The sequence below is a fragment of the Bacillus sp. FSL P4-0290 genome (genome assembly GCF_037975435.1).
Taxonomy (GTDB): Bacteria; Bacillota; Bacilli; order Bacillales; family Bacillaceae; genus Bacillus; species Bacillus subtilis.
Genome location: NZ_CP150253.1, coordinates 1,370,602 through 1,485,944 on the forward strand (window position 1 = coordinate 1,370,602; position 115,343 = coordinate 1,485,944).

115 protein-coding genes, 1 tRNA gene, 5 pseudogenes, 2 riboswitches and 3 other annotated features (2 of these 126 only partly in view) are annotated in these 115,343 nt (G+C 44.1%); of the genes and pseudogenes, 92 read left to right on the plus strand and 29 right to left on the minus strand.

The features are described from left to right. Positions 1–724, minus strand: a pseudogene (locus MKY10_RS07185) (glycosyltransferase); it reaches 406 nt to the left of the window's first position. Between the two features lie 91 nt (positions 725–815). Here MKY10_RS07185 and MKY10_RS07190 point away from each other — a divergent pair. Next, positions 816–1,367, plus strand: coding sequence for a hypothetical protein (locus MKY10_RS07190; protein WP_024572091.1), 552 nt, complete (start codon positions 816–818; stop codon positions 1,365–1,367). Between the two features lie 27 nt (positions 1,368–1,394). Here MKY10_RS07190 and MKY10_RS07195 read toward each other — a convergent pair whose 3' ends face one another. Continuing rightward, positions 1,395–2,207, minus strand: coding sequence for a metallophosphoesterase (locus MKY10_RS07195; RefSeq protein ID WP_003245342.1), 813 nt, complete (start codon positions 2,205–2,207; stop codon positions 1,395–1,397). 192 nt (positions 2,208–2,399) lie between these two features. Here MKY10_RS07195 and MKY10_RS07200 point away from each other — a divergent pair, with 192 nt between their 5' ends. Next, a complete protein-coding gene (locus MKY10_RS07200) occupies positions 2,400–4,094 on the plus strand; it encodes a DUF6044 family protein (RefSeq protein ID WP_014479610.1) in 1,695 nt (564 codons plus the stop codon). A 12-nt stretch (positions 4,095–4,106) separates the two neighbouring features. Then, positions 4,107–5,120 (plus strand): glycosyltransferase family 2 protein, encoded by a 1,014-nt coding sequence (locus MKY10_RS07205; protein ID WP_015252230.1) that lies wholly within the window; start codon positions 4,107–4,109, stop codon positions 5,118–5,120. A 25-nt stretch (positions 5,121–5,145) separates the two neighbouring features. Here MKY10_RS07205 and MKY10_RS07210 read toward each other — a convergent pair whose 3' ends face one another. Genes MKY10_RS07210 through MKY10_RS07220 form a run of 3 tightly spaced genes read right to left on the minus strand, consistent with a single transcriptional unit; the run spans position 5,146 to position 10,359 of the window. Then, a complete protein-coding gene (locus tag MKY10_RS07210; RefSeq protein ID WP_048655228.1) occupies positions 5,146–6,981 on the minus strand; it encodes a DNA ligase D in 1,836 nt (611 codons plus the stop codon). A gap of 3 nt (positions 6,982–6,984) precedes the next feature. Then, positions 6,985–7,920, minus strand: a complete 936-nt coding sequence (locus tag MKY10_RS07215) for a Ku protein (protein ID WP_010886496.1) — start codon at positions 7,918–7,920, stop codon at positions 6,985–6,987. A gap of 36 nt (positions 7,921–7,956) precedes the next feature. After that, positions 7,957–10,359 (minus strand): bifunctional diguanylate cyclase/phosphodiesterase, encoded by a 2,403-nt coding sequence (locus MKY10_RS07220; protein WP_048655227.1) that lies wholly within the window; start codon positions 10,357–10,359, stop codon positions 7,957–7,959. A 184-nt stretch (positions 10,360–10,543) separates the two neighbouring features. Here MKY10_RS07220 and MKY10_RS07225 point away from each other — a divergent pair, with 184 nt between their 5' ends. The 4 genes from MKY10_RS07225 (at position 10,544) to rsgI (ending at position 14,421) form a co-directional block, all read left to right on the plus strand. Next, the gene (locus tag MKY10_RS07225; protein ID WP_024572507.1) at positions 10,544–11,209 is read left to right on the plus strand and encodes a DedA family protein; all 666 of its coding nucleotides are present in this window, start codon (positions 10,544–10,546) and stop codon (positions 11,207–11,209) included. Positions 11,210–11,285: 76 nt separating this feature from the next. Continuing rightward, on the plus strand, positions 11,286–12,260 hold the full coding sequence (locus MKY10_RS07230; RefSeq protein WP_029317706.1) for a TerC family protein: 975 nt from the start codon (positions 11,286–11,288) through the stop codon (positions 12,258–12,260). A 263-nt stretch (positions 12,261–12,523) separates the two neighbouring features. Further along, entirely contained in the window at positions 12,524–13,279 is a 756-nt protein-coding gene (gene sigI / locus MKY10_RS07235) for an RNA polymerase sigma factor SigI (protein WP_003245855.1), read from the plus strand. Further along, positions 13,276–14,421 (plus strand): anti-sigma-I factor RsgI, encoded by a 1,146-nt coding sequence (gene rsgI / locus MKY10_RS07240; protein ID WP_015252225.1) that lies wholly within the window; start codon positions 13,276–13,278, stop codon positions 14,419–14,421. The genes sigI and rsgI overlap by 4 nt, the downstream gene beginning before the upstream one ends. A gap of 10 nt (positions 14,422–14,431) precedes the next feature. Here rsgI and sspD read toward each other — a convergent pair whose 3' ends face one another. After that, positions 14,432–14,626: an acid-soluble spore protein SspD gene (gene sspD / locus MKY10_RS07245; protein ID WP_003218568.1), complete on the minus strand. Its 195-nt coding sequence runs from the start codon at positions 14,624–14,626 to the stop codon at positions 14,432–14,434. Between the two features lie 130 nt (positions 14,627–14,756). Then, a complete protein-coding gene (htpK, locus tag MKY10_RS07250; protein ID WP_015252224.1) occupies positions 14,757–15,458 on the minus strand; it encodes a transcriptional regulator HtpK in 702 nt (233 codons plus the stop codon). Positions 15,459–15,628: 170 nt separating this feature from the next. Here htpK and htpX point away from each other — a divergent pair, with 170 nt between their 5' ends. The 4 genes from htpX to MKY10_RS07270 all read left to right on the plus strand — a co-directional run bounded on the left by htpX (position 15,629) and on the right by MKY10_RS07270 (position 18,532). Next, entirely contained in the window at positions 15,629–16,525 is an 897-nt protein-coding gene (gene htpX, locus MKY10_RS07255; protein ID WP_003232513.1) for a protease HtpX, read from the plus strand. A 172-nt stretch (positions 16,526–16,697) separates the two neighbouring features. Next, positions 16,698–18,047 (plus strand): Ktr system potassium transporter KtrD, encoded by a 1,350-nt coding sequence (gene ktrD, locus MKY10_RS07260; protein ID WP_003244672.1) that lies wholly within the window; start codon positions 16,698–16,700, stop codon positions 18,045–18,047. Positions 18,048–18,191: 144 nt separating this feature from the next. Continuing rightward, complete coding sequence (locus MKY10_RS07265) at positions 18,192–18,347, plus strand: hypothetical protein (RefSeq protein WP_003232510.1); 156 nt, start codon at positions 18,192–18,194, stop codon at positions 18,345–18,347. Positions 18,348–18,349: 2 nt separating this feature from the next. Continuing rightward, positions 18,350–18,532, plus strand: a complete 183-nt coding sequence (locus tag MKY10_RS07270) for a hypothetical protein (RefSeq protein ID WP_015715779.1) — start codon at positions 18,350–18,352, stop codon at positions 18,530–18,532. A gap of 41 nt (positions 18,533–18,573) precedes the next feature. On the opposite strand, the gene MKY10_RS07275 is transcribed toward MKY10_RS07270, so the two are convergent. Then, positions 18,574–19,596, minus strand: coding sequence for an acyltransferase family protein (locus tag MKY10_RS07275; RefSeq protein WP_339226347.1), 1,023 nt, complete (start codon positions 19,594–19,596; stop codon positions 18,574–18,576). 252 nt (positions 19,597–19,848) lie between these two features. Between MKY10_RS07275 and kinE the strand changes: the two genes are divergently transcribed. The 3 genes from kinE (at position 19,849) to MKY10_RS07290 (ending at position 22,774) form a co-directional block, all read left to right on the plus strand. Further along, positions 19,849–22,065: a sporulation two-component system sensor histidine kinase KinE gene (gene kinE, locus MKY10_RS07280; RefSeq protein ID WP_003232504.1), complete on the plus strand. Its 2,217-nt coding sequence runs from the start codon at positions 19,849–19,851 to the stop codon at positions 22,063–22,065. Further along, entirely contained in the window at positions 22,062–22,559 is a 498-nt protein-coding gene (gene ogt, locus MKY10_RS07285) for a methylated-DNA--protein-cysteine methyltransferase (RefSeq protein ID WP_029726987.1), read from the plus strand. Before kinE ends, ogt begins: the two co-directional genes overlap by 4 nt. An 89-nt stretch (positions 22,560–22,648) precedes the next feature. Further along, complete coding sequence (locus tag MKY10_RS07290; RefSeq protein ID WP_003232500.1) at positions 22,649–22,774, plus strand: hypothetical protein; 126 nt, start codon at positions 22,649–22,651, stop codon at positions 22,772–22,774. A gap of 32 nt (positions 22,775–22,806) precedes the next feature. On the opposite strand, the gene mtnA is transcribed toward MKY10_RS07290, so the two are convergent. The 3 genes from mtnA to MKY10_RS07305 form a co-directional block, all read right to left on the minus strand. Then, the gene (mtnA, locus tag MKY10_RS07295; protein ID WP_029726988.1) at positions 22,807–23,868 is read right to left on the minus strand and encodes an S-methyl-5-thioribose-1-phosphate isomerase; all 1,062 of its coding nucleotides are present in this window, start codon (positions 23,866–23,868) and stop codon (positions 22,807–22,809) included. Between the two features lie 7 nt (positions 23,869–23,875). Further along, positions 23,876–25,069 carry an S-methyl-5-thioribose kinase gene (mtnK, locus tag MKY10_RS07300; protein WP_003244973.1) on the minus strand — a complete coding sequence of 398 codons (1,194 nt, stop codon included), beginning with the start codon at positions 25,067–25,069 and terminating at the stop codon, positions 23,876–23,878. A 92-nt stretch (positions 25,070–25,161) separates the two neighbouring features. After that, positions 25,162–25,318: riboswitch (SAM riboswitch) on the minus strand. Between the two features lie 83 nt (positions 25,319–25,401). Beyond that, positions 25,402–26,181: a carbon-nitrogen family hydrolase gene (locus MKY10_RS07305; RefSeq protein WP_014479624.1), complete on the minus strand. Its 780-nt coding sequence runs from the start codon at positions 26,179–26,181 to the stop codon at positions 25,402–25,404. A gap of 94 nt (positions 26,182–26,275) precedes the next feature. Here MKY10_RS07305 and mtnE point away from each other — a divergent pair, with 94 nt between their 5' ends. The 5 genes from mtnE to mtnD all read left to right on the plus strand — a co-directional run bounded on the left by mtnE (position 26,276) and on the right by mtnD (position 30,755). Continuing rightward, positions 26,276–27,472: a methionine-glutamine aminotransferase gene (gene mtnE, locus MKY10_RS07310; protein WP_014479625.1), complete on the plus strand. Its 1,197-nt coding sequence runs from the start codon at positions 26,276–26,278 to the stop codon at positions 27,470–27,472. 38 nt (positions 27,473–27,510) lie between these two features. Continuing rightward, positions 27,511–27,611, plus strand: a riboswitch (SAM riboswitch). Between the two features lie 84 nt (positions 27,612–27,695). Continuing rightward, entirely contained in the window at positions 27,696–28,913 is a 1,218-nt protein-coding gene (gene mtnW / locus MKY10_RS07315; protein WP_061891296.1) for a 2,3-diketo-5-methylthiopentyl-1-phosphate enolase, read from the plus strand. Beyond that, on the plus strand, positions 28,910–29,617 hold the full coding sequence (gene mtnX, locus MKY10_RS07320; RefSeq protein WP_003232486.1) for a 2-hydroxy-3-keto-5-methylthiopentenyl-1-phosphate phosphatase: 708 nt from the start codon (positions 28,910–28,912) through the stop codon (positions 29,615–29,617). The genes mtnW and mtnX overlap by 4 nt, the downstream gene beginning before the upstream one ends. Then, complete coding sequence (locus MKY10_RS07325; RefSeq protein WP_015252217.1) at positions 29,575–30,204, plus strand: methylthioribulose 1-phosphate dehydratase; 630 nt, start codon at positions 29,575–29,577, stop codon at positions 30,202–30,204. The genes mtnX and MKY10_RS07325 overlap by 43 nt, the downstream gene beginning before the upstream one ends. A gap of 14 nt (positions 30,205–30,218) precedes the next feature. Further along, a complete protein-coding gene (mtnD, locus tag MKY10_RS07330; protein ID WP_003232483.1) occupies positions 30,219–30,755 on the plus strand; it encodes an acireductone dioxygenase in 537 nt (178 codons plus the stop codon). Between the two features lie 40 nt (positions 30,756–30,795). Here the strand turns inward: mtnD and MKY10_RS07335 are convergent, their stop codons facing one another. Further along, entirely contained in the window at positions 30,796–31,116 is a 321-nt protein-coding gene (locus tag MKY10_RS07335; RefSeq protein ID WP_014479630.1) for a YkvA family protein, read from the minus strand. A 202-nt stretch (positions 31,117–31,318) separates the two neighbouring features. Between MKY10_RS07335 and spo0E the strand changes: the two genes are divergently transcribed. Further along, positions 31,319–31,576 (plus strand): aspartyl-phosphate phosphatase Spo0E, encoded by a 258-nt coding sequence (gene spo0E, locus MKY10_RS07340; protein ID WP_003232480.1) that lies wholly within the window; start codon positions 31,319–31,321, stop codon positions 31,574–31,576. 85 nt (positions 31,577–31,661) lie between these two features. Next, a complete protein-coding gene (locus MKY10_RS07345; RefSeq protein ID WP_003232479.1) occupies positions 31,662–32,093 on the plus strand; it encodes a hypothetical protein in 432 nt (143 codons plus the stop codon). Between the two features lie 27 nt (positions 32,094–32,120). Here the strand turns inward: MKY10_RS07345 and kinD are convergent. Then, positions 32,121–33,170, minus strand: a pseudogene (kinD, locus tag MKY10_RS07350) (sporulation kinase KinD); the annotation flags it as partial. 21 nt (positions 33,171–33,191) lie between these two features. Between kinD and MKY10_RS07355 the strand changes: the two are divergent. The 11 genes and pseudogenes from MKY10_RS07355 to MKY10_RS07405 form a co-directional block, all read left to right on the plus strand. Next, positions 33,192–34,403, plus strand: a pseudogene (locus MKY10_RS07355) (phage tail tape measure protein); the annotation flags it as partial. 2,826 nt (positions 34,404–37,229) lie between these two features. Beyond that, entirely contained in the window at positions 37,230–37,832 is a 603-nt protein-coding gene (locus tag MKY10_RS07360; RefSeq protein ID WP_339226479.1) for a transglycosylase SLT domain-containing protein, read from the plus strand. Continuing rightward, positions 37,832–38,662 (plus strand): phage tail domain-containing protein, encoded by an 831-nt coding sequence (locus MKY10_RS07365; RefSeq protein WP_088110617.1) that lies wholly within the window; start codon positions 37,832–37,834, stop codon positions 38,660–38,662. Before MKY10_RS07360 ends, MKY10_RS07365 begins: the two co-directional genes overlap by 1 nt. 14 nt (positions 38,663–38,676) lie before the next feature. Further along, on the plus strand, positions 38,677–41,124 hold the full coding sequence (locus tag MKY10_RS07370; protein ID WP_339226481.1) for a phage tail protein: 2,448 nt from the start codon (positions 38,677–38,679) through the stop codon (positions 41,122–41,124). A 17-nt stretch (positions 41,125–41,141) separates the two neighbouring features. Next, positions 41,142–42,572 (plus strand): hypothetical protein, encoded by a 1,431-nt coding sequence (locus tag MKY10_RS07375; protein ID WP_339225963.1) that lies wholly within the window; start codon positions 41,142–41,144, stop codon positions 42,570–42,572. A 12-nt stretch (positions 42,573–42,584) separates the two neighbouring features. Then, a complete protein-coding gene (locus MKY10_RS07380; protein ID WP_339225962.1) occupies positions 42,585–42,953 on the plus strand; it encodes an XkdW family protein in 369 nt (122 codons plus the stop codon). Between the two features lies 1 nt (position 42,954). Further along, positions 42,955–43,254 carry an XkdX family protein gene (locus tag MKY10_RS07385; protein WP_250623237.1) on the plus strand — a complete coding sequence of 100 codons (300 nt, stop codon included), beginning with the start codon at positions 42,955–42,957 and terminating at the stop codon, positions 43,252–43,254. 22 nt (positions 43,255–43,276) lie between these two features. Beyond that, complete coding sequence (locus MKY10_RS07390) at positions 43,277–43,543, plus strand: hemolysin XhlA family protein (protein ID WP_088110622.1); 267 nt, start codon at positions 43,277–43,279, stop codon at positions 43,541–43,543. Positions 43,544–43,610: 67 nt separating this feature from the next. Beyond that, positions 43,611–44,555: an N-acetylmuramoyl-L-alanine amidase gene (locus MKY10_RS07395; protein WP_339225961.1), complete on the plus strand. Its 945-nt coding sequence runs from the start codon at positions 43,611–43,613 to the stop codon at positions 44,553–44,555. A gap of 18 nt (positions 44,556–44,573) precedes the next feature. Then, positions 44,574–44,831 carry a holin gene (locus MKY10_RS07400; RefSeq protein ID WP_339225960.1) on the plus strand — a complete coding sequence of 86 codons (258 nt, stop codon included), beginning with the start codon at positions 44,574–44,576 and terminating at the stop codon, positions 44,829–44,831. Between the two features lie 125 nt (positions 44,832–44,956). Then, positions 44,957–45,508: a hypothetical protein gene (locus tag MKY10_RS07405; protein WP_339226351.1), complete on the plus strand. Its 552-nt coding sequence runs from the start codon at positions 44,957–44,959 to the stop codon at positions 45,506–45,508. 18 nt (positions 45,509–45,526) lie between these two features. Here MKY10_RS07405 and MKY10_RS07410 read toward each other — a convergent pair whose 3' ends face one another. Both MKY10_RS07410 and MKY10_RS07415 read right to left on the minus strand, forming a co-directional pair. Then, the gene (locus MKY10_RS07410) at positions 45,527–45,862 is read right to left on the minus strand and encodes a YolD-like family protein (RefSeq protein WP_339226353.1); all 336 of its coding nucleotides are present in this window, start codon (positions 45,860–45,862) and stop codon (positions 45,527–45,529) included. A 45-nt stretch (positions 45,863–45,907) separates the two neighbouring features. Then, a complete protein-coding gene (locus tag MKY10_RS07415) occupies positions 45,908–46,132 on the minus strand; it encodes a transcriptional regulator (protein WP_339226355.1) in 225 nt (74 codons plus the stop codon). 280 nt (positions 46,133–46,412) lie between these two features. Here MKY10_RS07415 and MKY10_RS07420 point away from each other — a divergent pair, with 280 nt between their 5' ends. The 3 genes from MKY10_RS07420 to MKY10_RS07430 are packed head-to-tail and all read left to right on the plus strand — an operon-like array spanning position 46,413 to position 48,470. Further along, positions 46,413–46,700 (plus strand): hypothetical protein, encoded by a 288-nt coding sequence (locus tag MKY10_RS07420; RefSeq protein ID WP_339226357.1) that lies wholly within the window; start codon positions 46,413–46,415, stop codon positions 46,698–46,700. Beyond that, positions 46,697–47,851, plus strand: a complete 1,155-nt coding sequence (locus tag MKY10_RS07425; protein WP_339226483.1) for an FtsK/SpoIIIE domain-containing protein — start codon at positions 46,697–46,699, stop codon at positions 47,849–47,851. The genes MKY10_RS07420 and MKY10_RS07425 overlap by 4 nt, the downstream gene beginning before the upstream one ends. Then, the gene (locus MKY10_RS07430; protein ID WP_339226359.1) at positions 47,838–48,470 is read left to right on the plus strand and encodes a hypothetical protein; all 633 of its coding nucleotides are present in this window, start codon (positions 47,838–47,840) and stop codon (positions 48,468–48,470) included. The genes MKY10_RS07425 and MKY10_RS07430 overlap by 14 nt, the downstream gene beginning before the upstream one ends. Positions 48,471–48,478: 8 nt before the next feature. On the opposite strand, the gene MKY10_RS07435 is transcribed toward MKY10_RS07430, so the two are convergent. Continuing rightward, positions 48,479–48,685 carry a helix-turn-helix transcriptional regulator gene (locus MKY10_RS07435; RefSeq protein WP_339226361.1) on the minus strand — a complete coding sequence of 69 codons (207 nt, stop codon included), beginning with the start codon at positions 48,683–48,685 and terminating at the stop codon, positions 48,479–48,481. 130 nt (positions 48,686–48,815) lie between these two features. Here MKY10_RS07435 and MKY10_RS07440 point away from each other — a divergent pair, with 130 nt between their 5' ends. Then, positions 48,816–49,619 (plus strand): helix-turn-helix domain-containing protein, encoded by an 804-nt coding sequence (locus tag MKY10_RS07440; protein ID WP_339226363.1) that lies wholly within the window; start codon positions 48,816–48,818, stop codon positions 49,617–49,619. Between the two features lie 111 nt (positions 49,620–49,730). Beyond that, a tRNA-Arg gene (locus tag MKY10_RS07445) sits at positions 49,731–49,847 on the plus strand. Between the two features lie 57 nt (positions 49,848–49,904). Here MKY10_RS07445 and MKY10_RS07450 read toward each other — a convergent pair. The 3 genes and pseudogenes from MKY10_RS07450 to cotQ all read right to left on the minus strand — a co-directional run bounded on the left by MKY10_RS07450 (position 49,905) and on the right by cotQ (position 51,860). Further along, entirely contained in the window at positions 49,905–50,726 is an 822-nt protein-coding gene (locus tag MKY10_RS07450) for a YsnF/AvaK domain-containing protein (RefSeq protein WP_003229586.1), read from the minus strand. Between the two features lie 183 nt (positions 50,727–50,909). Beyond that, a pseudogene (locus MKY10_RS07455) lies at positions 50,910–51,296 on the minus strand (GNAT family N-acetyltransferase). 228 nt (positions 51,297–51,524) lie between these two features. Further along, positions 51,525–51,860, minus strand: a complete 336-nt coding sequence (gene cotQ, locus MKY10_RS07460) for an inner spore coat protein CotQ (RefSeq protein ID WP_041351755.1) — start codon at positions 51,858–51,860, stop codon at positions 51,525–51,527. 447 nt (positions 51,861–52,307) lie between these two features. Next, positions 52,308–52,554, plus strand: a binding site (T-box leader). A gap of 121 nt (positions 52,555–52,675) precedes the next feature. On the opposite strand from cotQ, the gene ilvB reads away from it, so the two are divergent. The 13 genes from ilvB to yihA all read left to right on the plus strand — a co-directional run bounded on the left by ilvB (position 52,676) and on the right by yihA (position 69,766). Then, positions 52,676–54,400: an acetolactate synthase large subunit gene (ilvB, locus tag MKY10_RS07465; protein WP_004398643.1), complete on the plus strand. Its 1,725-nt coding sequence runs from the start codon at positions 52,676–52,678 to the stop codon at positions 54,398–54,400. Further along, complete coding sequence (gene ilvN, locus MKY10_RS07470) at positions 54,397–54,915, plus strand: acetolactate synthase small subunit (protein WP_004399096.1); 519 nt, start codon at positions 54,397–54,399, stop codon at positions 54,913–54,915. Before ilvB ends, ilvN begins: the two co-directional genes overlap by 4 nt. A 23-nt stretch (positions 54,916–54,938) precedes the next feature. After that, on the plus strand, positions 54,939–55,967 hold the full coding sequence (ilvC, locus tag MKY10_RS07475) for a ketol-acid reductoisomerase (RefSeq protein ID WP_003222549.1): 1,029 nt from the start codon (positions 54,939–54,941) through the stop codon (positions 55,965–55,967). Further along, the gene (locus tag MKY10_RS07480) at positions 55,954–57,510 is read left to right on the plus strand and encodes a 2-isopropylmalate synthase (protein ID WP_015251529.1); all 1,557 of its coding nucleotides are present in this window, start codon (positions 55,954–55,956) and stop codon (positions 57,508–57,510) included. Before ilvC ends, MKY10_RS07480 begins: the two co-directional genes overlap by 14 nt. A 20-nt stretch (positions 57,511–57,530) precedes the next feature. Further along, the gene (leuB, locus tag MKY10_RS07485) at positions 57,531–58,628 is read left to right on the plus strand and encodes a 3-isopropylmalate dehydrogenase (protein ID WP_015251530.1); all 1,098 of its coding nucleotides are present in this window, start codon (positions 57,531–57,533) and stop codon (positions 58,626–58,628) included. A 49-nt stretch (positions 58,629–58,677) separates the two neighbouring features. Further along, positions 58,678–60,096 carry a 3-isopropylmalate dehydratase large subunit gene (gene leuC, locus MKY10_RS07490; RefSeq protein WP_044052484.1) on the plus strand — a complete coding sequence of 473 codons (1,419 nt, stop codon included), beginning with the start codon at positions 58,678–58,680 and terminating at the stop codon, positions 60,094–60,096. Between the two features lie 12 nt (positions 60,097–60,108). Next, positions 60,109–60,708: a 3-isopropylmalate dehydratase small subunit gene (gene leuD, locus MKY10_RS07495; RefSeq protein ID WP_032726329.1), complete on the plus strand. Its 600-nt coding sequence runs from the start codon at positions 60,109–60,111 to the stop codon at positions 60,706–60,708. Positions 60,709–60,826: 118 nt separating this feature from the next. Next, complete coding sequence (ddcA, locus tag MKY10_RS07500; RefSeq protein WP_029726367.1) at positions 60,827–61,831, plus strand: DNA damage checkpoint antagonist DdcA; 1,005 nt, start codon at positions 60,827–60,829, stop codon at positions 61,829–61,831. 227 nt (positions 61,832–62,058) lie between these two features. After that, positions 62,059–63,333, plus strand: a complete 1,275-nt coding sequence (tig, locus tag MKY10_RS07505; RefSeq protein ID WP_014477565.1) for a trigger factor — start codon at positions 62,059–62,061, stop codon at positions 63,331–63,333. 271 nt (positions 63,334–63,604) lie between these two features. Further along, the gene (gene clpX / locus MKY10_RS07510) at positions 63,605–64,867 is read left to right on the plus strand and encodes an ATP-dependent protease ATP-binding subunit ClpX (RefSeq protein ID WP_003229613.1); all 1,263 of its coding nucleotides are present in this window, start codon (positions 63,605–63,607) and stop codon (positions 64,865–64,867) included. A gap of 151 nt (positions 64,868–65,018) precedes the next feature. Further along, positions 65,019–66,677, plus strand: coding sequence for an ATP-dependent protease LonB (gene lonB, locus MKY10_RS07515; RefSeq protein WP_004398923.1), 1,659 nt, complete (start codon positions 65,019–65,021; stop codon positions 66,675–66,677). 180 nt (positions 66,678–66,857) lie between these two features. Continuing rightward, a complete protein-coding gene (lon, locus tag MKY10_RS07520; protein ID WP_003229618.1) occupies positions 66,858–69,182 on the plus strand; it encodes an endopeptidase La in 2,325 nt (774 codons plus the stop codon). Continuing rightward, a complete protein-coding gene (gene yihA, locus MKY10_RS07525; protein ID WP_003229621.1) occupies positions 69,179–69,766 on the plus strand; it encodes a ribosome biogenesis GTP-binding protein YihA/YsxC in 588 nt (195 codons plus the stop codon). The genes lon and yihA overlap by 4 nt, the downstream gene beginning before the upstream one ends. 21 nt (positions 69,767–69,787) lie before the next feature. Here the strand turns inward: yihA and MKY10_RS07530 are convergent, their stop codons facing one another. Continuing rightward, positions 69,788–70,285 (minus strand): hypothetical protein, encoded by a 498-nt coding sequence (locus MKY10_RS07530; protein WP_044052485.1) that lies wholly within the window; start codon positions 70,283–70,285, stop codon positions 69,788–69,790. A gap of 229 nt (positions 70,286–70,514) precedes the next feature. Between MKY10_RS07530 and hemA the strand changes: the two genes are divergently transcribed. From hemA to cotN, 8 genes are all read left to right on the plus strand, one after another. Further along, the gene (hemA, locus tag MKY10_RS07535) at positions 70,515–71,882 is read left to right on the plus strand and encodes a glutamyl-tRNA reductase (protein WP_015251535.1); all 1,368 of its coding nucleotides are present in this window, start codon (positions 70,515–70,517) and stop codon (positions 71,880–71,882) included. Positions 71,883–71,889: 7 nt separating this feature from the next. Further along, complete coding sequence (locus MKY10_RS07540; protein ID WP_003222575.1) at positions 71,890–72,720, plus strand: cytochrome c biogenesis protein; 831 nt, start codon at positions 71,890–71,892, stop codon at positions 72,718–72,720. Between the two features lie 32 nt (positions 72,721–72,752). After that, entirely contained in the window at positions 72,753–73,697 is a 945-nt protein-coding gene (gene hemC, locus MKY10_RS07545) for a hydroxymethylbilane synthase (protein ID WP_015251536.1), read from the plus strand. Continuing rightward, positions 73,687–74,475 carry a uroporphyrinogen-III synthase gene (hemD, locus tag MKY10_RS07550; RefSeq protein WP_015251537.1) on the plus strand — a complete coding sequence of 263 codons (789 nt, stop codon included), beginning with the start codon at positions 73,687–73,689 and terminating at the stop codon, positions 74,473–74,475. Before hemC ends, hemD begins: the two co-directional genes overlap by 11 nt. Then, positions 74,472–75,446, plus strand: coding sequence for a porphobilinogen synthase (hemB, locus tag MKY10_RS07555; RefSeq protein ID WP_015251538.1), 975 nt, complete (start codon positions 74,472–74,474; stop codon positions 75,444–75,446). The genes hemD and hemB overlap by 4 nt, the downstream gene beginning before the upstream one ends. Before the next feature lie 29 nt (positions 75,447–75,475). Beyond that, the gene (gene hemL / locus MKY10_RS07560) at positions 75,476–76,768 is read left to right on the plus strand and encodes a glutamate-1-semialdehyde 2,1-aminomutase (protein ID WP_015251539.1); all 1,293 of its coding nucleotides are present in this window, start codon (positions 75,476–75,478) and stop codon (positions 76,766–76,768) included. Positions 76,769–76,898: 130 nt separating this feature from the next. Then, positions 76,899–78,626: a spore coat morphogenetic protein SpoVID gene (gene spoVID / locus MKY10_RS07565; RefSeq protein WP_015251540.1), complete on the plus strand. Its 1,728-nt coding sequence runs from the start codon at positions 76,899–76,901 to the stop codon at positions 78,624–78,626. 32 nt (positions 78,627–78,658) lie between these two features. Beyond that, positions 78,659–79,684: a spore coat protein CotN gene (cotN, locus tag MKY10_RS07570; RefSeq protein WP_015251541.1), complete on the plus strand. Its 1,026-nt coding sequence runs from the start codon at positions 78,659–78,661 to the stop codon at positions 79,682–79,684. An 18-nt stretch (positions 79,685–79,702) separates the two neighbouring features. Here the strand turns inward: cotN and MKY10_RS07575 are convergent, their stop codons facing one another. After that, complete coding sequence (locus MKY10_RS07575) at positions 79,703–79,894, minus strand: hypothetical protein (RefSeq protein ID WP_003222590.1); 192 nt, start codon at positions 79,892–79,894, stop codon at positions 79,703–79,705. Between the two features lie 165 nt (positions 79,895–80,059). Beyond that, positions 80,060–80,282, plus strand: a binding site (T-box leader). Between the two features lie 59 nt (positions 80,283–80,341). Between MKY10_RS07575 and valS the strand changes: the two genes are divergently transcribed. From valS to rpmA, 16 genes are all read left to right on the plus strand, one after another. Further along, the gene (gene valS, locus MKY10_RS07580) at positions 80,342–82,984 is read left to right on the plus strand and encodes a valine--tRNA ligase (protein ID WP_017697542.1); all 2,643 of its coding nucleotides are present in this window, start codon (positions 80,342–80,344) and stop codon (positions 82,982–82,984) included. A gap of 59 nt (positions 82,985–83,043) precedes the next feature. Continuing rightward, positions 83,044–84,336 carry a folylpolyglutamate synthase/dihydrofolate synthase family protein gene (locus MKY10_RS07585; RefSeq protein WP_014480460.1) on the plus strand — a complete coding sequence of 431 codons (1,293 nt, stop codon included), beginning with the start codon at positions 83,044–83,046 and terminating at the stop codon, positions 84,334–84,336. A 139-nt stretch (positions 84,337–84,475) separates the two neighbouring features. Next, positions 84,476–85,222 carry an A24 family peptidase gene (locus MKY10_RS07590; protein ID WP_072592551.1) on the plus strand — a complete coding sequence of 249 codons (747 nt, stop codon included), beginning with the start codon at positions 84,476–84,478 and terminating at the stop codon, positions 85,220–85,222. Between the two features lie 133 nt (positions 85,223–85,355). Continuing rightward, positions 85,356–86,354 carry a stage II sporulation protein SpoIIB gene (gene spoIIB / locus MKY10_RS07595; RefSeq protein WP_015251545.1) on the plus strand — a complete coding sequence of 333 codons (999 nt, stop codon included), beginning with the start codon at positions 85,356–85,358 and terminating at the stop codon, positions 86,352–86,354. Between the two features lie 152 nt (positions 86,355–86,506). Continuing rightward, complete coding sequence (locus tag MKY10_RS07600; RefSeq protein WP_004398496.1) at positions 86,507–87,076, plus strand: Maf family nucleotide pyrophosphatase; 570 nt, start codon at positions 86,507–86,509, stop codon at positions 87,074–87,076. 36 nt (positions 87,077–87,112) lie between these two features. Further along, positions 87,113–87,808 carry a DNA repair protein RadC gene (radC, locus tag MKY10_RS07605; protein ID WP_015251546.1) on the plus strand — a complete coding sequence of 232 codons (696 nt, stop codon included), beginning with the start codon at positions 87,113–87,115 and terminating at the stop codon, positions 87,806–87,808. A 91-nt stretch (positions 87,809–87,899) separates the two neighbouring features. Then, a complete protein-coding gene (gene mreB / locus MKY10_RS07610) occupies positions 87,900–88,913 on the plus strand; it encodes a cell shape-determining protein MreB (RefSeq protein ID WP_003229650.1) in 1,014 nt (337 codons plus the stop codon). Between the two features lie 30 nt (positions 88,914–88,943). Continuing rightward, positions 88,944–89,816, plus strand: coding sequence for a rod shape-determining protein MreC (gene mreC, locus MKY10_RS07615; protein ID WP_003222609.1), 873 nt, complete (start codon positions 88,944–88,946; stop codon positions 89,814–89,816). Continuing rightward, positions 89,813–90,331 carry a rod shape-determining protein MreD gene (gene mreD, locus MKY10_RS07620; protein ID WP_004398811.1) on the plus strand — a complete coding sequence of 173 codons (519 nt, stop codon included), beginning with the start codon at positions 89,813–89,815 and terminating at the stop codon, positions 90,329–90,331. The genes mreC and mreD overlap by 4 nt, the downstream gene beginning before the upstream one ends. A gap of 52 nt (positions 90,332–90,383) precedes the next feature. Beyond that, entirely contained in the window at positions 90,384–91,064 is a 681-nt protein-coding gene (minC, locus tag MKY10_RS07625; RefSeq protein ID WP_339226373.1) for a septum site-determining protein MinC, read from the plus strand. A 1-nt stretch (position 91,065) separates the two neighbouring features. Next, the gene (gene minD / locus MKY10_RS07630; protein ID WP_014664846.1) at positions 91,066–91,872 is read left to right on the plus strand and encodes a septum site-determining protein MinD; all 807 of its coding nucleotides are present in this window, start codon (positions 91,066–91,068) and stop codon (positions 91,870–91,872) included. A gap of 148 nt (positions 91,873–92,020) precedes the next feature. Continuing rightward, positions 92,021–92,815 carry a stage IV sporulation protein SpoIVFA gene (gene spoIVFA, locus MKY10_RS07635; RefSeq protein WP_048654942.1) on the plus strand — a complete coding sequence of 265 codons (795 nt, stop codon included), beginning with the start codon at positions 92,021–92,023 and terminating at the stop codon, positions 92,813–92,815. Then, the gene (gene spoIVFB / locus MKY10_RS07640; protein ID WP_014480452.1) at positions 92,808–93,674 is read left to right on the plus strand and encodes a stage IV sporulation intramembrane metalloprotease SpoIVFB; all 867 of its coding nucleotides are present in this window, start codon (positions 92,808–92,810) and stop codon (positions 93,672–93,674) included. The genes spoIVFA and spoIVFB overlap by 8 nt, the downstream gene beginning before the upstream one ends. A 57-nt stretch (positions 93,675–93,731) precedes the next feature. Then, positions 93,732–93,807, plus strand: a sequence feature (ribosomal protein L21 leader region). A 13-nt stretch (positions 93,808–93,820) separates the two neighbouring features. Beyond that, positions 93,821–94,129, plus strand: a complete 309-nt coding sequence (rplU, locus tag MKY10_RS07645; protein WP_003229668.1) for a 50S ribosomal protein L21 — start codon at positions 93,821–93,823, stop codon at positions 94,127–94,129. Positions 94,130–94,131: 2 nt separating this feature from the next. Continuing rightward, a complete protein-coding gene (locus tag MKY10_RS07650) occupies positions 94,132–94,470 on the plus strand; it encodes a ribosomal-processing cysteine protease Prp (protein WP_003229669.1) in 339 nt (112 codons plus the stop codon). 12 nt (positions 94,471–94,482) lie between these two features. Beyond that, a complete protein-coding gene (gene rpmA / locus MKY10_RS07655; protein ID WP_003222623.1) occupies positions 94,483–94,767 on the plus strand; it encodes a 50S ribosomal protein L27 in 285 nt (94 codons plus the stop codon). 120 nt (positions 94,768–94,887) lie between these two features. On the opposite strand, the gene MKY10_RS07660 is transcribed toward rpmA, so the two are convergent. Beyond that, complete coding sequence (locus MKY10_RS07660) at positions 94,888–95,010, minus strand: hypothetical protein (protein WP_003229671.1); 123 nt, start codon at positions 95,008–95,010, stop codon at positions 94,888–94,890. A gap of 77 nt (positions 95,011–95,087) precedes the next feature. Here MKY10_RS07660 and spo0B point away from each other — a divergent pair, with 77 nt between their 5' ends. The 4 genes from spo0B to pheA are packed head-to-tail and all read left to right on the plus strand — an operon-like array spanning position 95,088 to position 98,364. Continuing rightward, on the plus strand, positions 95,088–95,666 hold the full coding sequence (spo0B, locus tag MKY10_RS07665) for a sporulation initiation phosphotransferase Sop0B (RefSeq protein ID WP_004399131.1): 579 nt from the start codon (positions 95,088–95,090) through the stop codon (positions 95,664–95,666). Between the two features lie 33 nt (positions 95,667–95,699). Continuing rightward, positions 95,700–96,986 (plus strand): GTPase ObgE, encoded by a 1,287-nt coding sequence (gene obgE, locus MKY10_RS07670; protein ID WP_003229675.1) that lies wholly within the window; start codon positions 95,700–95,702, stop codon positions 96,984–96,986. 60 nt (positions 96,987–97,046) lie between these two features. Beyond that, entirely contained in the window at positions 97,047–97,490 is a 444-nt protein-coding gene (gene thrR / locus MKY10_RS07675) for a transcriptional regulator ThrR (protein ID WP_003222630.1), read from the plus strand. 16 nt (positions 97,491–97,506) lie between these two features. Beyond that, positions 97,507–98,364, plus strand: coding sequence for a prephenate dehydratase (gene pheA / locus MKY10_RS07680; RefSeq protein WP_015251550.1), 858 nt, complete (start codon positions 97,507–97,509; stop codon positions 98,362–98,364). A 24-nt stretch (positions 98,365–98,388) separates the two neighbouring features. On the opposite strand, the gene MKY10_RS07685 is transcribed toward pheA, so the two are convergent. Both MKY10_RS07685 and nifS read right to left on the minus strand, forming a co-directional pair. Continuing rightward, a complete protein-coding gene (locus MKY10_RS07685) occupies positions 98,389–98,931 on the minus strand; it encodes a transcription repressor NadR (RefSeq protein ID WP_004398582.1) in 543 nt (180 codons plus the stop codon). After that, on the minus strand, positions 98,891–100,078 hold the full coding sequence (gene nifS, locus MKY10_RS07690; protein ID WP_046160685.1) for a cysteine desulfurase NifS: 1,188 nt from the start codon (positions 100,076–100,078) through the stop codon (positions 98,891–98,893). The genes MKY10_RS07685 and nifS overlap by 41 nt, the downstream gene beginning before the upstream one ends. A gap of 102 nt (positions 100,079–100,180) precedes the next feature. Here nifS and nadB point away from each other — a divergent pair, with 102 nt between their 5' ends. The 6 genes from nadB (at position 100,181) to MKY10_RS07720 (ending at position 106,541) form a co-directional block, all read left to right on the plus strand. Beyond that, positions 100,181–101,776 (plus strand): L-aspartate oxidase, encoded by a 1,596-nt coding sequence (gene nadB, locus MKY10_RS07695; RefSeq protein WP_003229687.1) that lies wholly within the window; start codon positions 100,181–100,183, stop codon positions 101,774–101,776. After that, a complete protein-coding gene (nadC, locus tag MKY10_RS07700) occupies positions 101,730–102,599 on the plus strand; it encodes a carboxylating nicotinate-nucleotide diphosphorylase (protein ID WP_015714452.1) in 870 nt (289 codons plus the stop codon). The genes nadB and nadC overlap by 47 nt, the downstream gene beginning before the upstream one ends. Next, the gene (gene nadA / locus MKY10_RS07705; RefSeq protein ID WP_003229691.1) at positions 102,586–103,692 is read left to right on the plus strand and encodes a quinolinate synthase NadA; all 1,107 of its coding nucleotides are present in this window, start codon (positions 102,586–102,588) and stop codon (positions 103,690–103,692) included. Before nadC ends, nadA begins: the two co-directional genes overlap by 14 nt. A gap of 116 nt (positions 103,693–103,808) precedes the next feature. Continuing rightward, positions 103,809–104,972, plus strand: coding sequence for a spore coat assembly protein SafA (gene safA, locus MKY10_RS07710; RefSeq protein WP_015251553.1), 1,164 nt, complete (start codon positions 103,809–103,811; stop codon positions 104,970–104,972). A gap of 147 nt (positions 104,973–105,119) precedes the next feature. Beyond that, positions 105,120–105,716, plus strand: a complete 597-nt coding sequence (gene sgpA / locus MKY10_RS07715) for a spore germination protein SgpA (RefSeq protein ID WP_015714450.1) — start codon at positions 105,120–105,122, stop codon at positions 105,714–105,716. A 102-nt stretch (positions 105,717–105,818) separates the two neighbouring features. After that, positions 105,819–106,541: a YebC/PmpR family DNA-binding transcriptional regulator gene (locus MKY10_RS07720; protein ID WP_015251555.1), complete on the plus strand. Its 723-nt coding sequence runs from the start codon at positions 105,819–105,821 to the stop codon at positions 106,539–106,541. 40 nt (positions 106,542–106,581) lie between these two features. Here MKY10_RS07720 and MKY10_RS07725 read toward each other — a convergent pair whose 3' ends face one another. The 4 genes and pseudogenes from MKY10_RS07725 to MKY10_RS07740 all read right to left on the minus strand — a co-directional run. After that, the gene (locus MKY10_RS07725; RefSeq protein WP_044052486.1) at positions 106,582–108,036 is read right to left on the minus strand and encodes an alanine/glycine:cation symporter family protein; all 1,455 of its coding nucleotides are present in this window, start codon (positions 108,034–108,036) and stop codon (positions 106,582–106,584) included. Between the two features lie 163 nt (positions 108,037–108,199). Then, positions 108,200–108,340, minus strand: coding sequence for a hypothetical protein (locus MKY10_RS07730; protein WP_004398683.1), 141 nt, complete (start codon positions 108,338–108,340; stop codon positions 108,200–108,202). A gap of 6 nt (positions 108,341–108,346) precedes the next feature. Then, positions 108,347–108,715, minus strand: a complete 369-nt coding sequence (locus MKY10_RS07735; RefSeq protein ID WP_257724450.1) for a DUF5412 domain-containing protein — start codon at positions 108,713–108,715, stop codon at positions 108,347–108,349. Between the two features lie 3 nt (positions 108,716–108,718). Further along, positions 108,719–108,793: pseudogene (locus MKY10_RS07740) on the minus strand (hypothetical protein); the annotation flags it as partial. Between the two features lie 84 nt (positions 108,794–108,877). Here MKY10_RS07740 and MKY10_RS07745 point away from each other — a divergent pair. Next, positions 108,878–109,000: a hypothetical protein gene (locus MKY10_RS07745; protein ID WP_003229707.1), complete on the plus strand. Its 123-nt coding sequence runs from the start codon at positions 108,878–108,880 to the stop codon at positions 108,998–109,000. A gap of 45 nt (positions 109,001–109,045) precedes the next feature. Here the strand turns inward: MKY10_RS07745 and MKY10_RS07750 are convergent, their stop codons facing one another. Further along, positions 109,046–109,693, minus strand: a complete 648-nt coding sequence (locus tag MKY10_RS07750) for a phosphotransferase (RefSeq protein WP_015251558.1) — start codon at positions 109,691–109,693, stop codon at positions 109,046–109,048. Positions 109,694–109,930: 237 nt separating this feature from the next. On the opposite strand from MKY10_RS07750, the gene iolG reads away from it, so the two are divergent. From iolG to queA, 7 genes are all read left to right on the plus strand, one after another. Further along, positions 109,931–110,959: an inositol 2-dehydrogenase gene (gene iolG / locus MKY10_RS07755; RefSeq protein ID WP_015251559.1), complete on the plus strand. Its 1,029-nt coding sequence runs from the start codon at positions 109,931–109,933 to the stop codon at positions 110,957–110,959. 70 nt (positions 110,960–111,029) lie between these two features. Further along, complete coding sequence (locus tag MKY10_RS07760; RefSeq protein WP_003246197.1) at positions 111,030–112,337, plus strand: MFS transporter; 1,308 nt, start codon at positions 111,030–111,032, stop codon at positions 112,335–112,337. 47 nt (positions 112,338–112,384) lie between these two features. Continuing rightward, a complete protein-coding gene (gene bofC / locus MKY10_RS07765; RefSeq protein WP_003229715.1) occupies positions 112,385–112,897 on the plus strand; it encodes a sporulation cell-cell signaling protein BofC in 513 nt (170 codons plus the stop codon). A gap of 138 nt (positions 112,898–113,035) precedes the next feature. Continuing rightward, positions 113,036–113,641: a Holliday junction branch migration protein RuvA gene (ruvA, locus tag MKY10_RS07770; protein ID WP_003229717.1), complete on the plus strand. Its 606-nt coding sequence runs from the start codon at positions 113,036–113,038 to the stop codon at positions 113,639–113,641. 10 nt (positions 113,642–113,651) lie between these two features. Then, the gene (ruvB, locus tag MKY10_RS07775) at positions 113,652–114,656 is read left to right on the plus strand and encodes a Holliday junction branch migration DNA helicase RuvB (protein ID WP_003229718.1); all 1,005 of its coding nucleotides are present in this window, start codon (positions 113,652–113,654) and stop codon (positions 114,654–114,656) included. After that, positions 114,649–114,849, plus strand: a complete 201-nt coding sequence (locus MKY10_RS07780; protein WP_003222669.1) for a DUF2905 domain-containing protein — start codon at positions 114,649–114,651, stop codon at positions 114,847–114,849. Before ruvB ends, MKY10_RS07780 begins: the two co-directional genes overlap by 8 nt. A gap of 29 nt (positions 114,850–114,878) precedes the next feature. Then, positions 114,879–115,343, plus strand: the 5' portion of a protein-coding gene (gene queA / locus MKY10_RS07785; protein WP_003229723.1) for a tRNA preQ1(34) S-adenosylmethionine ribosyltransferase-isomerase QueA. The gene runs 564 nt beyond the window's last position; only the first 465 of its 1,029 coding nucleotides appear in the window; its start codon is at positions 114,879–114,881; its stop codon lies beyond the right edge, outside the window.

Here is a 115,343-nt window from a genome sequence, read left to right on the forward strand (position 1 = left end):
TTTTGACATAGGAGTAGAGCTTTTCGTTTCTGCCGCATAATATTTTGTATAAGATCTTTCCGCCTGGCGACAGTTCCTGCACCCATTTTAAAATCCCGCCGACCCCCATACTGCCCCCTGTGATGATGATGGTATATGGCGGGTGGTGCTGCAAGGTATCTGCTGATTCCATTTCAAAATTTCGGTGAACTGGAATACCGGTCAAGTATATGTTGTTCTGATCGATCCCCTCTGATATTAGCTGCTTCTTTACTTCCGTGCTCGGAACAAAATGGTAATCAATGTTCTTCCGTCCCCATAATTGATTTACGAAAAAATCAGTGTATACATTCACAACCGTCAGATTCGGATATTCAGGCTTTAATCGGTTCAGCAGATAAGAAGGCAGCGCATGTGTGCAGAAGGCGATATCAGGCTGTTTTTCTTGGAGAATGTGCCTCATTTGCTGTGTGAACAGCCATTCGTACATGAAATAGCGTTTGTCATGCTGAAATTCTCCGCAGGCGAGGAGCCTGTAAATGCCGCTGTACGTTTTCGGGAAATATTGAATCCATTTTAAATAAGCCACGGAGGACAATTTTTCTAACCGCCTATACGCATGTGAAAAGATATCAATCTTTTCAGCTGCCAGCCCTTGAGACTCTAATTCAGCCTGCAATGCATCAGCCACATGATGATGGCCGGTGGAAATGCTTAAAAAAGGAAAAATGAGAATGTTTTTCATGACAGTCCTCCTTAAAAAATATGGCAACTATATTTTGAGGAGAACGTTCACAAAATATAAGGGTGTCTTTGATCACAAGGAAGGTGAAAAGATGAAAACCTGTTTCCTTTCCATTTGGAGAATGGTTGATCCGATTTATTTCTTTTTTTCAAGGCTAAGCTTGATTGACAACGATCAAAAAAGCGTTTTTCGAGTCAGGCTGACGAAGTATAAAGGACATCATGTCGTACTGAGCGATGGAACGCATATTAGAAAAAATGATGTACTCGTTAAAATTCATCTGCACAATATTAAGCTGATAAGAGAACTGCAAAGCATTGAGAGCGCAGTCAGAAAAGGAATCATTATTTATCAGAAAGTATATCAATCGATGCCGCTTCTTCTTGACTATATCAACAATCATAAAAAAAGCGAGAAAATCAAAGGAATCATTGGGATTACAATGCTTGACAAAGGTGTGGAAAGGCTCGGCTTTGATGTGATCACCCCGGTGAACCCTTTTTACAGATGCTTTAAAAAAGTGTCTCATGTGCCGATTTTATATTTGACTTCAAAGCCTGTGAGCTTGCGGCATTTACCGAATTCATCCTATTTGTTTATCTCAAAAGAAAAGCTGCAGAAAACCTATCAAAAAAAAGACTGATGCCTCGGTCAGCACAGTCTTTTTTGATTAAATCTGATGAAATGTCACTTCAGGGCGGCTTCCGACACGGATATTTACGCCGGTTTGTCCCAAGCCTTCGCTGATATAAAATGGTTTATCGTGATGATAATGAAGGCCTTTAATCATGTTCATCCGCACGAGCTTGCCCATTTTCACCAAATGATACGGTTTTGGCCAGTGAATTTGCCCGCCGTGAAAATGCCCTGACAGCAGGTAATCATAATGAACATCTTTCATATCCAGAATAATATTTGGGTCATGTGTTAAGACAAGATGATAGCCATTTTCCAGACTTTGATAAGAGCCGGTGATATTACTCCGATTCGTACTGTAATCATCAATGCCGATAATATTGACTGGCCCTGCAGCCGTCTCGATTCGAACATGTTCATTTTGCAGCGTGATACAGCCGTTTTCCTCTAAAACTCGCTTCAATCTCTGAAAGTCCTCTTCTTTTAATACATAATCGTGGTTACCGAACACCGCGTACATTCCATATGCAGGCTTCAGCTTTTGCAAGGCGTTCAAGTAACCTGCCAGCTTCGGAATATTACGTTTCCGATCAAGAAAATCCCCGGTAAGAGCAATGATGTCCACAGGCTGATCTTTTGTTAAATGATACAGCTCCTCAGGTGAGACTGAAATGTTTTCCAAGTGAAGATCTGATAAATGAAGGATATTTAATTTTTTTCTGGCTGGAAGGCCGTCTTTTTGGTCGATTGAAATGGTGTTGACTTTCACATCTTTTGTATTGCGGTTCGCTTTATATAGAAATGGCACAAATACGAGTATGGCCAATGAAAGTAAGATTGTAAACAAAATATATCCCCTCCCTTCTATCAGTATAGTAAGTGATCAAGCCCTATGGATAGCGGGAATTAATGGGTAGAGACAGGTTGAAAAACGGATTGTCATATGATGAATGATTTGGAAGGGAAAAGGGATAATAAATTTTGACACATGAGGCAGAACATGCCGACGGAGTCAGAATAACAAATGGATGTGTAAGCAATGTTACGATTGATGAGACAACAAAAAAAAGAAACATATTATCTCTGGATCGCATTATTTCTTCTTTTATTGTATGTATCCCCGCTTTTTATTTTAAAGGAAGATGCCCATATCCGGGTCCACGATAATTTAGATTCCAACATCGCTTGGTACAAGGTTCTGGCCGATAGCGGAGAAATCGTCGGCAAGGTTGACGCTGCCATTCCTCAAATCATTAACGGGCTGCCCCGGGATGCCTTTGGCACCGAGTGGAGCGGAATTGTTTGGCTCCATGCTTTCTTTTCTTCCATGACCGCCTATGCAATAAGCCAGACGGTTACAAGAGTTGTCGCTTTTTTTGGAATGTATGTGCTGCTGAAGAAACATATAATCCCGGAACCAAAAGCGGCTTTCATCCGAATTGGCGTATCGCTTGCATTTGCCTTAACACCGTTCTGGCCTTCGGGAATGCTGAGTACGCTTGGGTACCCTTTGGCACTGTGGGCTTTTTTAAATATCCGAAAAGGGGATATCTCATGGAGAGAGTGGCTGACGCTGGGCTTGCTCCCTCTATACTCAAGCTTTGTTCTAGGTTTCTTCTTTTTCCTGGCAGGGATGGCGTGTTTTTGGCTGTATGATGCCATTACAAAAAGAAGATGGAATTTGATGTTCTTAGGCAGTATTGCATTTATGACGAGTATCTATCTTTTCGTTGAATATCGGCTTGTCTATTCGATGCTGTTTGAACACGCACCGATGCATCGTATCGAATTTATCTCATCCAGGCATGACGTTTGGCATTCTCTTCGGCTATCCGTAAAAAACTTTGTCTATGGCCATAATCATGTGATGACCGTTCATACCGTTGTCATCCTTCCGATCCTGCTGGTCGTATTTGCTGCTCTGCTGTTCAAACGAAATCGGACAAAGCCAGAAAATGTGTATCTGTTTTTATGTGTGCTTAATTACGGATTGTCATTATGGTATGCGTTTTGGTTCAACAAAATTTGGGCTGTTCCAAAGCAGAAATTTGCCTTTTTAGCAGAATTTAATTTTGCCCGTTTTCATTTTCTTCGGCCGCTTGTTATATACGTGAGCTTTGCGCTTGCTTTATATCTCATTTGGCGGATGGGGAAAGGATGGAAATGGCTTGTGTACGCCGCAGTCGCTGCACAGCTGATGGTGTTGGCGCCTTTTAATGAAGAATATACGTATGGCGTTCATTACAACGCGCCGACATTCAAGGAGTTTTATGCATCGGAGCAATTCAAAGAGATTAAGGAATATATCGGACGTCCGCAGGATTCGTACAGGGTGGCGAGCATCGGACTGCATCCGTCTATCGCCCAATATAACGGGTTTTATACGTTAGATACGTATAACAATCTGTATCCGCTTTCATATAAATATGAATTTAGGAAAATCATCGAAAAAGAGCTGGAAAAAAATTCTCGGCTGAAACAATACTTTGATGAATGGGGCAGCCGCTGCTACCTTTTTGTCGATGAACTCGGTAAACGATATGATTTCAAAAAGAACTCGAAGAAAACGATCAACAACCTTCAATTAAATACAGATGTATTTAAAAAAATGGGCGGACGGTACATTTTTTCTTCTGTTCCGATCATGAATGCTGAACAAAACCATCTCGCGCTCGTAAAGACGTTTGACCATAAAGATTCCGCCTGGCGCATTTATTTATATGAAACAAGATAAGGAGGATATCGATTGAAACAGTCACAGCCAGTATTAACCATCGTCGTCCCGTGTTTCAATGAAGAGGAAGTGTTTCAAGAAACAAGCCGTCAGCTGACAGAGGTTGTAGATGATTTAATTGAAGAAAAATTAATTGCTGAAGACAGTAAAATTCTGTTTGTCGATGATGGCAGCAAAGACCGCACTTGGGCTTTGATTGCTATGGAGAGCATAAGAAACAAGAAGGTTACCGGCTTAAAATTAGCCTGCAATGTCGGCCACCAAAAAGCGCTTTTAGCCGGACTGCATAAAGCGAAGAATAGGTCAGACTGCGTCATTTCGATCGATGCTGATCTTCAGGACGACATCTCTGTGATCCGGGATTTTATGCTGAAATATCATGAGGGCTGCGAGATCGTTTACGGTGTACGCCGGAGCAGAAAAACCGATACCTTTTTCAAGCGCACGACCGCGTTAGGGTTTTATCGTCTCATGAATAAGCTTGGGATTAAATTAATTTATAATCATGCTGATTTTCGTTTAATGAATAAAAGGTCCCTCGAAGAGCTCGAGCGTTATCCGGAAGCGAATCTGTTTTTAAGAGGTATTGTCCCCATGATCGGCTTTAAATCGGCCGAAGTTTTATATGACCGCAAGGAACGCTTTGCCGGCAAAACGAAATATCCGCTGAAAAAGATGCTATCCTTCGCTTTTAACGGGATTACTTCATTCAGTGTCGCACCAATTCGATTCTTTACGCTTTTAGGGTTTGTTTTGTTTTTCCTCAGCGCTGTGGCAGGGATTGGTGCGTTTATTCAAAAGCTGCTCGGCCATACGAATGCAGGCTGGGCGTCTCTTATCATATCCATTTGGTTTTTGGGCGGGCTGCAATTGATGGGAATTGGAATCATCGGAGAGTATATTGGAACGATTTTTTCTGAAGTGAAAAGACGGCCGAAATACGCGATTGATATTGATTTGTATAATGAACAGCTGAGCCCGCTTCAGCGCCAGGAAAAAGAGCGGTTAGAAAAAAAGTACAGTTAAACACGGAAAGAGCTGACTTCATTAGTCAGCTCTTTTTCTTCAACTGATGCAATATAGCGCTAAGCGGTTCGTCTTGCGGGTTGCGGTAAAAATCAAAAAATGGGCAGCCCTGCTTCTTAATTCGATCGATGACCGTATCAATTGTAAACAGAGCGGGTGTTAAAGATGATTGCACCTCATGCCAGTAGAGCGGGGCTGCAACAGTCCCAAGCTCATTTCCTCTCGTCGAATAGGGACAGATAATCGTTTTTCCTTCTGCATGCTGCAAATAATCAAGATACAATTTGCAGTGTCTGTTTTTAATCAAGCGTTCAGTGGTAAAGAGCTCGGGAAATGCATTGGTGCAGTACTCTGCGATCAGCTGCGTAAATTGGCGTGTTTCTTCATACGTAAATGCCTCGGGAGACAAGGGAATATAAAGCTGGATGCCTTTGTTGCCGGACAGCTTCGGGTACGATGTGATGCCAAAGGAATCCAACAGCCGCTTCAGTTCATTTGCGGCCTGCACGGCCATAAGAAAGTCATCTCGCGAAGGCGGGTCTAAATCAATGACAATCTCAGCCGGACGCCTGCTTTTAATGGTTTGAAAAGGAACGTGAAACTCCAAAGCAAGCTGGTTGCAAAGCCATAACAATGTAGACATATCCTCACAGACAATATGTTCATGGCTTCCATCATAGAAGGACTGAACAAAATCCGGCGCATAGTCCGGCTTGTTTTTTTGGAAAAATGATTCGCTCCTAGATCCATGCGGATAGCGGATGACGGTGACAGCCCGGTTTTTCAGAAATGGGAGCAGGTAGTCACTGACTTCAATCATATACTGAATAAAATCTTCTTTTGTTTTTTTATTCTTTTTAAATATGATTTTATCCAGGCTTGTGAACTGGAGTTTTGGGTGAACCGGTTTGGAGTGTCGTATGACTTGCGCATACGTGCATTCGGTCCAGTCCATTTGGAATTCGAAACCGATAAACGATACCTCTCTTAATGTGCCATGGAGAATTGTTAAGTATTGAACAGCTGCACAAATCGAAGGTTCAAGCTTAAACTCGCCTGAGGGTGTTTGATGTCCGTGCTGTTCCATAATCTCGCGTATAGCGCTTTTTTCCTCATCGCGCATTCCGTGCGAGACAGAGGCAATCGGTGTCATTATTCCGTTTTTTAACACCGATACCGTCAGAAACCCGTTGTTAGGGTTGAACCCTGTTATGCAAACATAAGCTTGTTTAAAGTTTTTATATTTGAGCCAATCGGACGACCGCTTCTTTTCAAGCCATTTGCTGTTTGTTTTCTTCGCTACAATTCCTTCTCCGTCATATTTTATTACCATCTCCCAGAGTTGATCAAAATGATCATAACAGGGAATGGATTGAATGGTTTCTTTTGCGTAAGGATCTGGAGATGCAGGAAGCTTTGCTGCGGATATGAGTTCACGCAGCGATTTTTTGCGGTCCAAATACGAAAGAAGCGTTACATCTTCTCCGCTTCGCTCTAACAAATCAAAGGCGAGAAAGCAGCACGGCCGCGCGTTTGCCGATTCCTGAATCTTGTCTGGCCTTTTCAAACGCCCCCGCACTTGAAGGTGTTCAAAATCTGCACGACAGGGATTCACCAAACATACGATTTCACCGTCAAGTGTCAGCGGAAGCTCTTTTTCTAGGTGCTGAAAGGCAGTTTTGGCGAATTGTGTGATTTCAGGGAAGGTGCTGCTGAGCTCCACACCATTTCTGCTGGTTAAGGTCACACCTGAAGAATGGATGCGGAGAATACAGCGGTACCCATCATATTTTACTTCGTAACGCCATTCTGCTCCGATTGGCGGTGACGAAGTTAAGACCGGCTGCATGGTAAACGCCATGCGCTATGATGTGCCGGAGGCTTTTTTTCTAGTTGTTTTTTGTTTTTTATCTCCGGCTCCTTTCGGTTCAGCGGCTTGTGCAGGTGCGGCAGCCGGTGTCTCCCGGTTCGGCCTTCTGGTTCTGTCGATGCTGGCTTGCAGAGCGCTTACCAGGTCAATGACATCTTCACGAGGTGGCGCTTTATCAGGAGTGACAGCCGTTTCTTTATTTTCTAGCTTGTCGTTGACTCTTTGCAGCAGCGCCTGTCGGTACGTGTCTTCATATTTCTCAGGCTCAAACTTAGCAGTCAGTTCATCTATTAATGTGATAGCAGTTTGCAGTTCCTTATCGTTTACATTCGATTGATCAGGTACACCTGGGACTTGAGCGGCGCTTCTGACCTCATCGGGATAATGGATAGACTCCATGACGATACAATTTTCATAAACGCGGAGAATCGCCAGCTGCTGCTTTGACCTGATTGTCATATTGGCGATACCGATCTTTCCGGTTGAGCGCAGCGCCTCACGCAGCAGGGTATAGGCCTTCGTCCCATTATCCCCGGGGCCGACAAAGTAGGAGCGGTTAAAATAAATCGGATCAATTTCCTGAAGCTGAACAAAGTCAACAATCTCAACTGCTTTCTCCTCATGCTCCTGTTTTAAGCTTTTTAAATCTTCGTCTGTCAGCACTACATATTTTCCTTTTACATATTCATATCCCTTCACAATTTCATCAGGACTAAGAGTTTTTTCGCAATTTGTGCAAACTTTCTCGTATTTGATTGGTGCGTGATCCTCTTTATGGAGGCTGCGCAGTTTAATATCTTTATCTTCTGTGGCCGCATATAGCTTGATGGGGATGTTTACTAATCCGAAGCTGATCGATCCCTTCCACATTGTATGCATATCGATAAACCCCTTTTTTTCTTTAGTGTGAAGAGAAGGAGTACGATTCATGTGTAGTAACTTATGGGTGAAAAAAAGCCGGCGCTGTTATTGCGACGGCTGTTCAATAATGAATTGTTCGAATTGTTCCGGAGGTATTGGCCTGCTGAAAAAGAAGCCCTGCAAATGGTCGCAGCCTTTTTCAAAAAGAAGCTGCTTTTGAGCTGCATTTTCCACACCTTCGGCAATCACCTGCAAAGACAGCTGATGCCCCATGGCAATAATAGCTCCGGTAATTTGCTCTGATTTAGGATGGGTCTGAATATCGTCAATAAATGATTTGTCAATCTTCAGCCTGTGAATCGGGAAGTCCTTCAAATAGCTAAGAGAGCTGTGACCAGTACCGAAATCGTCAATACTGATTCTGATTCCTAATTCTGTTAGGGATGACAAAACCTTTTTGGAGTGATCGAGATTGTCCATTGTCATGCTTTCCGTCACCTCCACTTCAAGAAGCTGCGGAGGAAGCTGGTATTTATTAAGCGTATCCTTGATGAGGGGAATCAGACCTTTAGATTGAAACTGTCTGGCGGAAATATTAATGGCGACAGAAAGATCATAGCCTTTGTCATGCCAAATCCTTGCCTGCTTGCATGCTTCATCTATAATCCACTTTCCGATATCAATAATAAGTCCCGTTTCTTCTGCAACACCGATGAATTCTCCGGGCGGACGCAGTTGCCCGTCTGGTGTCACAAGGCGTATCAGTGCTTCTGCTCCTGTCATTTTTTGTTTTTTCACACTGAATTGCGGCTGATAATGCAAGACAAATCTATCGTTTTCGATTGCTTCTCTGAGTACCATCTCTTGGTTAAGCTTAACGGTTTCTTTGTTGCCGATTGAAAAAGAATAGTATCTGTATTTGCTTTTGTTTCGTTCTTTAGCCGCATACATCGCCATATCAGCCTTTTTCATCAATTCAAGGCCATCCGTCCCGTCTTTTGGAGATATCGCAATCCCGATACTGACAGATGTGACAAGGGTGTGATCTTGAATTTTGAAAGGTTTTTTGAATTTTTGGATAATTTTTCTTGCTAAAACATCTGCTTCGCCTGTTCCTGTATTGGCGTCTGTTAATATAATAATAAATTCATCACCGCCAAGACGGGCGATAAATCCGTTATCAGGGACTACAGATGACAGGCGTTTAGCTGCAAACTGAAGCAATTGATCACCGACATTATGCCCTAATGCATCGTTAATCACTTTAAACCGGTTTAAGTCAAGAAAGAATACAACAGTGTTATAATGCAAGGAATGCTCGCGATTCAGCACCTTTGTTAGATGAGAGATGGCATGCCTTCTGTTAGGTAAGTCTGTAAGCGAATCATAATGAGCCATTCTATGGATTTCTTTTTCTGCTTTGTACTGCTTCGTCATGTCTTTACAAATGACATAAATGCTGTCTAGTTCCTGATTGACCTCAACAGGTATAAGCGTAATATTTAAGTGAAACTGGCCTTTTTCAGTGATAAGATCGCTATCGCTGTTCATCGCTTGTTTATCTTTTTTAACTTGCTCAAAAAGGCGCTTAACCTTCAGTGATGTGTAATTCCTCCAGTCATGCATGCTGAAGCCAAATTTGCTGATCATTTCCTCACCAGCGTGATTGGAAGATATTATGTCTCCTTCTAATGATAAAATAAAAATTGCATCAATATTGTGGACGATTAAAGACTGAAATCGCTGTTCGTTATCCTTTATGCGTTCGCTCTGTTTAATAAACTTTCGATCTGCATGGGAACTGAATAACAATAACGTTTGGATACAAAAAATAATTAAAGTAACAAAAATTGACCAATGAAACGTTTGCACCTCCATATGGCTTCCGGGCGGAGCCATGTCCTTATGGAAAGTTGCCGCAAGCATCCCTGTGTAGTGCATGCCCGAAATCCCAATGCCCATTACAATTGAACTGACGACTTTATAGAATATAAGATGCTCAGAATGTTTTTTTACGGCCAAGTCAAAGAATATTTTTAACGAGACGAAAGAGGCTGCAATCGCAATGATAATTGAAACTGTAAATAAAATCGGTTCGTAAATAATCATTACCCGGGAAATGGCAGACATTCCGATATAGTGCATAGAAGCAATAGATGCGCCAAGCACAACTGATCCGGTAAGCAGTCTGTAATATGTAAGAATGTGCCGGCTGACAAAATATAATGACACAAATGATCCCGAAACAGATGCGCCAATGGCTGCCATTAAAGGCATGAATTCATATTCCATCGGCATTTCCATATGGACGGCCATCATCCCTACAAAATGCATTGACCAAATACCGAATCCCATAATAAGTGAGCCGCCGATCAGCCAAATTTTACTTTTTAAGCCTGTATTGATGGTGACTTTCCTTGAAAGTTCAAGGGAAATATACGAGGCGGTACAGGCAATTAGAATAGATAAACATATGAGCGTCGTATTATACGTAACGTGTATTTCCAAATGGAGATTCCCCCCCCCCGTATCGTGTGTTCCAGTCTTGTTGACTCTCTTTATTATCGGCTGCTTAACCGCAGAGTTTCAGCCTTCAAAACGATAGAAATACGAGGGAGATCTATTTTTAGTTCAACTGACCGTGAAAAATGTGTTAAAATCATCTTGACGTTTTCCGAAAAAACAAAAATGTATGATACATAAACATGAAACAAGGGAGTTGGTGGCTATCGAAGAGCTGGTTATGTCATGGATAGAAGCATTTAAAAGCTTATCTTATTTTGGAATATTTCTAGCGCTCAGCATTGAGTTTATTCCGGCCGAAGTCGTCTTGCCGCTTGCGGGCTATTGGGTATCTAAAGGCGATATGACACTTGCCGGCGTTGTTTTGGCAGGATCGCTTGGAGGAGTGGCCGGTCCGCTTACGCTGTATTGGATAGGCCGGTACGGAGGAAGGCCGTTTCTTGAACGTTTTGGGAAGTATCTCTTTATTAAACCTGAAGCGCTTGATAAGTCAGATAATTTTTTCAAAAAACATGGGGGCTTTGTCGCCTTCAGCGGCCGTTTCTTGCCTGGCATCAGGACATTGATTTCCATACCGTGCGGAATTGCAAAAATGAATGTTTGGGTGTTTTCGCTTTATACATTCATTGCTATGCTTCCGATTACATTTGTATATGTTTATCTCGGTGTGAAGCTCGGTGAAAATTGGAAGGAAGTCGGCTCTATTCTTGATCAATATATGCTTCCGATCGGGATAGCGATTTTGGCGCTGTTCCTGCTCTACTTACTGATGAAAAAGAGGAAGAAACGCACGCATTCCGAACAATTATCTGTATTTTTAAAAAATAAGCGTTGACAAATCATTGCGCTGCGCATATCATTGACGTATAAAATCATATTTCTTGAAATCCCAAAGGGGAGTAGCGTCCGGAATGTCTTCCGGAAACAAAGTCGTCATTTCATGGATTGTATCCATCGGCTTTGTTGGCATGCCTGAATTCATGTCTAGCAAGACCTTTGCCTTATGTCGGCAAAGGTCTTTTTTGCATGGTCCGGCCGGCATAAGATCGGATGAAGAGAAAGAAAACAACTTTTTTGGGAGGGTATCATTTATGGATGCAGCATTATTATTAGAGTATGGTTGGGTTCTTCTCGTCTTGATCGGGCTGGAAGGGATTTTAGCCGCCGATAACGCGCTGGTTATGGCGGTAATGGTAAAACATTTGCCGGAGGAAAAAAGAAAAAAAGCGTTATTTTATGGATTGGCAGGGGCTTTTGTTCTGCGATTTGGCTCTTTATTCGCCATTTCATTTTTGGTCAACGTATGGCAGGTTCAAGCGATTGGCGCGATTTATTTGCTGTATATCTCAGCAAGCCACTTATTGAAAAGATATGTATTTAAGAAAGAAGACACACATAAAGAGACGAACCAAAGCGGTTTTTGGCCGACTGTTTTAAAAGTTGAACTGGCAGATATCGCGTTTGCTGTTGATTCCATCTTAGCAGCAGTAGCGCTGGCGGTTACACTTCCTGGGACATCACTCCCGAAGATCGGCGGACTTGACGGAGGACAATTTCTCGTCATTTTGGCCGGCGGTATCATCGGACTGGTGATCATGCGGTTTGCGGCTTCCATGTTTGTGAAGTTATTAAAGGAACGTCCAAGCCTAGAAACAGCAGCCTTTGTGATTGTCGGCTGGGTCGGAGTGAAGCTTGCTTTATATACGCTTGCCCATCGCGACATAGCGGTTGTTTCTGAGCACTTTATTCATTCTGGAACATGGAAGCTGATATTCTGGGGTGTCTTAGCAGCAATCGCGGTTTGCGGCTGGTTTATGTCAGGTGGGAAAAAACAGCCGGAGGGCGCACAAAACGAACAAAAAAACAGCACCCGTGAACGGGCGTAATCTGAAAGACTCTGCTTAAAAGCAGAGTCTTTTTGTGTTTGAAGCGTTTTCATAAGCGAAATAAAATAACATTTTTATAACATCTTTGTTACAAAAAACACGCATAAAACCCCCTTAATTCTTTAGAAAGGCACGAAATCATGTATAGGACGTCAGAATGGTTTGTCATAATTGAGACATTGGAAATCAATATTTCTTTTTCTCCTTTGCGAATCCCTATTAAATTAGCTATCATTAATGAGTAGTTATAGGGAGGAACTGAGGTGAAACCAGTGCTTAGCCTTTTGTTTAAATTGGGAAAAAAGAAGCAAACACTTGAAAAAGCTGTTGAGAGTATACAAAAAGGCAATAAAGATCTGCAAAATGAATTAATACAGCAATATAAGCCATTTATCGCAAAGACGGTTTCATCCGTTTGTAAACGATATATAGATGAAAAAGACGATGAGTTCAGTATTGGACTGATCGCGTTTAATGAAGCTATAGAAAAATATTCACCTGAAAAAGGAAATTCTCTGCTCGCATTTGCTGAGCTTATTATAAAAAGAAAAGTCATTGATTACATTAGAAAAGAAGCCAGAAGCGCACAAAATATAAATATCGATTTACAGGAAGGAGACGATCAGGAGTCATCACAAAGCCTGATTGAAGCCGAGCTTTCCATTGATGAATACCGTCGTCAGATTGAACAGGAGCAGAGGCGGGAGGAAATCCTCTATTTTCAAAAGCAGCTCAAGGATTATGGTTTATCGTTTAAAGAACTGCTTGAAAATTCTCCAAAGCACACGGATGCAAGGCAAAACGCCATAAAGGTGGCAATGACGCTTGTTGAACATGAAGAATTGGCCGCTATCCTGTATACAAAGAAGCAGCTTCCAGTCAAACAGCTTGAACAGCTTGTCTCTGTGAGCCGAAAAACGATTGAGAGAAACAGAAAATATATTATTGCGATGTGTATTATCATTACGGGTGATTATATTTATTTAAAAGATTATCTTAAAGGGGTGCTGCACTCATGAGAAGAGGGATTATAGTAGAGAAAAATAAAAAATTCGTCACGTTGCTGACCCCTGACGGACAATTTTTAAAAGCCAAAAATGATCGACACAGCTATGAAATCGGAGAAGAAATCATGCTTCCGAGTGAAACACGCATGGGCAGAAGGGCCAGCTTTTTTGATTTTTTTAAACTGCGCCCTTTCAAAATGGGGATTTTTACGATGACTGCTATTATGCTCTTTATTTTTATAGTTCTCCCCGTTTTTTCTAATAATAAGGCCTATGCGTATATGACAATTGATATCAATCCAAGCGTCGAAATGGCGTTAAACAGCGATTATGAAGTGATTGAACTGACGCCTCTAAACGATGAGGGACAGAAAGTCGTGAATGATATAGATGATTGGGAGAAGACTGATTTTAAAAAGGTGATTGACGATATTATAACCGACTGCAGTGAACACGGGTATGTAAAGAAATCGAAAGAAATATTGATTTCCACTGTTTATGAAAACACAGAAGACAATACATATAAAAAGGCTGTGAAAAAACAGCTGAATGATGTGACTGAAAAATATAAAACGACATACCGCATGGAATCTCTCGAGTCAGATATGCAAACGAGGGAAAAAGCGAAGAAAGAAGGCGTCTCAACAGGCAGCTACATCAAATCAAATGAAAAGAATGACAATAAAGATTTAAAAGATGACTCCAGCAAACCATCCGGGGAAGAGGATCAAAAGAGTGATGAAAATGAGGATGAAAACACCGATCAAACTGACACCCAGGACAGCAAGCAAGGAGATAATGAACAGCTGAATGATGCGGATTCCGGAGACCAGAAAGAAGAGAAAGCGGATGACCAGATTGATGATAGTGACCAAGATAAAAAAATAAAGGAATCAGATGAAAATACAAATACCGAAAAAGATGGGGACCATGAGCAAACCCCAATACAAGATCCTCAAGATAAAGGAAATGAAAATAACGGCGCTGACAAGGGTCAAAGCCAATATCACAGGGACTGGAACAATGGTGAACAAGGCAAGAACCGTTCTTCGTCCAGAAGGGATAACGCTTCAGACCGACGTAATCCAAACGGCTACAGCAGTGATAATCATTCAGCTCAAAATGAAGATTCGCCGAGTGCCCCCGGCGAATAAAGACCTGAATTTATTTAGTTGTGCCATTTAATTGTGATTGTGCTTGCTGTACCAGCCGCTTTGTCATTTCTCCGCCTACAGAGCCGTTAGCGCGTGCGACTGTATCAGAACCAAGGTTCACACCGAATTCTTGAGCCACTTCGAGTTTAAATTGGTCTAGTGCCTGCTCCACCCCTGGAACAACGAGTTTATTTCTGCTCGCCATCTTTTTCATCTCCTTTTTCGATAAAGAAATTCTTAACGCGTATTTAGTTTGAAATATACGGGGTTTATTTATGCTGGCAATTGTTGTGGAGAAAAATAAAACCCCGGCCTCTAAGCCGAGGTGACGCAGACTATAGAATGTCTGCTGTCATTTTATGTGCGGTTGCCTGAATATGGAACGTCAAAATGGAGAGGACTGTAATGGCGATAATTTGTCTGATTTTAAGCCATTGGCTGTCATTCAGTTCTTCAAAACGGTGACGGAGACGCTCTGTCTCCTGTTCGGCGATCTCCTGCAGATTTGATTCTTTCATAGAAGGAGTATCTTGGTGATGGATGGCATCAAGCACATATGCGCAGCTTTCATAATAAGCAATCGGGCTGATGACATCATCAGATCTGTCTGAGATTGTGTTAAAGGCCACTTTTAAAATAGCCCGTATGTGTTCAAAGTCATAAATGGATTTTAAATCACGTACAATTAAAAGAATAACTGCCTGTTCAACTGAGTATTTTTTGCCCAGCTCAGGGTGTCCGATCAGATCTTTGATATCACGCTTTACCCAGTTTTGAATTGCGGTTGACTTTAACGAAGTCAGCTCGCATAAGTTGCCAAGCTCTACGATTTCATTTGTAGACAGTCCGTATTCTTTTTTCTGTTTTTTTCGTTCATATCTTGTAAGAAATTCAGGAATTTCTAGATGATTGGCTGCTTTTTCTGCTGACATGTTCGCTGATTGGACGAGAATGTCGAGCGGGCTATGTTCTCCTTGTCCTTTTAGGGAATAGAGCAGCCGCACCATATCGGTTCGAGAGAGTTTAAAAATGTTCATTGTTCACCTCTTTAAACAATTTGACGCGGATATAGGTCTATGTATATATTCAAAGTTCAAGCGTCAGCAAATTACATTAACATCATACGTCGAATTCCTTGCATTTTCAAATGGATGTTTTATAATTTAAATATACGGGTTCTTTTGAACTTAAAATAACGGAGGTTGTTATGGCGAAAAGAATTTTTCTGTTTATTCTAACGAATATTTTGGTGCTTACAACAATCGGGATCGTTTTGTCTGTTTTAAGCTCTGTTACAGGAGTCGGGACGTACTTTACAGCTGATGGCGGTATCGATCCAATGGCGCTTCTTGTGTTCAGTTTAGTCGTTGGATTTGTCGGTTCCTTTACGTCTCTTGCGATGTCCAGATGGATGGCAAAGACGATGATGGGCGTCAGAGTGCTGAATCCGAAAAAACACTCGCTCAGCTATGAGGAACAGCAATTGGTTGATCGTGTTCACAGATTAAGCCGCTCTGCCGGTTTAACGAAAATGCCGGAAGTCGGGATTTACCGTTCACCTGAAGTAAACGCGTTTGCGACTGGACCGTCAAAACGCCGTTCACTTGTCGCAGTATCGTCAGGGCTGCTGGAGCAGATGGATGACGCAGCGGTTGAAGGTGTGCTTGCCCACGAGGTCGCGCATATCACAAATGGTGATATGGTAACAATGACGCTTTTACAAGGTATCGTTAATACCTTTGTCGTCTTTTTATCGCGTATTGCCGCTTGGATTGCAAGCCGTTTTGTCAAAGAAGATCTAGCGCCGATCGTTCATTTTATTGCAATGATTATTTTTCAGATTGTCTTTTCGATACTTGGCAGCCTGGTTGTGTTTGCGTATTCACGCCATCGTGAATTCCATGCTGACAGGGGAGGAGCGGATCTTGCCGGCAAGGACAAGATGATTCATGCGCTGCGGACGCTTAAAAGTTATTCTTCCCGGATTATGGAAGACGATCAGACAGCTGTCCAAACGTTAAAGATTAATGGCAAGAAGCGCTCTTCGCTTTTCTCTACTCACCCTGATTTAGATGAGCGAATCAGGCGGCTGGAAGCTAAATAATACAAACACATTGTTCCTCTGAGAGAATTCTCAGAGGTTTTTTATTTTATCCATTGACTAAAATCATAAAAAATAAGCAAGTTAAGAAAATGTTTCGTAAAAGCCTTTAAAAATGGACCTAATATCTTTAGAATAATTACCGTACTTAAAAAGAGAGGCAGAAGGATTTTACATGAGATTAAAGTTTGGAAAATTGATACAGGCCTTGTCACCGGCCCAGCTGATCGCATTATATTATTTTCTTGCAGTTACTGTGGCCGTTATATTGCTGAGTTTGCCGGCGGCCCATAAACCGGGGGCGGATTGGACGTTTATTGATGCGCTTTTTACAGCTGTCAGTTCAGTCAGCGTAACGGGGCTGACGGTAGTTGATACAGCTGATACATTCAGCACAATAGGGATTTTTATATTAGCATTTGTTCTGCAATTTGGCGGAATCGGAATTATGACGCTCGGAACATTCATTTGGCTGATCATGGGAAAACGTATCGGGCTGAAAGAACGGAAGCTGATTATGGTTGATCAAAACCAATCCCAGTTTTCAGGAATTGTCAATCTGATGAAGCAGGTACTGTTTCTGATCTTGTGGATTGAATTTTTTGGCGGGCTGATTCTCGGCACATATTTCTTAACCTACTATGACTCCTATCAGGAAGCTTATTTACACGGATTTTTTGCCAGTATCAGTGCAACGACAAACGGCGGATTTGATATTACCGGTAATTCGATGATTCCATTTCGCCACGATTACTTTGTGCAGTTTATTACAATGCTTTTAATTATATTTGGAGCGATTGGATTTCCCGTGCTTGTTGAAGTAAAGGATTTCCTGTTTTCAAAGCATCGGCGTTATCCATTTACGCTTTTTACAAAGATCACGACGATTACGTTCGGCTCACTTGTCTTGTTTGGAGCCATTGGCATCTTTGCCCTGGAAGCAAACCATGCGTTCGCAGGAAAATCATGGCATGATATTTTGTTTTTGTCCCTGTTTCAATCAACGGCAACCCGAAGCGGGGGACTGGCAACAATCGATATCAGCCAATTATCAGATTCCACACTCTTTTTTATTTGTGCGCTGATGTTTATCGGAGCGTCGCCAAGCTCAGTCGGGGGAGGCATACGGACAACGACTTTTGCTTTGAACCTTCTTGCGCTGTTTCATTTTGCCCGCGGCAATAAGGCCGTAAAGGTATTCAAACGGGAGCTTCACCCTGCTGACTTGATGAAGTCGCTTGTTGTCACGATGATGGCGATCCTGCTCGTTTTTGGCGCGACACTCATTCTGACCATTACAGAAAAACATTCCCTGCTGGAGCTTTTGTTTGAAGTGTGCTCGGCATTCGGTACAACCGGCCTGTCGCTTGGAATTACGGCAGATTTGAGCAGTGTTGGAAAATGCGTCATTATGATTGTCATGTTTATCGGGCGAATCGGCATCCTAACCTTCCTGTATCTGATCGGAAGAAAGGAAATTGAAGCGAACTATCACTATCCGAAAGAAAGAGTGATTATCGGATAGGCAAAACACCGCATACTTTGCGGTGTTTTTTGATTGCCAAAAAAAAGATGTGTGCCTCCTGTTCAGTTGGAGAACCTAACTTCGACAGGTGCAATTTACGCTCCTGCATCTTAAAATGTCTGAAAACTGGCGAGGAGGATTCGTATGAAGCGTAAAGCTGAAGTGAATGAAGCCATTAAAAATAACAATACACCTACCGAGAGCATGGACCCCAATTCATATAAGACACAATATCATGACGACCCCAATTTTAGAGGGGCAAACCGCAATTCCAAACAGGGCCAGCAGGGAGGCATGTAGTTGTGAAGAAAAACCGTCATAGCAGAGACATGCAAAATCATAAAAAGCCTATGAATAAAAAGGTGCTGGAGGAAGAGTTCTCAAGTGAACTTGGGGATTACAATGCCGGGAAGATCATCGAAACGCTGGAAGTCACCAAGCCTGAAAAGAAAAAAGAAAAAAACAAAAATAAAAAACAAAAATAAAAAAGACCTCTTAGGCGGCGTCCGCTTAAGAGGTGCTTTTTCTATTTTAAATAAGCATTTTTGCCCGTTCCTCTGACAAATTGCAATAAGCTGGTCATCCTCAGCTCAATGAAGGGCTGAGCGACTGTCTTAACAAAGTTGCTGGAGAGGACTGATGTCAGGGCTGCTGTTAAAAGCAAGAGGATCACTAAGCTTTGATAGTCAGTAAGCCAATCCTCAAGCCCGACCTGTCGTAATGTCTTAATAATAAACCCGTGAAGCAGATACACGTAAAATGTCCGGGTTCCCCATTTGGTAAAGAAATACCGTTTTTGCGGAACAAGCGCTAAAAAGCTGAAGGTTGCCCCAAAGGCGAGTACATACCAGCTGATTCGGGATAGTCCGCTTACCAGGGTAACGTCTCCAAATGAAGAATACGGTTTTGAACCAAACAGAAAAGAATAGTCAAAATCGATGCCCCAGCAGATGACGAATACTGCGGCAAGCACTCCGAGCGCAATTTGTTTGCCGCGTTTTGATCTCAATAAATCAAAATGATGTTTATTTAAATAAAAACCGACAAGGAACATCGGTAAGAATACGAATGTCCGTGACAAGCTCAGCGTGCTGCTGACAAAGTCCAGATAACCGATCAGCACGGCGATTCCGCAGCTGACAAACAGCGCCCACTGCTTTGAAAGCTTTGAAAAAGGATATAGGAGCAGGTTCCAAAAGAATAAGCTTACAAGAAACCATAACGACCATTGCGGATCAATCGGGTTCACATTTGCCATGCTTTCATCTTGCATAATGTAATAAAAGACGGAATAAATGATTTGGAAAATCAAATACGGAATAATCAGCTTGACCGCCAGCTTTTTTACATATCCCGCCCGTTTAAAGCCTTTCGCGAAATAACCGGATACAAGAATAAATGCAGGCATATGGAATGTGTAAATGAACTTGTAGAGGTAGAGCATAAAATGATTATCATTAATAAAGGAACGAAGGATATGACCGAATACAACAAGGAATATCAATAAAAATTTTGCGTTATCGAAATAACTGTCCCGCGATTTACTCATAGCATCACCTTCTCTTTCATCAGTCACTAAGAGATTATTCCCTGCTGGTACATATTTTAAAATAAAAGATGAAAAAGGAATCTAAAAAAATGCTGATTGTTAGGTCGATGTAAAGTGATGGTAAGGATCGTAGAAAATGTCTTCGTAATGTAATGGCGCTGAAATTTTCTGAAATTTATAGGGCAAATGAAGGAAGTTCCCGCATTTTGTAGAAATATTGAGGGATAGGTTTTGAAGAAGGAGTGTACATGCATGGAAACTCTTGGTGTCCAGACAAACTCGGAGCTGCGAGAGGAACTGAATCGCCTCAAAGAAGAAAACGCGCGACTGAAAAAGGAATTGAATCAGCATCAAGTGATTGTCAACAATACGCTCGATGCTATTTTTATTTGTGATAACGAAATGCGGATTGTTCAGGCAAATGAAGCAACAGAAAGGATGCTTCAAGTTGACTCGGAGGATTTGAAAAAGCGTTCTGTTTTGGATTTTTTGTTTTCAATCCCAAAGGATGAACTGAATCTTTCCGTAAAGAAGTTTTTTAAAAAAGGCTTTCTGTGGAAGGAGGTTCCGATCAGGCTTGATTGCGGGGCAACAAAATACATAGAGTTTCTGGCCAAAAGAGGCATTGGTGAGGATTTCTTTTTTGTTGTCATGAGGGACATATCTTCTAAGAAGATTCTGGAGCGGGAATTCTCTATGAATGAACAGCTTTTTAAGGACTTGTTTGACAGAGCAGTTGACGGAATCGTCCTGTTTGATAAAGATGGCGGTTTTATTGATGCCAATTTGTCCTTTTGTAAAAGCTTTGAAATCAATCATAATGAGCTGTCTCATTTATCTTTGTATGAGTTCATAGACAGCGGCTCACGAAAAGATTTCGACAATATCTGGAAGGCGCTCAACCGCAAGGGAAAAGCGAAGGGGGAGCTGCCTGTCAAGCTTCGTTCAGGAGTTCAAAAACTATTTGAATTCACGATTACATCAAACATCATCAGCGGTTTTTATATGTCCATTATGAGGGATATCACAGAGAAGCGGTCTATGGAGCTGCAGCTCTTTAAAAGTGAGGAGCGCTTCAGAGAAATCTTTGAAAATGCAATGGACGCCATCATCATCTGGTCGAATGACGGAAGAATCGTAAAAGCGAATCAATCAGCCTGTAAAATTTTTGAGCTGCCGATGAATTTGCTGTTGAAAAGAAAGCTGTGTGATTTTCTCGTTGACTCGCAGCAGAAATACAGCATAACGAAGAGGAAATACGCAAAATACGGAGAGATCAGAGAAGAGCTGCTGTTTCAAATGGGGAACGGCCAATTCAAAGAGCTTGAATTTACTTCAAAACGGACAATCCTTGAAAATCAGCATTTGACGATCTTAAGAAATGTAAGCGACAGAAAGCGGATGGAAAAGGAGCTTCGGGAAAGCGAGCTGAAATTCAGAAAAGTGTTCAACGGCTCAATGGACGGCAATGTATTGTTCGACAATCAATACAGGATCATTGACGCCAACCCGTTAGCAAGCCATATTTTGGGACTGTCACATGAAGAGATAAAACAGCACAGCTTGTTAGATATTATTTCTGCTTATGAAATAGAAAATCTGGCATCACCGGCAAGGCAGATTAATTTTGATGAAATGGACAACGAAATTCCATTTTTGCTGAGCAGCGGTGATAACAGAAAACTCGAATTCTCATTTAAACGGAATATTATTCAAAATATGAACTTGGCTATCTTTAAAGACGTAACAGAGCGAAAAGAATTGGAGGAACGCCTGCGCAAATCAGATACCCTTCATGTTGTCGGCGAACTCGCAGCCGGCATTGCTCATGAAATCAGAAATCCGATGACTGCTCTTAAAGGCTTCATTCAGCTTCTGAAAGGGAGTGTCGAGGGAGACTACGCCCTTTACTTCAACGTGATCACCTCAGAACTAAAGCGCATCGAATCCATCATCACCGAATTCTTGATTTTAGCTAAGCCCCAAGCCATTATGTATGAGGAAAAACATGTTACCCAAATTATGAGGGACACGATAGACCTTCTAAATGCGCAAGCCAATCTCAGCAATGTACAAATGCAACTTGATTTAATTGACGACATTCCCCCGATTTACTGTGAACCGAATCAGCTGAAACAGGTTTTTATCAATATATTAAAAAACGCCATCGAAGTGATGCCTGACGGCGGAAATATTTTTGTAACGATAAAGGCATTGGATCAAGATCATGTTCTAATCTCCTTAAAAGACGAGGGAATCGGAATGACAGAAGATAAATTAAAGCGACTTGGTGAACCGTTTTATACGACAAAGGAACGGGGAACTGGACTTGGGCTTATGGTAAGCTATAAAATTATTGAAGAACATCAAGGCGAAATTATGGTAGAAAGTGAAGAAGGGAAGGGCACCGTTTTCCATATTACGCTTCCTGTCAGACAGAATGCTGAAGAAAGAAGGAATGATGAATGAACTACTATACGACAGCCGAAACGCCGCTCGGTGAACTTATCATTGCCGAAGAGGATGACCGGATCACTCGTCTATTTCTCAGTCAGGAAGATTGGGTGGATTGGAAAGAAACGGTTCAGAATACTGAGCACAAGGAAACATCTAATCTTGCAGAAGCGAAACAACAGCTTCAAGAATATTTCGCAGGCGAAAGGAAGACATTCTCCCTGCCGCTCAGCCAAAAGGGCACTCCTTTTCAGCAAAAAGTGTGGAAGGCGCTGGAGAGGATTCCATATGGTGAATCCCGAAGCTATGCAGATATTGCCGCTGCGGTCGGCAGTCCGAAAGCGGTGCGCGCTGTCGGACAGGCTAATAAACGGAACGACCTGCCGATTTTTGTCCCGTGCCACAGAGTGATCGGCAAAAACAGTGCGTTAACAGGATACGCCGGAAGCAAAACGGAGATCAAAGCATTTTTGCTAAACATCGAGCGAATCTCCTATAAAGAAAAATAAAACATATGGCACGTTCCCTTTTTTCACGGCCGACATATCATTTTATTAAGTTAAAAAAGTTGGTCTGATGAAAAAGGAGGACAAAGCAATTGAAGCCGAGCCGCTCTGAGAAACTTGCCGTTTTTGCCGAACTGTTTGTGAAACTGCATATCTTATCAAGCGCTCAAAAAGATGAAATCATCAATGTTAACAAAAAGAAACAAAAAAACCGCTGACTCGGCCCAAATGAGCAAAGTCCAGCGGTTTTTTAATGCACCTTTTCTCCTTTAAACAGCTGTTCAATCTCTTCTTCATAGTTTCCGGTCATAATCCCTTTTTCTGTGATGATTCCTGAAATGAGATCATGAGGTGTAATGTCGAAAGCGGGATTAAAGACAGGCACATTGGATGGAGCGGTCCGAACTCCGGAAATCTGCCTGACTTCCTCGGGATCCCGTTCCTCTATCGGGATATCAGCGCCGCATTTGACCTTTGTATCAAATGTAGATAAAGGTGCGGCGACAAAAAACGGAATATCAAAGGCGTTTGCTAAAATAGCAAGACCGTATGTGCCGATTTTATTTGCCGTATCACCGTTCTTTGCAATTCGGTCGGCTCCGACGATAACAGCGGAAATTTGTTTTTCCTTCATCGTATGGGCGGCCATGCTGTCTGTGATCAGAGTGACATCAATGCCCCCCTGCATCAGCTCCCAAGCAGTAAGGCGTGAACCTTGCAGGACAGGCCTTGTTTCACAGGCATAAATGTGCAATCCCAAATCTTTTTGTTTGGCCAAGTAAAACGGAGCTAGCGCCGTTCCATAGCGGCTTGTCGCGATTGAGCCGGCATTGCAGATTGTCATGATCCTGTCGCCTTTTTTGAAAAGCTGCAGGGCGTTTTGGCCGATCAACCGGCACGTTTCCTCATCCTCGACCTGAATCTGAATGGCTTCATGGACAAGGTTTGTTTTTGCTTCATTTACGGAAATCGCGTTTTCGACCGAATGACTCAGTCTCTCAAGCGCCCATGACAAATTAATGGCGGTAGGCCGTGAGCTGTTTAAATATTGTTTGATGTCTTCCAGTCTGCGGCGGAATTCCGTGACATTATCTGTTTCAATGTTTTTGGCAGCAAGCGCCAGTCCGAAGGCAGCCGTAATGCCGATCGCCGGAGCGCCCCTTACTTTGAGCGTGACAATCGCATCAAATACATCCTCTTTCGTCGTCAGCTCCAAATATTCCGTCTCATCAGGAAGCTTTTGCTGATTTAAAATGGTAATAGCTGTTTCTTTCCATTCAACAGAACGTGGAACAGCAAATGAATGGGTCATGAATGGATCATTCCTTTACAAGTAACTTAAATAATTCAATAACATCTGTTATCGTTTTGAATTCCGAACGTTTTTCGATAAAGGCTGTGCCGGTTTCGAGCGCCAGGCGTTTTCTGCCGATTCGTTTATCAAACGGCACGATCGTATCCAGGTCAGCTACATGGGCAAGGCCGATCGTGCGTCGTATCAGCTCACAGCCCGCAAATCCGATTGCTTCTTCAAAAATATGGCTGAGCGTATCAGTGAGGTAACCGTCGATGTTTGCGTAAACATCCAGACTGTCCTTCTGCCAGGCTTCACTAAACGTCTCTTCAAACGTTTCCCAGACCTGGTTGACATGTTCATATAACGGCTCTCTGTCAGCCCCGTCACGGCTGAGTGCGTTCAAAAATAAGTTGGCGATAAATTGCCCTACATCAAAGCCGATCGGTCCGTAAAAAGCAAACTCAGGATCAATCACCTTTGTTTCGTGCTCACTTGCGAAAATGCTTCCTGTATGCAAATCACCATGAATCAACGTTTCTGCAGACGTTAAAAATGACTTTTTCAGCTTAGCGGCTTCGATTTTAACGCTGTCATTATTCCAAAGCTTTTCGACAAAAGGACGAAGCTCTTCTTCAAAATCATTTGTGTCATGGTCGAAGAAAGGATCTGTAAAAACAAGTCTTTCCGTAATGTCGCATAGCTCTGGATTTGTAAACTGTTTAACAAGCTGTTTTTTCACCTTAGGTTCAAGCGCGTAATCTGATGAGTAGAAAAGTGTTTTTCCTAAAAATTCACCGATGTGCTGCGACAGATGAGGATAGTTTTCACCCTCAATGAGTCCTTTTCTTGCGATCTTGAGGTGAGAGAGATCCTCCATGACGGTAACGGCCATTTCCGTATCAGAATAAAACACTCTTGGAACCAGGTGAGGCACATGCTCGCCCTGACGGATGAGAGCGCTGCTTTCGATTCTTGCACGGTCGATTGTCAGCGGCCAGCTTTCTCCCACCACTTTTGCATACGGAACCGCCTGTTTAATGATCAATGCTCTGTCATGTTCTTGATCATAAATATGAAAAACGTAATTTAAGTTGCCGTCTCCGATCTCCTGGCATGTCAGCGTGCTTTTGCTTGGAAAAAGGCCAAGCTTCACCGCCAACGCCACAGCGGAGCTTTCATTTAACGTTTCGTATAAAGGTGTTTTTGTGACTCCCATCATCATAACCTCCAATTATGTAATCACTTAATATGTAGCCGTAAAAAAGCCTCCTTCTCAGAGAGAAGGAGGCTTAACATCTATGTCCGCCTCTCTTATCTCTCAGATCAGATCTGAATGGAATTAGCACCGTGCCTTAAGAGACCAGCGTCTCGGCGCGAAAAAGATGCGCCCCATTTCACAATGGAATTACGGTCGGTTGCTGTTGGGGTCAAAAGGCCAAATCCCTCGCCCAACTCTCGATAAGAGAATATATTCACTTGTTTGACAATTCTAATTTATCAGTTGATGAACATGGTAACAGGTAATTTAGTTAGTTGTCAATATATTTTTTAATATAAATCTTTTCTGATATCATTGAAAACAGGAATGCTCTCCCGAACTTCTGCGCTTTCTTGAAGGTCGATTTCCGCTCGGACTATGCCTTCTTCCCGGCCGCCTTCAGCAAGTACACGTCCCCATGGATCAATAATCAGGCTATGTCCTGCAAATTCATTATCCGGATTTGAACCGGTACAATTGCAGGCTGCGACAAAGCATTGGTTTTCAATGGCCCGCGCAATAAGCAGGCTTTTCCAATGATCAAGGCGGGGAAGAGGCCATTCCGCAGAAATAAACAGCACGTTGGCGCCTTTTGTCGTATGTTTTCTGATCCATTCCGGAAAACGGATATCGTAACAGATCAATCCTGAGCTTTTGACGCCGTCAAGCTCAAAGTATCCGTCTTCGGAACCGGCTGATAAATACAGATGCTCATCCATCAGCTGAAAAAGATGGGCTTTTCTGTACTCTTTAATGATTTGCCCTTCCTTATCCGCGATGTACATTGTATTATAAACATCAGAATTCTTCCTGACAGCGACCGATCCGGCGACAATATGAACACCATGTTTTTTTGCCGTTTTCTTCAGCCAGCTCTGAGCGGAGCGGCCGTCTTTATCAGCGAGTTCATCAAGATTGGCCAGATCATATCCGGTCGTCCATAATTCAGGCAGAACAAGAACATCAGCATGTTTGCTTTCTTTTTCGATGAAAAATTCAGCTTTTTTTATATTTTCCGAAGTTTTGCCGTATGAAATATCAAATTGAAGACAAGATATCGTCCATTTCATCTTTTTAACACCCCAAATTTTTCTTTACTTTTTTCATTTAACCATATATGATGATGGACTATCATTTCAAGATTTTTTTAGAAGGTGAGAATAGATGAAATTTGAACAGTCTCATGTATTGAAGGAATTGCCTAAACAATTCTTCGCTTCTCTGGTGCAGAAAGTGAACCGAAAGCTCGCAGAAGGACATGACGTTATCAATCTAGGACAGGGAAATCCAGATCAGCCGACTCCTGAACATATTGTTGAGGAGATGAAACGAGCTGTTGCTGATCCTGAGAATCATAAATATTCTTCTTTTCGCGGCTCATACCGTCTGAAGTCAGCGGCTGCTGCATTTTACAAAAGAGAATACGGCATTGATCTGGATCCGGAAACCGAAGTCGCTGTATTATTCGGCGGAAAAGCGGGTCTAGTCGAGCTCCCGCAATGCTTGTTGAATCCCGGTGATACGATTTTAGTTCCCGATCCGGGTTATCCTGATTACTGGTCGGGTGTCACACTTGCAAAAGCAAAGATGGAAATGATGCCGCTCGTAAAGGACAGGGCGTTTCTCCCTGATTACAGCAGCATAACCGCTGAAGTAAGGGAACAGGCGAAATTGATGTATTTGAATTATCCGAATAATCCGACTGGAGCTGTTGCTACTTCCGAGTTCTTTGAAGATACCGTGCGTTTTGCGGCTGAAAACGGAATCTGCGTCGTTCACGATTTTGCTTACGGCGCTGTAGGATTTGACGGCTGCAAGCCTTTAAGCTTTTTGCAGACTGAAGGTGCGAAGGATATCGGAATTGAAATTTACACGCTGTCAAAAACGTATAATATGGCAGGATGGCGGGTTGGCTTTGCCGTCGGAAACGCTTCGGTCATTGAAGCGATCAATCTTTATCAAGACCATATGTTTGTCAGTCTTTTCAGAGCGACTCAGGAGGCTGCAGCAGAGGCACTGTTAGCCGATCAGACGTGTGTGGCAGAGCAAAATGCCAGATATGAGAGCAGGCGAAACGCTTGGATCACGGCATGCCGGGAAATCGGCTGGGATGTAACAGCTCCCGCAGGTTCTTTTTTTGCATGGCTGCCTGTGCCTGAAGGCTATACTTCTGAGCAGTTCTCAGATCTTTTGCTGGAAAAAGCGAATGTGGCGGTTGCGGCTGGAAACGGCTTCGGTGAATATGGCGAGGGCTACGTCAGAGTCGGACTTTTAACAAGTGAAGAAAGACTTAAGGAAGCCGCTTATCGAATTGGCAAACTGAACCTGTTTACCCAAAAAAGCATTGACAAGACCTTATAACGATGGGATAATTCAAAATAATTTATAAAATCTATATTTTCTTATCAAGAGCAGGCAGAGGGACGAGCCCGATGAAGCCCGGCAACCGACTTATAAAGCACGGTGCTAATTCTTGCAGCTAGCGGCTGAGAGATAAGATTCGGACGAGAAACGAAACCTCTTTAGACGCGATTGCAGTTTGAAGAGGTTTTTTGATATGGATGAAAATGAAAGGAGCTCTGGCATGAGTGAGTTATTAGCGACATATCTCCTGACCGAACCGGGAGCCGATACAGAGAAGAAAGCAGAACAAATCACAACAGGATTGACAGTAGGCTCCTGGACTGATCTGCCCCTTGTAAAACAGGAGCAAATGCAAAAGCACAAGGGGCGGGTGATAAAAGTTGAGGAGAGAGAGGGAACTCCTGCATCAGAAAAACAAGCGGTCATCACAATTGCCTATCCTGAAATCAATTTTTCTCAGGATATTCCGGCTTTGCTGACAACAGTGTTTGGCAAGCTGTCCCTGGACGGAAAAATCAAATTAATCGATCTTCACTTCTCTGAAGCATTTAAGCGTGCACTGCCGGGACCGAAGTTTGGCGTATACGGCATCCGAAAGCTGCTGGGAGAGTTTGAGAGACCGCTGTTAATGAGCATATTTAAAGGCGTAATCGGAAGGGACCTGAGTGATATTAAAGAACAGCTCCGGCAGCAGGCGCTTGGCGGAGTTGACTTGATTAAAGACGATGAAATTTTCTTTGAGACTGGTCTAGCGCCTTTTGAAACAAGAATTGCAGAAGGAAAGCAAATATTGAAAGAAACGTATGAACAAACCGGTCATAAAACGCTGTATGCGGTGAATTTGACCGGACGTACGGCTGATCTGAAAGACAAAGCGAGACGCGCCGCCGAGTTGGGAGCGGATGCGCTTTTGTTTAATGTCTTCGCTTACGGCTTGGACGTTATGCAAGGCCTTGCAGAAGATCCTGAAATCCCAGTTCCGATTATGGCGCATCCAGCAGTGAGCGGAGCGTTTACGTCTTCTCCGTTTTACGGTTTTTCTCACGCTCTTTTACTCGGAAAATTAAACCGATATTGCGGTGCTGACTTCAGCCTCTTTCCGTCTCCATATGGTTCGGTTGCGCTTCCAAGAGCAGATGCACTGGCGATTCATGAAGAATGTGTGAGAGAGGATGCTTTTAACCAAACATTTGCTGTTCCGTCAGCAGGCATTCATCCCGGCATGGTTCCGCTATTAATGCGTGATTTCGGCATAGACCACATTATTAACGCCGGAGGAGGCGTACATGGACATCCGAACGGTGCCCAAGGCGGGGGGCGAGCGTTCAGAGCCATTATTGATGCGGTCCTAGAGGCCCAGCCGATTGATGAAAAAGCCGAACAATGCAAGGATCTTAAGCTTGCGCTAGATAAATGGGGAAAGGTTGAAGCCGTATGACGACTCGAAAACCTTTTATTATTTGTGATTTTGACGGAACAATCACGATGAACGACAACATTATAAATATCATGAAAACATTTGCTCCCCCAGAGTGGGTGGCATTAAAAGACGGCGTACTTTCCAAAACGCTGTCGATCAAGGAAGGTGTCGGGCGGATGTTCGGCCTTCTGCCCAGCCGTTTAAAAGAAGAGATTACAAGTTTTGTATTGGAAGATGCAAAAATCAGGGAAGGCTTTCGGGAATTTGTAGCATTTATCAATGAGCACGAGATTCCGTTTTATGTCATAAGCGGTGGAATGGACTTTTTTGTATATCCTTTGCTTGAAGGCATTGTGGAGAAAGACCGCATTTATTGCAACCATGCTTCATTTGACAATGACTATATCCATATTGACTGGCCTCATTCCTGCAAGGGCACATGCAGCAATCAATGCGGGTGCTGTAAGCCGTCGGTCATCCATGAACTTTCTGAACCGAACCAATATATCATCATGATCGGTGATTCGGTTACAGATGTGGAGGCAGCAAAGCTGTCTGACCTATGCTTTGCAAGGGATTATTTATTAAACGAATGTCGGGAGCAAAACCTCAATCATCTTCCGTATCAAGATTTTTATGAGATCAGAAAGGAAATTGAGAATGTAAAGGAGGTACAGGAATGGCTGCAAAACAAGAACGCTGGCGAGAGCTCGCTGAAGTAAAACGGGAATTGGCAGAGAGAGATTGGTTTCCGGCGACTAGCGGTAATCTATCAATTAAGGTTACAGATGAGCCTTTAACATTTCTCGTCACTGCAAGCGGAAAAGATAAACGTAAAGAGACGGTTGAAGATTTTCTGCTGGTCGATCAAAACGGAGAGCCTGCTGAAAGCGGGCATTCTCTGAAACCGTCAGCAGAAACGCTTTTGCATACACATTTGTACAATAAAACCAATGCCGGGTGCTGCCTGCATGTCCATACGGTAAACAATAATGTGATTTCAGAGTTATACGGAGACCAAAAGAAAGTCACATTCAAAGGCCAGGAAATTATAAAAGCACTCGGCCTGTGGGAAGAGAACGCAGAAGTGACCATTCCGATTATAGAAAATCCGGCACATATCCCGACGCTTGCGGCACTGTTTGCGGAAGAGATTTCAGAAGATTCAGGAGCTGTTCTGATCCGAAATCATGGTATTACGGCTTGGGGGAGAACAGCGTTTGAGGCAAAAAGAGTGCTTGAAGCGTATGAATTTTTGTTCAGCTACCATTTGAAATTGAAAACACTCCAGCATCAGCTGGTTAAATAAAAGGAGGAATTGAAATGGCTACAATTCGAATTCATGATGAGGCAAATACAACGATTGAAAATCAAGAGGAAGTGGCAAGCTTTCTGGACAGTCAAGAGGTTATTTATGAGCAATGGGATATCACGAAGCTTCCGGAACATCTCTCAGAGAAATATGACCTGACAGAAGAAGAAAAACAGCAAATTCTTGATACCTTCGAAACTGAAATTAAAGATATCTCAACCCGCCGCGGCTATAAAGCACAGGATGTTATTTCATTGTCAGACAGCAATCCGAAACTTGATGAACTGCTTGAAAACTTTAAAAGAGAGCATCACCATACAGACGATGAGGTTCGTTTTATTGTAAGCGGACACGGTATTTTTGTCATTCAAGGCAAGGACGGCACGTTTTTTGATGTCCGTTTAAACCCTGGAGATTTAATCTCCGTGCCTGAGAATATCCGCCATTACTTCACGCTTCAGGAGGACCGCAAAGTTGTCGCGGTGAGAATTTTTGTCACAACTGAAGGCTGGGTTCCTATTTATGAAAAAGACAGCGTGAATCAATAAGCATGAGATAGCCCCGTTCATCGAACGGGGCTTTTTATATTTATTGCAAACGCCACTTTTCATACTGTGACAGTTCTTTTTTAATCAGTGTCCAAATCAAACCTAAAACAGCTGCATCGTCAATGAATCCAAGACCGAGGATTACGTCTGGAATGATATCGAGCGGCATGACGATATACAGAATTGCGGCAGTTAACAGCAAAAGTGTTTTAACCTGTGAACGAGGGTAGTCGCCATTTCGCCAATCGCGAAGCATCTGAAAAAAAATAGTGATGTGCTGAATACATTTTTTTCGGTTTTTCCTCTTCAAAATTGCTTTTCCGCCTGCCGCTCCGAGCATAATTGCTTTCTTTTTCTTCATTGGGCATACCTCCTGCCTGGCGGCGTGTTTAAGATATTCTTCACCTGGGTATTGTTCTTCTAATCCTATCAATATATCTATTATACCTGAAAAATTAACTTATTTAATGAAAATATGTTTACAAATAAAGTATAATCTGTAATAATGCACAATAACCCAATCAAACTTGTTTCCTATTTCTTAGCGGCGAGGGGTGAAGTGAATGGGCGGTTCTTCTGAACAAGAAAGATTGTTGGTGTCTATTGATGAAAAAAGAAAGTTAATGATAGATGCCGCTAGAAAGCAGGGATTTACAGGGCATGACACGATCAGGCACAGTCAGGAGCTGGATTGTTTAATAAATGAATATCACCAGCTTATGCACGAAAACGAACATTCCCAAGGGATTCAAGGCCTTGTAAAGAAATTAGGCTTGTGGCCCCGCAGAGATGTTATGCCAGCATATGATGCAAATAAATAGCGGCCTATCAGATGCATATATAAAGAGAGAGCTTTTCGGAAGCGCTCTTTTTTTCTGGAAAAAATTCATATGAAAGAGGGAACTAATGAAGGAACTGGCGATTCTCATTACCGAAATGGTCAATCAATTTCATGATGCTTTTATTTCCTTATGCGGAATATTTGGCATTTATTTAACTGACAAAGAAATGCATTTTTGGGTGATCGGCATTTTTGGCATATTCTTTTTCGGCGTCACTCACGCTGTGTTTACATGGCTTTCTAAATGGAGTATGACAGCCTTGTCCTTTATCTATACCGTTACAGTCATCATTGTCATCGTATTTGCGATTGAGATTCAGCAAAAGGTGACGGGGAGAGGGAATATGGAGTTTTTAGATGCCACGGAAGGTATAAAGGGTTTTTTAGTATTTTTTATGTTTTTTTTGCTTTTGAAAATGCTGTTGCGTTTCATCAAAATCCTTTTTTCTGGAAGACCAGCAAGCAAATCGAATGGCAATACCCGATCACGAAGATAAAAAACCCTCCTGACATGGTCAGGGGGGTTATGAAGCGGATACAGGGAGGGTGATTGTCACCTCTGTGCCTCTTCGCACTTCACTTTCAATATGAATAGAGCCTCCGTACATCAGCACGATCCGTTTACAAACAACAAGGCCGAGACCGGTTCCTTTTTCTTTAGAAGTAACAAAGGGAAGGAAGATGTGATCCAGCATTTCCTGAGAAATCCCTTCACCGTTATCCACAACTTTGATTATGGCTTTTTTATCTAAAGCTCCCAGGGAGATCGTCAGTTTGCCTCCTTCAGGCATTGACTCGAGGCCATTTTTTGCTACATTTAAAATCACTTGTTTAATATGATCTTTTGTACATTTTACGAGTAAGGGCTGCTCGGTTAAATACTGTAATTCGACTTCAACATTGTATAGATTGCCCTCAGAATAAATGATCGGCATAATTTCTCCGATAATGTCCTGAAGTGAGTTCAGCTCCCATTTTTCAGCTGTCGGCTTGCCGAGAACAAGAAACTCACTCACTATTTGATTGATGCGCTTGATCTCCTGTTCGATAATGGAGAAGTAAAGCTGATCTTCCTCACCTTTATATTTCTTTTGCAACAGCTGAATAAAGCCGCTTATGCCGGTAAGAGGATTACGGATTTCATGGGCTGTGCTGGCAGCAAGCGTCCCGATCAGCTCTAATTTTTGCGCCTCATTTTCTGAGCGCTCCAGCTGGGTCTGCCGCTTCAGCAAATAATACAGCACGAGAATAAAAAGGATATTCAGCAGAACAATAATACATGAAAGCGGAAGCACAAGGCTTTTCGTCAGTTCTTCTATTGTGACCGGGTTCGGATAGACTTTCATATTCCAGCTGATATCATCCAGATATCCGCTGACAGGTTTCTGATCCTCTGCATGAGATGCTTGTCCGCTCGCAAAAATCATTTTCCCGTCTTGGTTCACAACTTCAATATAAACATCAGGGCTTAGTAAGTTAATGAGATTTTTCAAATAATCAATTTGAATAGCTGCGACAAGATAATCTGTCACATTACGTTTTGAGTCCAAAACAGGGACACAAATTGTGAAAATTCGGCTACCTTAGCGGTTGGTGGAGCGCTAGGCCTTGCGACTAAAAAGTCGATGGACTTCGAACAGCAAATGTCGAACGTTAAATCGGTTATGAATCCGGAAGAAGCGAATAAGTACAGCGATGCTTTAACGAACCTGGCGGTCAAACTCGGTGCTGACACGAAATACAGTGCGTTAGAGGCAGCGCAAGGTATGGAAGAACTCGTTAAAGCCGGCGTAACTACGCAGGATATCATAAACGGCGGTCTTTCCGGTGCGCTTTCGTTAGCAACGGCGGGCGGACTCGAACTAGCGGATGCGGCAGAAATCGCTTCGACTGCACTTAATGCGTTTAAGGACGACAACCTTAGCGTAGCGCAAGCAGCGGATATTCTGGCAGGGGCGGCCAACTCTTCGGCAACCGACGTTCAAGAAATGAAGTACGGGTTATCGATGACTTCTGCGGTTGCTGCCGGAATGGGGCTGACGTTTAAAGATACGGCGACGGCGCTTGCTGTTTTCGCACAGAACGGTCTTAAAGGATCGGATGCGGGTACGTCACTTAAAACGATGCTCAGCCGTTTAGTGCCGATGACTAAAGCGCAATATGAATCGATGTCCGACTTAGGTTTAGTAACGCTTGATACAACCGAAGCCTATAAGCGGATGGCTGAAAAAGGCTTCAAGCCGGCGACCAAGGACTTAGGCGATATTTACGACGCTCTTAATAAATACGTTGCGAAAACGTCAGGCGCGAAAGAAGGAACCGACAAGTTTTCGAAGGCGTTCGATAAAGCGACGAGAAACCTCGGAATCATGGATAACAAGTTTTTCGATGCGAACGGTAATATCCGTAGCATGACGGAGATTTCCGGGGAACTTTCGAAAGCACTTGACGGTATGTCCGCGAAAGATAAGCAGGAAGCTCTTTATAATATCTTCGGATCTGACGCAATTCGTGGCGCGTTAATACTCGGAAAAGAAGGATCGAAAGGCTTTACCGCAATGGCTAAGGCGATGGATAAAATCAAAGCGGCCGACGTTGCTGCGGAGCGTATGAACAACTTGAAAGGTCGGATCGAGGAACTTTCGGGCGCGTTCGAAACAGCGCAGATCAATATCGGTAAAGCATTAACTCCGGTCGTATCGGCGTTAGTTGCCGTGCTTCAAAAGGTCGTTGACGCGTTCAATAATCTATCGCCAGGTATGCAGAAATTCGTTGCTATCACGCTAGCTGCGACTGCGGCCATTCTCGGCGTTATAACTGTACTTGGCGTTTTGCTAGCCGGAATCGGAGGCGCGCTCGTCGGTTTGGGTTCTTTACAAATCGCGTGGGGTCTTTTGTCGGTTCAGATTGCGGCGGCAGGCGGCATGATGGGAATATTTACGTCGATATTGGCGGCCTTAACGAGTCCAATTTCGTTAACAATAGCGGGCATAGCCGCACTAGTTACCGTCTTTGTTCTCGTATACAAACACTCGGAGCAGTTACAGAAACTTCTCGGCGTAGTGTTTAACGCAATCAAAGCCGGAGCCTTAGTCGCATATAACGGCGCGAAGGTAGCTTTTGACGGAATCGTAGCGGCAGTCGATCGTGTAGCAGCGTATTTGCTCGAAAAAGGGCCGGCCATGTGGAACGGGTTTGCAGCCGGAGCAGTCAACATAGGTACCGCAATACAAAGCGGATTTAATGCGGCTATCAGCGCAATCGGATCGTTCTTTTATTCAATCGGCCAGAAAGCATCTGAGTTTTTCGCTCAAGGAATCGGAGCTAAAGTATCGGAAGCTGCGGGCGTGTTCTTCGCGCAACTTAAAACGGCATTCTCAAGCGTAAGCGGCGTTATTTCTATCGTTGCGCCGACGATAACAGCGTTTGGGTTGGCGTTAATGGGCGTATCTGGGCCGATTGGCTTCGCGATTACAGCGTTGGTCAGCTTGACCGGATTCTTATTCCGACTTTACCAATCGAACGAACAATTTCGCAACTCGGTTACGACTGTCTGGGCGCAAGTATCAAGCGTTATTAGCAGCGCAATAACGGCGTTGCAACCGGTGTTTGATGCGTTTAGCCAATACTTCGGACAGATTGCGGCTGAACTAGCGCCACAGTTTGCGGAAACAATGAACGTTATGGTTACGAGTCTTGCTACGTTAAAGCCGGCATTTGCGGATTTAGGCGCAGCGATCGCAGAGCTCGGTCCAGCATTCGCGCAATTAGGTACGACGTTCGTAAGTTTAGCGGGTTCTTTAGGAGCTGCGTTTTCTGATGCGGTTGTTCAAATTACGCCTTTACTCGGAGAATTGGCGGGTGCTTTTGCGCAAGTTCTTCCGGGAATCATCAGCCTGGTTGGCGGACTAGTGAGCGTGTGGGCGCAAGTACAAGGTTCAATGCTGCAAATAATTACGTCAATCGTAACGGCAGTGCTTCCGGTACTTGTTCAAGGGTTTACGTCATTACTGCCGATTATTCTGAACGTAGTCCAAGCGGTATTTCCAGTAGCTTTGAGTCTTATTCAAGCAATCGTGCCGATAATTCAAATGATCGCGACTCAGGTACTTCCGATATTATTGAGCGCCGTTCAGGCGATTTTCCCTGCAGTCCTGACAATCATACAAGCAGCATTACCGATTGTTGTTGCGATAATCAAATTACTCGCTACCGTAATCAAAGATCTCGTAACTAATGTATTACCTCTTGTACTTAGCGTGGTTCAAGCGGTTTTCCCTGTTGTTCTAGCGATTATCCAAGCGGCAGTCCCAGTTATCATTGCGATATTGAAGGGTGTAGCAATAATTATTCAAAACGTAGTCATTCCAGCAATTCGTTTCATACTGCAAGTTGTTCAGATTGTTTTTCCGGTAATTGTCGGCGTTATTCAAGGAGCTCTTAATTTAGTTACAAATATCATCAAGCTTTTCTCTTCGGTACTAAAAGGAGATTGGCAAGGTGTTTGGAACGCGGTTTTAGGGATACTGAAGAGCGTGTGGACAATTATTGGTTCTGTTATACAAGGTGCCGTTAACTTAGTTTTATTAGCTGTTACAACTGCGTGGAACCTAATAAAGTCTGTAACTTCTTCTGTTTTTAATGCGATATGGGGATTTCTGAAGAGTATATGGAACAGTATATGGGGAACTGTTAAAAACCTGGCAGGAAAAGTAGTCGATGGTGTGGTAAGCGCTTGGAACTCTTTGTGGGGAAATACTAAAAATTTCTTTAAACGAATAAAAGATTTTGCGGTTGAAACTTTTGACAAGATGGTTTCAAACGCTAAAGCCCTTCCAGGAAAAATTGGCGATGGGATTAAAAACATGGCGGGCAAAGCGGTAGATGGCGTTAAAGCCCTCGGAAATAAGATGATCGGCGGATTCGAAGGCATCGTAAACGGACTTACGCAAAAAGGTATCAATAAGGTTCTCGGACTAATCGGCGTTGATAAAAAACACTACATTCCGAAATTAGAGATTCCTAGATACGCGAAAGGTACGTCAGCAGGCGGACATCCAGGCGGCCCAGCTATCTTAGGCGATGGCGGCGGCCCTGAGTTATTCCGTACACCTTCCGGATTCACCGGGTTAAGCCCAGGCAGAGATACGCTCTTTAATCTTCCGAAAGGTACGCAAGTCATTCCACACGATATGACGAAAAAGCTTATTGCGCAAGGCATCCCGGCCTACAATAACGGTACGAAAAAGAAAAACCTATTCGAACAAGGCGTCGACGCAGTTTCAGGCGCGAAAGACAAAGTCGTAAATGTCGCGAAGGGTGCCGTTAACAAAGTCAAAGAATTCGCGTTTGACGTATGGGATTACGTTTCCGATCCGGAGAAGCTAATCTCGAAAGTTGTCGGCAGTCTCGGCCTAAAGCTTCCGGAAATCTCCGGCGTATTCGGCAACATGGCGAAAGGGGCTTACGAAAAGGTTAAGTCGTCAATGGTCGGTTTCGTTAAGAAGCAGATCGATGATTTTGGCGGCGGCTTCGGTAGCGGAGAAAAAGCGACCGGCAACGTTAAACAGTGGATTCGTAAAGCGATGGAGATTACGAAAGTTCCGAGCAACTGGTTCGGTCCTTTAACGACTATGGCGATGAAGGAATCCGGAGGACGTACCGGTCCGTCTACGATTAACAAGTGGGACATCAACTGGAAGCGCGGAACGCCATCGATGGGGCTTATGCAGACAATTAGAACAACGTTTGATTCGCATAAGATGAAAGGCATGGGCGACATCATGAATCCGGTACACAACGCGGTTGCAGCCATTCGGTATATCATTTCGCGCTACAGAACGGTATTCAATACGCCAGGCATCAAGTCTATGCGCGCAGGCGGTCCGTACAAAGGTTACAAAATCGGTGACATCGTAACGCAGAAGCAGCTCGCTTGGGTTGCGGAAGAAGGACCGGAAGCGGTTATTCCGTTGCAGAACAACCGTCAACGTGCGATTCAGCTTTGGAAATCAACGGGCGATAAGCTCGGCGTTTCAAACGAAGGTCAAAGCGTGGCTCTTACTGCGCAGCTTATTAGCTTGCTCGAAAAACAAAACGCGATTTCTAGCGAACAGCTAAACGCCACAAAAGCGCTTGGCGATAAAGACACGGCGGTTTATCTTGACGGCAAGGCGTTAGACAATCGCAGCGCACGCATTATGAACGCCAAGAAGTTTTCGAAGGGGGTTAGGTAATGTTCGATTTGTTAATAGATCAGGGAGACGGCGACCAATCGCTACGAAGCCTACTCCCTTTCGTTAGGCTTCAAAGCTTTACGCCGGAGTCTCCGAGCATCGGTAGAACCACGTTAGATTTAGCGAATAGGAACGGTCTTGTTCAGCGCCAACGACGAGTGAAGTACAAAGAGCGCAAAATCAAGGCCGTTTTTCTATTGTCCGCAAGATCGCCGGAGCATTTCTATTTATATCGGGATGCTCTTGCGAAGCTTTTCGTTCAAGACGTACCGTACTACATTACGCATACTTTTACGCCCGGTGTTCGTTGGAAAGTCGTGTGTGATGACGTATTTGATCGCGAAAAGAATCGGGAGAAAAACTACAAAGAAATCGAACTCGAATTCATCGCGCTAGATGGTCTGTCGGAATCAAAGTATACGTCAGAGACTGCGCTAAACGTTGCCGGCGAGCACTTTTTTCCGGGCATGAACATTCCGGATCAGAACGACATTCCTTACCGGTTTAAGGACGTAGCAGATTTTAAAGTCTACAACGCGTCGGACGTTACGATTTATCCGACGGAGCACGACTATAAGGTCGAGATGTATTTGGCCGGCACTAATATAACGATCGCCAATCGCACGACAGGCGAATCATTAACGATAAAGACAACGCTTAACTCAACGCAAAAAGTTGAAATTAGGCGACAATACGTATTTGTAAACGATTCGGCCGGGGTTAAAACCTCCGGTCGTTTTCCGTCTATGGCGCCCGGCTATAACAGCTTTTACGTACAAAATGCGAGCGCGGTCGATATTCGATTCAAAACACGTTTCTACTATAAATAAAGGAGGGGCGGCCTATCAAACAACTATTCGTACAGTCGGTAGATACCGGAGAACAACAGGAAATTCTCGATATAGATGTAGCGCCGTCTCTCAAAGTAGGGACGGACGGCAAGAAAGAACTTAGCTTTACGATCGAGCTTACGTATGACAACCAACTCGCATTTAATCTATTAACGGAAACTAACGTACTGATAGTAGACGAAAAGACATACGGAGCACAGCGCTATTTCATTACGGACGTTGAAAAGGAGCAAGTCGACGAGTCTTTAACGAAAGTCATAACGGCTCACCACATGTACACGATGCGGCTCAATAACCATTTCGTCAACGAAGAACTATCCGGAACACTTTCGCTATCCAAGGCGCTGAGCCATACGTTATCGGGTAGCGGATTTAGATACGATATTTCAAGCGATGCGGCAAATATATCATCCGTAGTTCAAGAAAACTTCGGTAACAAAAACGGCATCGAACTTATGGACGAAATTGTCGAGGACTACAAAGTCGAGCTCGCAGTCGATAACGATATGATCTACGTTTACAAAAAGCTCGGGCAGGCGCGAAACTTTAAGCTGGATACGCGGTATAACATCCAAGGCATAACGATTAAAACTTCCTCGCAAAACATTACGACGCGGGCTTGGGGATTCGGTAAGAAAGACGAGAATACCGGCAAATATGCGTTTGAACCGTTTCAGTATATCCACCCGGATGAGAACTACTTTTTACTCGACGGCCGACCTCGGTATGCGGCTTCGATAGTTGACGATCGATATACGTCAAAGTCGAGCATGGAAGCTGCGCTGAAGGAAATCGTCAATCCTTATCCGCAAATAACGATATCGGTCACGCCAATCGCGTTTTATGATCCGTTGCTGGATGGCCGCGAAGACGAATTTGATATCGGTGATTCAATCAACGTAATCGCGGATACACTTATCGCCGGAACTACGTACGAAGATACAGTTCGGATCGTTGAGATGACGTACAATCCGTTAGATCCCTACGATGCGCCAGAATTAACGCTGGCAAACGTAAGTAAATCGGTGCTCGATATGCAAGTCGAAGAGATGCTGCGGATTCGTAATCAGGAAAATTATATACAGGCGCGCACCAACGAAATACGGCGCGAGATTTCAAGCGATATGACGACCACAACGCAGGTTCTAGAAGCGGCCACTTACGTAGATTTTACGAAGCAATCGCCGGAGTTATATGCACGACTTAATTTAGCGCACTCGACGGTCCTACAATCGTTCAACATCGATCGTGTAAACAATCAAATATACGCGACGCAAGTGTGGAACGGTGAAGGCAAAAATCCGAACATGGAATCGTTTGTGATTACGCGAATGGATCTATCTGGAAAGATGCTCGACTATATGGTCTGTCTCGAAGGCGGTCACGGAACGAATATCGGTCTCGATTGGTCGGCATCCGAAGGCAAAATGTACATCTGGAGCCATTATTATACGTCGGATGTAGAACGAACGCATACAATCGCTCGTTTTCCGTATCAGCCAGGCGCATCCATTCGATACAACGATCCGAGCATTCAGCGGACCAAAAACCTCGGCGGCGAAGAATACACGGTCGTTTCGCTAGACATCGAACACAATCTACTATTCTTCCGTCGCGAAAACAAAGTCGTCGCGCAAGACCTAGAAAGCGCTAGAAAAGACGTTCTAAAAACGGTAGACGAAATGACGGTTGATCTTCCGTCGGGCACGATCTTTCAGGGCGCGTATATGGACTATCCGTATGTCTATTGGTATACGGGCGACGCAAACGAAGCGACCGAACCGAACATGCTTCGCGTCTATGATATTCGCGGGAACACGACGATTTATGAAAAGCGGATTATCTTTGCGAAGAATACGGCGATTAGTTGGGAGGACGGTTTCCGAGAGCCTGAGGGCGTTCACGTTTACGTCGATCCAAATACGAAAACTCGAACGGTTATGACGGGCTATGCGACGGGGGCAGTCGGTAAACGTATTGCGAAAATTTACGCGTATCGCGAGCCTGCCGAGAAGCTAAATACGAGCGCCAGCTTTAACACGGATCTTTACGCAAACGATGACGCAACAAAGAAACTGCGGGCGGTCACTCAAACGCTGATTCTCGAATATACAGGCACGGCTTGGACGGTTTCAAATGCGGCTAGATACGTAGCGACGCAACAGAACCTCGTAACCAGTGTAGTAATTAGCGGAAACGATCTGAGGGTCACGCTTAACGAAAATTACTACAGTCTGTTACATGCGCAAGTAGAAGCGGACATCAACCTGAAAGCGGCGAATGTGCTCGTGGGTACCGATTTAAATCCGGGCGGCGATACGAGCAATATTTTAACGTTAGGTTTTGCGCGTAACGGAGCGCGGATAGCTCCGAACAGTACGTACGTTACGGCCGGCTCGAAAATATCCGTTTTACTAATGACGGCCAATCCGTCAGATTAACGCAAAGGAGGACGATCATGGCGATTAAATTAATAAAAACGTATTCTCCGAACGAGAACGCGACGCGCCTTAAGCAACAAGAACAAGACGCGCAAACCATCGAGGATGCGTTAAATAAGCAAAGCAGCGATTTAGATACGCACGAAAACGCTAAAATCGCGCACTCGGCATCGCAAATAAGTTACGAAGGAACTAACGTAGACACGGCGTTAAAAGCGGTCAATGCATACGTTGATAACCTCGTAATCGAAGCGAGTAAGGGCGATAGTAATGCGGAGGTTGTTGCGGCACGGACCAATTACGATGGTACGACGGATACTTCGCTTAAAAATCGCTTGGATAGATACGCGCAGAAAACAGATAACGGGCAGCTGTTCAAACTGACGACAGACGAAGGGTTTGCTACGTCCGTAACCTCCGGAGATCTAAACGATCTAACAACGCCTGGTTTTTATTATTTGATTCCCGGAACAGACGCGACTAACCCGACGATACTAAACATGCCGATTTACAGGACGGCTTTTTTACAAGTTATAAAGTCGAACAATAGTAGCGGCACGCTGCAAGTTTTTATTCCGTATAGAAGCTCGGCTACAGCTAATGACTATAAAAATATCTATTATAGAAACTTCGGAGTCGGAGCGAGCGCTTGGATGCCTTGGGCTGCGGTTGCAGATAAAGCAACAACCGAGGCAGCTATTGCCGCAATTACTTCGGAGACAATTAATCTCAACAAGTCTCAGCTTACGTTAACCGATGCAACGGCCAGCGGAGATACGTACCCGATCGGAGTAACCGTTCAAACAGTTAATGACGAGGGAAAGACGGGTTTTCCCATGACATACGGATTTGCTATGACGATAAAGTATTCTTCTGGACGTATGGCGCAGCACTTCATGGGCGCCGGTAACAACATTGGATACACCGGCGGTTGGGTGCGAACTTATTATTCTACGACTGGATGGAGTAAGTGGCACAGCCTGTTCGGTAATAACTCTTGGTGCAATGTTTCAGTTACGAATGAACAAACTTTGATACAAAGCGCTACTCAAAAGGTTAAATTTGATCGCGTAATCTCAGATTCTCACTCGCAGTTCAATACTTCCAATAATCGATTCATCGCAAAGGTACGAGGTATGTATATGGTTGGTACAGGTTTATATATCAACCGTAAAAAACAGTACAACAACGTTGAGCTTAACCTTTACAAAAACGGCACTAGATATAAAGTAATTCACCAAAATAGGCAAGATCCTAATAATACTGCGGCAGACAAATTCAACCAAGGCCATTACGCAAGTGGTGTTACAGTTCCGTTAGAAGTCGGAGACTATATCGAAATGTTTATCTTCGTGGGCGCCGGTCAGGACTTGACGATTACGTCAGGCTCCGGTTGGTACAACTATTTCGATATCTACCGTATCGGCGACATACCGCCGGGTATATAAGGAGGTTAACGAATGAATATCGGATTAGCAATGACCATTTTATTCCCGAATGCGGTAGCGAATCGTGACTATGTCGTAATGGTGGATGGCGATCAGCAGTGGATAGACGAAAATCAATGGTATCTAGACGCACCGATTCCGTCTGCGGAAGAATTAGAGGCGGCTTATCAGAAGTACCTCGAACAGCCTGCGCCTGATTCCGGAACTTCCGTCGAGGAATTACAAGCCGGACTTACAACGACGCAGCAGGCGAACTCGGTATTAATCAAGCAACTAAACGAAGCAACCGAAGCAGTCAAAAAAGCAAAAGAAGGCGCCGAAACAGCACATCAGATTATCGCGGAACTTATCGTGTTAACAACGGAGAAAGGGGTCTTGTAAATTGGAGGAGAATACGTTCTTGTATAACGCTATCAAGCTTTATTACGCGAAAGGTTACTACGATAAGCAGCAGGTCGCACGGTTCGTCGAACTCGGTAAAATTTCTCGCGAACAATATGCCGCAATCACTGGCGAAGTTTATTCTGGAACTGTTCCGGCAGAGCCTTCGCCTGAAGAACCACCGGCTGAAACGCCGCCCGCAACCGAGGAGCCGACGAATGATGGCACTGACGGTGGCGATACGGAACCTCCCAGCGAAGGGCCTTCTGGGGCGACTGACGGATCTACTGGGACTGAGTAAATAACGGAAAGGAGGCCGCATAATGTCGGAGCCGAGTAACAACGAGCTCAACGATAAAATAGCGGACATTCGCGAATGGCTGGTTCGGATAGACACCAAGGTCGATTTCTTTAACGAAGTCAAAACGAAGGCTGAACGTGCTGACGAGAAATCCGAAGAAGCATTGGCATTGGCGAAAGAGAATCGCGCAGATATAGCGGACATGAAAGCAAATACGAAATGGGTATGGGGCGTGATGCTGACCGTAGTAGGAATGTTACTTACGGTAGGTATCGCGCTTTTTACGTAAATAAACGCATTACGCCCGTCAGGTGAGAGTCCCGGCGGGCTTTTTTATTTCGAAAGGAGACGATAAAATGGCGATTTCAGTACGCAAGAATCTGGTCGCATCAAGTAAGTATTCCGTTAAGTGTCCGTATTCAATGGATGCGAAGTACATTACGTTCCACAATACGGCGAACGACGCTTCAGCGGACGCAGAGATTCGGTACATGATCGGAAACAACAACGAAGTGTCATATCATTTCGCGGTGGACGATAAGGAGGTCGTACAAGGCATTCCGACAGATCGAAACGCGTGGCATACCGGAGATGGTAACGGAGCAGATTCCGGAAACCGTACGTCTATCGGCGTCGAGGTTTGCTATTCGAAGTCAGGCGGCGCTAGGTACAAAGCGGCCGAAAAGCTTGCGATTAAATTTATCGCGCAATTATTGAAAGAGCGTGGCTGGGGCGTTGATCGCGTACGTAAGCACCAAGACTGGTCCGGAAAATATTGCCCGCACAGGGTTCTCGCTGAAGATCGTTGGGAAGAAGTAAAAGCGGATATTGCGGCGGAACTTAAAGCACTCGGCGGTAAATCAACGTCATCTTCATCCGCGAAGAAATCAGCGCCTAAAGCTTCCGGATCTACCTATACCGTCAAGAAAGGCGATACACTTTCTGAAATTGCGGAGAAAACAGGCGTAAGTGTGGCGAAGCTTCAATCGTACAACGGCATCAAGAACGCGAATAAAATTACGGTTGGGCAGGTGCTCAAGCTTAAAGGCGGTTCAACGTCAACCTCTAAAGGAAAGAAATACGTTTACCTTCCGGCTTCGGCCGATTCTTGGCGTATCTATCCGACTAACAAAGCGCCGGTTAAAGGAAATGAATGCGGCTACTTGCGTCCTAAGAAATTCGGCGGCCTGAAATACGAAGTCCTTGCGAACCCTCAAACGGACGTCTATACGATCAAAACGGATCAGTTCGGAAAAGTAAATATCTACGCTGCGAAATCAACTGGCGCAACAGTAAAATAACGAAAGGGAGACGATACTATGCAAGACGTTTTAATTTTCGCGACTGTACTGGCGCCTATTCTAACGGCGCTTGTTCAACTCGTTAAGAAAACGGTTAAGCTTCCGACTAATGTAATCCCGGCTTTAAGCTTCGTGATTGGCATCGGACTTGGTGCGGTTGCTTATCCGTTTACTGACCTCGACTCGGTGCTGCGATTATGGGCTGGCGGCTTTGCGGGATTAGCTGCGACAGGTCTTTTTGAACTCGGAGCCAAGCGCGAAGGCACAACGAAATAATAACGAAACTTTTAGCGAGTGCTTACGTATGATAACGTAGGTGCTCGCGTACATAAAAACTCATTGCGTATAAGTTTGGCGCCGTAGTATAATTTTACTAACATACGACGGAGGTAGCTTTTATTATGAGAAAATCAATTATAACGGTGCTGTCGGTTTTAATTTTAGTTTTATCTGGGTGTAGCGAAGTAAATGTAGATGCTCAGGATAAGGATAAAGAAGAAGTAGCACAAAAAGATGCTCCATTTAAAGCTACCGAAGAAGGCATAAAAACACTGGTTGCGGATGAGCTGAAAGAAAAAGGTACGGATGATACCGATAAATTAAGTTCACTTGAGATTTCAAATGATGTCGATAACGAAAATAAAAATATAAAAACCGTAAACCTCGAATTGAACGGTAGTAATAATCTAACGAATAATATGGTTAAAAAAGGCATGCTAAAAGAAGCTGAAAAGTTATTCCCTCGTATATTTGAAGATGCCTCAGTCGGAAGAGTAATAATAACTTGGAAATTCCCATTAGAGGACGCTAAAGGAAACACCTCGTTTCAAAAAGTCTTGTCGATTCAATTAGAGCGAAAAACCGCTGATGAAATAAATTGGGATAAATTTAAGTATAAGAACTTTGAAACAGTCGCCGATCATTATTTTGAGCATGCTGTGTTTAAAGAATAAATGAAATCAGCCCCGTCCTTAATCGGATGGGGCGTTTTTTACGTTTATGATATCCGCAAACCTAACGAAATTGGTATCGCCTTTGGCGTCCTTCCCGCGAAACTCCTTCCGTATGTGGTCTACGTAATGTACTGCGCCAATTACTTCGCGTATGTATCCATCGTCATAAAGCTCGAATGCGAGCGGCGAACCGAACTCCATCGATTCAGCAACCGTTATTTCCATGTCCTCGATCTGCTGCACAGCCAGTTGCGGCTTCTCAACCTTCCGTTTCTCTTCGGCTTGGCGCGCTAGGCCGGCTCTGTGCTCCGGTAATATAATACGCATCGCCCACCGTTTATCTTCGATCTCCATGGCGAACACCTCCGCATTTATTATATGCGAATGTGCGTTCGATTATCAACGGTCAAAATAATCCTCTCGATCGACTTCGTATCCCAGCGACCTTAAAGCGCGCTGTACTTTAACCCACGTTGAAATACGCGGCGCATAATCGCGATCATTACACATGCTCGTCATTGTGCCGTGACCTATGCCGGCCTTTTGGCGAACTTCCTCCTGCGCGATTCCTTCTCGATCTAAAAAGCGGCCGAATCGGCTGCGTCGTTTACCTAGTCCAAACATCGGACAACACCTCCTAAAATCAGCGTGTCCAAAAAATCGGAAAGTTAAACGTGGGCAAAAAACTGTGATATTGGACGATCCGTAGCGCGTAACGTTTATTAAACGGCAACTACACGGCAGCTAAACGGTAGGGTGCGGGCAGGTTCGGCATAGTTGCGAAAAGGTTACCGCACTTGGCTACGACTTCCGTAACGGTTATTACCGTGTTAACCTACCGCACTTTATCGCGTTTAACGCCCGTAACGAAGCCGTTTACGAAATTTGTTAAGGAGTGAGAGAGATGAGCGAAGCGAGACGAAGGAATGACAGGGCGGGGATGACGCGGGCGTTTTCGTTCGTGCCCGGTGGATTCACAGCGGCAGGATTTTTCGATATGTCTCCGGAGGTAGTCGGCTTGTACGCGTTAGTGGGCGGCGCGGGCTTGGTCTGTATCGGAGCGGCTTGGCTAGAAGGACGCTTGTTCGGCGGCAAATTTGCGTATATTGGAGACGCAGTAAACGGGCTCTTACGGTTCGTCCTGCCGGCGGGGTATGCCGTGTTGCTACTGCGTTTTTTGAACGCGATATGAAACGGTTCTTGCGCAATCTTCACGCGAAGCAGACGTTAAAGTACGCCTTTGATGCCGCAGGCCTGTACGCATCCAAACGGCTGTCTAACGGAAAAGAAGCGCGCCGATATCCGAAAATTCATGACGTTGATATTAACGAAGAAAGAACGCGTTATGTATTTACGTTGCTAAACGGAATGGACCCGAAAGAAATCGCGAAAAAGGAATTTGTGTTCCGGCAAGTATTCGGACGTAACGTTGAACTAAGCGGCGATCTAAAGCGTTATGTGCTTACGGTTTATAGCGCCGAAATGCCGGCCGTATTGCGTTATGACTTTGCGGAGATCCAGCCGGTCATTGAGCGCCACAAGCTCGGCATTATAGCGGGCAAAGACCGCCACGGCCGATACGTTAGCTTCGATTTACTGACCCAGCCACATATTCTTATTGCGGGCGAAACGGGCAGCGGAAAGTCAACGCAGCTACGGTCGATCCTGACGACGCTGATAAAACAGAACCGACCCGACCGGCTGCAGTTATACCTCGCCGACTGTAAGAAATCGGAGTTTCACGTATTCCGAAAAGTTGAGCATGTACAGTGCGTTCTAACAAACGCGGAAGATATACGAAGAATGTTACGAAGCATAAAACGCGAATTAGATGAGCGCAGCAACCTAACGGAGCAATTCGAAATAAGCCATATCGATGAGCTCCCGGATGACCGTAAACGACCGTATATTGTCGTCTGCATTGACGAGTTTCTTCTATTAAGAAAAGATGCCGAGATCATGGACGTATTAGCGGAGCTCGTCGCGATAGGTCGGACGCTAGGAGTATTCGCAATTCTTTCGATGCAGCGGCCGAATGCCAAGACGCTTGATACGACTATCCGCGCAAATCTAACCGTAAGCATGGGCTTCAAGCTACGCGACATAACGGAGGCCCGAATCGTTAATACGCCAGGCGCCGAAAAACTAGACGTAAGCGGGCGGTTTATTATGGCTGCCGACAAAACCTACGAACTACAGGCGCCGTACCTCGAAATGAACGAGGCGAAGGCGCTGCTTAACCCATACTGCGTAATGAAATCACCGACCAAAGACGTAACGCCACCGGCAGCCGAGCCGGAAATCTTAACGGAAAAGGACGTGTTTATCGATGGCCCTTACTAACCGAGATAAAGCGATCATTGCGGATCTTAATAAATTTCGCGTAATGGATCGCGATACGATTGCCGAGTTGCATTTCAGAAATTTGCGCAGACCAAAATACGCAGCCAATAACGTTCTGCTGCGTTTACTTAGAGACGGACATATTCAGCGATCTACGTCGCGCCAGCCTTACGTTTACTTTGGCGGCGAAACAACGATGAAAAAGAACAGCGCCAAGATCGATCATTTTCTTGCGATAGGTAACGTTTATAAAGAGATGCGAGGTCAGGCGTTGGAGTCGTTCTTGGTGGAGCCGAAGTACGGCGATAAAGGTACGGTCGAGCCGGATATATTTGCGCTATATCGGCGGACGCCTTTCTTTATCGAGGTGCAGCGGTCAGTCTATTCGGAAAAGCAGATGCGCGAAAAGTTAGACCGGTACGAAGCGTTTTTCCAGTCGGGTATTATTGCGCTGGAACCGTGGCAGAATCCCGAACGGATTATGTTTCCGCACGTATTGATTCTGTCGGATACGCGATACGGATTGCCTTCGTTTCCGTTTAAGGTATTTCAGGCGCCGACCTTTACTGCGTTTATTCAGTCGATAACAAAGCCGAAAGAGACAACGCCCGCGAATTAATCGTGGGCTTAATTGCGTAACTCAAACAATTCGTTCATATCCGTAATGTCAAGAACTTTCGCAATACGTCCGATATGCTCACGATTATAAGTTGTGCGCTGGTGGTTACAGATTTCGCTGATTATGTTCGGTCTAAGCTGCGTTTCTTCTGCGAGCTTCTTGCGGGTCCATCCGCGGGCTTCTAATATCTCGTCCAATTTAACGTAGAGTTCCAATCGAATCGCCTCCGTTTTCTGATACGTTAATTATAACGAAATATCGCTATCGTGTAAATAAAAATATTGACATACTGTTATAACAATATCTATAATCAAAATAACGACATAACTATATGGAGGTAGCGATATGCATTACTTAGCGGAACACCAAACGTTCGAATCGACGGCTCAACTTAACGAAGCTGTTTACGAACATATCAAGCGCAATACATACGAGCTTAACGATACGGATCGCCAGGCGCTTAAGATGATCGCACGTTACGCGGTAAAGTTTAGCGGGGCGGCGCACCTTAAAGCGGAAACGTTGGCGGGCCTAATCGAGAAATCCGTTAAGACGGCGCGACGGGCGCTGAATAAATTAGCGGGGCTCGGTATCGTAAAGAAGGTCGCTACGACGCGGAAGATTAACGGTGGAAAAGGCGCGAATATTATCGTGATCCTGCCGGTTGGGGGCGCGGATGACCAGTCGACAATGTCCAATCGCGGACAAGCCGAAAAGCCTACAGCACCAACGGATGAGGCGCCGAAAACGAAAAACGAACCATCGGATTTAATTAAGCGTTATAAAAACCAAAATAACGTATTAGATACGGCGACTGTACCGGCTGAAGCGTTAAAAGGCGCGTTGCCTAACGAAATCTATAACGCAATGGCTCGCTACTTTGACGCAGATAAAATTTATAAATACTACGGAATTCTTTTGCGCGCTAAGGCAAGCGTAGACAGAACGATCAGACTCGAAGAACATGCGGAGCCTTTCGTCGAAGCGTGGCACGCAACGATTATGAAAGCGAAATCGCACGAAATTAAGCGTCTCGACGATTACCTATACGCTGGGTTTAGGAAGGCGGCTTGGACGGTTAAGGCGCGCTTAAATCGTGGCGGATCGCTTATGGAGCGGTTCAGAAAGGCGTTTGAATCTGCGGAGTGACCTACGTTTGACATAGCGAGTTTCTTCTATTAATATTTGCGCTTGACTATTTCGCCTACTATTCGTAATAATAGAGAACGTAGGCACCATTCGATCATGAACGTAAGACTAGCGTTTGTACGTCGGACCTTGAAATCCGATTGAATCAACGTTTTGACATACCGAATACATAACGAAAGGCCTTCTAAGCCGTCGGTCGGGAGTTCGAATCTCTCCTGGGACGTACCAAAAGAAAAACCTCAAATCCTAAATGGATTTGAGGTTTTTGTTGTCGTCTTATGATTTTCATTTGTTATTTAACGGATCATCATCCAAGCCGTCAACTTTTCCTTCTTTATTCAGACGAGGTTCTTCTTTTTTCACAGTTTCAGAAATATGTTCATTTTCTTCAACAGTGCGTTTGCCGACAACCACTTCATCAGTGACAACCGGTTTTTTAGTCACTTCCAGCTTTTCCTCAACGATTGGAACTCTGATCTCTTCCGAATCGTTGACGGGAGCAGCGTCCGTTTTATTTTCATCCACTGGACGGCGTTCGACATAAATTTCATCATGTCTCACCGGAATGTCCATATCTCTTTTTTCTGTTTTCACTTCTTTTCCTATTTCTACTTCGCCGGTTTGAACGTCTTCCTTATCGACCTTCAGCTGTTCTTCCCGGAGCGGCATCGTTTTTTCTTCTTTCGTTGTATAATCCAATTCATTTGTGCTTGAAAAGCCGCCTGAAAGGGCATTGCCATTATCAATAGGAGCAATTACATCTGCATCTGTATCGACAGCTACCAGAAGTTTTCCGTCATCCAAATCTTCTTGATACTTGTCTATTTCATCAGTTTTAATATCCAAGTCGGATAATGCTTTGCTGTGTGTAGCAGTATCATCCATTGTGAAATAATCTTTCAGTTTATCGAAAAAAGATTCAGATTCGTCCTGATGTGCATCGATGGCTTGATTGACTTCTGTTCCTGTACGTGACTCCAAATAATCTGTATCTCGCCGACTTGTCACAACAGAAATGTCATCAGAATCATAGCCTTTTGTGAGTAAGCCTTCAATCGCTGCGATGGTTTCCTGCGGAGTTTCGTATACACCAACTATGCTTTTCATATCAATCTCCTCCTTTATGAATTTGCATGATATCGTTCATGTCGTTTGTAATTCCCGCTGTTCTTTGAATTAAACAAAATTGAAAACATTGGCGTGTATCATAAAGGTGAAAAATGTGTGAATATAAAAAAAGATAGATAAGACAGACCTTCCCCTGCACTTATCTATCCTTATAAAATCGTCTCACAATTCCTTCGTCATAAACACACTGTTTGGATCTTCATCGTAGTCTGCAAACGGTTCACAATACTGGAAACCGAAGCTTTCATACAATTTTCTTGCCGGCTCAAATGAAGCCATTGAACCCGTTTCTAAGCTTAACCGCTCATAGCCTCGCTTCTCGGCTTCTTCAATGATGTGCTGGAGAACTTGTTTGGCAACGCCTTTTCTTAAATGTGATGCAGATGTTCGCATTGATTTGATTTCTCCATGCCGGGTGTCCAGTTCTTTTAGCGCTCCGCAGCCAGCTAGTTCATCACCTTCCTATGCACTCCAAAATGTTATTCTAGGCCCTCTTAGTTTTTCTAAACCTAAGGCATGAATGCTTTCTGGCGGGGACATAAGCGTCATGCTATGTAAATGCTCATTCACAAGTGAGACCACCTGACGTCCAGTTAAATCGTCTATATTTTTATATGCAATTTTATTCCTCCTCGAAAACTTACGGGTTGTGCAGAATATCGTTCAATTCATCCCATCCTGTTTCCAAATATAAAGACAGAAAATGTGACTGTATTTGTGAAGTCGTTTTAAAACAATAAAAGGACCGCAATAGATGTTCGGCCCTTGTGGTCTTCTTTAATATCTAAAGCCTCCGTGTACGCCTGGCGCCCCGCTGAATCCGCCGGCATGTATCGCTGGAGCACTTAAGCTGCCGCCATGGCCGCTAAAGCCTGCACCTGAAAATTGCTGTCCGTAAAATCCTGAAGCGTATGGGAATGAGGAGTACATTCCAGAGGGAGTGGTTAACGGGCTGTATGCCTGGCTGAACGGCTGTCCGTATCCGTAGCCTCCAAATGGCTGCTGGCTTTGCTGGTAGAAGGCAGGGGTAGCAGGATAGTACTGCTGCGGAAAGCTCGGGAAGCTTGGGAAGCCTGCAGGGAATCCTTGCATGTCTGCTAATGATTTATTCATCGTATCACCTTTTCTTTGCAAGATATCATTAATGTATGCCGAGGGAACAAGAGAAGTGCCTATCCGAAATTGAAATGGATTGCAAGATGATCTGTCAGACTCAATCCATATACGAACCATAGCGTGTTATAAAATCTTACATGTTTATATAAAATTAAATAATTCTGGTTTATTCTTGATAGATTAATAAAAAAATTATAAAAACTTTTAACATTTGCAATTCCTTTTGTACCAATAATGAAAGCGTATACAATATAGATTGATTAATCAAAATTGTCTAATAATTTTAAAAAATGCTGTTGACACTGCGTCCAAAGCGGCGTAATATGAGTTCAACAAAAGATAAACGCAAGCTTCACAAGCGAAAATCATCGCAGTATGATTCTAAAAAAATGAAAAACAAACGACCTTCTTGAACAGCTGGAAAGCCGTTCCGAAGGCTGAATATGAAAAGCGCAGATGAGGATAAGTAGCCTTGAAAAAGCTTTCCACAGAGAACCGGGTTAGCTGAGAACCGGCGAAGCTTTACAAGGTGAACTCGCCTCAGAGTGCCAGTCTGAAATGACAGTAGGACTTGGCCGGGTGAACTTGATTCACTCGTTACTAAAGCGGATAGAAATATCCATGAGACGGCCGATTAACAGGCCGTAAACAAGGGTGGTACCGCGGAAAGAAAAGCCTTTTCGCCCCTTTTAGCTATCGCAGTTACTGCGCGGCTGATTGTGGGCGGAAGGGCTTTTTTTATTGAATAATCAGCTATATAGCTAATGAAAAGATGATCTTTAAAGGATGAAAATCCAAAAGGAGGAACTAAAATGGGGACTAATGTACAGGTGGATTCAGCATCTGCCGAATGTACACAGACGATGAGCGGAGCATTAATGCTGATTGAATCATTAAAAAAAGAGAAAGTAGAAATGATCTTCGGTTATCCGGGCGGGGCTGTGCTTCCGATTTACGATAAGCTATACAATTCAGGGTTGGTACATATCCTTCCCCGTCACGAACAAGGAGCAATTCATGCAGCGGAGGGATACGCAAGGGTCTCCGGAAAACCGGGTGTCGTCATTGCCACGTCAGGGCCGGGAGCGACAAACCTTGTTACAGGCCTTGCTGATGCCATGATTGATTCATTGCCGTTAGTCGTCTTTACAGGGCAGGTAGCAACCTCTGTAATCGGGAGCGATGCATTTCAGGAAGCAGACATTTTAGGGATTACGATGCCAGTAACAAAACACAGCTACCAGGTTCGCCAGCCGGAAGATCTGCCGCGCATCATTAAAGAAGCGTTCCATATTGCAACAACTGGAAGACCCGGACCTGTATTGATTGATATTCCGAAAGATGTAGCAACGATTGAAGGAGAATTCAGCTACGATCATGAGATGAATCTCCCGGGATACCAGCCGACAACAGAGCCGAATTATTTGCAGATCCGCAAGCTTGTGGAAGCCGTGAGCAGTGCGAAAAAACCGGTGATCCTGGCGGGTGCGGGCGTACTGCACGGAAAAGCGTCAGAAGAATTAAAAAATTATGCCGAACAGCAGCAAATCCCTGTGGCACACACCCTTTTGGGGCTCGGAGGCTTCCCGGCTGACCATCCGCTTTTTCTAGGGATGGCGGGAATGCACGGTACTTATACAGCCAATATGGCCCTTCATGAATGTGATCTATTAATCAGTATCGGCGCCCGTTTTGATGACCGTGTCACAGGAAACCTGAAACACTTTGCCAGAAACGCAAAGATTGCCCACATCGATATTGATCCAGCTGAAATCGGAAAAATCATGAAAACACAGATTCCTGTAGTCGGAGACAGCAAAATTGTCCTGCAGGAGCTGATCAAACAAGACGGCAAACAAAGCGATTCAAGCGAATGGAAAAAACAGCTCGCCGAATGGAAAGAAGAGTATCCGCTCTGGTATGTAGATAATGAAGAAGAAGGTTTTAAACCTCAGAAATTGATTGAATATATTCATCAATTTACAAAAGGAGAGGCCATTGTCGCAACGGATGTAGGCCAGCATCAAATGTGGTCAGCGCAATTTTATCCGTTCCAAAAAGCAGATAAATGGGTCACGTCAGGCGGACTTGGAACGATGGGATTCGGTCTTCCGGCGGCGATCGGCGCACAGCTGGCCGAAAAAGATGCTACTGTTGTCGCGGTTGTCGGGGACGGCGGTTTCCAAATGACGCTCCAAGAACTCGATGTTATTCGCGAATTAAATCTTCCGGTCAAGGTAGTGATTTTAAATAACGCTTGTCTCGGAATGGTCAGACAGTGGCAGGAAATTTTCTATGAAGAACGTTATTCAGAATCTAAATTCGCTTCTCAGCCTGACTTCGTCAAATTGTCCGAAGCATACGGCATTAAAGGCATCAGAATTTCATCAGAAGCGGAAGCAAAGGAAAAGCTGGAAGAGGCATTAACATCAAGAGAACCTGTTGTCATTGACGTGCGGGTTGCCAGCGAAGAAAAAGTATTCCCGATGGTGGCTCCGGGGAAAGGGCTGCATGAAATGGTGGGGGTGAAACCTTGAAAAGAATTATCACATTGACTGTGGTGAACCGCTCCGGGGTGTTAAACCGGATCACCGGTCTATTCACAAAAAGGCATTACAACATTGAAAGCATTACAGTTGGACACACAGAAACAGCCGGCGTTTCCAGAATCACCTTCGTCGTTCACGTTGAAGGAGAAAATGATGTTGAACAGTTAACGAAACAGCTCAACAAACAGATTGATGTGCTGAAAGTCACAGACATCACAAATCAATCGATTGTCCAGAGGGAGCTGGCCTTAATCAAGGTTGTCTCCGCACCTTCAACGAGAACAGAGATTAATGGAATCATAGAACCGTTTAGAGCCTCTGTCGTTGATGTCAGCAGAGACAGCATCGTTGTTCAGGTGACGGGTGAATCTAACAAAATTGAAGCGCTTATTGAGTTATTAAAACCTTATGGCATTAAAGAAATCGCGAGAACAGGTACAACGGCTTTTGCGAGGGGAACCCAGCAAAAGGCGTCATCCAATAAAACAATATCTATTGTATAAAACATAACAAGGGAGAGATTAAAATGGTAAAAGTATATTATAACGGTGATATCAAAGAGAACGTATTGGCTGGAAAAACAGTAGCGGTTATCGGGTACGGTTCGCAAGGCCACGCACATGCCCTGAACCTTAAAGAAAGCGGAGTAGACGTGATCGTCGGTGTTAGACAAGGAAAATCTTTCACTCAAGCCCAAGAAGACGGACATAAAGTATTTTCAGTAAAAGAAGCGGCAGCCCAAGCCGAAATCATCATGGTTCTGCTTCCGGATGAGCAGCAGCAAAAAGTATACGAAGCTGAAATCAAAGATGAATTGACAGCAGGAAAATCATTAGTATTCGCTCATGGATTTAACGTGCATTTCCATCAAATTGTTCCTCCGGCGGATGTAGATGTATTCTTAGTGGCCCCTAAAGGCCCGGGACACTTGGTAAGAAGAACATATGAGCAAGGAGCTGGCGTACCGGCATTGTTCGCAATCTATCAAGATGTGACTGGAGAAGCAAGAGACAAAGCCCTCGCATATGCAAAAGGAATCGGCGGCGCAAGAGCGGGCGTATTAGAAACGACATTTAAAGAAGAAACAGAAACAGATTTGTTCGGTGAGCAAGCAGTTCTTTGCGGCGGATTAAGCGCGCTTGTCAAAGCCGGATTTGAAACATTAACTGAAGCAGGTTATCAGCCTGAACTTGCATACTTCGAGTGCCTTCATGAGCTGAAATTAATCGTAGACCTTATGTACGAAGAAGGACTTGCAGGAATGAGATATTCAATCTCTGACACAGCACAGTGGGGAGATTTCGTATCAGGCCCTCGCGTTGTGGACGCTAAAGTAAAAGAATCTATGAAAGAAGTATTAAAAGATATCCAAAACGGTACATTCGCAAAAGAGTGGATCGTCGAAAACCAAGTAAACCGTCCTCGTTTCAACGCTATCAATGCAAGCGAGAACGAACATCAAATCGAAGTAGTGGGAAGAAAGCTTCGTGAAATGATGCCGTTTGTGAAACAAGGCAAGAAGAAGGAAGCGGTGGTCTCCGTTGCGCAAAATTAATTTTTTCGATACGACGCTTCGTGATGGTGAACAGTCCCCTGGAGTGAACTTGAATACACAGGAGAAACTTGCCATAGCTAAGCAGCTCGAAAGACTCGGGGCAGATATCATTGAAGCGGGATTTCCCGCTTCGTCCCGAGGTGACTTTTTAGCTGTTCAGGAAATCGCAAGAACCATTAAAAATTGTTCAGTAACTGGTCTGGCCCGTTGTGTAAAAGGTGATATTGATGCTGCTTGGGAAGCGTTAAAAGAAGGTGCTCATCCGAGAATACATGTTTTTATCGCTACATCGGACATTCATTTGAAGCACAAGCTGAAAATGACACGTGAGCAAGTCATTGAAAGAGCGGTTGAAATGGTGAAATACGCAAAAGAACGTTTTCCGATTGTGCAATGGTCAGCTGAAGATGCCTGCCGCACTGAACTGCCGTTTCTAGCAGAAATCGTCGAAAAAGTGATTGACGCAGGCGCCAGTGTTATCAATCTTCCGGACACTGTCGGCTACCTGGCTCCGGCGGAATACGGAAATATCTTTAGATATATGAAGGAAAACGTTCCGAACATTCACAAAGCAAAGCTTTCAGCCCACTGTCATGATGATTTGGGAATGGCAGTCGCAAACTCTCTTGCTGCGATTGAAAATGGCGCTGATCAAATCGAATGTGCTGTGAACGGGATCGGTGAAAGAGCCGGAAACGCGGCATTAGAGGAAATTGCCGTAGCCCTCCATACCAGAAAAGATTTCTACCAAGTCGAAACAGGCATTACACTGAACGAGATTAAGAGAACAAGTGATTTAGTAAGCAAACTGACAGGCATGGCTGTCCCGCGCAACAAAGCGGTTGTTGGAGATAATGCATTTGCTCATGAATCAGGCATCCATCAGGACGGCTTTTTAAAGGAAAAATCGACTTATGAAATTATTTCACCGGAGCTTGTCGGCGTAACCGCAGATGCGCTTGTCCTAGGTAAACATTCCGGACGCCACGCATTTAAAGACCGGTTGACTGCTTTAGGATTCCAATTTGACAGTGAAGAGATTAATAAATTCTTTACGATGTTCAAAGAGTTGACTGAGAAGAAAAAAGAAATCACTGATGAGGATCTTGTTTCTCTTATTTTAGAAGAAAAAGTAACAGATCGCAAGATTGGGTATGAATTTCTTTCTCTGCAAGTACATTACGGAACAAGTCAGGTCCCTACGGCTACTCTTTCTTTGAAAAATCAAGAAAACGCAGAGCTTATTCAGGAAGCTGCAACTGGAGCTGGAAGCGTGGAAGCAATCTACAATACGCTTGAGCGCTGCATCGATAAGGACGTGGAGCTCTTAGACTACCGCATTCAGTCTAACAGAAAAGGCGAAGATGCATTTGCCCAGGTGTATGTAAGAGTTTTGGTGAATGGAAAAGAATCAGCAGGGCGGGGCATAGCGCAAGACGTATTAGAAGCATCAGCGAAAGCCTATTTGAACGCAGTAAACCGTCAATTGGTTTTCCAGTCGAATATGAGCGGATTGAAAAACCACACAGCTGTCGGATCATAAAAGAAAGGAGAACGGTTAACTTGAAGAAACGTATTGCTCTATTGCCCGGAGACGGGATCGGCCCTGAAGTATTAGAATCAGCGACAGACGTACTGAAAAGTGTTGCCGAACGCTTTAACCATGAATTTGAATTTGAATATGGCCTGATTGGAGGGGCGGCTATTGATGAACATCATAACCCCCTCCCGGAGGAAACCGTTGCTGCTTGTAAAAATGCAGACGCGATATTGCTTGGTGCTGTCGGCGGACCGAAATGGGATCAAAATCCTTCGGAACTGAGACCGGAAAAAGGGCTGCTCAGCATCAGAAAACAGCTTGATTTGTTTGCGAATTTGCGGCCTGTGAAGGTATTTGAAAGCCTTTCTGACGCTTCGCCTTTGAAAAAAGAATATATAGATAATGTTGATTTCGTTATCGTTCGTGAGCTCACAGGCGGCTTGTATTTCGGCCAGCCGAGCAAACGTTATGTAAACACTGAAGGTGAGCAGGAAGCAGTAGATACACTGTTTTATAAGCGAACGGAAATTGAACGAGTGATCAGAGAGGGCTTTAAAATGGCGGCAGCCAGAAAAGGCAAAGTGACCTCTGTAGATAAAGCGAATGTTCTTGAATCAAGCCGGCTGTGGCGTGAAGTGGCTGAGGACGTTGCACAAGAGTTTCCTGATGTGAAGCTTGAGCACATGCTTGTGGATAACGCGGCCATGCAGCTAATTTATGCACCGAATCAATTTGATGTCGTGGTGACTGAAAATATGTTCGGTGATATTTTAAGCGATGAAGCGTCCATGCTTACAGGCTCGCTCGGAATGCTCCCGTCAGCCAGCCTATCAAGCTCTGGTCTTCATCTGTTTGAACCTGTTCATGGCTCCGCGCCTGATATTGCTGGTAAAGGGATGGCAAATCCGTTCGCAGCCATATTGTCAGCGGCAATGCTTTTGAGAACATCTTTCGGGCTTGAAGAGGAAGCGAAAGCTGTAGAAGATGCGGTAAACAAAGTCTTGGCTTCCGGAAAAAGAACAAGAGACTTGGCACGGGGTGAAGAGTTCAGCAGCACTCAGGCCATTACAGAGGAAGTTAAGGCAGCAATCATGAGTGAAAATACAATTTCTAATGTGTGACAGCTTACGTTAAGCGGTCTTAGCTCTAGGTAGAGGGAGGAAATAAAAGATGATGCCTCGAACAATCATCGAAAAGATTTGGGATCAGCATATTGTAAAACATGGTGAGGGAAAGCCGGATCTTCTCTATATTGATTTGCACCTCATTCATGAGGTGACGTCTCCTCAGGCATTTGAAGGCTTGAGACAAAAGGGAAGAAAGGTCAGAAGACCCCAAAACACATTTGCGACAATGGACCACAACATCCCGACTGTCAATCGTTTTGAGATAAAGGATGAAGTTGCGAAACGCCAGGTAACGGCGCTTGAAAGAAACTGTGAGGAATTTGGCGTGCGCCTTGCCGATCTTCACAGCGTGGATCAAGGGATTGTCCATGTCGTCGGCCCTGAACTGGGCTTAACGCTTCCAGGGAAAACGATTGTGTGCGGTGACAGTCATACATCAACACATGGCGCTTTCGGCGCTCTTGCATTTGGAATCGGGACGAGTGAAGTCGAACATGTCCTTTCCACACAGACACTTTGGCAGCAGCGTCCAAAAACACTTGAAGTGCGCGTAGATGGAACGCTTCAAAAAGGGGTAACGGCAAAGGATGTCATCCTTGCTGTCATCGGCAAATACGGTGTGAAATTCGGCACAGGCTACGTCATTGAATACACTGGGGAAGTATTCAGAAATATGACGATGGATGAACGAATGACTGTTTGTAACATGTCAATTGAAGCAGGAGCAAGAGCAGGTTTGATTGCACCTGACGAGGTGACGTTTGAATATTGCAAAAACCGCAAGTACACGCCAAAAGGCGAAGAATTTGACAAGGCCGTAGAGGAATGGAGGGCGCTGCGCACAGACCCGGGCGCTGTTTACGATAAATCTATCTTCCTTGACGGCAACAAAATTTCCCCTATGGTGACATGGGGCATTAACCCGGGAATGGTTCTTCCTGTCGATTCTGAAGTTCCTGCGCCGGAAAGCTTTTCTGCAGAAGATGATAAAAAAGAAGCGATTCGCGCTTATGAATATATGGGACTGACTCCTCACCAAAAAATTGAAGACATTAAAGTGGAGCACGTATTTATCGGTTCCTGCACAAATTCCCGCATGACTGACCTTCGACAGGCTGCTGACATGATCAAAGGGAAGAAGGTAGCTGACAGCGTAAGGGCCATCGTCGTGCCCGGATCCCAAAGCGTGAAGCTTCAGGCTGAAAAAGAAGGGCTTGACCAAATTTTCTTGGAAGCTGGATTTGAATGGAGAGAGTCAGGCTGCAGCATGTGTTTGAGTATGAATAATGATGTTGTTCCTGAGGGAGAGCGCTGTGCATCAACCTCTAACCGCAACTTTGAGGGCAGACAAGGAAAAGGTGCAAGAACACATCTCGTCAGCCCGGCAATGGCTGCGATGGCTGCCATTCACGGACACTTCGTTGATGTCAGAAAGTTTTATCAGGAAAAAACAGTTGTGTAAGGAGTGCGCGAGATGGAACCTTTGAAATCACATACGGGGAAAGCGGCCGTATTAAATCGGATCAATGTGGATACAGACCAGATTATTCCTAAGCAATTTTTGAAGAGGATTGAAAGAACAGGCTACGGGCGTTTTGCATTCTTTGACTGGAGATATGATGCGAATGGTGAACCGAACCCTGAATTTGAATTAAACCAGCCTGTTTATCAAGGAGCTTCCATTTTAATAGCAGGAGAAAACTTCGGCTGCGGGTCATCGCGTGAACACGCTCCGTGGGCACTTGATGATTATGGGTTTAAAATTATCATTGCACCGTCATTTGCTGATATTTTCCATCAGAACTGCTTTAAAAACGGCATGCTTCCGATCCGCATGCCATATGACAATTGGAAACAGCTTGTCGGCCAGTATGAAAACAAGTCATTGCAAATGACTGTTGACCTTGAAAAGCAGCTGATTCATGACAGTGAAGGCAATCAAATTTCATTTGAAGTTGATCCACATTGGAAAGAGATGCTGATCAACGGATATGATGAAATTTCATTAACGCTGCTGCTGGAGGATGAAATCAAGCAATTTGAATCACAAAGAAGCTCTTGGCTTCAAGCCTGAAAAAGCGGCCGGTATTTGTCCGGCGGCTTTTTTTGCCTGGTGAAACCTTTCATTTCTTGTTTTTGTTCACAGGTGTTGATACACTTGAACAAAATAAATGCCTGAAAGGAATATAGGTATGACGCATGACAAGAAGAACGCAAAAATTATTCCTTTTCCTCATCTGAAAGACCGCCTTGTGGAAAAAGGGATGTCATCACTAAAGGAAAAAAAGTATCAAGAAGCGCTCGAACTGTTTTCAGAAGCGATGAAATATGATGATACTGAAGCCGATCTTCACTTAGGGATGGCCATCTGCTTTTTAGAGCTGGGCGAGCTGGAAGAGGCAAAAAGCGTGTGCGAGAAGATGCTCAAAGAAGGTTATGGCCATTATTTTACGGTTTTGCAGGTGTACATGACCATCTTAATTCAGCTCAAAAAATACGAGGAAGTCAAAAGCACCATTGAAGCCGTTTTGGAAGAAAATCAGCTGCCGGCAGAAAGCGCCGAGCAATTTTATAAGCTGCTGGATTTCAGCCGGAAAATGACCGATCCGGATCGTGAGGACGAGGCTTGGGCCGAAGAATATGAGGATACAATTGACACCGAGAAAGTGCTGGCAAGCCCTGAGGAGCAAATGAATCTCATTCATTCCTTAAAAGACCGTAACGTAGCAAAGTATACAGGATTGCTCAAAACAATCCTCCAAGATCCCTCAGCCCATCCGATTATCAAAACGATGATTGTCATGCTGTTGGCTGAGCATGAGTACAGTAAGCCTGTACACATTAGTAAATTTGGCGAGTCGTTGACAATTGAACCGTCTGAGATTGTTCCGCCTGATGCCGCGCCGATTCTGCACCGTGTTCTTAGGGTGCTGGATGAGACACTTGGAAATGAAAATCCAACCTTATATGCAGCAGTAGAGGAATTGTGGAGAAGACATTTGTACGTTTTATATCCGTTCCAGCCGAAATTACTGTCGGCTGACCTTTGGGCGGCTGCCCTTCATAAAGTCGGTTACGAGATGCACGGGATTGAAATTGAAAGCGAAGAACTTCATATGATGTATGAATTTACCGACAGAGAACTCGATGAAGCTTGCACAATGTTAAAAGATATTGAAGAAATTTCTTATTTGTAAATCGCGCCATATAGTTGAAAGCGCTATGTGTTATGTTATAATATAGTGGTTGTATTTGTGTATAACGGGTTATAAGAAATACGGTTGGACAGGCTTTGCAGTTCATTATTAACATCTATACATAATGATTCTGATCTTTGGCAGCTTTGTTTTTGTTGGACGAAGCCGTATGATTGCTTTAGAATGGAAGACCGACACAACCTGAATAGATTTTTGGAGGGAAACACATGTCTGTAAAATGGGAAAAACAAGAAGGCAACGAAGGCGTTTTAACGGTTGAAGTTGATGCTGAAACGTTTAAAACAGCACTTGATGATGCATTTAAAAAAGTAGTAAAACAAGTTTCAATTCCTGGATTCCGTAAAGGTAAAATTCCTCGCGGATTATTCGAACAGCGCTTTGGCGTAGAAGCTCTTTACCAAGATGCTTTGGATATTCTTCTTCCTGTAGAATACCCTAAAGCGGTTGAAGAAGCTGGAATCGAGCCTGTAGACCGTCCTGAAATCGATGTTGAAAAAATCGAAAAAGGCGAAAGCTTAATCTTCACTGCGAAAGTAACAGTAAAACCTGAAGTGAAGCTTGGCGAATACAAAGGCCTGGGCATTGAAAAAGACGACACAACTGTAACTGACGAAGATGTTCAAAACGAACTAAAAGCTCTTCAAGAGCGTCAAGCTGAACTTGTTGTAAAAGAAGAAGGCGCTGTTGAAGAAGGAAACACAGTTGTTCTTGATTTCGAAGGATTCGTTGACGGCGAAGCTTTCGAGGGCGGAAAAGCTGAAAACTACTCTCTTGAAGTAGGATCTGGCTCATTCATCCCTGGCTTCGAAGATCAGTTAGTCGGCCTTGAAGCAGGCGCTGAGAAAGATGTTGAAGTGACATTCCCAGAAGAATACCACGCTGAAGAGCTTGCAGGCAAACCAGCTGTGTTTAAAGTGAAAATTCACGAAATCAAAGCGAAAGAGCTTCCTGAGCTTGACGATGAATTCGCAAAAGATATCGATGAAGAAGTGGAAACACTTGCTGAATTAACTGAAAAAACAAAGAAACGTTTAGAAGAAGCAAAAGAAAACGAAGCTGACGCTAAATTGCGTGAAGAGCTTGTTCTGAAAGCTTCTGAAAACGCTGAAATCGATGTTCCGCAAGCAATGGTCGACACTGAGCTTGACCGCATGCTGAAAGAATTCGAACAGCGTCTGCAAATGCAAGGCATGAACCTTGAGCTTTACACTCAATTCTCAGGCCAAGATGAAGCTGCGCTTAAAGAGCAAATGAAAGAAGATGCTGAAAAACGCGTAAAATCTAACCTGACTCTTGAGGCGATTGCGAAAGCGGAAAACCTTGAAGTATCAGATGAGGAAGTTGATGCTGAGCTTACAAAAATGGCTGAAGCATACAACATGCCTGTTGAAAATATTAAACAAGCCATCGGTTCTACTGACGCGATGAAAGAAGATTTAAAAGTTCGCAAAGCAATTGATTTTCTTGTAGAAAACCGTTAATATTGTGCATAATAATAGTACTAATAAAACAGGGCGCGAATCATTCGTGCCTTGTTTTGTACAATTATGAGTTATCTCTTTTTCTTGGGGCAATATAGTTAATGCAGGGCTGTTTTTTGTCATACATATAGAATGTGCAAGTCAGAAACACATTGTTACCGTCTTTTTGGAAAGTATGGTAAAATGCAATACATACTCGTTCGTTTCAAGAATCATTTTCTTTTGCTCTGCCGGTAAAAGAAAAAGTGAGACAAGATTAAGGGGTGAAAGAATGTTTAAATTTAACGAGGAAAAAGGACAATTAAAATGCTCGTTCTGTGGAAAAACACAAGATCAGGTTCGTAAGCTTGTAGCTGGACCTGGTGTATATATATGTGACGAATGTATCGAACTCTGCACTGAAATTGTAGAGGAAGAACTCGGAACAGAAGAAGAAGTAGAATTTAAAGACGTACCAAAGCCTCAGGAAATTCGTGAAATTTTGAATGAATATGTCATCGGCCAAGATCAAGCGAAGAAATCACTTGCTGTTGCTGTGTATAACCACTATAAGCGCATTAACTCTAACAGCAAAGTTGATGATGTTGAGCTTTCAAAAAGTAATATTTCATTAATCGGCCCTACGGGAAGCGGTAAAACCCTTCTGGCGCAAACATTGGCTCGCATTTTAAATGTGCCGTTTGCAATTGCAGACGCTACATCTTTGACTGAAGCTGGATACGTGGGTGAAGATGTAGAGAATATTCTCTTGAAGCTCATCCAAGCTGCTGATTATGATGTGGAAAAAGCCGAAAAAGGCATTATCTATATTGATGAAATCGATAAAGTGGCTAGAAAATCTGAAAACCCGTCTATCACACGTGATGTGTCAGGTGAGGGTGTACAGCAGGCATTGCTTAAAATTCTTGAGGGTACAGTGGCAAGCGTGCCGCCTCAAGGGGGACGTAAGCATCCTCATCAAGAATTCATTCAAATTGACACAACAAATATTTTGTTCATTTGCGGCGGAGCTTTCGATGGTATCGAACAAATCATCAAACGCCGTTTAGGCCAAAAAGTGATTGGATTCGGTGCCGACAATAAAGCTGCTGATCTTGAGAAAGAAGATCTTCTTTCAAAAGTGCTTCCAGAAGATTTGCTCCGTTTCGGGTTAATTCCTGAATTTATCGGACGTCTTCCGGTTATTGCAAGCCTTGAAAAGCTTGACGAAGAAGCATTGGTTGCGATCTTAACAAAACCGAAAAACGCTCTTGTTAAGCAATTCAAGAAAATGCTTGAGCTTGACAACGTTGAGCTTGAGTTTGAAGAAGAAGCGCTTTCTGAAATTGCTAAAAAAGCAATTGAACGCAAGACTGGAGCACGCGGACTCCGTTCTATCATTGAAGGCATCATGCTTGATGTGATGTTTGAGCTGCCTTCTCGTGATGACATTGAAAAATGTGTAATTACCGGGGCGACTGTGACACACGGAGAGCCTCCTCGCCTCTTATTAAAAGACGGCACTGAGGTAAGCCAAGATAAAACATCTGCATAAAGATAAGTACAAACCTCCTGAGTGGTAACACTCAGGAGGTTTTTTTGCATGCAACTCTTCCGGAAAAACGTTTATTCCCGTCTTCTATGGGAGATACTAGCAATCAGAGGAATGAATTGGATACATAAATTGTTTTTCAGGAGGGACCACCATGAGTTGGACAGGGATCGCGTTATTTATTCAGCTGTTTTTTGGGATCATCATCGGTTTGTATTTTTGGAATTTGCTTAAAAATCAAAGGACACAAAAGGTCACGATAGATAAAGAATCAAAGAAGGAAATGGAGCAGCTTCGGAAAATGCGCGCTATCAGCTTGTCCGAGCCATTATCTGAGAAGGTCCGCCCCAAAAGCTTTAAAGATATCGTCGGACAGGAAGACGGCATTAAAGCATTAAAGGCGGCTTTATGCGGGCCAAATCCTCAGCATGTGATTGTCTATGGGCCACCGGGAGTTGGGAAAACGGCTGCTGCGCGGCTTGTGTTGGAAGAAGCAAAAAAACATAAACAATCACCGTTTAAAGAGCAGGCTGTCTTTGTGGAACTCGATGCGACAACAGCCCGTTTTGATGAAAGAGGAATTGCCGATCCGCTCATCGGCTCTGTCCATGACCCGATATACCAAGGGGCCGGAGCGATGGGACAGGCTGGGATTCCGCAGCCGAAGCAGGGAGCTGTCACCCATGCCCATGGCGGTGTGCTGTTTATTGATGAAATAGGGGAGCTGCATCCTATTCAAATGAATAAAATGCTGAAGGTGCTTGAGGACAGAAAAGTCTTTTTAGATAGTGCGTATTACAGTGAGGAAAATACACAAATTCCGAATCATATTCATGATATTTTTCAAAATGGGCTGCCGGCTGATTTTCGCTTGATTGGCGCGACCACGAGAATGCCAAACGAAATTCCGCCAGCTATCCGGTCCCGCTGTTTGGAGGTTTTTTTCCGCGAGCTTGAAAAGGACGAGTTGAAAACGGTTGCCAAAACAGCAGCGGATAAAATTGAAAAAAATATCTCCGAAGAAGGACTGGATCTTTTGACCAGCTACACGCGGAACGGGCGGGAAGCCGTCAATATGATTCAAATCGCAGCGGGGATGGCTGTAACGGAGAATCGAAAGGACATTACGATTGAGGATATTGAATGGGTCATTCACTCCAGTCAGCTTACTCCAAAGCACGAGCAAAAAATCGGTGTTGAACCACAGGTTGGCATTGTAAATGGGCTTGCAGTCTATGGGCCTAACAGCGGATCGCTTCTGGAAATCGAAGTAAGTGTAACCGCGGCTCAAGATAAAGGATCAATTAACATCACAGGAATAGCTGAAGAAGAAAGCATCGGCAGCCAATCAAAATCGATCAGGCGAAAAAGCATGGCGAAGGGTTCGGTTGAAAATGTATTAACCGTGCTCCGGACAATGGGAATGAAGCCTTCTGATTATGATATTCACATCAATTTCCCAGGTGGGATTCCGATTGATGGGCCGTCAGCAGGCATTGCGATGGCGGCGGGGATTTTCTCGGCGATACACAAAATTCCTATTGACAATACCGTTGCGATGACGGGCGAAATCAGCCTGAACGGTCTTGTGAAACCCATCGGAGGCGTCATTCCGAAAATAAAAGCGGCCAAGCAGTCCGGTGCGAAAAAGGTGATTATCCCATATGAAAATCAGCAGGCCATCTTAAAGCAGATTGACGGGATCGAGATTATTGCAGTGAAGACGTTCCAAGAAGTGCTTGATGAAATTTTAGTGAATCCGCCAACGGAACAAAAACCGTTTCATATTGAAATCAATAAAGAATCTGTTTAAACCCTATTTTGATAATAGGGTTTTTTTCATGAAGGACATCTTTTCCTTTTTCATATCAGAAAGAAAGGGTATACTACGAGGAGACTGTTTTATAGAAAATGGAACCATGCCGTTTATTGTACAAGGATGAAAAAGTTGTATTATAATGGTTCATACTAAAGTCACGGAGGTGTCAGTCACATGGCAGAAGAATTAAAACGCAGCATCCCGCTCCTCCCTTTAAGAGGTTTATTAGTGTACCCGACGATGGTTTTGCATTTAGATGTAGGACGTGACAAGTCGGTTCAGGCTCTTGAACAGGCAATGATGCATGATCATATGATATTTTTAGCCACTCAGCAGGATATTTCGATAGACGAACCTGGTGAAGACGAGATTTTCACTGTCGGCACCTATACAAAAATTAAGCAAATGCTGAAGCTTCCGAACGGTACGATTCGTGTGTTGGTGGAGGGCCTCAAGCGCGCCCATATCGTCAAATACAATGAACACGAGGATTACACGTCGGTCGACATTCAACTTATTCATGAAGATGATTCAAAAGATACAGAAGACGAAGCATTGATGCGGACTTTGCTAGACCACTTTGATCAGTACATAAAAATTTCTAAAAAAATCTCGGCCGAAACGTACGCCGCGGTTACTGATATCGAAGAGCCGGGGAGAATGGCAGACATCGTTGCTTCTCATCTGCCCCTTAAACTAAAGGATAAGCAGGATATTTTAGAAACGGCTGATGTCAAAGACAGGCTAAACAAGGTCATTGATTTTATTAATAATGAAAAAGAGGTGCTGGAGATTGAGAAAAAAATCGGCCAGCGCGTCAAACGTTCGATGGAGCGTACGCAGAAGGAATACTACTTGCGTGAACAAATGAAGGCGATCCAAAAAGAGCTTGGCGATAAAGAAGGCAAAACTGGCGAAGTTCAGACGCTGACGGAAAAAATCGAAGAAGCAGGCATGCCTGATCATGTGAAGGAAACAGCGCTTAAAGAATTGAACAGATATGAAAAAATTCCGTCAAGTTCTGCGGAAAGCTCTGTGATCCGCAACTATATCGACTGGCTGGTTGCTCTTCCGTGGACGGATGAAACAGATGATAAGCTTGATTTGAAAGAAGCAGGACGTCTCTTGGACGAAGAGCACCACGGGCTTGAAAAAGTAAAAGAACGTATTTTAGAATATTTGGCTGTCCAGAAGCTGACAAAATCCCTGAAAGGCCCGATTCTCTGTTTGGCAGGACCTCCAGGTGTCGGAAAAACGTCTTTAGCCAAATCAATTGCAAAAAGCTTGGGACGCAAATTCGTCAGAATCTCACTCGGAGGAGTTCGGGACGAATCAGAGATACGCGGACACAGACGGACCTATGTCGGAGCAATGCCTGGACGTATTATTCAAGGGATGAAAAAAGCGGGCAAGCTGAATCCGGTCTTCTTATTAGACGAAATTGACAAAATGTCATCTGATTTTAGAGGAGACCCATCATCCGCTATGCTTGAAGTGCTTGATCCAGAGCAAAACAGCAGCTTCAGTGATCACTATATTGAAGAAACCTTTGATTTATCCAAAGTGCTGTTTATCGCAACGGCGAACAATTTGGCCACAATCCCGGGCCCGCTCAGAGACAGAATGGAAATTATTAATATCGCAGGCTACACAGAAATAGAAAAACTTGAAATCGTAAAGGATCACTTGCTTCCAAAGCAAATCAAAGAACACGGGCTGAAGAAAAGCAATCTTCAGCTGCGTGATCAGGCGATTCTTGATATTATCCGCTACTATACGAGAGAAGCTGGTGTGAGAAGTCTTGAACGCCAGCTTGCCGCGATTTGCCGTAAAGCTGCAAAAGCCATTGTTGCTGAAGAGCGAAAACGGATTACGGTTACTGAGAAGAACCTTCAAGACTTTATCGGAAAACGTATTTTCAGATATGGACAAGCTGAGACAGAGGATCAGGTTGGTGTAGTGACAGGGCTTGCTTATACAACCGTTGGCGGAGATACGCTGTCGATTGAAGTATCGCTTTCTCCGGGGAAAGGGAAATTGATCCTGACAGGAAAGCTCGGAGATGTTATGAGAGAGTCAGCTCAGGCTGCATTCAGCTATGTGCGATCCAAAACAGAAGAACTTGGCATTGAACCTGACTTTCATGAGAAGTATGATATTCATATACATGTACCAGAGGGTGCGGTGCCAAAAGATGGTCCGTCAGCCGGTATTACGATGGCAACAGCGCTTGTTTCTGCTTTAACGGGACGGGCGGTTTCGCGTGAAGTCGGCATGACTGGGGAAATCACGCTTCGCGGGCGCGTGCTGCCGATCGGCGGCTTAAAGGAAAAAGCGCTTGGCGCACATAGAGCGGGATTAACGACCATTATTGCGCCTAAAGATAATGAAAAAGATATAGAGGATATTCCGGAAAGCGTCAGGGAGGGGCTGACATTTATATTGGCGTCCCACTTAGACGAGGTTTTGGAACATGCCTTAGTAGGAGAGAAGAAATGAAAGTCACAAAGTCAGAAATCGTGATCAGTGCAGTAAAACCGGAACAGTACCCTGAAGGGGGGCTTCCGGAAATCGCATTGGCCGGAAGATCGAACGTAGGAAAATCGTCTTTTATCAATTCATTAATCAATCGCAAAAATCTTGCGAGAACGTCATCAAAGCCGGGAAAAACACAAACGCTTAATTTCTACATTATCAATGATGAGCTGCATTTTGTGGATGTGCCGGGCTACGGTTTCGCCAAAGTGTCAAAGTCTGAGCGTGAAGCATGGGGCAGAATGATTGAAACCTATATCACGACACGCGAGGAATTAAAAGCTGTGGTGCAGATCGTTGATTTGCGGCATGCGCCATCTAATGATGATGTACAGATGTATGAATTTTTAAAGTATTACGGCATTCCTGTTATTGTTATCGCTACAAAGGCGGATAAGATCCCGAAAGGCAAATGGGACAAACACGCGAAGGTTGTCCGACAAACATTAAATATTGATCCGGAAGACGAGCTGATTCTCTTTTCCTCAGAAACGAAAAAGGGAAAAGACGAAGCTTGGGGAGCGATCAAAAAAATGATAAACCGGTAGAGGATCCTCTACCGGTTTTATTTATCGTATAGATTTTTTTCGTTTTATCAATAATAATAATAAACTGATTCCAATAAAGACAAACGGCCAATACTCCTTCAGAAGCGCTGTTGGAATATGCGCAGACTCAAGCCATGCCATAATTTGTTTGAAAAAGTACAAAAACAGGGAAAAACAAATCATCGACACAGCTTCAAATACATATTCTTTTTTTTGAACGGTTGAAACGAGAAGTGAGAAGCCGATCATAAAGAGGAGCATTTCAAAGTCATCTGGCCACCATACCCATTTCGGCTTGGCAAAAAAGTGTAAACCGATCCCGAAGAGAAGCAAACCGATAAAAAAATGGGGTGTGACGGCTTCTTTTTTTCCTTGATATACAAAGGCTGCGCCTAACAGCATGAGGAGAACAGGCCATTGATCCTGCCCTGAAAACAGTTCGGCTTGGCCGCTTTCTAGCCATGCATATACAGAAGCGGCAAGCAGCAGACAAGGGAATAAAATTGATTTTTGTTTCATGCATATCACCTTCTTGTTTTTTAGAGCTGATGTGTAGTAAATTTCTGCTGTTTTTGGTATTGTCAATAGGAATGCTTCTTTTCCCTGAAGCTTTTTCTAATATAGCATAAGAATTTTAAAATCTGTTCACATTTTGTGAAAGAAACTATGTTATAATTATTATAAATAATGAGTTCTATGTTAGAATGATTATAAATTAAGATTGGGTGTTGGGGGTGTAATTAGAGCGATGCATATACTTGTTGTGGGAGTAGATTATAAATCCGCCCCTATTGAGATACGTGAAAAAGTAAGTTTTCAGCCGAATGAGCTGGCAGAAGCAATGGTGCAGCTGAAAGAAGAGAAAAGCATTCTTGAAAACATCATTGTCTCAACCTGCAACCGCACTGAAATTTATGCGGTAGTCGACCAGCTCCATACCGGCCGTTATTATATAAAAAAGTTTTTAGCTGATTGGTTTCAATTAAGCAAAGAAGAGCTGTCACCGTTCTTAACGTTTTATGAGAGCGATGCCGCTGTTGAGCATTTATTCCGTGTAGCCTGCGGACTTGACTCTATGGTGATTGGCGAAACGCAGATTCTCGGACAGGTACGCGACAGCTTTAAAACAGCTCAGCAAGAAAAAACGATCGGGACTATTTTTAATGAGCTGTTTAAGCAGGCAGTTACAGTGGGCAAACGGACTCACGCCGAAACAGACATTGGCTCAAATGCGGTGTCAGTAAGCTATGCTGCAGTTGAACTTGCCAAAAAAATCTTCGGAAATCTTTCAAGCAAGCACATATTGATTCTCGGTGCGGGAAAAATGGGCGAGCTTGCTGCGGAAAACCTGCACGGACAGGGAATCGGCAAGGTCACTGTCATTAACCGAACATACTTGAAAGCGAAGGAGCTTGCAGACCGTTTCTCAGGTGAAGCGAGAAGCTTGAATCAGCTTGAAAGCGCGCTTGCGGAGGCTGATATTTTAATCAGTTCAACCGGTGCAAGTGAATTTGTCGTGTCCAAAGAGATGATGGAAAACGCGAATAAGCTTCGCAAGGGACGTCCGCTGTTTATGGTCGACATTGCCGTGCCTAGAGATCTTGATCCGGCGCTGAATGATCTTGAAGGTGTTTTTCTTTATGATATCGACGATCTGGAAGGCATTGTAGAAGCGAACATGAAAGAGCGGAGAGAAACAGCTGAAAAAGTTGAACTGTTAATTGAAGAAACCATTGTGGAATTTAAACAATGGATGAATACACTTGGTGTTGTGCCGGTTATTTCTGCATTGCGCGAAAAGGCGCTTGCTATCCAGTCAGAAACGATGGACAGCATTGAGCGTAAGCTGCCTCACTTAAGCTCAAGAGAGAAAAAACTGTTGAACAAACACACCAAAAGTATTATTAACCAAATGCTTCGTGATCCGATTTTAAAGGTGAAAGAGCTTGCGGCAGATGCTGATTCGGAAGAAAAGCTCGCGTTGTTTATGCAGATTTTTGATATTGAAGAAGCTGCGGGCCGTCAAATGATGAAAACCGTTGAAAGCAGCCAAAAGGTCCACTCTTTTAAGAAGGCTGAATCAAAAGCGGGCTTTAGCCCACTTGTAAGTGAGTGAAAGCTGAATGATTGATACTGCAATGGCAAGACTTAATGAGGGGACAATCGTCATTTACGCGTTAAGTGTACTCTTTTATTTTATAGATTTTCTTCAACACAACCGGAAGGCTGGAAAAATGGCCTTCTGGTTGCTTTCTATTGTCTGGACTCTGCAAACCGTGTATTTGGCCTATTTTATGTGGGTGACGGGGCGGTTTCCGGTATTAAATGTGACAGAGGCGCTTTATTTTTATGCCTGGGTGCTTGTCACGCTGTCACTTGTACTGACAAAGCTTTTACGTGTTGACTTTATCGTGTTTTTTACAAATGTTATAGGATTTTCTATGATCGCCATTCACACATTTTCACCGACAGAGCAGCAGTCAGCTGCTTTTTCCGGGCAGCTTGTATCCGAGCTTTTGGTGATTCATATTACAATGGCGATTCTTTCATACGGCGCTTTTTCCCTTTCTTTCGTTTTTTCTGTGCTATATATGTTTCAATATCATCTGCTGAAAAAGAAAAAGTGGGGAAAATGGCTGTTGAGAATAGAAGATTTATCTAAGCTTGATTATATGGCGTATGTTTTAAATGTCATCGGGGTTCCGATGCTGCTGCTGAGTTTGATTCTCGGCGTCATATGGGCATATGTCTCACTAGAAACGCTGTATTGGTTTGACGCCAAAGTGCTTGGTTCGTTTGTCGTCCTGCTGCTGTACAGCTATTATCTTTATATCAGGCTGATTAAAGAGCTGCAAGGAAAGGTCGCTGCACTGTGGAATACGGCTTGTTTTCTGGTGCTGATGATCAATTATTTCCTGCTTGGAAGCCTGTCGCAATTCCATTGGTTCAGTTAAACGATGTCCCAAGCAGATTCGGGAGGAAAGAAATGATGAGAACGATTAAAGTAGGTTCCAGACGAAGCAAACTCGCTATGACTCAAACAAAATGGGTTATTCAAAAACTGAAGGAAATCAATCCTTCGTTTGCTTTTGAAATTAAAGAGATCGTGACAAAGGGCGACCGGATTGTCGATGTTACACTCTCAAAAGTGGGTGGAAAAGGGCTGTTTGTCAAAGAAATTGAACAGGCGCTTTTAAACGAAGAGATTGATATGGCTGTGCACAGCATGAAGGACATGCCTGCTGTTTTGCCTGAAGGCCTTGTGATCGGCTGTATTCCTGAACGGGAGGACCCGCGTGATGCCCTTATTTCAAAGAATCGCGTAAAGCTTTCAGAAATGAAGGAAGGTGCTGTCATTGGCACAAGCAGTTTAAGAAGAAGCGCGCAGCTTTTGATTGAGCGCCCTGACCTTACAATTAAATGGATTAGAGGTAATATAGATACAAGACTTCAAAAGCTGGAAACAGAGGATTATGACGCGATTATTTTAGCGGCTGCCGGACTTTCTAGAATGGGGTGGAAGCAAGATGTCGTAACCGAATTCCTTGAGCCTGAGCGCTGTTTGCCTGCTGTGGGGCAGGGAGCACTGGCGATTGAGTGCCGAGAATCGGATGAAGAGCTGTTGGCGTTGTTTTCTCAGTTTACAGATGAATATACAAAACGGACTGTCTTAGCGGAACGTGCTTTTTTAAACGCGATGGAGGGCGGCTGCCAGGTTCCGATCGCAGGCTACTCCGTGTTAAATGGACAGGATGAAATTGAAATGACAGGTCTTGTCGCTTCACCTGACGGCAAAATCATTTTTAAAGAAACCGTCACCGGAAACGATCCGGAGGAAGTAGGAAAGCGCTGTGCCGCTCTTATGGCTGACAAAGGAGCAAAAGATTTAATTGATCGTGTAAAACGGGAGCTTGATGAGGATGGAAAATGATTTTCCGTTGAAAGGAAAAACAGTGCTTGTCACCCGGAATAAGGCACAGGCAACATCATTTCAGCAAAAAGTGGAGGCGCTTGGCGGTAAAGCGGTTTTAACCTCTTTGATTACGTTTCGCCGCGCTTTGCCGAATGATGTTGCGGAACAGGTAAGGGAGGATCTAACCGCGCCAGGCTGGCTTGTTTTTACAAGTGTGAACGGGGCAGACTTCTTTTTTTCTTATCTGAAGGAAAATCAGCTTATTCTCCCTGCGCATAAAAAAATTGCAGCCGTCGGTGAAAAAACCGCCCGCCGTTTAAAAACGCATAACGTATCGGTTGATGTGATGCCACAGGAGTATATTGCTGAACAATTGGCTGATGCTCTTAAGCAGCATGCTGAACCGGGGGAGCCCATTACCGTGATGAAAGGGAATTTGTCACGTGATGTGATAAAACAAGAGCTTGTCCCGCTCGGTTTTGAAGTAAAGGAATGGGTTCTCTACGAAACGATTCCAGATGAAGAAGGCATTGAGGCACTGAAAGACGCTGCGGGTCAATATTCCTTTGACTATATAACATTTACGAGTTCATCAACCGTACATACGTTTATGCATGTCTTGGGAGAAGAATTAAAAAAGTGGAAGGCGAATGGGACGGCCTGTATCAGCATTGGACCTTTAACAAATGATGCCCTTCTGACGTACGGCATCACATCGCATACGCCTGATACATTTACAATAGATAGCATGCTTGAGTTAATGTGCAGCATGTCAAGAGAGGAAGAGAGAATATGAGTCAATCATTTAATAGACACCGCCGCCTGCGGACATCAAAAGCAATGAGAGAAATGGTAAAGGAAACACGTTTGCATCCATCAGATTTTATTTATCCGATTTTTGTCGTTGAAGGGCTGGAAGGCAAAAAAGCTGTTCCGTCAATGCCTGATGTTTACCATGTATCATTAGATTTATTGAAGGATGAAGTAGCGGAGCTGGTCAAACTGGGCATTCAATCTGTTATCGTCTTCGGCATCCCAGAAGAAAAAGATGATTGCGGAACACAAGCGTACCATGATCACGGAATTGTCCAAAAAGCCATCACAGAAATTAAAAAACACTTCCCTGAAATGGTTGTTGTCGCTGACACGTGCCTGTGCGAATATACAGACCACGGCCATTGCGGACTTGTCAAAGACGGGGTCATCCTCAATGATGAATCGCTGGAGCTTTTGGCGCAGACAGCTGTCAGCCAAGCGAAAGCAGGTGCGGATATCATTGCGCCATCAAACATGATGGACGGATTTGTTACAGTGATCAGAGAAGCGCTTGATAAAGAAGGATTCGTCAATATTCCAATCATGTCTTACGCTGTGAAATATTCTAGTGAGTTTTACGGTCCGTTCCGTGATGCAGCAAACAGCACACCGCAATTCGGAGACCGCAAAACATATCAGATGGACCCTGCCAACCGTATGGAGGCACTCCGCGAAGCACAATCAGATGTCGAGGAAGGCGCGGACTTTTTGATTGTCAAACCTTCGCTTTCTTATATGGATATCATGCGTGACGTAAAAAATGAGTTTACTTTGCCGCTCGTCGCTTATAATGTAAGCGGAGAGTATTCAATGGTGAAGGCTGCAGCGCAGAACGGCTGGATCAAAGAAAAAGAAATTGTGTTGGAAATTTTGACAAGCATGAAGCGCGCGGGTGCCGACCTGATTATTACGTATCATGCGAAAGACGCAGCGAAATGGCTTGCGGAGTAATTTTATTCAGTTGACAGGAGTTGAGGCAGATGAGAAGCTATGAAAAATCAAAAACGGCTTTTAAAGAAGCGCAAAAACTCATGCCAGGCGGTGTGAACAGTCCCGTTCGCGCATTTAAATCGGTAGACATGGACCCGATTTTTATGGAGCGTGGAAAAGGCTCGAAAATCTTTGATATTGACGGGAATGAATATATTGACTACGTCTTGTCATGGGGGCCTTTAATTTTAGGGCATACAAATGACCGCGTCGTAGAAAGCCTCAAAAAAGTGGCTGAATACGGGACAAGCTTCGGTGCTCCGACTGAAGTAGAAAATGAACTGGCTAAGCTCGTCATTGATCGTGTGCCATCTGTAGAAATTGTACGAATGGTAAGCTCCGGAACAGAGGCTACAATGAGTGCCCTCCGTTTGGCAAGGGGCTATACGGGCCGCAACAAGATTTTAAAATTTGAGGGCTGCTACCACGGACACGGCGATTCTCTCTTGATTAAAGCTGGTTCAGGTGTTGCCACTCTCGGTCTGCCTGACAGCCCGGGGGTGCCTGAAGGCATTGCGAAAAACACCATCACCGTTCCGTACAATGATTTAGAAAGTGTAAAGCTTGCTTTCCAGCAATTCGGTGAAGACATTGCGGGAGTCATTGTAGAGCCAGTTGCCGGAAATATGGGTGTTGTTCCGCCGCAAGAAGGTTTCCTGCAGGGTCTGCGTGATATCACTGAGCAGTACGGCTCCCTGCTGATTTTTGATGAAGTGATGACTGGCTTCCGGGTCGATTATAACTGCGCTCAAGGCTACTTCGGCGTAACGCCTGATCTGACTTGTTTAGGAAAAGTAATCGGGGGCGGACTTCCTGTCGGCGCTTATGGCGGAAAGGCAGAAATCATGGAGCAGATCGCTCCAAGCGGTCCGATCTATCAAGCTGGTACATTGTCAGGCAACCCGCTTGCGATGACGGCTGGCTTAGAGACATTGAAACAGCTGACACCTGATTCCTACAAGAATTTCATCAAAAAAGGCGACAGACTGGAAGAAGGAATTTCAAAAGCCGCCGAGGTTCATGGCATTCCGCATACCTTTAACCGTGCAGGTTCGATGATCGGTTTCTTCTTTACAAACGAACCAGTCATTAATTATGAAACAGCGAAATCATCTGATTTGAAGCTGTTCGCAAGCTATTATAAAGGGATGGCAAATGAAGGGGTATTCCTTCCGCCATCACAATTCGAAGGTCTTTTCCTCTCAACGGCCCATACTGATGAAGATATTGAAAACACAATCCAGGCAGCTGAGAAAGTATTTGCTGAGATCAGCCGCAGATAAGAGTGAAAACCGGTATCAAGGACTCCTTGTGCCGGTTTTTTCGTGCTCTCCCACTCATATTTTCTCCAGTTCATACATACACCTTTAGTGACATCTAATTTTAAGGATTAGATGAAAGGAGGATATGAACTTGCCGCAAAATCATCGATTGCAATTTTCTGTAGAAGAATCGATCTGTTTCCAAAAAGGACAGGAAGTTTCTGAACTGCTTTCTATTTCATTAGATCCTGATATTAGGGTTCAGGAAGTAAATGATTATGTATCAATCATAGGATCGCTTGAACTTACAGGTGAGTACAACATAGATCAAAACAAACATACCGAAGAGATTTATACAGATAAGCGGTTTGTTGAACAAGTCAGAAAGAGAGAGGATGGAAGTGCGGAACTGACTCACTGTTTTCCTGTGGATATTACCATTCCGAAAAATAAAGTGAGCCATTTACAGGATGTCTTCGTCTTTATTGACGCATTTGACTATCAATTGACGGATTCGCGCATTTTAACAATTCAAGCTGATTTAGCGATTGAAGGGCTTTTGGATGATACGCAAGACAAAGAGCCGGAGATACCTTTATATGAAGCTCCTGCGGCATTCAGGGAGGAAGAGCTTTCAGAGCCGCCGGCACATAGTGTAGTAGAAGAACCGGGTGCATCATCGGCAGAGGAAGCAGTTCTTCAGCATGAACCGCCAGCCGAACCGCCAGAACTTTTTATCTCAAAAGCGGGGCTCCGTGAAGAACTGGAGACAGAAAAAGCAGAATCTGAGCCGCCTGAATCGGTTGCTTCAGAACCAGAGGCCAGAGAAGATGTAAAAGAGGAAGAAGAGTCAGAAGAGCTTGCTGTGCCGGAAACGGAGGTTCGTGCTGAATCGGAAACAGAAGAATCTGAGCCAGAACCTGATCATTCAGAAATAGAGATTCAAGAGATCGTTAAAGCAAAAAAAGAAACGGCAGAGCCGACAGCTGCAACAGCGGATGTTCGTGAAGAAGCAGACTCTCCAGCGGAGACTGAGCTTCGTGAACACGCTGGAGCAGAAGAATCGCCTGCTTTGGAAGCTGAGCTTCATTCAGAGACTGTGATTGCAGAGGAAAAAGCGGAAACAACAGTGTCTCCTAATCATGAATATGCGCTGCGCCAAGAGGCTCAAAAGGAAGAAGCGGCTCAATCGGATCAGGCTGATCCTGCGCTTTGCCAAGAAGAGGCGGAACCGGATGAAGCTTTGGAGAGTGTATCAGAGGCCGCTCTCTCCATAGAAGATAGCAGAGAAACAGCTTCAGCTGTATATATGGAGAATGACAATGCCGATTTACATTTCCATTTCAATCAAAAAACAAGCTCGGAGGAGGCATCTCAAGAAGAATTGCCTGAACCGGCATACCGTACCTTCCTGCCTGAACAAGAAGAGGAGGATTCTTTTTATTCAGCGCCTAAGCTGCTGGAGGAGGAAGAACAAGAGGAAGAGAGCTTCGAAATTGAAGTGAGAAAAACACCATCAGCTGAAGAGCCTAAGGAAGAAACACCTTTTCAATCCTTCCAGCTGCCTGAATCTTCTGAGACTGAAAGGAAGGAAACGGATGCTGTTCCTAGGGTTGCTCCTGCTGCTGAAACGAAGGAACCTCAAACAAAGGAAAGTGATAATTCTCTTTATTTAACAAAACTCTTTACAAAAGAAGCGGATGAGTTTTCGAGAATGAAAATATGCATTGTGCAGCAGGAAGATACGATCGAGCGTTTATGCGAACGGTATGAAATTACATCCCAGCAGCTGATCAGGATGAATTCTTTAGCCTTGGATGATGAATTAAAAGCAGGACAGATTCTCTATATTCCTCAATATAAAAATAGCCATGCGTAAACCGTAAGTGATCGGAAAATGTGGTGAATGAAATGGAAGATACCCAATCGGTTCTTCAGGAATACGGACTGACTGCTCAATTTATTGAGCCTGTCAGTCCTCTTGTTTGGAAAGTGTATACAGACTACGGCATATTTGCCCTGAAAAAATTGAAAGAGGGTCGCGGCAAGCATTTTACAGATCATATGGTGGCGATTGAGGAAAAAGGCTTTCGTTCATTCGTTCCCGTTTACAGAACAAATAGCGGTGAGTTTTTCTCAACAGGCATACAATACGGAGATACCTACTATTTAATGCCTTGGCTCCAATTTGACCAAGAGGAAGAGCGGGATCAGAAACATGCTTATTTATTTAGAGAAACAGCCCGTCTTCACGAGAGAACCGCGCAGGAACTAAAGGTTAGACGTGATGAGATTGAACGTTATTACGGGCAAACGAAAAAAAAGTGGGAACAAGATAAAATTTTCTATGAGCAGTTTGTGGATAGAGCGGAGAAGGAATGGTACCTTTCTCCTTTTGAACTCCAGGCCATAACCTATTTTTCAGAAACCATTTCCGCGGTGAATTTTGCGCTGGAACGGCTGGAGGACTGGTATGAGTCGGCAAAGGAAAAGGACGTTTCAAGGGTTGTAATGAACCACGGCAGCCTGTCTATACACCATTTTCTGTATAATGATGCCGGGACCGGATATTTTACAAACTTCGAAAGAGCATCTGTCGGTCCGCCGCAAAACGACCTGCTCGGCTTTTATACAAAAATGTTCAGTGGCTTTCCGAAAGCTTGTCCGGAATGCGTCGAATGGTTTTATGGATATACGAAATCATTCCCTTTGCGTGAAGCGGAAGTCAGCCTTTTTCTCAGCTATATGGCATATCCGGCAGCCATGTACAAGGTACTGAACGGTTATCAAACTGGGAAAAGACAGCATGAAAAAGAGGAATGTACACAATTATTAAAGGCTTATTGGCAAATGAAAAATATAGAGCCGTTTGTGATGAAAATTCATCAGATTGAACAAGAGAAAAAATTTCAGGCTGAAAACGAGTCCACGTCTTAATGGCGCGGACTTGTTTGTTTATATCCATTCTAAATGAAGGGCGCAAGCTAAAAAGATTAGGATTGCGAGCAGCAAAACATCAAAGGTTGTCGGAAAGAAAATGGTTCTGATTCCTTGAAAAATCGTAATGGGAATAATCACTTGTGCGGATACAAGCCGAATTTGCCTTACCCATGGCGGCAGCGAATAAGAGCTGAAACGTTTCTTCACGGTGCATCCTCCTCTACGCATTTACAAGCATCATATGTAAACTTGGGCAATAGGTGCCTGCCCATCTGTATAGAAAGCGGTGTTTTTGGAAAAGATGATTGACGAATCAAAAACACTTTTACTATAATAAAGAACATAAATAATGTATACAATGAGCTGATAAATACACCTGCTTAGAACGGGAAGAGTACAAAAAAGGCGCATGCAGAGAGAGAAGCCGTTTGCTGAAAGGCTTCTTATGTTGTCTGATTGGAAGGTCGCCCGGGAGCATAATTTCTTGAAAGAAGAGTAGAGAAATTCGGGAAACACCCGTTATCCGTTATAAGTGCATGAACTGATAGAGTTCATGAAAAAAGGTGGTACCGCGAAAGAGCTTTTCGTCCTTTTACAGGGATGAAGAGCTCTTTTTTCGTTCTCAGCCATTTTTAAACATGCTGGAGGGTTATGATGGAAACGAATGAACAAACAATGCCGACGAAATATGATCCGGCAGCGGTTGAAAAAGACCGATATGATTTTTGGCTAAAAGGCAAATTTTTTGAAGCGGGCAGTGACCAGACAAAAGAGCCATACTCTGTTGTCATCCCGCCGCCAAACGTAACAGGAAGACTTCACCTTGGCCACGCATGGGACACAACGCTGCAAGACATTGTAACAAGAATGAAACGCATGCAGGGCTATGATGTGCTGTGGCTTCCAGGCATGGACCATGCCGGCATCGCAACACAGGCTAAAGTGGAGGCGAAACTTCGTGAAGAAGGCAAATCCCGCTACGATTTAGGCCGTGAAAAATTCCTCGAAGAAACGTGGAAGTGGAAGGAAGAATATGCTGACTTTATTCGCAGCCAGTGGGCGAAATTAGGTCTTGGCCTAGATTATTCCCGTGAACGTTTTACGCTGGATGAAGGCTTGAGCAAAGCGGTAAGAGAAGTATTCGTTAAGCTTTATGAAAAAGGCCTGATCTACAGAGGCGAATATATTATTAACTGGGACCCAGCGACAAAAACAGCCCTATCCGACATTGAGGTGATTTACAAGGATGTTCAAGGCGCGTTCTATCATATGAGCTATCCGCTTGCTGACGGTTCAGGCTCAATTGAAATTGCGACGACACGTCCTGAAACAATGCTCGGTGATACAGCTGTTGCCGTTCACCCTGAAGACGAGCGCTATAAACACCTTATCGGAAAAACGGTGATCCTGCCGATTGTAAATCGTGAAATTCCGATTGTCGGTGATGACTATGTTGATATGGAATTTGGTTCAGGTGCCGTGAAAATTACGCCTGCTCATGATCCGAACGACTTCGAGCTTGGCAACCGCCACAATTTAGAACGCATTCTTGTCATGAATGAAGATGGCACGATGAATGAAAATGCTCTGCAATATCAAGGCATGGATCGTTTTGAATGCCGCAAAAAGCTCGTGAAAGATTTACAGGAGGCGGGAGTTCTCTTCAAGATCGAGGATCATATGCACTCTGTCGGCCATAGTGAACGAAGCGGGGCTGTTGTGGAGCCTTATCTTTCTACACAATGGTTTGTGCGCATGCAGCCGCTTGCTGATGCAGCGATTGAGCTGCAAAAGAAAGAAGAAAAGGTCAACTTTGTGCCTGACCGTTTCGAAAAAACGTATTTACACTGGATGGAAAACATCCGCGACTGGTGTATCTCCCGTCAATTGTGGTGGGGCCATCGTATTCCTGCCTGGTATCATAAAGAAACAGGCGAGCTATATGTCGGGCTTGAAGCGCCGGAAGACAGCGAAAATTGGGAACAGGATACAGACGTACTGGATACATGGTTCAGTTCTGCGCTATGGCCTTTCTCCACAATGGGCTGGCCTGATGTAACGGCTGAAGACTTTAAACGCTACTATCCGACAGATGTTCTCGTGACAGGGTACGATATCATTTTCTTCTGGGTATCACGCATGATTTTCCAAGGCATTGAATTTACAGGCGAGCGCCCGTTCAAAGATGTTTTAATCCACGGCTTAATCCGTGACGAGCAAGGCCGGAAAATGAGTAAATCTCTTGGCAACGGTGTCGACCCGATGGATGTGATTGACAAGTACGGAGCCGATTCTCTGCGTTATTTCCTTGCGACTGGAAGCTCTCCTGGCCAGGATCTGCGCTTCAGCTATGAAAAAGTGGAATCGACCTGGAATTTTGCCAATAAAATTTGGAACGCCTCCCGTTTTGCATTAATGAATATGGATGGCATGACGTACGATGAGCTTGATCTGTCAGGCGAAAAATCAGTCGCTGACAAGTGGATTTTAACGCGATTAAATGAAACGATCGAGCACGTGACCCAGCTTGCTGATCGATATGAATTTGGTGAAGTAGGACGCCATTTATATAACTTTATTTGGGACGATTTCTGTGATTGGTATATTGAAATGGCGAAGCTTCCGCTTTATGGGGAAGACGAAGCGGCTAAGAAAACTACCCGTTCCATCCTTGCTTACGTACTTGATCAAACGATGCGTCTGCTCCATCCGTTTATGCCATTCTTAACGGAGGAAATTTGGCAGCACCTTCCTCACCAAGGGGAATCGATTACAGTAAGTCAATGGCCTGTAGTAGTGCCGGAGCATACCGATACTGAAGCGGCAGCTGACATGAAGCTTCTTGTTGAGCTGATCCGTTCTGTGCGCAATATCCGCAGTGAAGTCAATACGCCAATGAGCAAGCAGGTTGAACTGTACATTAAAACAAGCACAGACGAAATAGCAGCCCGCCTCGAGGCGAACCGTTCATATGTTGAACGCTTTACGAATCCGAGCGTGCTTAAAATCGGCACCGATATTGAGGCTGTTGATAAGGCGATGACGGCCGTTGTCTCAGGAGCAGAGGTTATTCTTCCGCTTGAAGGCTTAATCAATATTGATGAAGAAATTGCCCGTCTGCAAAAAGAATTTGATAAACTGACAAAAGAAGTTGAGCGTGTCCAAAAGAAACTTGGAAATGAAGGATTTATGAAAAAAGCGCCTGCACACGTAATTGATGAAGAACGTGAAAAAGAAAAAGATTATGTGGCGAAGCGTGACGCTGTTCAAAAACGAATGGCTGAGCTGAAGGGTTAATGAAAAGCCGGGGCGGTTTCTAGAGAAACCGCCTTGTCATATAAAAGAGGGGATTATCATTGTTTACTGCATATCAAGATGCGCGCAGCTGGATTCACGGGAGGCTGAAATTCGGGGTGAAGCCCGGACTTGGCCGAATGAAACAGCTGATGGCGCGGTTAGGACATCCTGAAAAAAAAATCCGAGCGTTCCACGTCGCAGGAACAAACGGTAAAGGATCAACTGTCGCTTTTATCCGTTCTATGCTGCAGGAAGCCGGATATACGGTTGGAACATTTACATCGCCTTATATTATTACGTTTAATGAACGGATCAGCGTAAACGGGATACCGATTTCAGATGAGGAATGGACAGCACTCGTCAATCAAATGAAACCGCACGTTGAAGCCCTTGATCAAACGGAATACGGACAGCCGACAGAATTTGAAATTATGACGGCCTGTGCATTTTTATATTTTGCAGAATTTCATAAGGTCGATTTTGTTATTTTTGAAACAGGTTTGGGCGGTAGATTCGATTCTACTAATGTGGTTGAACCGCTCTTAACTGTGATTACAAGCATTGGACACGATCATATGAATATTTTGGGAAACACCATTGAAGAAATTGCAGGAGAAAAGGCCGGTATTATTAAAGAAGGTATTCCAATCGTTACAGCAGTTACCCAGCCGGAAGCTTTACAGGTCATCCGCCACGAAGCCGAACGGCATGCTGCGCCGTTCCAGTCATTGCATGATGCATGTGTTATTTTCAATGAAGAGGCTCTGCCTGCAGGAGAACAGTTTTCATTCAAAACGGAAGAGAAATGCTATGAAGATATTCGGACATCTCTGATTGGCACCCATCAAAGACAAAATGCTGCTTTGTCCATTTTGGCTGCGGAGTGGCTCAATAAGGAGAATATCGCCCATATCAGTGACGAAGCGTTAAGGAGCGGGCTTGTGAAGGCTGCTTGGCCGGGACGGTTAGAGCTTGTTCAGGAACATCCTCCGGTATATTTAGACGGTGCGCATAACGAAGAAGGTGTTGAAAAGCTGGCGGAAACGATGAAGCAGCGTTTCGCCAATTCACGCATTACTGTGGTGTTTAGCGCGTTAAAGGACAAACCGTATCAGAACATGATTAAAAGACTGGAAACCATTGCTCATGCGATTCATTTTGCTTCTTTTGATTTCCCGCGTGCTTCTCTTGCAAAAGATCTCTATGATGCAAGTGAAATCAGCAATAAAAGCTGGAGTGAAGATCCAGACGATGTGATCAAATTCATAGAAAGCAAAAAGGGCTCAAATGAAATTACGCTGATTACCGGATCTCTTTACTTTATTTCTGACATTCGAAAAAGGTTGAAATAAAAGCATCCGGCTCCGGCAGAATCAAAAAAAGATTCTGCCGTTTTTTTTATGTGTAAAATTGAATATTCCCAATTGGAGCTCAGGATGTCCATTTTGCTACAATCCATACCAGAACTCAATGAGTAAAGGTGTGTTGTCTATGCTATCCATTCTTTTTATCTTCGGGCTTATCCTTGGTTCTTTTTACTATACGGCCGGGTGCCGTATCCCCTTACATCTATCTATTATTGCGCCCCGTTCATCATGCCCGTTTTGCCGGCGAACATTAACTCCTGCAGAATTAATTCCCATCCTGTCATTCCTATTTCAAAAAGGTAAATGTAAAAGCTGCGGGCATAGGATTTCTTTTATGTATCCCGCAGCAGAGCTTGTGACAGCGTGTTTATTTGCCGCCGCAGGAATACGCTTTGGCACATCGCTGGAACTGTTTCCCGCTGTGGTGTTTATCTCTCTTCTCATTATTGTTGCAGTGACAGATATTCATTTTATGCTGATTCCAAATCGAATATTGATTTTCTTTCTTCCCTTTTTGGCGGCCGCGAGATTGATTTCTCCGCTTGATTCCTGGTATGCAGGCCTGTTAGGTGCGGCAGCCGGATTTTTGTTTCTGGCTGTAATTGCCGCAATCACCCATGGGGGAGTAGGGGGAGGAGATATTAAATTATTTGCGGTGATTGGCTTTGTGCTTGGTGTGAAAATGCTGGCAGCTGCCTTTTTCTTTTCAGTTTTGATAGGTGCATTATATGGAGCGGCAGCTGTTCTGACTGGTAGACTCGCTAAAAGGCAGCCGCTTCCCTTCGCCCCCGCTATAGCCGCAGGGAGCATTTTAGCCTATTTATACGGTGACTCTATCATTTCTTTTTATATCAAAATGGCATTGGGCTGACTGCTGAAAAATTTGACGAACGTTTTTTGGACAAGGCGACAAAAGTCTTGTTCTTTTTTTCTTTGCCTGTGCTAAAGTGTGTAGCATGAAAAGCCGACAAGAACGGTCAAGCAAATGAAGGGAGGAAGCGGAATTGAAAAAAAGAAAGAATAAAAAAAACAGTAAAGCCGCAGAAAAAGCCCTCAAGGTGACGATTAATGGAAAAGAAGAGACGGTTTACGAACAAGAGACGCCTGAGACAGAGGCGAATAAAAGCATGACATTTTCAAATTGGGAGGAAAAAAGACAGGCAGAACAAGAGGTTGCGGCATCCCAGGAACACCCTGATGAAGATGAATTCAATTGGGATTCCGAGGAGGACAAGGTGTTTAAAGAGGACCCTAAAGTTGTTCCTCCTTTTCAAAAGAAAAAAACAAAGCTTTATGCAAAAGGAAAGACCGGGACTGCCAAACCAGTAAAAAGAGTGGCTGCGACGATTGCCTTCGCGGCTGTCATTGGCACTGGATTAGGGCTATTCGCGTTAAGCATATCGGGGAATAAAGAAGCGTCAGCACCGGCCTCTTTAGAGGATTCTCTGGGCAGCCAAACGGCAAAAGCCGGAGATACTTCTGCTGATAAACAAACCTCAGGCGCAGAAAAACAAGCAGCACAAACTGAAGGTACATACAAAACATACGCTGTGCAAGCCGGAAAATTTTCAAATGAAAAGGGTGCCGAAACGTTAACAGAACAATTGACCGAAAAGGGTTATTCCGCCGTGTCACTGTCAAAGGATGACGGGTATACGTATGTCATCGCGGGCTTAGCCAGTGATAAGAATGTCTCACAGCAGTTAGGACAGGTTTTAATCGACAGTGATTTTGAAGCCTGGGGAGGCAAGGAGCTTTCCTTATCAATAGAGTCAGATATGACAGATTCTTTTAAGGAAACAGCGGAGCTTGCAGCAAAGGCGATTCTCGGCGAAGACATTACAAAAGCGAGTGTAGAGAAAATAGAAAAGTCGCTTGGTGAAACAAAAGCTTCAGAAACAGGAGAGAAAAAAGCGATTTTGCAGGCTTTAAAGGAATTAGAGGATCCAAGTGCTGAAGCCGGGTGGAAGGCTCAGCAGGAGCTGTTAGCCGTCGTAAAATAAGAGATAGTGCCCTGAGCCTTCGTCCTTTAGTGACAGGCTTTTTTTATTTTGTCATGAAAAAGTTATTTTTCTGAAATTGTGACAAGCCTCGTGATTTGGTAGGATAAACGAGTATCTTTTTTTCTTAAGCAAACCCTGAAAGGATGACGAACATGACAAAACCGCTAATACTTGCATCACAATCTCCGCGCAGGAAAGAACTCCTCGATCTTCTCCAGCTGCCCTACTCCATTATTGTCAGTGAAGTAGAAGAAAAATTAAATCGAAACTTTTCACCAGAAGAAAACGTCCAATGGTTGGCAAAACAAAAAGCTAAGGCTGTAGCTGATCTCCACCCGCATGCAATCGTTATCGGTGCTGATACAATGGTATGCCTTGACGGCGAATGTCTTGGCAAACCGCAGGATCAAGAAGAAGCTGCTTCTATGCTGCGGAGGCTTTCAGGCCGAAGTCACTCAGTAATAACCGCGGTCAGCATTCAAGCTGAAAATCACAGCGAGACTTTTTATGATAAGACAGAAGTTGCGTTTTGGTCCCTCAGTGAAGAAGAGATTTGGACATATATTGAAACAAAAGAGCCGATGGATAAAGCAGGTGCATACGGCATCCAAGGAAGAGGCGCGCTTTTTGTAAAGAAAATAGACGGAGATTATTATTCAGTCATGGGCCTTCCTATATCAAAAACAATGAGAGCTCTTCGCCATTTTGATATAAGGGCATGACGGTTCTATAAACGGGAAGGGAAAGAAAAGGAGTGCTTGGTCATACGCGATCTGCCATTAAAACTCAAAGATTTCCCAATGAAAGAAAAGCCAAGGGAACGGCTCCTGAAAGTCGGAGCCGAGAACTTAGCGAATCATGAACTTTTGGCTATATTATTGCGGACAGGGACTAAACACGAATCTGTTTTGGACCTGTCAAACCGGCTGCTGCGCTCATTTGACGGGCTGCGCCTGCTCAAGGAAGCATCGGTTGAAGAGCTGTCAAGCATCCCGGGAATCGGTATGGTAAAAGCGATTCAAATACTGGCAGCAGTTGAGCTTGGAAGCCGGATTCATAAATTAGCCAACGAAGAACATTTCGTTATTCGCTCCCCGGAAGACGGCGCTAATCTCGTCATGGAGGATATGCGCTTTTTAACCCAGGAGCATTTTGTCTGTTTATACTTAAATACAAAAAATCAAGTCATCCATAAACGCACCGTATTTATCGGAAGCCTGAATTCATCTATTGTCCACCCGCGAGAGGTGTTTAAAGAAGCGTTTAAACGATCTGCCGCTTCCTTTATCTGTGTTCATAATCATCCTTCTGGAGATCCGACGCCGAGCAGGGAAGATATTGAAGTGACAAGACGGCTGTTTGAATGCGGAAACCTGATTGGCATCGAGCTGCTTGACCATTTGGTGATCGGGGATAAAAAATTTGTGAGTTTAAAGGAAAAAGGATATTTGTAACACTTTTTTTTTCGTCGAATTAAGCTATAATAGAGTTTATGAGTTTTTCCCTTTAGGGTATTTTTGCTTTAAGAAAGGAAGATACATACATATGTTTGGAATTGGTGCTAGAGACCTTGGTATAGATCTTGGAACTGCGAATACGCTTGTTTTTGTAAAAGGAAAAGGAATTGTTGTGAGAGAGCCGTCAGTTGTCGCTTTGCAGACGGATACGAAATCGATTGTCGCTGTCGGAAATGATGCGAAAAATATGATTGGACGGACACCGGGCAACGTGGTGGCTCTTCGCCCGATGAAAGACGGCGTTATCGCTGATTATGAAACAACGGCGACGATGATGAAATATTACATCAATCAGGCCATAAAAAATAAAGGCATGTTTGCCAGAAAACCATATGTAATGGTATGTGTCCCATCAGGCATTACAGCTGTTGAAGAACGCGCTGTTATCGATGCGACAAGACAGGCGGGAGCGCGTGACGCGTATCCAATTGAAGAGCCTTTTGCCGCAGCAATCGGAGCCAATCTGCCAGTTTGGGAACCGACTGGAAGCATGGTTGTTGATATCGGAGGCGGTACGACAGAAGTTGCGATTATTTCCCTCGGAGGCATCGTAACGTCTCAGTCAATCCGTGTAGCCGGTGATGAGATGGATGACGCGATTATCAACTACATCAGAAAAACGTACAATCTGATGATCGGTGACCGTACGGCTGAAGCGATTAAAATGGAAATCGGATCTGCAGAAGCTCCTGAAGAATCCGACAACATGGAAATCCGCGGCCGCGATTTGCTCACAGGTCTGCCGAAAACAATTGAAATTACAGGAAAAGAGATTTCTAACGCTCTACGCGACACTGTATCTACAATTGTCGAAGCAGTGAAGAGCACACTCGAAAAAACACCGCCTGAGCTTGCAGCAGATATCATGGACAGAGGTATAGTGTTAACCGGCGGCGGAGCGCTTTTGCGCAATTTGGACAAAGTCATCAGCGAAGAAACAAAAATGCCGGTCCTGATCGCCGAAGACCCGCTTGATTGTGTAGCGATCGGAACAGGGAAAGCACTGGAGCACATCCATCTTTTCAAAGGGAAAACTAGATAATCGGGAGTTCAATAGAAGAGGTGTAACACGATGCCGAATAAGCGGTTAATGCTATTACTTCTGTGTATTATCATATTGGTGGCTATGATTGGATTTTCGCTGAAGGGCGGCCGCAATACCACCTGGCCTGAGAAAGTGATCGGCGATACGACGGGAGTATTTCAAAATATTTTTCATACGCCTGCCGAATTTTTTGCAGGAATATTTGAGAACATCAATGATTTAAAAAACACATACAAAGAAAACGAGCGTCTAAGAGAAAAACTTGACGGACAGACACAATATGAAGCCAAGCTTCAAGAGCTTGAAGAAGAAAACAAATCCTTGCGTGACGAGCTTGGCCATGTCAAATCGATTAAAGATTACAAGCCGATTTTAGCAACGGTCATCGCCAGAAGCCCTGATAATTGGGCCAAACAGGTCACCATTAACAAGGGGACTCAGCAAAACGTAGCGAAAGATATGGCCGTTACAAACGAAAAAGGCGCATTAATCGGCAAGATCAAAAGCTCCGGACTTAACAATTTTACGTCTACTGTTCAGCTTTTAAGCGATACTGACCGCAATAACAGAGTCGCGACAAAAATTTCCGGAAAAAAAGGCAGCAAAGGCTACGGCTTGATCGAAGGATATGACAAAGAGAAAAAACGTCTTAAGATGACAATTATTGAGCGTAAGGATAAACAAGACGTGAAAAAAGGCGATCTTATTGAAACATCAGGGACAGGCGGTGTTTTCCCAGAAGGGCTGACAATCGGTGAAGTGACTGATATCGAGTCAGATTCCTATGGTTTAACGAAGGTTGCTTATGTAAAACCTGCGGCTGACCTTACAGATTTAAATAATGTGATCGTTGTTAACCGTGACGTGCCGACTGTCGATACAGAGGAGGAAGGATCGTGAAACGTTTCCTTCTCCCTTTCGTTATGATGCTTGTTTTTTCTGCGGAAAGCATTTTTACAGATTTGGTGCATTTTCCTTTTGTTACAGATGACCAAGTGCTCGCCCCGCGTTTTTTGATGCTTGTATTGATATTCATGTCGGCTTTTATCAACCAAAAACACGCGATGATTTACGGATTTATTTTTGGTTTTCTATATGACATGAACTATACAAGTCTATTAGGCGTTTACATGTTTGGTTTTGCAGGGCTATGCTATTTGGCTTCAAAAGCGTTTAAAGTGTTGCATACAAACGCATTTGTAGTGATATTGATAGCAGTTCTGGCTGTCTGTCTGCTCGAATTTTACGTATTCGGCATTCAGTCTTTGATTCATAAAGACATTATGACGTTTAACGGATTTGTGCTTGACCGGTTTATACCGACAATTTTATTAAATATTGCAGCAGCTCTTATTCTTGTTCTGCCATTTAGATTGTTTTTTATGAGTCTAAAGAAAGAATTGAGAGATGAGTAAAAAGGATTTTATCTTTTTTTGACGAAATGAGTATGTTGTTGAGGTGAATATTGTGAAGACCAAAAAGCAGCAATATGTAACAATAAAAGGAACAAAGAATGGACTAACATTGCATCTGGATGATGCGTGTTCTTTTGATGAGCTTCTCGATGGTCTTCAGAATATGCTGTCAATTGAACAATATACCGATGGAAAAGGCCAGAAAATCAGCGTTCATGTTAAGCTGGGAAATCGCTTTTTATATAAGGAGCAAGAGGAACAGCTAACCGAATTAATTGCGTCAAAGAAAGAGTTGTTTGTTCATTCTATTGACAGTGAAGTCATTACTAAAAAAGAAGCACAGCAGATAAGAGAGGAAGCCGAAATTATTTCTGTTTCAAAAATTGTCCGTTCAGGCCAAGTGCTGCAGGTAAAAGGCGACTTGCTCCTGATCGGTGACGTGAATCCCGGCGGAACAGTCAGGGCCGGAGGGAACATTTTTGTTCTAGGCTCACTGAAAGGAATCGCGCATGCTGGATTTAATGGAAATAATCAAGCGGTCATCGCCGCCTCTGAAATGCTTCCGACACAATTAAGAATCAATCATGTGTTAAATCGCTCCCCAGACCACATTCAAAAAGGGAACGAAATGGAATGTGCTTATTTAGATACAGATGGAAATATGGTCATTGAACGCCTTCAACATTTGGCTCATTTAAGACCTGATCTAACAAGGCTTGAGGGAGGAATGTGAATTGGGTGAGGCTATCGTAATAACTTCGGGAAAAGGCGGAGTAGGTAAGACAACAACATCTGCGAACCTCGGTACCGCCTTAGCCATTTTAGGGAAGCGTGTATGCTTAGTAGATACTGATATAGGACTGCGCAACCTTGATGTTGTAATGGGTCTTGAAAATAGAATTATTTACGATCTGGTAGACGTTGTAGAGGGCAGATGCAAAATGCATCAGGCGCTCGTAAAAGACAAACGTTTCGATGATCTGCTCTATTTAATGCCCGCTGCTCAAACGAGCGATAAGACAGCTGTTGCTCCTGAACAAATTAAAAACATGGTCCAAGAGCTCAAACAGGAATTTGACTATGTCATCATAGACTGTCCTGCCGGAATCGAGCAAGGGTACAAAAATGCCGTTTCCGGAGCTGATAAAGCGATTGTGGTCACTACGCCTGAAATCTCAGCTGTTCGTGATGCTGACCGTATTATAGGGCTGCTGGAGCAAGAAGAAAATGTTGAATCGCCGCGGCTTGTTGTAAACAGAATCAGAAATCACCTGATGAAAAACGGTGACACGATGGATATCGACGAAATCGTACAGCATCTGTCGATCGATTTGCTCGGAATCGTGGCTGATGATGATGAAGTCATCAAAGCTTCCAACCATGGTGAACCGATTGCGATGGACCCGAAAAACCGCGCTTCTATTGCATATCGCAATATTGCCCGCCGCATCTTAGGTGAATCTGTTCCTTTACAGGTGCTTGAAGAGCAAAACAAAGGAATGATGGCTAAGATTAAGTCATTTTTCGGAGTAAGATCTTAATGTGATAGAATCAAAGAGAAGAATCTGACAAAGCATATGCTGTGTCAGGTTTTTTTGTTTTTGCCTGCTTTGTTCTTGACTAAACCGAATATTTGCCATGGACAAGACATATGATGTACAAACCCAACGAATGCAAAGGATGATGGCAATGAGTCACAGAGCAGATGAAATCAGAAAACGATTAGAGAAAAGAAGAAAGCAGCTTTCCGGCTCAAAACGTTTCTCTACTCAGACAGTTTCTGAAAAGCAGAAACCCCCGTCCTGGGTGATGGTAACGGATCAGGAAAAGCATGGAACACTTCCGGTCTACGAAGATAACATGCCAACATTCAACGGAAAACACCCATTGGTGAAAACAGATTCAATTATCCTGAAATGTCTTCTGTCGGCCTGCCTTGTTCTCGTTTCAGCTATAGCCTATAAAACAAACATTGGACCCGTCAGTCAGATTAAACCCGCCGTAGCCAAAATCTTTGAAACTGAATTTCAATTTGCTTCAGCAAGCCATTGGTTCGAAACCAAATTCGGAAATCCGCTTGCTTTCCTGGCTCCTGAACACAAAAATAAGGAACAGCAGATTGAAGTAGGCAAAGATCTGATCGCGCCTGCATCCGGGAAAGTACAGCAGGATTTTCAGGACAATGGGGAAGGAATTAAAGTCGAAACAAGCAGTGATAAGATTGATAGCGTAAAAGAAGGCTATGTGGTTGAAGTCAGCAAAGACAGCCAAACGGGACTGACGGTTAAGGTGCAGCATGCTGACAACACCTATAGTATCTATGGCGAGCTCAAAGATGTGGATGTTGCTTTATATGATTTTGTGGATAAAGGCAAAAAGCTCGGTTCGATTAAGCTTGATGATCATAATAAAGGGGTCTATTATTTTGCCATGAAAGACGGCGATAAATTTATTGATCCGATTCAGGTGATTTCATTTGAATAAATGGCTCGACCTTATCTTAAAGATCCATGTGCATCCTTTTCTTTGGATTATCGCGGCGCTGGGCTTGCTCACAGGCCATATGAAAGCATTATTTTGTCTGCTCCTGATTGTATTGATTCATGAGCTGGGGCATGCTGCTCTGGCTGTGTTTTTTTCTTGGAGAATCAAGCGTGTTTTTTTGCTGCCGTTTGGGGGAACGGTCGAAGTGGAAGAGCACGGGAATCGGCCGTTAAAGGAAGAGTTTGCGGTCATTATTGCCGGCCCTCTTCAGCACATCTGGCTTCAGTTTGCCGCCTGGATGCTTGCAGAAGTCTCAGTGATTCATCAGCATACCTTTGAACTCTTCACCTTTTATAATCTTTCTATCTTATTTGTCAATTTACTGCCGATCTGGCCGCTGGATGGAGGAAAACTGTTATTTTTGTTGTTTTCCAAACAGCTGCCTTTTCAAAAGGCTCACCGGCTTAATCTAAAAACGTCGCTCTGCTTCTGCCTGTTGCTCGGGTGCTGGGTTTTATTCGTGATTCCTCTGCAAATCAGCGCATGGGTTTTGTTTGTCTTTCTGGCTGTTTCCTTGTTTGAGGAATATCGGCAAAGGCACTATATCCATGTGAGATTTCTCCTCGAAAGGTATTACGGAAAAAACAGGGAGCTTGAGAAACTTCTGCCGCTGACAGTAAAGGCGGAGGATAAAGTCTATCATGTGATGGCCGAGTTCAAACGTGGCTGTAAGCATCCGATTATTATAGAAAAATCAGGCCAAAAGCTCAGCCAGCTTGACGAGAATGAAGTGCTGCACGCTTACTTTGCCGATAAGCGGACGAATTCTTCCATGGAGGAACTGCTTCTGCCCTACTAAAACTGATTGACAAACGCCTTGTATTTTGGTATATTTTTTAATGTTATGGATGTAGCACCATTGCTACAACCGCTCAGTACAGGTGTTAAGAGCTTTTACAGCCCCCTGGTATCTGGCGAGTCTTAGTCTAATAGGAGGTGCAGAGAATGTACGCAATCATTAAAACAGGCGGTAAACAAATCAAAGTTGAAGAAGGCCAAACTGTTTACATCGAAAAACTTGCTGCTGAAGCAGGTGAAACAGTTACTTTTGAAGACGTTTTGTTTGTTGGCGGAGACAACGTGAAAGTCGGCAACCCTACAGTTGAAGGCGCAACAGTAACGGCTAAAGTTGAAAAACAAGGCCGCGCGAAAAAAATCACTGTTTTCAGATACAAACCAAAGAAAAACGTTCATAAAAAACAAGGTCATCGTCAGCCTTACACTAAAGTGACGATCGAAAAAATCAACGCGTAAGCATGATTCAGGCAACAATCAGAAGGTCTCATGATAAAGGCATATTGTCTTTTGAAATGACGGGCCATGCGAATTTTGCTGAACATGGACAAGATCTTGTTTGTGCCGGAGTGACAGCCGTTGTGTTTGGAGCCGTTAACGCGGTCATTGTGCTCGCGGGCTTCGAGCCGCTTCTTGATATAGGGGAGGACGGGGGTTATTTTTATTTTGAATTCCCTGAATCTCTTGATCCAGAGGCACGCCAAAAAGCTCAGCTGCTGATTGAAGGCATGATTGTTTCGCTGGAGACAATCGAACGGGATTACAAAGACAACTTGCGTGTGACCACAAACATAATATAGGAGGTGAGCTACATGCTTAGATTAGATCTTCAGTTTTTCGCTTCTAAAAAAGGAGTAGGTTCTACAAAGAACGGACGTGACTCTGAGGCTAAACGTTTAGGTGCTAAACGTGCTGACGGTCAATTCGTAACAGGCGGTTCTATCCTTTACCGTCAACGCGGAACAAAAATTTACCCAGGTGAAAACGTGGGCCGCGGCGGAGATGACACTCTATTTGCGAAAATCGACGGAACTGTTAAATTCGAACGTTTCGGCCGTGACCGCAAAAAAGTGAGCGTATATCCTGTAGCTCAATAATGATTCAAAAAACTCCGGTCGATGATGACTGGAGTTTTTTTTGCAATATGCGGAGTAAACACCTAGAATGAAATGCAGAGTATGTGCGAGCAGACCCCGCCAAGAATGAGAATAAACATCTCAAACCCACTGGATATGTTCCCCAAGCAGTAATACATAAAATGTTCTGCCTGGCTGCAAATCAACCAAAGCCAGAAAAAAGGAACATGATATTTCTGGGAAAAACAATTGTTTTTCTAACAAAGCCTTCTCTGTTATAATTCATAATACACACTTATACAGACTCCTAAATAAGAAATTAAATGATTGGGAGTGCGAAAATGAAGGATGTTTCAAAAAATCAAGAAGAAAATATAAGCGACACGGCATTAACAAACGAACTGATTCATCTGCTTGGCCATTCCCGGCATGATTGGATGAATAAGCTGCAGCTGATTAAAGGAAACTTAAGCTTACAGAAGTATGACCGTGTCTTTGAAATGATTGAAGAAATGGTTATAGACGCAAAGCACGAATCAAAGCTCTCAAACCTGAAAACACCGCATTTGGCGTTTGATTTTCTTACGTTTAATTGGAAAACCCATTATATGACGCTTGAATATGAAGTTCTCGGAGAAATTAAGGATTTGTCGGCTTATGATCAAAAGCTGGCGAAACTGATGAGAAAGCTGTTTCATCTGTTTGATCAAGCAGTCAGCAGAGAGAGTGAAAATCATTTAACGGTTTCGCTTCAAACGGATCATCCTGACAGACAGCTGATTCTGTACCTTGATTTTCACGGCGCCTTTGCCGATCCATCTGCTTTTGATGATATTCGGCAGAATGGATATGAGGACGTTGATATCATGCGTTTTGAAATCACGAGTCACGAATGTCTGATTGAGATTGGGTTGGACTAGCGGAGTTTTTAACGGTTTAGAACGGAGGACATTATGTTTGTAGATCAGGTCAAAGTATATGTAAAAGGCGGCGACGGCGGCAACGGTATGGTTGCGTTTCGCCGTGAAAAATATGTGCCGAAAGGCGGCCCTGCCGGCGGTGACGGAGGAAAGGGAGGAGACGTCGTTTTTGAAGTAGATGAAGGTCTCCGCACCCTGATGGATTTTAGATACAAAAAACACTTTAAAGCGATTCGCGGCGAGCATGGCATGTCCAAAAACCAGCACGGGCGAAATGCTGATGATATGGTCATTAAAGTTCCGCCGGGCACCGTTGTGACAGACGATGATACAAAACAGGTCATCGCTGATTTAACAGAGCACGGACAGCGGGCTGTCATTGCAAGAGGCGGAAGAGGAGGAAGAGGGAATAGCCGCTTTGCTACACCGGCCAATCCCGCGCCTCAGCTTTCAGAAAACGGCGAGCCGGGAAAAGAACGCTACATTGTTCTTGAATTAAAAGTGCTTGCAGATGTCGGACTTGTCGGGTTTCCAAGTGTGGGAAAATCTACTTTGCTGTCTGTTGTCTCATCTGCAAAACCGAAAATTGCGGACTATCACTTTACAACGCTTGTCCCGAATCTCGGCATGGTTGAAACGGATGACGGACGCAGCTTTGTCATGGCTGATTTGCCGGGGCTGATTGAAGGCGCACACCAAGGCGTCGGACTTGGCCACCAGTTTTTGCGCCATATTGAACGGACGAGGGTTATTGTTCACGTCATTGACATGTCAGGCTTAGAAGGCCGCGATCCGTATGAGGATTATCTTACGATTAACCAGGAGCTGAGCGAGTACAATCTGCGTCTCACTGAGCGTCCGCAAATTATCGTTGCAAATAAAATGGACATGCCGGAGGCTGCGGAAAATCTCGAAGCCTTTAAAGAAAAACTGACGGATGATTATCCGGTATTCCCGATCAGTGCGGTGACAAGAGAAGGTCTGCGTGAGCTTCTGTTTGAGGTTGCCAATCAGCTTGAGAACACACCGGAATTCCCGCTGTATGACGAGGAAGAGCTTACACAAAACCGTGTCATGTACACGATGGAAAATGAAGAAGTGCCATTTAACATTACACGCGATCCAGACGGTGTATTTGTGCTTTCAGGAGACAGCCTTGAGCGGTTATTCAAGATGACTGATTTCTCACGTGATGAATCGGTTAAACGGTTTGCAAGACAGATGCGCGGAATGGGTGTTGATGAAGCACTCAGAGAACGCGGAGCCAAGGATGGAGATATAATCAGGCTTCTGGAATTTGAATTTGAATTTATTGATTAATGAATGTTGGCTGAAAAGAGAGCCTGGTGCCAGGCTCTCTATTTTAAAGGGGGGATGCAAATGAAAGAGGAGACATTTTATCTTGTCCGTGAAGATGTATTGCCCGATGCAATGAGAAAAACATTAGAAGTCAAAAAGCTGCTTGATCGAAAAAAAGCAGATTCAGTAGCAGATGCCGTTCAAAAGGTCGATTTAAGCAGAAGTGCGTTTTATAAATACAGGGATGCTGTTTTTCCATTCTACACCATGGTAAAAGAACAAATTATCACACTTTTCTTTCATTTGGAGGATAGGTCAGGTGCGTTATCTCAGCTTCTTCAGGCGGTAGCTGATTCTGGAAGCAACGTTCTTTCCATTCACCAGACCATTCCGCTTCAAGGCAGAGCAAATGTGACACTGTCTATCAGTACGTCGGCAATGGAAGAAGACATTCATACATTAATGAATAAGCTCAGGAAGTTTGATTTTGTAGAAAAGGTTGAAATATTAGGTTCAGGTGCATAAGGGAGAGAAAATCGTCATGAAAGTCGGTTATTTAGGTCCAGCAGCTACATTTACACATCTAGCAGTCAGTTCTTGTTTTCAAAACGGCGCCGAACATGTTGCTTACCGCACCATTCCGGAGTGTATAGATGCAGCCGTTGCAGGCGAAGTTGATTTTGCTTTTGTTCCTTTGGAAAATGCATTAGAAGGATCTGTTAATCTAACAATAGACTATTTAATACATGAACAGCCCTTGCCAATCGTGGGTGAAATGACGTTGCCCATTCATCAGCACTTGCTCGTCCATCCCTCTAGAGAGAATGCATGGAAAGAGCTCGACAAAATTTACTCACATTCACATGCGATTGCGCAATGCCATAAATTTCTTCATCGACATTTTCCTTCCGTTCCATATGAATACGCCAATTCTACCGGGGCGGCAGCAAAGTTTGTCAGTGACCATCCCGAGCTGAATATCGGGGTCATTGCCAATGATATGGCAGCTTCTACATACGAATTAAAAATCGTGAAACAGGATATACAGGATTATAGGGACAATCATACAAGATTTGTTATCCTGTCTCCTGATGAAAACATATCTTTTGAAGTGAATTCAAAATTGAGTTCTAGGCCCAAAACGACCTTAATGGTCATGCTGCCGCAGGATGATCAGTCCGGGGCGCTGCATAGAGTGCTGTCTGCATTTTCTTGGAGGAATTTAAACTTGTCAAAAATTGAGTCACGTCCGACTAAAACCGGATTAGGCCATTATTTCTTTATTATTGATATTGAGAAAGCGTTTGATGATGTATTGATTCCAGGAGCCATGCAGGAGCTTGAAGCGCTCGGCTGCAAAGTGAGGCTTCTGGGTGCATACCAGTCTTACCAATTATAAAAAAAGCCCACTAGAGGGCTTTTTTTAGTCTTTAATTAAAATGCCGGCTTCTTCGAGGGCTTGGCAAGCTTGATCGATGCGATGTTCATCAGGTGCTGTCAGTGTATGCAGGTGCACGCCGTCGGTCAGCTGTGATAAGTAGGCAGCATTTGTAGAATTGATTTTTTTAATGAAATGGCTAACTTCCTTCCGGGTGCCTACTTGGATGGCTGCAGTTAAATCTCCATATACGGGATGCTCGATTTTTACGTCTTTTACTGTAACGCCTTCGTCGACGATGAGCTGCAGTTCCTCTTCTGTCCGTTCAGGACCGTGCAGACATGCTATGATTCTTTCTGCCTGCTGGTGCTGCTGAGCGGCTGCATCCATGTATACATATCCTTGGCTTGTGGCGATAATCGGTACATTTTTCGCTTTCAAGAGCGATATATCCTGTACAATAACCTGTCTTGAAACGTTCGCTTTTTTTGCGAGTTCTCCTCCTGTCAGCGGTGATTTAGATTCCTTCAGCCACAGAAGAAGCTGGTCACGCCTGTTGGCGCCCATTAGCTTTAATTCTTCGGTCAATATCAAATTCTCCTTTCTTTTGTTCCCAAAGCACTGTAAACGTATGTAATAACTGTTTCAGCTGTTCAGCTGTTGTATGCCTGCCAAAAGAGATGCGGATAAATTGCAGAGCTTCTTGTTCGGTTTTTCTTAATGCTTTCATTGTTTCAGACGGACCGTGGTAACCTGCAGAACAAGCGCTGCCGGTTGAAATGCAAATATTACTCCGATTACATTCTAACATAACATATTGTCCTTCAAATGAGTGAAAAAAACACCCTATAATATGCGGAAGACATTCTGCTTGCGAAGTGTCTGCCGCAAGGGTTACAGGGAGAGACCGAATACGGATTTGGTCTAGAAAGTATGTTCTTAATGCCTCATTGCGGGATATCTGTTTTTCCATTTCGCTTACGATAAATTCTGCAGCGGCAGTGAAGGCACCGATCCCGGGAACATTTACGGTGCCGGCTCTGAATCCGTATTCGTGAGTAGTCAGAGGATAAACGGGTTTCCAAGGGACATCCGGACGGATATAGACCGCCCCTACTCCTTTTGGACCGTGGATTTTATGGCTGGACATTGAGAGTGCATCTACTCCCAGATTTTTTGTATTGATCGGGATCTTTCCAAACGTTTGAACAGCGTCGCAATGAAGAAGAATGCCCTTATTGTGCAGGTATGAAGACAGGCGGTGAATGGGCTGAATGATCCCGGTTTCAGAATTTGCATGCTGAATAGATACAAGGCCTGTTTCCGGCCGGATATGGGCTAGTAATATTTCCTCGGTAATAAGCCCGTATTCATTCGGTTCAATGACTGTTACATCATATCCCTGCTGTTCCAAAAAAGCAGCGCAATTATGAATGGACTGATGCTCCATGGCAGTCGTAATAAAATGTTTTTTCGTTTTTGGCAGGCCGTTTAGCAATGATTGAATAGCTAGAAAATTGGATTCAGTGCCGCCGCTTGTAAAATAGATGCCGCTTGCTTCTCCGCCAATGATGTTGGCGATTTTTTCACGGCAGTACTCCAGTATGTGCTTTGCTTTTCCTCCTGCATCATGCAGGCTGCTGGCATTTCCGTACATATCCATACTAAGCTTCTGATATACAATAAGGGCTTCCTCACAAATAGGCGTTGTCGCTGCATAATCTAAATAAATCATCCGGTCTTCCTCCATCCGTTCTCCATAAAAAACTCTTGAGTTTATTTTATCCTTGTGTAAATATAGGTGTCAAGACAGGTGTAAACAACAGGAGGATGGCATATGTCTAAAAAGACGATTGCAGTCATCGGTTCAGGGGCGGCGGCACTTTCCTTAGCTGCAGCTTTCCCGCCCTCATACGAAGTGACTGTTATCACAAAAAAAAGCGTCAAAAACAGCAATTCTGTCTATGCACAAGGCGGGATTGCTGCGGCCTATGCAAAAGATGACTCGATTGAAGCCCATCTGGAGGATACGTTATACGCAGGGTGCGGCCATAATAATCTAGCTATTGTAGCAGACGTATTACATGATGGAAAAATGATGGTTCAAAGCCTATTGGAGCGTGGATTTCCATTCGACCGCAATGAGCGAGGCGGTGTTTGTCTTGGAAGAGAAGGGGCCCACTCATACAACCGCATATTTCATGCAGGCGGAGACGCAACAGGCAGGCTGCTTATCGATTATTTGCTCAAACGGATCAACAGCAAAATCAAGTTAATCGAGAATGAAACGGCAGCAGATTTGCTTATAGAGGACGGACGATGTATCGGCGTCATGACAAAAGACAGCAAAGGGCGGCTCAAGGTAAGGCACGCAGACGAAGTTGTGCTGGCTGCCGGCGGCTGTGGAAACCTGTTTCTTCACCATACGAATGATCTCACTGTCACAGGTGACGGTCTTTCTCTGGCTTACCGGGCCGGGGCGGAATTAACGGATTTGGAGTTTACTCAGTTTCACCCGACACTGCTTGTGAAAAATGGTGTTTCCTACGGGCTTGTTTCAGAAGCTGTCAGAGGGGAAGGCGGATGTTTAGTAGACGAAAACGGCCGCAGGATTATGGCTGAACGGCATCCTTTAGGTGACCTGGCTCCAAGAGATATTGTCTCACGGGTTATTCACGAAGAAATGGCAAAAGGAAATCGCGTTTATATAGACTTCAGTGCGATTTCTGATTTTGAAACGCGTTTCCCTACCATCACCGCTATTTGTGAAAAAGCAGGGATTGATATCCACAGCGGAAAAATTCCTGTTGCTCCGGGAATGCATTTCTTAATGGGAGGTGTTTCAGTTAATCGCTGGGGAGAAACGACAGTGCCGGGGCTTTATGCGATTGGCGAGACAGCATGCTCCGGTTTACATGGAGCAAACCGGCTTGCAAGCAATTCTTTATTGGAAGCGCTGGTATTTGGAAAAAGGGCAGCAGAGCATATTATCCAAAAACCGGTTTATAACAGGCAATATCAATCAGGGCTAGAAACCAGTGTCTTCTACGAGGTGCCGGATATAGAGGGGCATGAACTGCAAAGCAAAATGACAAGCCACATGTCTATTCTGCGGGAACAAAGCAGTTTGATTGAGCTTAGCATCTGGCTTCATACGCTGCCTTTTCAGGAAGTGAATGTGAAGGATATCACAATTCGGCAGATGGAACTTTCTCATCTATGGCAAACTGCAAAGCTGATGACGTTTTCTGCGCTTTTGCGGGAGGAAAGCAGAGGGGCTCACTTCCGCACCGATTTTCCTCATGCTGAGGTGAGCTGGCAAGGAAGACAAATTGTCCATACAAAAAAAGGAACGAAGATCAGAAAAAACGAGGGGATTTGGAACAATGAATCATTTACAGCTGAAAAAATTACTGAATCACTTTTTTCTTGAGGATATTGGGACAGGGGATCTTACATCGCAGTCTATTTTTGGAGAACAGAGCTGTGAAGCGGAGATTGTTGCAAAGTCAGAGGGTATTTTTGCAGGAGCAGCGATCATAAAAGAAGGCTTTTCGTTATTGGACGAAAATGTTCAAATCATTTTACACAAAAAAGATGGGGACATGTTGCATAAAGGTGAAGTGATTGCCGAGTTACACGGTCCCGCAGCTGCGCTCCTTTCAGGAGAGCGGGTCGTATTAAATCTTATTCAGAGGCTGTCAGGAATTGCGACAATGACAAGAGAGGCTGTTCGGTGTCTGGATGATGAACAGATTAAAATTTGTGACACGAGAAAAACAACACCGGGGCTCAGAATGCTGGAGAAATATGCTGTCAGAGCCGGCGGCGGGTATAATCATCGATTCGGTTTGTATGACGGCATCATGATTAAAGATAATCATATCGCAGCATGCGGCTCTATTTTAGAGGCGTGCAAAAAAGCCCGTCAGGCCGCAGGGCACATGGTAAATATCGAGGTGGAAATTGAAACGGAGGGACAGCTGCGGGAAGCAATTGCAGCTGGAGCGGATGTTATTATGTTTGACAACTGTCCGCCTGATACGGTCCGTCATTTTGCAAAACTCACACCGGCTCATATAAAAACTGAAGCCTCTGGCGGGATTACGTTAGAATCTTTGCCTGCTTTTAAAGGGACGGGTGTGAATTATATTTCATTAGGATTTCTGACTCATTCCGTCAAAAGTTTAGATATCAGCATGGATGTTACGTTATCAAATGAATCTGTGGAGGAATGCCGTTATGTCAATTCTTGATGTGATCAAACAATCGAATGATATGATGCCCGAAAGTTATAAAGAACTATCGAGAAAGGATATGGAAACGCGCGTTGCCGCCATTAAGAAAAAGTTCGGCAGCAGGCTCTTTATACCAGGCCATCATTATCAAAAGGATGAAGTGATACAATTTGCTGACCAAACAGGCGACTCCCTGCAATTGGCCCAAGTAGCGGAAAAAAACAAAGAAGCGGATTATATCGTATTTTGCGGCGTTCACTTTATGGCAGAAACCGCCGATATGCTGACAAGCGAGCAGCAAACGGTCGTCCTGCCAGATATGAGAGCTGGATGTTCTATGGCTGACATGGCTGACATGCAGCAGACCAATAGGGCATGGAAGAAGCTTCAGCATATATTTGGAGATACGATCATACCTTTAACTTATGTGAACTCCACTGCGGAGATCAAGGCATTCGTCGGAAAGCATGGCGGAGCAACTGTAACTTCTTCGAATGCGAAAAAAGTGCTTGAATGGGCGTTTACACAGAAAAAAAGAATTTTATTTTTGCCTGATCAGCATTTAGGGAGAAATACGGCTTATGATCTGGGCATTGCGCTTGAAGATATGGCTGTGTGGGATCCGATGAAAGATGAATTAGTAGCTGAATCCGGGCATACGAATGTGAAAGTGATTTTGTGGAAAGGGCATTGCTCTGTTCACGAGAAATTCACCACTAAAAATATCCATGATATGAGAGAGCGAGACCCCGACATTCAGATCATTGTGCACCCGGAATGTTCACACGAAGTCGTGACACTAAGCGATGATAACGGATCAACGAAATATATTATCGACACAATCAACCAGGCTCCGGCGGGAAGCAAGTGGGCAATCGGGACAGAAATGAATCTTGTTCAGCGGATCATTCACGAGCATCCAGATAAACAAATCGAATCACTCAACCCTGACATGTGCCCTTGCCTGACAATGAACCGAATTGATTTGCCGCATTTGTTGTGGTCGCTGGAACAAATTGAAAAAGGAGAACCTTCAGGCGTCATCAAGGTGCCAAAAGCCATTCAGGAAGATGCACTCCTTGCTCTGAATCGAATGCTTTCGATCACGTAGATCAGAAATATTTTCCCTTCCTTTACTCATAACTTCTTTTGTTCAGGCATATGTTGTGAAGAAACATATTGTAATCACAGCTGAACTGTTCACGTTTTGCATAGGAGGGGAAAACGTTGAAAATCCATATCGTTCAAAAAGGCGATTCGCTCTGGAAAATAGCTGAAAAGTACGGAGTCGATGTTGAGGAAGTGAAAAAACTCAATACACAGCTTAGCAATCCAGACTTAATCATGCCTGGAATGAAAATAAAAGTGCCGTCAGAAGGAGTCCCGGTCAGAAAAGAGCCAAAAGCGGGCAAAAGTCCTGCAGCCGGGAGTGTGAAGCAAGAACATCCATATGCGAAAGAGAAGCCTAAATCCGTTGTCGATGTAGAAGACACAAAGCCGAAAGAAAAGAAGTCCATGCCGTATGTCCCGCCGATGCCTAATTTGCAGGAAAATGTGTACCCTGAAGCTGATGTGAACGATTATTATGATATGAAACAGCTTTTCCAGCCTTGGTCGCCTCCTAAACCGGAGGAGCCAAAAAAACATCATGACGGAAATATGGATCATATGTATCATATGCAAGACCAATTTCCACAACAGGAGGCTATGAGTAATATGGAAAATGCTAATTATCCGAATATGCCTAATATGCCAAAGGCGCCAGAGGTAGGCGGTGTAGAAGAGGAAAACGTTCATCACACAGTTCCGAATATGCCGATGCCGGCTGTTCAGCCTTATTATCATTATCCGGCTCATTTCGTACCGTGTCCGGTGCCTGTTTCGCCAATTCTTCCAGGATCAGGATTATGCTATCCGTACTATCCGGCACAGGCTTTTCCAATGCATCCGATGCATGGATACCAGCCAGGCTTTGTATCGCCTCAGTATGACCCGGGTTATGAAAACCAGCATCATGAAAACACCCATCACGGACATTACGGTTCATACGGTGCGCCGCAATACGCATCTCCGGCTTATGGATCTCCGTATGGACATATGCCGTATGGCCCTTATTACGGCACTCCCCAAGTAATGGGAGCATACCAGCCTGCTGCGGCTCATGGTTACATGCCATACAAAGATCATGACGACTGCGGCTGTGACGGTGATCATCAGCCATATTTCTCTGCGCCTGGCCATTCGGGAATGGGGGCTTATGGAAGCCCTAATATGCCATATGGCACAGCTAACCCAAATCCAAACCCATATTCGGCAGGAGTTTCTATGCCAATGACGAATCAGCCTTCTGTAAACCAAATGTTTGGCCGGCCGGAAGAAGAAAATGAGTGATCGTTCGGAACGATGTAAATCGTTCCTTTTTTTGTTTTCAAGCAGATCACTGCCAAATGGAGAGAACTGACACGCTTAACATGCCCCCCATACGCACATGATAAAAGCGAGCAAACATGCTCAATTCGTCCACGGGGGGTTTTTCCATTGGGTAAAAAAATGACGATCGCTAGCTTGATTCTAATGACAGCCGGCTTAACAGCATGCGGAGCAAACGATAATGCTATGAATGATACGCGCAATAACGGCAATACCCGTCCAATCGGATATTATACAAATGAAAATGACGCCGATAGACAGGGAGACGGAATCGACCACGATGGTCCTGTTTCTGAATTAATGGAGGATCAGAACGACGGTAACCGAAACACCACGAATGTAAATAACCGTGACCGTGTTACTGCTGACGATCGTGTTCCTTTGGCAACTGACGGAACATATAACAACACGAATAACCGAAACATGAATCGGAATGCAGCGAACAACGGGTATGACAACCAAGAAAACAGAAGACTGGCTGCAAAAATTGCCAACCGTGTGAAACAAGTGAAAAACATCAATGACACACAAGTTATGGTATCGGATGACCGAGTAGTTATCGCAGTCAAAAGCCACAGAGAGTTCACAAAGTCTGACAGAGATAATGTCGTAAAAGCAGCGCGCAACTATGCAAATGGCCGTGACGTTCAAGTATCAACAGATAAAGGGCTGTTCAGAAAACTTCATAAAATGAACAACCGCTAGGAAGGAAGGGCTGCCGGAAGTGATATTCGGCAGCCTTTTTCTTTGCATCAGCGAACAATTCCCATTAAAGTGTACATAGAAAATGTAAAAGAAGGTGAAAACATGGCAGGCCATTCCAAGTGGAAAAACATTCAAAAAAGAAAAAATGCACAGGATGCAAAGCGCGGGAAAATATTTATGAAGCTGGCAAAAGAAATCTATGTGGCAGCGAAAGAAGGCGGAGCGGATCCAGAAGTAAATTCAGCATTGCGTCTTGTCATCGAAAAAGCAAAAGGCGCCAATATGCCGAATGAAAATATAGATCGGGCCATTAAAAAAGCTGCGGGAGGCCAAGACGGAAGCAGCTATGAAGAAATCACCTATGAAGGCTACGGCCCTTCAGGGATTGCCGTCATGGTTGAATGCGTAACAGATAATAAAAACCGAACGGCGTCAAATGTGCGGACAGCCTTTAATAAAAATGGCGGAAGTCTGGGAGAAAGCGGATGTGTAGCCTTTTTATTTGAACGGAAGGGTTTCATTACGATAGACCGCACTGAACGGCAAATAGAAGAAGATGAGCTCATGCTTGATGTGCTTGAAGCAGGAGGAGAAGAGTTGCGAATTGAAGAAGACCTATATGAGGTTTTCACAGAGCCTGAGCATTTTGAAGAGGTGAAAACAGCCCTCGAATCGAAATATCCAATTTCTTCGGCGGAGGTGACCATGCTTCCCAATACCTATGCAGATGCCGATGATCAGGCTGTTGAGAAGCTGGAAACATTAATAGACATCCTTGAAGATGACGATGATGTTCAAGAAGTGTATACAAACTATCGCTCATAAAAAACCGGCACGATGTCATATCGGGCCGGTTTTAGTATGTTCAGGAGACACGTTCACTATCATGAGTGTATTCTTTCTCCCAGAAATCAGCGTTTTTGATACCCAGCGCTTTTGGATCAAAGACCGGGTCTAAGCCCTGCTTCTTTTGGCGCTCATAATCCTTTAAAGCAAGAAGCGCCGGTTTGGCAAGCAGCACAATGGCAATGACGTTCAGCCATACCATAATGCCAAGCCCTGCATCCCCTAATGCCCAAGCAAGTGAAGCTGTTTTCACAGTACCATAGAATGTGGCGGCTAAAATAATCAGTTTTAAGCCAAGCATTGCCCATTTGCTTTCTCTGCCTCGTGCTAAATAGGCGATATTTGTTTCTGCGATGTAGTAATACGCCATAATTGTTGTAAAAGCGAAGAAGAATAAAGCGATGGCAACAAAGCCTGCACCGAATCCGGGAAGAACACTGTCAATTGCCGCTTGTGTGAAACCAGGTCCTGCTTCTACGCCTTTAAGCTGGTGAACGATAAAGGAACCATCTGCAGCCGTGGTATTGTACATGCCGGTAAACAAGATCATGAAAGCTGTAGCGGAACATACAAACAAGGTGTCAATATAAACAGAAAATGCCTGAACCAGTCCCTGCTTGACCGGATGAGAAACCTCTGCAGCGGCTGCCGGATGCGGGCCTGTTCCCTGGCCGGCTTCGTTTGAGTAAATGCCACGTTTAACGCCCCAGGAAATCGCCATGCCGATCAAGCCGCCAAAAGCGGAATCCAATGCAAAGGCGCTTTTGAATATTAATGAGAGCACAGCAGGTAATTCAGACACATTCATGACAATAATAATCAAAGACAGCAGGATATATCCAATGGCCATAAATGGAACAATCATTTGCGCCGCACTGGCAATTCGTTTGACGCCGCCAAAAATAATAAACCCTAATAATAAAACCAGACCGCACCCTGTGACGAAAGGAGAGATGCCGAATGCATTTTGGATCCCAGCCGCAATGGAGTTGGACTGTACGCCTGGCATTAGAAAGGCCATTGCAATAAGGGCAGCAGCGGCAAATAAGACGGCAAACCACTTAATGCCTAAGCCTTTTTCTATATAATAAGCAGGGCCGCCCCGATATTGACCGTCTTGTTTTACTTTGTAAATTTGAGCAAGTGTTGATTCTACAAAGGCACTCGCCGCCCCGATAAAGGCAATCGCCCACATCCAGAACACCGCACCGGGTCCGCCGAATGCAATTGCTGTCGCCACTCCCGCGATGTTTCCTGTGCCCACACGGCCGGACAGCGCAATCGATAACGCTTGGAAAGATGAAACGCCGGCTTCAGAGCTCTTGCCTTTGAACATCTGAACAATCATTTCTTTTAAATGTCGGACTTGTAAAAAACGGGTCATAATTGAAAAGGCGAATCCAATTCCCAATAAAATATAAATGACGGGCGTACTCCATAAGACCGCATTCAAACTAGCAACAAAATCTGCCATCAAGCTTCCCCCTCACTTCAAATTCGAATACATGTATAAAAAGGATTTTGGTCTAATCGAACTATTTCTACAATCGATTTGTCACATTATATGACCTGTAATTATCAATAAGAAGAGGAAGGGAAAAAGAAAAAACGCGGCGTATCGACTACGCTGCGTTTTTCTACAGAGGCAAACTTATGGCAATTGTTATAAAATCCTTCAGCAACAAATAGCCTAGTTCAGTCAAACCGTATATAAAAGATAAAGCAATCACAAAATGATTGAAATGCTTTTCATCATTTGTTCCGTTCATCTTATTCATGTTTCATCACCTCGCTGACGCCTGCGGCGGTTCTTCACGGATCCAATGATCATCTTTTCGCCAATCATATGTTTCATCAGTATCAAGATGTAAAGTCTGATTGCCGATTTTCACTGTATTGTGATTGATCCACGTCACTGCTGGGCGGCTGTCAGGATAATTCCAGTAGATTGTTCTCTTGACAAGTGTTTTTTCATTTACAAGTTCACCTCTGGCTGCATCTAAGCTCAAGGTGTTTTCGGATACATAAGTGTTTAACGTATAGCTGCCGTCCGGCGATTCAACCGATTGGACGAGATTGCCTTTCGGAACGCTTTTTAGTGAAAATAACATCCAATAGATGGCGCCGCCGAAGAAGACCAGCAGGGCAAACATAATAAGCGGGATGTTGCTGCGTGTCTTAATGTGACTCTCTCCCTTTTTTTCTCTCATTTTACTATATATCGGATTCATATGATCTTTACATTTCTTTAAAATTACCTTAATAAAGCAATGATAAGATGAAATAAAGCCAATAAAGGGTGAGGGGAGACAGAAATGGAAAAAACGTATTGTCATTCCGGCGAGAAGGACCCAGAAGCGGTCTACTTAACTGTGAGAGGCTATCGAATTAAGCTGTCGCCTGAACAAATGAAACTGATTTCTGCCGTCAGAAAGTAAAAAATACATGATAAAGGCAGCCGCTTGTGCGGCTGCCTTTTTGATTTAAGAATATTTTCTTTTCCGCTGTGTGAAATGCTTTTGAAACCAATCTTTCTTATATAAAAATGCGATGATCTCCAGCCAAAAACCCGGAATCTTTTTGGGGAATATCGGTTTTTTGTAGAGTGCATGATATGCGGATTTTAAGTCGTCCCACTGCGTGCATGTTTTTGTCTGCTCAAATCTCGCAACATCAATCACCCGCACCGTCCCGGTTTCTGTCAATATCAGATTCCGCAAATGAATATCTGACGGGTTCAGTCCGGCTGCCCGGGCGTCAGAAAGCGCTTCTTCAACCTGCTGAATCATGTCATCACTGATTGCAATGCCTTTCTTCAGACAGTTATAAAAGGTTTCACCTTTAATATATTCCATGAGAATAAATGAATCGCCAGTTTCGTAAATGTCAGGATAGAATGCGGACCCGGCTAATTTTTCATAGATCGCTGCTTCTTTGACTGCTGTCGCTTGATATTCCGGAAAAAATACTTTCAGCGCCATTTTTCGACCGCCTTCTGTTAAGGCAAACACATAGGCGCTTCTTCCCTTGCCGATTAGTGTTAATTCCTCGGATTTCTCTTTGACTTTATCAAATCTGCTGTTCTTGCGGTATATGACGGAATGGGCCAGTGCCTCTGCTTTTGTCAGCATTTCATTCACCTTCTTTGCTCTATTTTATGCAGCTGTTTATAGGAAAATCATAAACTGTTCAGGAAAAAGAGCCTAATTCTAGTGTATCTGGTCTTGAAGAAGAAGGCTACTTATAAGCATGAATTGTGATAAAAGAGACATAGAACGTTTAATTTCCATTCTTGAAAAGCGCTTACAAATGGGATAGTATTAATTTTAAATAAAGCGCTTTCGTGAATGATCAAGGGGGAAGAAGCTATGACAACAAAACAGATTGTGACAGGGATTATCGGTGCAGGCCGCATCGGCAAACTTCATGTTCAAAATATAAGCCGGATTCCTCACATGAAAATAAAAGCAGTCTCTGACATTCAGGCAAGCCGTATAAAAAGCTGGGCCGACAGTCATCAGATTGAATACATAACCTCTGATTATCGTGATTTATTACATGATCCTGATATTGATGCTATTTTTATTTGCTCTCCTACAGCCGTACATGCACAGATGATCAAAGAAGCAGCCGAGGCGAAAAAGCATATATTTTGTGAGAAGCCCGTTAGTTTCTCTCTGGACGAAACGAGTGAAGCGCTTGCGGCTGTCCGGAAACACGGTGTAACACTTCAAGTCGGATTTAACCGCCGCTTTGATCCTCATTTTAAGAAAATCAAAACGATTGTTGAAAATGGTGAAATCGGTACACCTCATTTATTAAAAATCACGTCCCGGGACCCAGAACCCCCGAATATAGATTATGTCCGTACGTCAGGCGGATTGTTTATGGATATGTCGATCCATGATTTTGATATGGCCAGATATATTATGGGAAGCGAAGTGACGGAAGTGTATGCCAAAGGGGCGGCTTTGGTGAATCCTTCTTTTGCGGAGCTGGGTGATATTGATACAGCTGTTATTACACTGACTTTTGAAAACGGTGCCATGGCTGTGATTGATAACAGCCGCCAAGCTGTGTACGGATATGACCAGCGGGTTGAGGTTTTCGGGACGAAAGGCTCTGCAGCGGCTGATAATAGCAGGCCGACAACGGTTGAGGTGTCAACAGCTGATTTTGTGATGAAGGATAAACCGCATTTCTTTTTCCTTGAACGCTATAAGGATTCATATGAGGAGGAGATTCTCCGTTTTGCAGAAGCGATCGGCACAAACCAGGAGACTCCCTGCACCGGCAATGACGGTTTACAGGCCGGAAGGATCGCCAGAGCAGCACAGCAATCGCTTGCTTTTGGCATGCCTGTCAGCATTGAGCACACTGAAAAAATCGCTTTTTAATCTAACAGGATTACAATTCAGCAAGCTTGGGTATATACTCCATTGATACTTTAAGTAGGCGGTGGAGAAAATGAATACAGTACATGCTAAAGGAAATGTTTTGAACAAAATCGGAATTCCTTCTCACATGGTTTGGGGTTATATTGGCGTTGTCATCTTTATGGTTGGAGACGGCCTCGAACAAGGCTGGCTGTCTCCTTTTCTCGTTGATCATGGTCTCAGTATGCAGCAATCCGCATCGTTATTTACCATGTACGGCATTGCTGTCACCATCTCAGCTTGGCTTTCAGGAACGTTTGTCCAAACTTGGGGGCCGAGAAAAACGATGACTGTCGGATTGCTTGCATTTATCCTCGGTTCGGCCGCTTTTATCGGCTGGGCGATTCCTCATATGTATTATCCGGCTCTCTTGGGCAGCTATGCTCTTAGAGGCTTGGGATATCCGCTGTTTGCATACTCTTTTCTCGTATGGGTGTCATACAGCACCTCTCAAAATATTCTCGGCAAAGCCGTCGGCTGGTTTTGGTTTATGTTTACGTGCGGCCTTAACGTGCTCGGCCCGTTCTATTCCAGCTATGCAGTTCCGGCCTTTGGAGAAATCAATACGCTTTGGAGCGCTTTACTGTTTGTGGCGGCAGGCGGAATTCTTGCCTTATTTTTTAACAAAGATAAATTTACTCCGATACAAAAACAAGATCAGCCGAAATGGAAAGAATTGTCGAAGGCATTTACGATTATGTTTGAAAACCCTAAGGTAGGCATCGGCGGAGTGGTCAAGACGATTAATGCGATAGGACAATTTGGATTTGCCATCTTTCTTCCTACTTATTTAGCACGATACGGGTATTCGGTTTCGGAATGGCTGCAAATATGGGGGACGCTGTTTTTTGTGAATATTGTGTTTAATATCATTTTCGGTGCAGTCGGAGATAAACTAGGCTGGCGCAATACGGTCATGTGGTTTGGCGGTGTCGGATGCGGTATTTTTACGCTGGCGCTGTATTACACGCCTCAGCTGATCGGGCATCAGTATTGGGTGCTCATGATTATCGCCTGCTGCTACGGCGCGGCTTTAGCAGGGTACGTCCCATTAAGCGCGCTTTTGCCGACGCTTGCACCTGATAATAAAGGTGCTGCCATGTCAGTGTTGAATTTGGGATCTGGTTTATGTGCGTTTATCGCGCCGGGCATCGTGAGTCTTTTCATTGGGCCGCTCGGTGCAGGCGGCGTGATTTGGATCTTTGCGGCATTGTATTTTTTCAGTGCCTTTCTGACGCGATTCTTGACAATTTCTGAGCAAAGCACAGATGTGTATACGGAGGAACGGTTTGTCAGGGAAAATGTGCAGACAAATTTTGATAAAACGGTTAAGCAGTAGCCTCTTTGGTCAAACTAATCTTAAACGTGTGCAAAGAGGTGTAGAGGGTGAAACGATTCAGCACGGCGTATCTTTTGCTGGGCATTCTTTGCTCAGCGGCAGTATTTTTAATAGGAGCTCCTTCCCGCGCACTTGGCGCGGAAGTGGAGCACTATGAGCCGCTGCAGGTGCATGTGCAGCTTGAAAAGGTGTATTTGGACGGCGATGTCAGCATTGAGCATAAGCATGAAAAAGTGTTTTCTATGGATGATTTTTGGGCAGCTTATGCCGGATGGACGCTAGTGGAACAAAAAAAGGGATATGTGCTCTTCCGGAAGCAAATGGACGATATTTCTCCGCTCAGCAAGGTCAACGGGTATATCGGTGTATCGGATAATGGAGTGATTTCCACTTTTCATGGGCGGCCTGAGCCAGCTTCCGAACCAATTCAGTCTTTTTTTCAAATTGATTTAGAAAGGCTGGAAAGCCATATGCAAAAAAATCTGCTGAAAGGCATTCCATTTCGGACAAAAGCCGAGTTTGAGGATGTCATCGAACATATGAAGACATACAGCGGGTAGCGTCCGCTGATTGAAGACATGTATTCATGTCTTTTTTTTCGTGAAAGAATGAGAGAGAAGCGAACATATGTTAACTTTTCTATAAGACTTTGGCTGTTTTTATGGTACAATGAAGAACAGTCAAAGAGGTGAATTTGCGTGATTGAATTTGTTAAAGGGACGATTGATTATGTATCTCCCCAATATATTGTCATAGAGAACGGCGGCATCGGCTATCAGATTTTCACGCCGAATCCGTTTATATATAAGGAGAGAAGCCAAGAAACGATTTTTACATACCATCATATCAGAGAGGATGCTTTTTCGCTTTATGGTTTTTCAACAAGAGAGGAGAAGGCGCTCTTTACAAAGCTGTTAAACGTGACCGGAATTGGCCCGAAAGGAGCACTTGCCATCTTGGGCTCGGGTGATCCCGGAGCGGTCATCCAAGCAATTGAAAATGAAGATGAAGCTTTTTTGGTCAAGTTTCCTGGAGTAGGAAAGAAAACCGCACGCCAGATTATTCTAGATTTAAAAGGAAAGCTGGCAGATGTTGTGCCTGAAATGATTGAAAATCTGTTTAATCATGAAGAAAGGCTTGAAAAGCAAACAGCGGAAACGGCTCTTGAAGAAGCACTTGAAGCCCTCAGGGTTCTCGGATATGCTGAAAAAGAAATCAAAAAGGTGCTTCCTCACCTTAAAGAAGAAATTGGGCTGACAACAGACCAATATGTGAAAAAAGCATTACAAAAACTATTAAAGTAAGGTGATGTTCATGGATGAACGGCTCGTCTCAAGTGAAGCAGACAACCATGAATCAGTGATAGAGCAAAGCCTGAGGCCGCAAAATCTGGCACAGTATATCGGGCAGCATAAGGTAAAAGAAAATTTGCGCGTGTTTATAGATGCGGCGAAAATGAGACAGGAGACGCTGGATCATGTTCTTCTGTACGGGCCGCCCGGACTCGGAAAAACAACGCTTGCTTCGATTGTTGCTAATGAAATGGGAGTGGAATTGCGGACGACATCAGGGCCTGCGATTGAAAGGCCTGGTGATTTGGCTGCTATATTAACGGCGCTGGAACCGGGAGATGTATTATTTATTGATGAAATACATAGGCTGCACAGATCGATCGAAGAGGTGCTTTATCCTGCAATGGAAGACTTTTGCCTGGACATTGTGATTGGCAAAGGCCCATCTGCCCGCTCGGTTCGCCTCGACCTTCCGCCTTTTACGCTGGTGGGAGCCACGACGAGGGTGGGGCTTTTGACGGCTCCTTTAAGAGACAGATTCGGCGTAATGTCTCGCCTTGAGTACTATACACAAGAAGAACTGGCGGATATTGTCACAAGAACCGCTGATGTATTCGAGGTTGAGATTGATAAACCGTCGGCTCTTGAAATTGCAAGAAGATCGAGAGGGACGCCCCGCGTGGCGAACCGCCTGCTGAGAAGGGTGCGCGATTTCGCCCAAGTGCTGGGTGACAGCAGGATTACGGAAGACATTTCTCAGAATGCGCTGGAGCGGCTTCAGGTTGACCGCCTCGGTTTGGATCATATTGATCATAAGCTGCTGATGGGCATGATCGAAAAATTCAACGGCGGCCCAGTAGGCCTTGATACGATTTCAGCTACCATCGGCGAGGAATCGCATACGATTGAAGACGTATATGAACCATATCTGCTGCAAATTGGATTTATACAAAGAACGCCGCGTGGAAGGATCGTGACACCGGCCGTTTATCATCATTTCCAAATGGAGGCTCCCCGATATGACTGAATTTCCTAAGATCATTATGATTCTTGGTGCTGTTTTGCTTATTATCGGAGCAGTTTTGCATTTTGTCGGCAAGATGCCGGGAGATATTTTTGTAAAAAAAGGAAATGTTACGTTTTTCTTCCCGGTTGTCACTTGTATTATTATAAGTGTGGTATTATCAATTTTGCTTAATCTTTTTGGCAGAATGAAATAACAAAAGACTAGAATAAAGGTGAAATCATCATGAAAGTCGATTTATTTGATTTTGAACTACCAGAACGTTTAATTGCACAAGTACCGTTGGAGCAGCGTGATGCTTCAAGGCTGATGGTGCTCGATAAACATACAGGAGAGCTTACTGACAGCTCGTTTAAACACATTATCAGCTTCTTTAACGAAGGCGATTGTCTAGTCCTGAACAATACCCGGGTACTGCCTGCGCGGTTATTCGGCACAAAAGAGGATACCGGCGCGAAAGTGGAACTTCTTTTGTTGAAACAGGAAACCGGTGATAAATGGGAAACACTTGCCAAACCGGCGAAACGGGTGAAAAAAGGAACTGTTGTCACATTTGGAGACGGAAGATTGAAGGCAATCTGCACGGAAGAGCTTGAGCACGGCGGCAGAAAGATGGAATTTCAATATGACGGTATTTTCTACGAGGTGCTTGAATCCCTTGGAGAGATGCCGCTCCCTCCATATATCAAA

What these genes read in the sequence shown, in the direction of transcription:
- MKY10_RS07190 (WP_024572091.1), top strand. Translation starts at nt 816, where the DNA reads ATGAAAACCTGTTTCCTTTCCATTTGGAGAATGGTTGATCCGATTTAT.
- MKY10_RS07200 (WP_014479610.1), top strand. Translation starts at nt 2,400, where the DNA reads ATGTTACGATTGATGAGACAACAAAAAAAAGAAACATATTATCTCTGG.
- MKY10_RS07210 (WP_048655228.1), bottom strand. Translation starts at nt 6,981, where the DNA reads ATGGCGTTTACCATGCAGCCGGTCTTAACTTCGTCACCGCCAATCGGA.
- MKY10_RS07215 (WP_010886496.1), bottom strand. Translation starts at nt 7,920, where the DNA reads ATGAATCGTACTCCTTCTCTTCACACTAAAGAAAAAAAGGGGTTTATC.
- MKY10_RS07225 (WP_024572507.1), top strand. Translation starts at nt 10,544, where the DNA reads ATGATACATAAACATGAAACAAGGGAGTTGGTGGCTATCGAAGAGCTG.
- MKY10_RS07230 (WP_029317706.1), top strand. Translation starts at nt 11,286, where the DNA reads ATGTCTTCCGGAAACAAAGTCGTCATTTCATGGATTGTATCCATCGGC.
- rsgI (WP_015252225.1), top strand. Translation starts at nt 13,276, where the DNA reads ATGAGAAGAGGGATTATAGTAGAGAAAAATAAAAAATTCGTCACGTTG.
- sspD (WP_003218568.1), bottom strand. Translation starts at nt 14,626, where the DNA reads ATGGCGAGCAGAAATAAACTCGTTGTTCCAGGGGTGGAGCAGGCACTA.
- htpK (WP_015252224.1), bottom strand. Translation starts at nt 15,458, where the DNA reads ATGAACATTTTTAAACTCTCTCGAACCGATATGGTGCGGCTGCTCTAT.
- htpX (WP_003232513.1), top strand. Translation starts at nt 15,629, where the DNA reads ATGGCGAAAAGAATTTTTCTGTTTATTCTAACGAATATTTTGGTGCTT.
- ktrD (WP_003244672.1), top strand. Translation starts at nt 16,698, where the DNA reads ATGAGATTAAAGTTTGGAAAATTGATACAGGCCTTGTCACCGGCCCAG.
- MKY10_RS07265 (WP_003232510.1), top strand. Translation starts at nt 18,192, where the DNA reads ATGAAGCGTAAAGCTGAAGTGAATGAAGCCATTAAAAATAACAATACA.
- MKY10_RS07275 (WP_339226347.1), bottom strand. Translation starts at nt 19,596, where the DNA reads ATGAGTAAATCGCGGGACAGTTATTTCGATAACGCAAAATTTTTATTG.
- kinE (WP_003232504.1), top strand. Translation starts at nt 19,849, where the DNA reads ATGGAAACTCTTGGTGTCCAGACAAACTCGGAGCTGCGAGAGGAACTG.
- ogt (WP_029726987.1), top strand. Translation starts at nt 22,062, where the DNA reads ATGAACTACTATACGACAGCCGAAACGCCGCTCGGTGAACTTATCATT.
- mtnA (WP_029726988.1), bottom strand. Translation starts at nt 23,868, where the DNA reads ATGACCCATTCATTTGCTGTTCCACGTTCTGTTGAATGGAAAGAAACA.
- mtnK (WP_003244973.1), bottom strand. Translation starts at nt 25,069, where the DNA reads ATGGGAGTCACAAAAACACCTTTATACGAAACGTTAAATGAAAGCTCC.
- MKY10_RS07305 (WP_014479624.1), bottom strand. Translation starts at nt 26,181, where the DNA reads ATGAAATGGACGATATCTTGTCTTCAATTTGATATTTCATACGGCAAA.
- mtnE (WP_014479625.1), top strand. Translation starts at nt 26,276, where the DNA reads ATGAAATTTGAACAGTCTCATGTATTGAAGGAATTGCCTAAACAATTC.
- mtnW (WP_061891296.1), top strand. Translation starts at nt 27,696, where the DNA reads ATGAGTGAGTTATTAGCGACATATCTCCTGACCGAACCGGGAGCCGAT.
- mtnX (WP_003232486.1), top strand. Translation starts at nt 28,910, where the DNA reads ATGACGACTCGAAAACCTTTTATTATTTGTGATTTTGACGGAACAATC.
- MKY10_RS07325 (WP_015252217.1), top strand. Translation starts at nt 29,575, where the DNA reads ATGGCTGCAAAACAAGAACGCTGGCGAGAGCTCGCTGAAGTAAAACGG.
- mtnD (WP_003232483.1), top strand. Translation starts at nt 30,219, where the DNA reads ATGGCTACAATTCGAATTCATGATGAGGCAAATACAACGATTGAAAAT.
- MKY10_RS07335 (WP_014479630.1), bottom strand. Translation starts at nt 31,116, where the DNA reads ATGAAGAAAAAGAAAGCAATTATGCTCGGAGCGGCAGGCGGAAAAGCA.
- spo0E (WP_003232480.1), top strand. Translation starts at nt 31,319, where the DNA reads ATGGGCGGTTCTTCTGAACAAGAAAGATTGTTGGTGTCTATTGATGAA.
- MKY10_RS07345 (WP_003232479.1), top strand. Translation starts at nt 31,662, where the DNA reads ATGAAGGAACTGGCGATTCTCATTACCGAAATGGTCAATCAATTTCAT.
- MKY10_RS07360 (WP_339226479.1), top strand. Translation starts at nt 37,230, where the DNA reads ATGGCGATGAAGGAATCCGGAGGACGTACCGGTCCGTCTACGATTAAC.
- MKY10_RS07365 (WP_088110617.1), top strand. Translation starts at nt 37,832, where the DNA reads ATGTTCGATTTGTTAATAGATCAGGGAGACGGCGACCAATCGCTACGA.
- MKY10_RS07375 (WP_339225963.1), top strand. Translation starts at nt 41,142, where the DNA reads ATGGCGATTAAATTAATAAAAACGTATTCTCCGAACGAGAACGCGACG.
- MKY10_RS07380 (WP_339225962.1), top strand. Translation starts at nt 42,585, where the DNA reads ATGAATATCGGATTAGCAATGACCATTTTATTCCCGAATGCGGTAGCG.
- MKY10_RS07390 (WP_088110622.1), top strand. Translation starts at nt 43,277, where the DNA reads ATGTCGGAGCCGAGTAACAACGAGCTCAACGATAAAATAGCGGACATT.
- MKY10_RS07395 (WP_339225961.1), top strand. Translation starts at nt 43,611, where the DNA reads ATGGCGATTTCAGTACGCAAGAATCTGGTCGCATCAAGTAAGTATTCC.
- MKY10_RS07400 (WP_339225960.1), top strand. Translation starts at nt 44,574, where the DNA reads ATGCAAGACGTTTTAATTTTCGCGACTGTACTGGCGCCTATTCTAACG.
- MKY10_RS07405 (WP_339226351.1), top strand. Translation starts at nt 44,957, where the DNA reads ATGAGAAAATCAATTATAACGGTGCTGTCGGTTTTAATTTTAGTTTTA.
- MKY10_RS07410 (WP_339226353.1), bottom strand. Translation starts at nt 45,862, where the DNA reads ATGGAGATCGAAGATAAACGGTGGGCGATGCGTATTATATTACCGGAG.
- MKY10_RS07415 (WP_339226355.1), bottom strand. Translation starts at nt 46,132, where the DNA reads ATGTTTGGACTAGGTAAACGACGCAGCCGATTCGGCCGCTTTTTAGAT.
- MKY10_RS07420 (WP_339226357.1), top strand. Translation starts at nt 46,413, where the DNA reads ATGAGCGAAGCGAGACGAAGGAATGACAGGGCGGGGATGACGCGGGCG.
- MKY10_RS07425 (WP_339226483.1), top strand. Translation starts at nt 46,697, where the DNA reads ATGAAACGGTTCTTGCGCAATCTTCACGCGAAGCAGACGTTAAAGTAC.
- MKY10_RS07430 (WP_339226359.1), top strand. Translation starts at nt 47,838, where the DNA reads ATGGCCCTTACTAACCGAGATAAAGCGATCATTGCGGATCTTAATAAA.
- MKY10_RS07440 (WP_339226363.1), top strand. Translation starts at nt 48,816, where the DNA reads ATGCATTACTTAGCGGAACACCAAACGTTCGAATCGACGGCTCAACTT.
- MKY10_RS07450 (WP_003229586.1), bottom strand. Translation starts at nt 50,726, where the DNA reads ATGAAAAGCATAGTTGGTGTATACGAAACTCCGCAGGAAACCATCGCA.
- cotQ (WP_041351755.1), bottom strand. Translation starts at nt 51,860, where the DNA reads ATGAATAAATCATTAGCAGACATGCAAGGATTCCCTGCAGGCTTCCCA.
- ilvB (WP_004398643.1), top strand. Translation starts at nt 52,676, where the DNA reads ATGGGGACTAATGTACAGGTGGATTCAGCATCTGCCGAATGTACACAG.
- ilvC (WP_003222549.1), top strand. Translation starts at nt 54,939, where the DNA reads ATGGTAAAAGTATATTATAACGGTGATATCAAAGAGAACGTATTGGCT.
- leuC (WP_044052484.1), top strand. Translation starts at nt 58,678, where the DNA reads ATGATGCCTCGAACAATCATCGAAAAGATTTGGGATCAGCATATTGTA.
- leuD (WP_032726329.1), top strand. Translation starts at nt 60,109, where the DNA reads ATGGAACCTTTGAAATCACATACGGGGAAAGCGGCCGTATTAAATCGG.
- ddcA (WP_029726367.1), top strand. Translation starts at nt 60,827, where the DNA reads ATGACGCATGACAAGAAGAACGCAAAAATTATTCCTTTTCCTCATCTG.
- tig (WP_014477565.1), top strand. Translation starts at nt 62,059, where the DNA reads ATGTCTGTAAAATGGGAAAAACAAGAAGGCAACGAAGGCGTTTTAACG.
- clpX (WP_003229613.1), top strand. Translation starts at nt 63,605, where the DNA reads ATGTTTAAATTTAACGAGGAAAAAGGACAATTAAAATGCTCGTTCTGT.
- lonB (WP_004398923.1), top strand. Translation starts at nt 65,019, where the DNA reads ATGAGTTGGACAGGGATCGCGTTATTTATTCAGCTGTTTTTTGGGATC.
- lon (WP_003229618.1), top strand. Translation starts at nt 66,858, where the DNA reads ATGGCAGAAGAATTAAAACGCAGCATCCCGCTCCTCCCTTTAAGAGGT.
- yihA (WP_003229621.1), top strand. Translation starts at nt 69,179, where the DNA reads ATGAAAGTCACAAAGTCAGAAATCGTGATCAGTGCAGTAAAACCGGAA.
- MKY10_RS07530 (WP_044052485.1), bottom strand. Translation starts at nt 70,285, where the DNA reads ATGAAACAAAAATCAATTTTATTCCCTTGTCTGCTGCTTGCCGCTTCT.
- hemA (WP_015251535.1), top strand. Translation starts at nt 70,515, where the DNA reads ATGCATATACTTGTTGTGGGAGTAGATTATAAATCCGCCCCTATTGAG.
- MKY10_RS07540 (WP_003222575.1), top strand. Translation starts at nt 71,890, where the DNA reads ATGATTGATACTGCAATGGCAAGACTTAATGAGGGGACAATCGTCATT.
- hemC (WP_015251536.1), top strand. Translation starts at nt 72,753, where the DNA reads ATGATGAGAACGATTAAAGTAGGTTCCAGACGAAGCAAACTCGCTATG.
- hemD (WP_015251537.1), top strand. Translation starts at nt 73,687, where the DNA reads ATGGAAAATGATTTTCCGTTGAAAGGAAAAACAGTGCTTGTCACCCGG.
- hemB (WP_015251538.1), top strand. Translation starts at nt 74,472, where the DNA reads ATGAGTCAATCATTTAATAGACACCGCCGCCTGCGGACATCAAAAGCA.
- hemL (WP_015251539.1), top strand. Translation starts at nt 75,476, where the DNA reads ATGAGAAGCTATGAAAAATCAAAAACGGCTTTTAAAGAAGCGCAAAAA.
- cotN (WP_015251541.1), top strand. Translation starts at nt 78,659, where the DNA reads ATGGAAGATACCCAATCGGTTCTTCAGGAATACGGACTGACTGCTCAA.
- valS (WP_017697542.1), top strand. Translation starts at nt 80,342, where the DNA reads ATGGAAACGAATGAACAAACAATGCCGACGAAATATGATCCGGCAGCG.
- MKY10_RS07590 (WP_072592551.1), top strand. Translation starts at nt 84,476, where the DNA reads ATGCTATCCATTCTTTTTATCTTCGGGCTTATCCTTGGTTCTTTTTAC.
- MKY10_RS07600 (WP_004398496.1), top strand. Translation starts at nt 86,507, where the DNA reads ATGACAAAACCGCTAATACTTGCATCACAATCTCCGCGCAGGAAAGAA.
- mreB (WP_003229650.1), top strand. Translation starts at nt 87,900, where the DNA reads ATGTTTGGAATTGGTGCTAGAGACCTTGGTATAGATCTTGGAACTGCG.
- mreC (WP_003222609.1), top strand. Translation starts at nt 88,944, where the DNA reads ATGCCGAATAAGCGGTTAATGCTATTACTTCTGTGTATTATCATATTG.
- spoIVFA (WP_048654942.1), top strand. Translation starts at nt 92,021, where the DNA reads ATGAGTCACAGAGCAGATGAAATCAGAAAACGATTAGAGAAAAGAAGA.
- rplU (WP_003229668.1), top strand. Translation starts at nt 93,821, where the DNA reads ATGTACGCAATCATTAAAACAGGCGGTAAACAAATCAAAGTTGAAGAA.
- MKY10_RS07650 (WP_003229669.1), top strand. Translation starts at nt 94,132, where the DNA reads ATGATTCAGGCAACAATCAGAAGGTCTCATGATAAAGGCATATTGTCT.
- rpmA (WP_003222623.1), top strand. Translation starts at nt 94,483, where the DNA reads ATGCTTAGATTAGATCTTCAGTTTTTCGCTTCTAAAAAAGGAGTAGGT.
- spo0B (WP_004399131.1), top strand. Translation starts at nt 95,088, where the DNA reads ATGAAGGATGTTTCAAAAAATCAAGAAGAAAATATAAGCGACACGGCA.
- obgE (WP_003229675.1), top strand. Translation starts at nt 95,700, where the DNA reads ATGTTTGTAGATCAGGTCAAAGTATATGTAAAAGGCGGCGACGGCGGC.
- thrR (WP_003222630.1), top strand. Translation starts at nt 97,047, where the DNA reads ATGAAAGAGGAGACATTTTATCTTGTCCGTGAAGATGTATTGCCCGAT.
- pheA (WP_015251550.1), top strand. Translation starts at nt 97,507, where the DNA reads ATGAAAGTCGGTTATTTAGGTCCAGCAGCTACATTTACACATCTAGCA.
- nifS (WP_046160685.1), bottom strand. Translation starts at nt 100,078, where the DNA reads ATGATTTATTTAGATTATGCAGCGACAACGCCTATTTGTGAGGAAGCC.
- nadB (WP_003229687.1), top strand. Translation starts at nt 100,181, where the DNA reads ATGTCTAAAAAGACGATTGCAGTCATCGGTTCAGGGGCGGCGGCACTT.
- nadC (WP_015714452.1), top strand. Translation starts at nt 101,730, where the DNA reads ATGAATCATTTACAGCTGAAAAAATTACTGAATCACTTTTTTCTTGAG.
- nadA (WP_003229691.1), top strand. Translation starts at nt 102,586, where the DNA reads ATGTCAATTCTTGATGTGATCAAACAATCGAATGATATGATGCCCGAA.
- MKY10_RS07720 (WP_015251555.1), top strand. Translation starts at nt 105,819, where the DNA reads ATGGCAGGCCATTCCAAGTGGAAAAACATTCAAAAAAGAAAAAATGCA.
- MKY10_RS07725 (WP_044052486.1), bottom strand. Translation starts at nt 108,036, where the DNA reads ATGGCAGATTTTGTTGCTAGTTTGAATGCGGTCTTATGGAGTACGCCC.
- MKY10_RS07730 (WP_004398683.1), bottom strand. Translation starts at nt 108,340, where the DNA reads ATGAATAAGATGAACGGAACAAATGATGAAAAGCATTTCAATCATTTT.
- MKY10_RS07735 (WP_257724450.1), bottom strand. Translation starts at nt 108,715, where the DNA reads ATGTTTGCCCTGCTGGTCTTCTTCGGCGGCGCCATCTATTGGATGTTA.
- MKY10_RS07745 (WP_003229707.1), top strand. Translation starts at nt 108,878, where the DNA reads ATGGAAAAAACGTATTGTCATTCCGGCGAGAAGGACCCAGAAGCGGTC.
- MKY10_RS07750 (WP_015251558.1), bottom strand. Translation starts at nt 109,693, where the DNA reads ATGCTGACAAAAGCAGAGGCACTGGCCCATTCCGTCATATACCGCAAG.
- iolG (WP_015251559.1), top strand. Translation starts at nt 109,931, where the DNA reads ATGACAACAAAACAGATTGTGACAGGGATTATCGGTGCAGGCCGCATC.
- MKY10_RS07760 (WP_003246197.1), top strand. Translation starts at nt 111,030, where the DNA reads ATGAATACAGTACATGCTAAAGGAAATGTTTTGAACAAAATCGGAATT.
- ruvB (WP_003229718.1), top strand. Translation starts at nt 113,652, where the DNA reads ATGGATGAACGGCTCGTCTCAAGTGAAGCAGACAACCATGAATCAGTG.
- MKY10_RS07780 (WP_003222669.1), top strand. Translation starts at nt 114,649, where the DNA reads ATGACTGAATTTCCTAAGATCATTATGATTCTTGGTGCTGTTTTGCTT.